At 42.7% G+C, this 115,343-nt stretch carries 98 protein-coding genes and 1 pseudogene (2 of these 99 cut by a window edge); 78 read left to right on the forward strand and 21 right to left on the reverse strand.

The features are described 5' to 3' along the window. Nucleotides 1–553: the final stretch of an MATE family efflux transporter gene (locus V7D18_RS24305; protein ID WP_426158282.1), read on the forward strand. 770 nt of this gene lie to the left of the window's left edge; the window shows 553 of its 1,323 coding nt (coding positions 771–1,323); its start codon lies off the left edge, out of view; the stop codon is at nucleotides 551–553. A gap of 14 nt (nucleotides 554–567) precedes the next feature. Here the strand turns inward: V7D18_RS24305 and V7D18_RS24310 are convergent, their stop codons facing one another. Then, nucleotides 568–1,113 (reverse strand): glucan-binding protein, encoded by a 546-nt coding sequence (locus V7D18_RS24310; protein WP_426158284.1) that lies wholly within the window; start codon nucleotides 1,111–1,113, stop codon nucleotides 568–570. Nucleotides 1,114–1,327: 214 nt separating this feature from the next. Here V7D18_RS24310 and clpB point away from each other — a divergent pair, with 214 nt between their 5' ends. Next, nucleotides 1,328–3,916: an ATP-dependent chaperone ClpB gene (gene clpB / locus V7D18_RS24315; RefSeq protein WP_426158286.1), complete on the forward strand. Its 2,589-nt coding sequence runs from the start codon at nucleotides 1,328–1,330 to the stop codon at nucleotides 3,914–3,916. Nucleotides 3,917–4,006: 90 nt separating this feature from the next. Here the strand turns inward: clpB and V7D18_RS24320 are convergent, their stop codons facing one another. Then, the gene (locus V7D18_RS24320; RefSeq protein WP_426158288.1) at nucleotides 4,007–5,014 is read right to left on the reverse strand and encodes an asparaginase; all 1,008 of its coding nucleotides are present in this window, start codon (nucleotides 5,012–5,014) and stop codon (nucleotides 4,007–4,009) included. 129 nt (nucleotides 5,015–5,143) lie between these two features. Between V7D18_RS24320 and V7D18_RS24325 the strand changes: the two genes are divergently transcribed. The 17 genes from V7D18_RS24325 (at nucleotide 5,144) to V7D18_RS24405 (ending at nucleotide 24,994) form a co-directional block, all read left to right on the forward strand. Further along, on the forward strand, nucleotides 5,144–5,323 hold the full coding sequence (locus tag V7D18_RS24325) for a DUF4250 domain-containing protein (protein WP_426158524.1): 180 nt from the start codon (nucleotides 5,144–5,146) through the stop codon (nucleotides 5,321–5,323). Between the two features lie 187 nt (nucleotides 5,324–5,510). Beyond that, entirely contained in the window at nucleotides 5,511–7,022 is a 1,512-nt protein-coding gene (gene cls / locus V7D18_RS24330) for a cardiolipin synthase (protein ID WP_426158290.1), read from the forward strand. Between the two features lie 44 nt (nucleotides 7,023–7,066). Then, nucleotides 7,067–7,537: a putative ABC transporter permease gene (locus V7D18_RS24335; RefSeq protein ID WP_426158292.1), complete on the forward strand. Its 471-nt coding sequence runs from the start codon at nucleotides 7,067–7,069 to the stop codon at nucleotides 7,535–7,537. Nucleotides 7,538–7,591: 54 nt separating this feature from the next. Continuing rightward, on the forward strand, nucleotides 7,592–8,350 hold the full coding sequence (locus V7D18_RS24340) for a lysophospholipid acyltransferase family protein (protein ID WP_426158294.1): 759 nt from the start codon (nucleotides 7,592–7,594) through the stop codon (nucleotides 8,348–8,350). 34 nt (nucleotides 8,351–8,384) lie between these two features. Continuing rightward, entirely contained in the window at nucleotides 8,385–9,521 is a 1,137-nt protein-coding gene (gene pheA, locus V7D18_RS24345) for a prephenate dehydratase (protein WP_426158296.1), read from the forward strand. 57 nt (nucleotides 9,522–9,578) lie between these two features. Beyond that, nucleotides 9,579–10,868 (forward strand): ATP-binding protein, encoded by a 1,290-nt coding sequence (locus V7D18_RS24350; RefSeq protein ID WP_426158525.1) that lies wholly within the window; start codon nucleotides 9,579–9,581, stop codon nucleotides 10,866–10,868. Nucleotides 10,869–10,965: 97 nt separating this feature from the next. Further along, nucleotides 10,966–12,534 carry an exopolyphosphatase gene (locus V7D18_RS24355; protein ID WP_426158298.1) on the forward strand — a complete coding sequence of 523 codons (1,569 nt, stop codon included), beginning with the start codon at nucleotides 10,966–10,968 and terminating at the stop codon, nucleotides 12,532–12,534. Further along, nucleotides 12,534–14,675: an RNA degradosome polyphosphate kinase gene (locus V7D18_RS24360; protein WP_426158300.1), complete on the forward strand. Its 2,142-nt coding sequence runs from the start codon at nucleotides 12,534–12,536 to the stop codon at nucleotides 14,673–14,675. Before V7D18_RS24355 ends, V7D18_RS24360 begins: the two co-directional genes overlap by 1 nt. Nucleotides 14,676–14,821: 146 nt before the next feature. Beyond that, nucleotides 14,822–15,529 carry a response regulator transcription factor gene (locus tag V7D18_RS24365; RefSeq protein ID WP_426158302.1) on the forward strand — a complete coding sequence of 236 codons (708 nt, stop codon included), beginning with the start codon at nucleotides 14,822–14,824 and terminating at the stop codon, nucleotides 15,527–15,529. Beyond that, entirely contained in the window at nucleotides 15,519–16,655 is a 1,137-nt protein-coding gene (locus tag V7D18_RS24370; protein ID WP_426158304.1) for a sensor histidine kinase, read from the forward strand. The genes V7D18_RS24365 and V7D18_RS24370 overlap by 11 nt, the downstream gene beginning before the upstream one ends. Before the next feature lie 4 nt (nucleotides 16,656–16,659). Beyond that, a complete protein-coding gene (locus V7D18_RS24375; RefSeq protein ID WP_426158306.1) occupies nucleotides 16,660–19,152 on the forward strand; it encodes a hypothetical protein in 2,493 nt (830 codons plus the stop codon). Next, a complete protein-coding gene (locus tag V7D18_RS24380) occupies nucleotides 19,152–20,114 on the forward strand; it encodes an ABC transporter ATP-binding protein (RefSeq protein WP_426158527.1) in 963 nt (320 codons plus the stop codon). The genes V7D18_RS24375 and V7D18_RS24380 overlap by 1 nt, the downstream gene beginning before the upstream one ends. Next, entirely contained in the window at nucleotides 20,092–21,003 is a 912-nt protein-coding gene (locus V7D18_RS24385; protein ID WP_426158308.1) for an ABC transporter permease, read from the forward strand. Before V7D18_RS24380 ends, V7D18_RS24385 begins: the two co-directional genes overlap by 23 nt. A gap of 13 nt (nucleotides 21,004–21,016) precedes the next feature. Beyond that, nucleotides 21,017–21,844, forward strand: a complete 828-nt coding sequence (locus V7D18_RS24390; protein ID WP_426158310.1) for a deoxyribonuclease IV — start codon at nucleotides 21,017–21,019, stop codon at nucleotides 21,842–21,844. A gap of 56 nt (nucleotides 21,845–21,900) precedes the next feature. After that, nucleotides 21,901–23,070 carry an SPFH domain-containing protein gene (locus V7D18_RS24395; RefSeq protein WP_426158312.1) on the forward strand — a complete coding sequence of 390 codons (1,170 nt, stop codon included), beginning with the start codon at nucleotides 21,901–21,903 and terminating at the stop codon, nucleotides 23,068–23,070. Then, entirely contained in the window at nucleotides 23,067–24,110 is a 1,044-nt protein-coding gene (locus V7D18_RS24400) for a TFIIB-type zinc ribbon-containing protein (RefSeq protein ID WP_426158314.1), read from the forward strand. The genes V7D18_RS24395 and V7D18_RS24400 overlap by 4 nt, the downstream gene beginning before the upstream one ends. After that, on the forward strand, nucleotides 24,107–24,994 hold the full coding sequence (locus tag V7D18_RS24405; protein ID WP_426158316.1) for a TPM domain-containing protein: 888 nt from the start codon (nucleotides 24,107–24,109) through the stop codon (nucleotides 24,992–24,994). Before V7D18_RS24400 ends, V7D18_RS24405 begins: the two co-directional genes overlap by 4 nt. 82 nt (nucleotides 24,995–25,076) lie before the next feature. On the opposite strand, the gene V7D18_RS24410 is transcribed toward V7D18_RS24405, so the two are convergent. Next, nucleotides 25,077–25,994 carry a DMT family transporter gene (locus V7D18_RS24410; protein ID WP_426158318.1) on the reverse strand — a complete coding sequence of 306 codons (918 nt, stop codon included), beginning with the start codon at nucleotides 25,992–25,994 and terminating at the stop codon, nucleotides 25,077–25,079. A gap of 104 nt (nucleotides 25,995–26,098) precedes the next feature. On the opposite strand from V7D18_RS24410, the gene V7D18_RS24415 reads away from it, so the two are divergent. After that, nucleotides 26,099–26,758, forward strand: coding sequence for a cyclic nucleotide-binding domain-containing protein (locus V7D18_RS24415; RefSeq protein ID WP_426158320.1), 660 nt, complete (start codon nucleotides 26,099–26,101; stop codon nucleotides 26,756–26,758). Nucleotides 26,759–26,773: 15 nt separating this feature from the next. Here V7D18_RS24415 and sfsA read toward each other — a convergent pair whose 3' ends face one another. Continuing rightward, a complete protein-coding gene (gene sfsA, locus V7D18_RS24420) occupies nucleotides 26,774–27,511 on the reverse strand; it encodes a DNA/RNA nuclease SfsA (protein WP_426158322.1) in 738 nt (245 codons plus the stop codon). Between the two features lie 220 nt (nucleotides 27,512–27,731). On the opposite strand from sfsA, the gene thrC reads away from it, so the two are divergent. Further along, entirely contained in the window at nucleotides 27,732–29,216 is a 1,485-nt protein-coding gene (gene thrC, locus V7D18_RS24425; protein ID WP_426158324.1) for a threonine synthase, read from the forward strand. On the opposite strand, the gene V7D18_RS24430 is transcribed toward thrC, so the two are convergent. Next, entirely contained in the window at nucleotides 29,213–30,619 is a 1,407-nt protein-coding gene (locus V7D18_RS24430; RefSeq protein ID WP_426158326.1) for an MATE family efflux transporter, read from the reverse strand. The two genes, thrC and V7D18_RS24430, sit on opposite strands and share 4 nt — an antisense overlap. A gap of 187 nt (nucleotides 30,620–30,806) precedes the next feature. On the opposite strand from V7D18_RS24430, the gene fba reads away from it, so the two are divergent. From fba to V7D18_RS24445, 3 genes are all read left to right on the forward strand, one after another. Beyond that, nucleotides 30,807–31,670 carry a class II fructose-1,6-bisphosphate aldolase gene (fba, locus tag V7D18_RS24435; protein ID WP_117416924.1) on the forward strand — a complete coding sequence of 288 codons (864 nt, stop codon included), beginning with the start codon at nucleotides 30,807–30,809 and terminating at the stop codon, nucleotides 31,668–31,670. 205 nt (nucleotides 31,671–31,875) lie between these two features. Then, nucleotides 31,876–33,993 (forward strand): glutamine synthetase III, encoded by a 2,118-nt coding sequence (locus V7D18_RS24440; protein WP_426158329.1) that lies wholly within the window; start codon nucleotides 31,876–31,878, stop codon nucleotides 33,991–33,993. A 136-nt stretch (nucleotides 33,994–34,129) separates the two neighbouring features. Next, nucleotides 34,130–35,158, forward strand: coding sequence for a M42 family metallopeptidase (locus V7D18_RS24445; RefSeq protein ID WP_426158331.1), 1,029 nt, complete (start codon nucleotides 34,130–34,132; stop codon nucleotides 35,156–35,158). Nucleotides 35,159–35,250: 92 nt separating this feature from the next. Here the strand turns inward: V7D18_RS24445 and V7D18_RS24450 are convergent, their stop codons facing one another. Then, a complete protein-coding gene (locus V7D18_RS24450) occupies nucleotides 35,251–35,436 on the reverse strand; it encodes an IS3 family transposase (RefSeq protein WP_426158529.1) in 186 nt (61 codons plus the stop codon). Between the two features lie 98 nt (nucleotides 35,437–35,534). Between V7D18_RS24450 and V7D18_RS24455 the strand changes: the two genes are divergently transcribed. The 8 genes from V7D18_RS24455 to nadC all read left to right on the forward strand — a co-directional run bounded on the left by V7D18_RS24455 (nucleotide 35,535) and on the right by nadC (nucleotide 42,597). Further along, nucleotides 35,535–36,371 (forward strand): ABC transporter ATP-binding protein, encoded by an 837-nt coding sequence (locus V7D18_RS24455; RefSeq protein WP_426158333.1) that lies wholly within the window; start codon nucleotides 35,535–35,537, stop codon nucleotides 36,369–36,371. Next, entirely contained in the window at nucleotides 36,364–37,182 is an 819-nt protein-coding gene (locus V7D18_RS24460; protein ID WP_426158335.1) for an ABC transporter permease subunit, read from the forward strand. The genes V7D18_RS24455 and V7D18_RS24460 overlap by 8 nt, the downstream gene beginning before the upstream one ends. A gap of 201 nt (nucleotides 37,183–37,383) precedes the next feature. Next, nucleotides 37,384–38,292 carry a quinolinate synthase NadA gene (gene nadA, locus V7D18_RS24465; protein ID WP_426158336.1) on the forward strand — a complete coding sequence of 303 codons (909 nt, stop codon included), beginning with the start codon at nucleotides 37,384–37,386 and terminating at the stop codon, nucleotides 38,290–38,292. A gap of 12 nt (nucleotides 38,293–38,304) precedes the next feature. Then, entirely contained in the window at nucleotides 38,305–39,618 is a 1,314-nt protein-coding gene (locus V7D18_RS24470) for an L-aspartate oxidase (protein ID WP_426158338.1), read from the forward strand. Nucleotides 39,619–39,627: 9 nt separating this feature from the next. Further along, nucleotides 39,628–40,455, forward strand: coding sequence for a 3-methyl-2-oxobutanoate hydroxymethyltransferase (panB, locus tag V7D18_RS24475; RefSeq protein WP_426158531.1), 828 nt, complete (start codon nucleotides 39,628–39,630; stop codon nucleotides 40,453–40,455). Between the two features lie 19 nt (nucleotides 40,456–40,474). Further along, complete coding sequence (gene panC, locus V7D18_RS24480) at nucleotides 40,475–41,329, forward strand: pantoate--beta-alanine ligase (protein WP_426158339.1); 855 nt, start codon at nucleotides 40,475–40,477, stop codon at nucleotides 41,327–41,329. A gap of 7 nt (nucleotides 41,330–41,336) precedes the next feature. Further along, the gene (gene panD, locus V7D18_RS24485) at nucleotides 41,337–41,738 is read left to right on the forward strand and encodes an aspartate 1-decarboxylase (protein ID WP_426158340.1); all 402 of its coding nucleotides are present in this window, start codon (nucleotides 41,337–41,339) and stop codon (nucleotides 41,736–41,738) included. 1 nt (nucleotide 41,739) lies between these two features. Next, nucleotides 41,740–42,597, forward strand: coding sequence for a carboxylating nicotinate-nucleotide diphosphorylase (nadC, locus tag V7D18_RS24490; protein WP_426158341.1), 858 nt, complete (start codon nucleotides 41,740–41,742; stop codon nucleotides 42,595–42,597). Nucleotides 42,598–42,672: 75 nt separating this feature from the next. On the opposite strand, the gene V7D18_RS24495 is transcribed toward nadC, so the two are convergent. Next, nucleotides 42,673–43,095 carry an Hsp20/alpha crystallin family protein gene (locus V7D18_RS24495; RefSeq protein WP_426158342.1) on the reverse strand — a complete coding sequence of 141 codons (423 nt, stop codon included), beginning with the start codon at nucleotides 43,093–43,095 and terminating at the stop codon, nucleotides 42,673–42,675. Nucleotides 43,096–43,317: 222 nt separating this feature from the next. On the opposite strand from V7D18_RS24495, the gene V7D18_RS24500 reads away from it, so the two are divergent. Genes V7D18_RS24500 through V7D18_RS24520 form a run of 5 tightly spaced genes read left to right on the forward strand, consistent with a single transcriptional unit; the run spans nucleotide 43,318 to nucleotide 48,227 of the window. Further along, nucleotides 43,318–44,103 (forward strand): glycosyltransferase family A protein, encoded by a 786-nt coding sequence (locus tag V7D18_RS24500; protein ID WP_426158533.1) that lies wholly within the window; start codon nucleotides 43,318–43,320, stop codon nucleotides 44,101–44,103. Between the two features lie 22 nt (nucleotides 44,104–44,125). Beyond that, nucleotides 44,126–44,902, forward strand: coding sequence for a glucose-1-phosphate cytidylyltransferase (gene rfbF / locus V7D18_RS24505; RefSeq protein WP_426158344.1), 777 nt, complete (start codon nucleotides 44,126–44,128; stop codon nucleotides 44,900–44,902). A 1-nt stretch (nucleotide 44,903) separates the two neighbouring features. After that, a complete protein-coding gene (gene rfbG, locus V7D18_RS24510; protein ID WP_426158346.1) occupies nucleotides 44,904–45,983 on the forward strand; it encodes a CDP-glucose 4,6-dehydratase in 1,080 nt (359 codons plus the stop codon). 21 nt (nucleotides 45,984–46,004) lie between these two features. Beyond that, entirely contained in the window at nucleotides 46,005–47,351 is a 1,347-nt protein-coding gene (rfbH, locus tag V7D18_RS24515) for a lipopolysaccharide biosynthesis protein RfbH (protein WP_426158347.1), read from the forward strand. 36 nt (nucleotides 47,352–47,387) lie between these two features. Then, nucleotides 47,388–48,227, forward strand: a complete 840-nt coding sequence (locus V7D18_RS24520) for a LicD family protein (protein WP_426158348.1) — start codon at nucleotides 47,388–47,390, stop codon at nucleotides 48,225–48,227. A 38-nt stretch (nucleotides 48,228–48,265) separates the two neighbouring features. Here the strand turns inward: V7D18_RS24520 and V7D18_RS24525 are convergent, their stop codons facing one another. Beyond that, the gene (locus V7D18_RS24525) at nucleotides 48,266–49,789 is read right to left on the reverse strand and encodes a BCCT family transporter (protein WP_426158350.1); all 1,524 of its coding nucleotides are present in this window, start codon (nucleotides 49,787–49,789) and stop codon (nucleotides 48,266–48,268) included. A 258-nt stretch (nucleotides 49,790–50,047) separates the two neighbouring features. Here V7D18_RS24525 and V7D18_RS24530 point away from each other — a divergent pair, with 258 nt between their 5' ends. Continuing rightward, nucleotides 50,048–50,650, forward strand: a complete 603-nt coding sequence (locus tag V7D18_RS24530) for a hypothetical protein (RefSeq protein WP_426158352.1) — start codon at nucleotides 50,048–50,050, stop codon at nucleotides 50,648–50,650. Between the two features lie 75 nt (nucleotides 50,651–50,725). On the opposite strand, the gene V7D18_RS24535 is transcribed toward V7D18_RS24530, so the two are convergent. Continuing rightward, entirely contained in the window at nucleotides 50,726–51,709 is a 984-nt protein-coding gene (locus tag V7D18_RS24535) for a zinc dependent phospholipase C family protein (RefSeq protein ID WP_426158354.1), read from the reverse strand. 148 nt (nucleotides 51,710–51,857) lie between these two features. Here V7D18_RS24535 and V7D18_RS24540 point away from each other — a divergent pair, with 148 nt between their 5' ends. The 5 genes from V7D18_RS24540 to V7D18_RS24560 all read left to right on the forward strand — a co-directional run bounded on the left by V7D18_RS24540 (nucleotide 51,858) and on the right by V7D18_RS24560 (nucleotide 57,889). Then, the gene (locus V7D18_RS24540; RefSeq protein ID WP_426158355.1) at nucleotides 51,858–53,207 is read left to right on the forward strand and encodes an alanine/glycine:cation symporter family protein; all 1,350 of its coding nucleotides are present in this window, start codon (nucleotides 51,858–51,860) and stop codon (nucleotides 53,205–53,207) included. 49 nt (nucleotides 53,208–53,256) lie between these two features. Continuing rightward, nucleotides 53,257–55,305, forward strand: coding sequence for a thioredoxin domain-containing protein (locus V7D18_RS24545; RefSeq protein ID WP_426158357.1), 2,049 nt, complete (start codon nucleotides 53,257–53,259; stop codon nucleotides 55,303–55,305). A gap of 53 nt (nucleotides 55,306–55,358) precedes the next feature. Then, a complete protein-coding gene (locus tag V7D18_RS24550) occupies nucleotides 55,359–56,318 on the forward strand; it encodes a choloylglycine hydrolase family protein (RefSeq protein WP_426158359.1) in 960 nt (319 codons plus the stop codon). Nucleotides 56,319–56,617: 299 nt separating this feature from the next. Then, nucleotides 56,618–57,136: a peptidylprolyl isomerase gene (locus tag V7D18_RS24555; RefSeq protein ID WP_426158361.1), complete on the forward strand. Its 519-nt coding sequence runs from the start codon at nucleotides 56,618–56,620 to the stop codon at nucleotides 57,134–57,136. Between the two features lie 3 nt (nucleotides 57,137–57,139). Further along, entirely contained in the window at nucleotides 57,140–57,889 is a 750-nt protein-coding gene (locus V7D18_RS24560) for a GNAT family N-acetyltransferase (protein WP_426158363.1), read from the forward strand. On the opposite strand, the gene V7D18_RS24565 is transcribed toward V7D18_RS24560, so the two are convergent. Further along, complete coding sequence (locus V7D18_RS24565) at nucleotides 57,825–58,526, reverse strand: hypothetical protein (RefSeq protein ID WP_426158365.1); 702 nt, start codon at nucleotides 58,524–58,526, stop codon at nucleotides 57,825–57,827. The two genes, V7D18_RS24560 and V7D18_RS24565, sit on opposite strands and share 65 nt — an antisense overlap. 175 nt (nucleotides 58,527–58,701) lie before the next feature. Here V7D18_RS24565 and V7D18_RS24570 point away from each other — a divergent pair, with 175 nt between their 5' ends. Further along, the gene (locus V7D18_RS24570) at nucleotides 58,702–59,481 is read left to right on the forward strand and encodes a YesL family protein (protein ID WP_426158367.1); all 780 of its coding nucleotides are present in this window, start codon (nucleotides 58,702–58,704) and stop codon (nucleotides 59,479–59,481) included. A gap of 139 nt (nucleotides 59,482–59,620) precedes the next feature. Next, entirely contained in the window at nucleotides 59,621–60,205 is a 585-nt protein-coding gene (locus V7D18_RS24575; RefSeq protein WP_426158368.1) for a GTP pyrophosphokinase, read from the forward strand. Between the two features lie 76 nt (nucleotides 60,206–60,281). Here V7D18_RS24575 and V7D18_RS24580 read toward each other — a convergent pair whose 3' ends face one another. Then, complete coding sequence (locus tag V7D18_RS24580; protein WP_426158370.1) at nucleotides 60,282–61,493, reverse strand: ammonium transporter; 1,212 nt, start codon at nucleotides 61,491–61,493, stop codon at nucleotides 60,282–60,284. 139 nt (nucleotides 61,494–61,632) lie between these two features. Then, entirely contained in the window at nucleotides 61,633–61,971 is a 339-nt protein-coding gene (locus tag V7D18_RS24585; protein ID WP_426158372.1) for a P-II family nitrogen regulator, read from the reverse strand. Nucleotides 61,972–62,262: 291 nt separating this feature from the next. On the opposite strand from V7D18_RS24585, the gene ispE reads away from it, so the two are divergent. From ispE to V7D18_RS24625, 8 genes are all read left to right on the forward strand, one after another. Then, entirely contained in the window at nucleotides 62,263–63,165 is a 903-nt protein-coding gene (gene ispE, locus V7D18_RS24590) for a 4-(cytidine 5'-diphospho)-2-C-methyl-D-erythritol kinase (RefSeq protein WP_426158374.1), read from the forward strand. Next, entirely contained in the window at nucleotides 63,158–63,832 is a 675-nt protein-coding gene (locus V7D18_RS24595) for a GntR family transcriptional regulator (protein WP_426158375.1), read from the forward strand. Before ispE ends, V7D18_RS24595 begins: the two co-directional genes overlap by 8 nt. 13 nt (nucleotides 63,833–63,845) lie before the next feature. After that, entirely contained in the window at nucleotides 63,846–64,037 is a 192-nt protein-coding gene (locus tag V7D18_RS24600; RefSeq protein WP_426158377.1) for a hypothetical protein, read from the forward strand. Between the two features lie 137 nt (nucleotides 64,038–64,174). Further along, nucleotides 64,175–64,786: a TetR family transcriptional regulator gene (locus V7D18_RS24605; protein WP_426158379.1), complete on the forward strand. Its 612-nt coding sequence runs from the start codon at nucleotides 64,175–64,177 to the stop codon at nucleotides 64,784–64,786. A 43-nt stretch (nucleotides 64,787–64,829) separates the two neighbouring features. Next, entirely contained in the window at nucleotides 64,830–65,972 is a 1,143-nt protein-coding gene (locus tag V7D18_RS24610) for an efflux RND transporter periplasmic adaptor subunit (protein WP_426158381.1), read from the forward strand. 12 nt (nucleotides 65,973–65,984) lie between these two features. Continuing rightward, a complete protein-coding gene (locus V7D18_RS24615; RefSeq protein WP_426158383.1) occupies nucleotides 65,985–69,032 on the forward strand; it encodes an efflux RND transporter permease subunit in 3,048 nt (1,015 codons plus the stop codon). Between the two features lie 125 nt (nucleotides 69,033–69,157). After that, a complete protein-coding gene (locus tag V7D18_RS24620) occupies nucleotides 69,158–70,306 on the forward strand; it encodes a TolC family protein (RefSeq protein WP_426158384.1) in 1,149 nt (382 codons plus the stop codon). A 4-nt stretch (nucleotides 70,307–70,310) separates the two neighbouring features. Next, nucleotides 70,311–71,528, forward strand: coding sequence for a TolC family protein (locus V7D18_RS24625; protein ID WP_426158386.1), 1,218 nt, complete (start codon nucleotides 70,311–70,313; stop codon nucleotides 71,526–71,528). Here V7D18_RS24625 and spoIIR read toward each other — a convergent pair. Beyond that, nucleotides 71,506–72,159 (reverse strand): stage II sporulation protein R, encoded by a 654-nt coding sequence (spoIIR, locus tag V7D18_RS24630; protein WP_426158387.1) that lies wholly within the window; start codon nucleotides 72,157–72,159, stop codon nucleotides 71,506–71,508. The genes V7D18_RS24625 and spoIIR overlap by 23 nt on opposite strands. Nucleotides 72,160–72,254: 95 nt before the next feature. On the opposite strand from spoIIR, the gene V7D18_RS24635 reads away from it, so the two are divergent. The 3 genes from V7D18_RS24635 to V7D18_RS24645 are packed head-to-tail and all read left to right on the forward strand — an operon-like array spanning nucleotide 72,255 to nucleotide 74,611. Next, complete coding sequence (locus V7D18_RS24635) at nucleotides 72,255–73,319, forward strand: D-alanine--D-alanine ligase family protein (protein ID WP_426158389.1); 1,065 nt, start codon at nucleotides 72,255–72,257, stop codon at nucleotides 73,317–73,319. 12 nt (nucleotides 73,320–73,331) lie between these two features. Next, nucleotides 73,332–74,150 carry a glutamate racemase gene (gene murI, locus V7D18_RS24640; RefSeq protein ID WP_426158391.1) on the forward strand — a complete coding sequence of 273 codons (819 nt, stop codon included), beginning with the start codon at nucleotides 73,332–73,334 and terminating at the stop codon, nucleotides 74,148–74,150. A 14-nt stretch (nucleotides 74,151–74,164) separates the two neighbouring features. Beyond that, a complete protein-coding gene (locus V7D18_RS24645; RefSeq protein WP_426158392.1) occupies nucleotides 74,165–74,611 on the forward strand; it encodes a DUF1934 domain-containing protein in 447 nt (148 codons plus the stop codon). A gap of 543 nt (nucleotides 74,612–75,154) precedes the next feature. Here the strand turns inward: V7D18_RS24645 and V7D18_RS24650 are convergent. Next, entirely contained in the window at nucleotides 75,155–75,580 is a 426-nt protein-coding gene (locus tag V7D18_RS24650) for a hypothetical protein (protein ID WP_426158394.1), read from the reverse strand. 265 nt (nucleotides 75,581–75,845) lie between these two features. On the opposite strand from V7D18_RS24650, the pseudogene V7D18_RS24655 reads away from it, so the two are divergent. After that, nucleotides 75,846–76,052: pseudogene (locus tag V7D18_RS24655) on the forward strand (transposase); the annotation flags it as partial. 91 nt (nucleotides 76,053–76,143) lie between these two features. Here V7D18_RS24655 and V7D18_RS24660 read toward each other — a convergent pair. From V7D18_RS24660 to V7D18_RS24670, 3 genes are all read right to left on the reverse strand, one after another. Further along, entirely contained in the window at nucleotides 76,144–77,364 is a 1,221-nt protein-coding gene (locus tag V7D18_RS24660) for an AAA family ATPase (RefSeq protein WP_426158395.1), read from the reverse strand. Nucleotides 77,365–77,439: 75 nt separating this feature from the next. Continuing rightward, the gene (locus tag V7D18_RS24665; RefSeq protein WP_426158396.1) at nucleotides 77,440–78,285 is read right to left on the reverse strand and encodes a tyrosine-type recombinase/integrase; all 846 of its coding nucleotides are present in this window, start codon (nucleotides 78,283–78,285) and stop codon (nucleotides 77,440–77,442) included. Between the two features lie 6 nt (nucleotides 78,286–78,291). Continuing rightward, nucleotides 78,292–79,155 carry a tyrosine-type recombinase/integrase gene (locus V7D18_RS24670; protein ID WP_426158398.1) on the reverse strand — a complete coding sequence of 288 codons (864 nt, stop codon included), beginning with the start codon at nucleotides 79,153–79,155 and terminating at the stop codon, nucleotides 78,292–78,294. Nucleotides 79,156–79,387: 232 nt separating this feature from the next. On the opposite strand from V7D18_RS24670, the gene V7D18_RS24675 reads away from it, so the two are divergent. From V7D18_RS24675 to V7D18_RS24700, 6 genes are all read left to right on the forward strand, one after another. Then, the gene (locus tag V7D18_RS24675; RefSeq protein ID WP_426158400.1) at nucleotides 79,388–81,139 is read left to right on the forward strand and encodes a cell wall-binding protein; all 1,752 of its coding nucleotides are present in this window, start codon (nucleotides 79,388–79,390) and stop codon (nucleotides 81,137–81,139) included. A 135-nt stretch (nucleotides 81,140–81,274) separates the two neighbouring features. Beyond that, nucleotides 81,275–81,904 carry a TetR/AcrR family transcriptional regulator gene (locus tag V7D18_RS24680; RefSeq protein ID WP_426158401.1) on the forward strand — a complete coding sequence of 210 codons (630 nt, stop codon included), beginning with the start codon at nucleotides 81,275–81,277 and terminating at the stop codon, nucleotides 81,902–81,904. A 216-nt stretch (nucleotides 81,905–82,120) separates the two neighbouring features. Then, nucleotides 82,121–83,257: a TolC family protein gene (locus tag V7D18_RS24685; RefSeq protein ID WP_426158402.1), complete on the forward strand. Its 1,137-nt coding sequence runs from the start codon at nucleotides 82,121–82,123 to the stop codon at nucleotides 83,255–83,257. Nucleotides 83,258–83,270: 13 nt separating this feature from the next. Continuing rightward, a complete protein-coding gene (locus V7D18_RS24690; protein ID WP_426158404.1) occupies nucleotides 83,271–84,494 on the forward strand; it encodes a TolC family protein in 1,224 nt (407 codons plus the stop codon). A gap of 56 nt (nucleotides 84,495–84,550) precedes the next feature. Beyond that, nucleotides 84,551–85,675, forward strand: coding sequence for an efflux RND transporter periplasmic adaptor subunit (locus V7D18_RS24695; protein WP_426158406.1), 1,125 nt, complete (start codon nucleotides 84,551–84,553; stop codon nucleotides 85,673–85,675). Between the two features lies 1 nt (nucleotide 85,676). Continuing rightward, complete coding sequence (locus tag V7D18_RS24700; RefSeq protein ID WP_426158407.1) at nucleotides 85,677–88,727, forward strand: efflux RND transporter permease subunit; 3,051 nt, start codon at nucleotides 85,677–85,679, stop codon at nucleotides 88,725–88,727. A 79-nt stretch (nucleotides 88,728–88,806) separates the two neighbouring features. Here V7D18_RS24700 and V7D18_RS24705 read toward each other — a convergent pair whose 3' ends face one another. Together V7D18_RS24705 and V7D18_RS24710 are read right to left on the reverse strand one after the other, a co-directional pair. After that, nucleotides 88,807–89,427 carry a superoxide dismutase gene (locus V7D18_RS24705; RefSeq protein ID WP_426158409.1) on the reverse strand — a complete coding sequence of 207 codons (621 nt, stop codon included), beginning with the start codon at nucleotides 89,425–89,427 and terminating at the stop codon, nucleotides 88,807–88,809. 233 nt (nucleotides 89,428–89,660) lie between these two features. After that, entirely contained in the window at nucleotides 89,661–90,110 is a 450-nt protein-coding gene (locus V7D18_RS24710) for a hypothetical protein (RefSeq protein ID WP_117417327.1), read from the reverse strand. Between the two features lie 208 nt (nucleotides 90,111–90,318). Here V7D18_RS24710 and V7D18_RS24715 point away from each other — a divergent pair, with 208 nt between their 5' ends. The 13 genes from V7D18_RS24715 (at nucleotide 90,319) to V7D18_RS24775 (ending at nucleotide 112,182) form a co-directional block, all read left to right on the forward strand. Continuing rightward, nucleotides 90,319–94,185, forward strand: coding sequence for a DNA-directed RNA polymerase subunit beta (locus V7D18_RS24715; RefSeq protein ID WP_426158411.1), 3,867 nt, complete (start codon nucleotides 90,319–90,321; stop codon nucleotides 94,183–94,185). 18 nt (nucleotides 94,186–94,203) lie between these two features. Beyond that, nucleotides 94,204–97,863 carry a DNA-directed RNA polymerase subunit beta' gene (gene rpoC, locus V7D18_RS24720; protein ID WP_426158413.1) on the forward strand — a complete coding sequence of 1,220 codons (3,660 nt, stop codon included), beginning with the start codon at nucleotides 94,204–94,206 and terminating at the stop codon, nucleotides 97,861–97,863. A 143-nt stretch (nucleotides 97,864–98,006) separates the two neighbouring features. Next, nucleotides 98,007–98,882 carry a carbohydrate ABC transporter permease gene (locus V7D18_RS24725; RefSeq protein ID WP_426158415.1) on the forward strand — a complete coding sequence of 292 codons (876 nt, stop codon included), beginning with the start codon at nucleotides 98,007–98,009 and terminating at the stop codon, nucleotides 98,880–98,882. Next, nucleotides 98,872–99,705, forward strand: a complete 834-nt coding sequence (locus tag V7D18_RS24730) for a carbohydrate ABC transporter permease (protein ID WP_426158417.1) — start codon at nucleotides 98,872–98,874, stop codon at nucleotides 99,703–99,705. The genes V7D18_RS24725 and V7D18_RS24730 overlap by 11 nt, the downstream gene beginning before the upstream one ends. Before the next feature lie 17 nt (nucleotides 99,706–99,722). Then, nucleotides 99,723–102,221, forward strand: a complete 2,499-nt coding sequence (locus tag V7D18_RS24735; RefSeq protein WP_426158419.1) for a hypothetical protein — start codon at nucleotides 99,723–99,725, stop codon at nucleotides 102,219–102,221. After that, on the forward strand, nucleotides 102,200–103,297 hold the full coding sequence (locus tag V7D18_RS24740) for a glycoside hydrolase family 88/105 protein (RefSeq protein ID WP_426158421.1): 1,098 nt from the start codon (nucleotides 102,200–102,202) through the stop codon (nucleotides 103,295–103,297). Before V7D18_RS24735 ends, V7D18_RS24740 begins: the two co-directional genes overlap by 22 nt. 18 nt (nucleotides 103,298–103,315) lie before the next feature. Beyond that, nucleotides 103,316–104,230, forward strand: a complete 915-nt coding sequence (locus tag V7D18_RS24745; protein WP_426158535.1) for an AraC family transcriptional regulator — start codon at nucleotides 103,316–103,318, stop codon at nucleotides 104,228–104,230. 80 nt (nucleotides 104,231–104,310) lie between these two features. Beyond that, a complete protein-coding gene (locus V7D18_RS24750) occupies nucleotides 104,311–105,573 on the forward strand; it encodes an ABC transporter substrate-binding protein (protein ID WP_426158423.1) in 1,263 nt (420 codons plus the stop codon). 198 nt (nucleotides 105,574–105,771) lie between these two features. Next, nucleotides 105,772–106,191 carry a 30S ribosomal protein S12 gene (gene rpsL / locus V7D18_RS24755; protein ID WP_104439475.1) on the forward strand — a complete coding sequence of 140 codons (420 nt, stop codon included), beginning with the start codon at nucleotides 105,772–105,774 and terminating at the stop codon, nucleotides 106,189–106,191. Nucleotides 106,192–106,368: 177 nt separating this feature from the next. Beyond that, a complete protein-coding gene (rpsG, locus tag V7D18_RS24760; RefSeq protein WP_097002557.1) occupies nucleotides 106,369–106,839 on the forward strand; it encodes a 30S ribosomal protein S7 in 471 nt (156 codons plus the stop codon). A 15-nt stretch (nucleotides 106,840–106,854) separates the two neighbouring features. After that, nucleotides 106,855–108,975 carry an elongation factor G gene (gene fusA / locus V7D18_RS24765; RefSeq protein ID WP_426158426.1) on the forward strand — a complete coding sequence of 707 codons (2,121 nt, stop codon included), beginning with the start codon at nucleotides 106,855–106,857 and terminating at the stop codon, nucleotides 108,973–108,975. 152 nt (nucleotides 108,976–109,127) lie between these two features. Then, nucleotides 109,128–110,321: an elongation factor Tu gene (gene tuf / locus V7D18_RS24770; protein ID WP_426158428.1), complete on the forward strand. Its 1,194-nt coding sequence runs from the start codon at nucleotides 109,128–109,130 to the stop codon at nucleotides 110,319–110,321. A gap of 187 nt (nucleotides 110,322–110,508) precedes the next feature. Continuing rightward, nucleotides 110,509–112,182, forward strand: a complete 1,674-nt coding sequence (locus tag V7D18_RS24775) for a DUF5722 domain-containing protein (protein ID WP_426158430.1) — start codon at nucleotides 110,509–110,511, stop codon at nucleotides 112,180–112,182. 180 nt (nucleotides 112,183–112,362) lie between these two features. Here V7D18_RS24775 and V7D18_RS24780 read toward each other — a convergent pair whose 3' ends face one another. Together V7D18_RS24780 and V7D18_RS24785 are read right to left on the reverse strand one after the other, a co-directional pair. Then, a complete protein-coding gene (locus tag V7D18_RS24780; RefSeq protein WP_426158432.1) occupies nucleotides 112,363–113,661 on the reverse strand; it encodes a S8 family peptidase in 1,299 nt (432 codons plus the stop codon). Nucleotides 113,662–113,806: 145 nt separating this feature from the next. Beyond that, on the reverse strand, nucleotides 113,807–114,283 hold the full coding sequence (locus tag V7D18_RS24785) for a hypothetical protein (RefSeq protein WP_426158434.1): 477 nt from the start codon (nucleotides 114,281–114,283) through the stop codon (nucleotides 113,807–113,809). Between the two features lie 172 nt (nucleotides 114,284–114,455). On the opposite strand from V7D18_RS24785, the gene V7D18_RS24790 reads away from it, so the two are divergent. Continuing rightward, nucleotides 114,456–115,190, forward strand: coding sequence for an N-acetylmannosamine-6-phosphate 2-epimerase (locus V7D18_RS24790; RefSeq protein WP_426158436.1), 735 nt, complete (start codon nucleotides 114,456–114,458; stop codon nucleotides 115,188–115,190). Continuing rightward, nucleotides 115,180–115,343, forward strand: partial view of a MurR/RpiR family transcriptional regulator gene (locus tag V7D18_RS24795; protein ID WP_426158438.1) — the 5' end (the start) only. It continues 691 nt past the right edge of the window; only the first 164 of its 855 coding nucleotides appear in the window; the start codon lies at nucleotides 115,180–115,182; the stop codon falls past the right edge of the window. The genes V7D18_RS24790 and V7D18_RS24795 overlap by 11 nt, the downstream gene beginning before the upstream one ends.

The following is a 115,343-nucleotide window of genomic DNA, read 5'->3' on the forward strand; positions in this document are numbered from 1 at the left end:
CTCTCTGGGAACTGCGGCGATTGCCAGCTATGCGGTAGCTTCCAATCTCGTGACGCTGCTTTACCTTCCCGGCACCGCCATTGGCTTAGGGCTGATCACAATAGTGGGCCAGTGCGTGGGAGCAGGTGAAAGAAAGCAGGCAAAGCATTATACCAGACGTTTAGTCATGGTTAATTACGCAATTCTTCTGGTACTGTGTGTTGCCATGATCTTATTTTCCGGTCAGCTTGTTTCCATTTACCACCTTTCCAAAGAAGCGGCCAGGATTTCTGTACAGATGATCGAGGCACACAGCTATGCCATGATTGTGTGGCCAATAGCATTTACGATTCCATATTCTTTAAGAGCTTCCATGGATGCCAAATTCACCATGGCTGTCTCGGTTTTCTCTATGTGGCTCTTTCGGATTGCATCTGCCTATTTTTTTGTACAGATTATGAATCTGGGAGTAATGGGGATCTGGTATGGAATGTTTATTGACTGGTTTTTCCGCGCTGTTGTATTTGGACTGCGGTTTCGGGGGATTGAAAAAAGGGCAGTGTCCGTTTCTTAAACGGCACTGTCCTTTTAACGTTCTTCGTTCATCTTTCCCTCAGCATTGACATAAGAACCATCCACGACCCGGCTGACTGCCATCTGTCCCAAAACACCGGCAGGGCCGGGGTTAAAATAATACCAGCTGCCGTCGATCTTATGCCATCCGGTTACCATAATGCCTATCTGGTTTGTATAAAATGAGGCATTATAATGAGAATCACGAATCCACCCGGTCACCATGGCACCTTCTGTTCTTCCCTCCTCAGGATTGAAGTAATACCAATGACCATTTAAATAACGCCAGCCAGTAGCCATATATCCATTATCCATAAAATAATAGGAATTACCCTGATATTCGATCCACTGTCCGGCTGGATATTTGGAATTCCACTGGTTGAAATACCGCCAGCCGCCATCATCCTTCACCCAGTTTCCGGAAATATAGATGGATTCATCTTTTGTATGGGCATAGCTGATTAAATAGTCTGTGCCGTATGCAGCAAACCAGACGGATAAAAGCACGGCGGCTGCCAGGCGAATGGCAGGGGCCGGAAACAAGCGGCGTCTGTCGTTCATATTCTCCTCCTTCCGGTTTATTCAGAGATTGTATGAATCGATTATAAGCGAACCCCTGGGAAAAAACAATGAGGGAAAGGAAACCGTAAGATATTATTTATAAATCTGTGATTTTAGTTAAAAGGATCTTGACACAGCTGTCTGCGTTTGTTATATTACATATAGAACAAATGAGGCAATGTTTGTACATAACCGGATAAAGGAGGAAATTGCCGTGAACATTAATAAATTTACACAGAAGTCCATGGAGGCTGTAAAGAATTGCGAAAAGCTTGCATATGAATATGGGAACCAGCAGATTGAGCAGGAGCACATGCTTTACAGCCTGCTTACCATTGAAGACAGCCTGATTTTAAAACTGGTTACAAAGATGAATATACAAAAGGAGCAGTTTCTTGATGAGGCCGCAGGGGCAATACAAAAGCTTCCTAAAGTGAGCGGAGGACAGCTTTTTATCAGCAATGATTTAAATAAAGTTTTAATCAGTGCCGAGGATGAAGCGAAGGGAATGGGAGACCAGTATGTTTCCGTTGAGCATTTATTCCTGGCTATGTTAAAGCAACAGTCAAGAACGTTAAAAGAACTGTTTCGCAGCTATGGCATCACCAGAGAAAATTTTTTGGCGGCTTTGTCAACGGTAAGAGGCAATCAGCGGGTTGTAAGCGACAATCCGGAGGCAACCTACGATACTCTGACAAAGTATGGGTACGACATGGTTGAGAGGGCCAGAGACCAGAAACTGGACCCGGTAATAGGCAGAGACAGCGAAATCCGCAATGTAGTCAGGATTCTTTCCAGAAAGACCAAAAACAACCCGGTTTTAATCGGACAGCCAGGCGTAGGTAAGACAGCGGTTGTAGAAGGGCTGGCTCAGAGAATTGTCAGGGGGGATGTGCCCGAGGGATTAAAGGATAAAAAGCTGTTTGCCCTTGATATGGGTGCCTTGCTTGCAGGTGCAAAGTACCGGGGAGAATTTGAAGAACGTTTAAAGGCAGTTCTTGATGAGGTGAAAAAAAGCGACGGCCAGATCATCCTTTTCATTGATGAACTTCACACCATTGTTGGAGCAGGAAAGACAGAGGGTTCCATGGATGCAGGTAATATGCTCAAACCCATGCTCGCCAGAGGAGAACTTCACTGCATCGGTGCGACCACCCTGGACGAATACCGTCAGTATATAGAAAAAGATCAGGCCCTGGAACGGAGATTTCAGCCGGTTATGGTGGATGAACCCACAGTGGAAGATACGATTTCCATCTTAAGGGGATTAAAGGAGCGGTATGAGGTTTATCACGGTGTGAAGATCACAGATTCTGCCCTGGTATCTGCCGCCACCCTTTCTGACCGCTATATCAGTGAGCGTTTTCTTCCGGATAAGGCCATCGACCTGGTGGATGAAGCCTGTGCCATGATAAAGACAGAGCTGGATTCCATGCCTTCTGAACTCGATGAGCTTTCAAGACGGATTATGCAGATGGAGATAGAAGAAGCTGCATTAAAGAAAGAAACTGACCGGTTAAGTCAGGACCGTCTGGCAGAACTGCAGAAAGAACTGGCAGAGCTGCACGACGAATTTGCATCACAGAAGGCTCAGTGGGAGAATGAAAAGGCATCGGTAGAACGTCTTTCTTCTTTAAGGGAAGAGATTGAAAATTTAAACAGAGAAATTCAGACAGCACAGCAGAAATATGACTTAAACCGTGCGGCAGAGCTGCAATATGGCAGACTGCCACAACTTCAGAAGGAGCTTGCACAGGAAGAGGAACGGGTAAAAAATCAGGATTTAAGCCTGGTTCGGGAAAGCGTTACCGAGGATGAAATAGCAAGGATTGTATCCAAATGGACGGGAATTCCCGTTGCCCGGCTGACTGAGAGCGAGAGAAATAAGACTCTTCATCTGGATCAGGAACTTCACAAAAGAGTCATTGGACAGGAGGAAGCCGTATTAAAGGTGACTGAAGCAATTATCAGGTCCAAGGCTGGAATTAAGGATCCAACCAAGCCGATCGGTTCCTTTCTCTTTTTAGGACCTACCGGCGTGGGAAAAACAGAGCTTGCCAAGGCACTTGCAGAAAGCCTGTTTGATGAAGAAAACAACATTGTCCGAATCGATATGAGCGAATACATGGAAAAGCATTCCGTATCCAGACTCATCGGAGCACCTCCCGGATATGTAGGCTATGACGAGGGAGGCCAGCTGACAGAAGCAGTCCGCAGAAAACCATATTCCGTGGTGCTGTTTGATGAAGTTGAAAAAGCACATCCGGATGTATTTAATGTGCTTTTGCAGGTTCTTGATGATGGACGGATCACCGATTCCACCGGAAAAACTGTTGACTTTAAAAATACCATTATAATTATGACATCCAACATCGGTTCCCAGTATCTTCTTACGGGAATAGACAGCGAAGGAAATATCAGAAAAGAGGCAGAGGAGATGGTGATGGGAGACCTAAGAGCCCATTTCAGACCCGAGTTTTTAAACCGTCTGGATGAAATTATTCTGTTTAAGCCTCTGGATAAGAGTAATATTTTCGGCATTGTGAGTCTGCTGATGAAGGATCTAAACCGGAGGCTGGAGGATCGTGAGATCAGAATCGAACTGACTGACCAGGCCGGTGAATTTGTAGTAGAGCAGGGGTATGATCCGGTGTATGGTGCCAGACCGTTAAAACGTTATCTGCAAAAGCATGTGGAGACACTTGCGGCAAGGGTGATCCTTGGAGATGAGATACATGCAGGCAGTACTATCGTAATAGATGTCTCACAAGATGGGGAAAAGCTGATTGCATATCTGGAATAAAAAAGCCAGAGATTAAAAACCGGATAATACGCATAATAAGGGAGCCAGAGTTTTGGCTCCCTTTTATGTCAGAATAATCAGACTTTTAAATTAAGATACTGTCCAGAGGATATCTCTGTTTACCGTATGATAAAAAGTATCCCGTATTTCCTTGGGATCGGTTGTCTTTCCAAGAATCCACATGAGCTTCGTTACTGTGGCTTCCAGAGTCATATCATATGCTTCCAGCAGACCGAATTCTTTCTTAATGGAATGTCCCACTTCGTAAACAGACATATTGCTGCCTTCATTGGTTACCTGGGTTGTCATAACTACTGTCTTTCCCAGAGAAATCCATTTTTCAATCGCTTTATAGAAATCCCCCGTATCATAGGAAGGAAGACCGCCTACACCGAAGGATTCGATGATAACAGCATCATAATGTCCTGCCATATAATCCAGAACATCCGCGCCCATGGATGGGATCAGTTTTAAAAGAGCCACGTTGCAGTTCAGCTTATGAGAAAACAGGGGGGTACCGGAGCAGTTCCTTTTATCATCCAGATAGAAAATTATATGCCCATCCTGAATTGTGGCAATATAGGGGAAATTAATGCTTGAAAAGGCGTTGTAGCTTTTAGTCCGTTCTTTCTTTCCCCTTGTGCCGGAAATGACTTTGCCGTCAAAAACAATATTCACATCGTGGGACCGGTCATCACTGGCGAAACGGAGGCTGTCGGATAAATTGGTTCTTGCATCCGTATTTTCCATGTCAATGGGTTTTTGAGCACCGGTTATGACGATCGGCTTAGGTGAATTCTGCACCAGATAAGAAAGTGCTGCAGCTGTGTAAGCCATCGTATCGGTACCATGGCAGACAACAAAGCCGTCATAATCCGCGTAATGGTCTTCAATCGCTTTTGCAATTACAAGCCAGTGCTTTGGCTGCATATTGGTGCTGTCTATATTGAATATCTGAAGACTGTCTACATGACAGAAATCTGCCGCATCCGGGACATAGGAGAGGAGTTCCTCAGAAGTCAGAAGGGGCTTTAAACCAGAATCTCCTCTTTTGCATGCGATGGTACCGCCGGTTCCCAGCATCATTATTTTTTTCATTTGAATATACCTCCTGAAGGATTATGAACCTGATTGTAGCATTTCTTTTTCCATTCGTACAGGGCATTTCTTGAAAATCAAAGAAATATATGTTAAAATGAGGGACAAACAGAGATAGGAGATAAAATGATGGCGAATATACCAAAGGATCCGGTTATGCTGCTCAGCTATATCAATACTCAGCTGAGAGATTTTTATCCGTCTTTAAATGAGTGCTGTCTGAGTCTGGGGATACAGGAAGAAGAGATCATGAAGTCTCTGGCTTCCATTGACTATCGGTATGACAATGAAAAAAATCAGTTTATGTGAGTGAAGTGGATACAAAAGGGTCGTCGCAGCTGCGGGGGCCTTTTTTGGAAAAATGATTTGTGACTATTTACAGGTGTGGGACCATAATATTATTAGAATGAAAGAGCAGAAAAAAGGAAAACTGTTTCATGTATAAGGGTATCGGCTGTTTATGGAACAGGATAGAAAGAGAAGGGAGGGATTTGACATGGAATCTGTCTGGCATCAGATTATAGCTGTATGGAGCTGGTTAATGGAGCATTTAATCTATATAAACCTGATTCTTTCTGTTATCATTGTTTTTTTTCAGCGGAGGGACCCAAAGGCAGTCTGGACCTGGCTTTTAGCGCTGTATTTTATACCTGTATTCGGATTCCTCTTTTATCTCATCCTGGGGCAGGATATGAGGAAAGGAAAGATGTTCCGGGTTAAGGAAGTAGAGGACCGGATGCGTTACTCTGCCAGAAATCAGGAGGAGTTTCTAAAAAGCCATGATATCGGGCTGGACACATCGCTTGCAAGAGATTATGCAGATCTTGTGGTATACAATTTAGAAACCTCAGGCTCTGTTCTGACCATTGATAATTCTGTAGAGATCTTCACAGACGGAGAGAAAAAGTTTAAGGATCTCAGGGAAGAACTCTCCAAAGCAGTACGGTTTATTCATTTTCAGTATTATATTATCAAGGACGACGAGCTGTTTGATTCCATCATGCCCATATTAATGGAGCGGGCAAAAGCAGGTGTGGAGGTCCGGATTCTCTGCGACGGTATGGGCGGACGGTTCATGCGTAAATCAAAATGGGAGAGATTAAAGGAAAGCGGCGTTAAGGTTGGGATCTTCTTCCCCCCGGTATTAGGAAGGCTGCATCTGCGTATTAACTATAGAAACCACCGGAAGATTGTTGTTATTGATAACCGGGTCGGCTACGTGGGCGGATTTAATATTGGAAGAGAATATATTTCCCAGGATCCTAAATTCGGCTACTGGAGAGATACTCATCTAAAGCTTCAGGGCGGCTCTGTGTTAAGCCTTCAGATTCGTTTTGCACTGGACTGGAACTATGCGGTAGGAGAGAATTTATTTAAAAATATGACGTACTTCTGTGAGGACGAAGACGGAGCTTGTCTGTATAATATGGGAGTGGTGGATATGAACCAGACAGAAAAAAAACTTGGTATTCAGATTATTGCCAGCGGACCTGATGCCAGAAGCAGACAGATCCGGGATAATTATATCCGGCTGTTTTCCAAAGCAAAGCATCATATCTACATTCAGACTCCTTATTTTGTTCCTGATGATGCGGTGCTTTCTGCCCTCAGGGTTGCAGCCAGATCGGGAGTGGATGTCAGGCTCATGATCCCATGCAAGCCGGATCATCCCTTTGTTTACTGGGCTACTTATTCCTATGTGGGGGACCTGCTTTCCGAAGGTGCCAGATGCTACACATATAAAAATGGTTTTCTTCATTCAAAAGGTGTCATGACAGACGGAAGGGTCAGCTCCTATGGAACTGCCAATATGGATATCCGAAGCTTTGAACTGAACTTTGAAGTCAATGCGGTGATCTATGATGAAGAGACGACCAGAAAATTAGAAGCGTTATTTCTGGAAGATTTAAAGGTATGTGAAGAGATCACGCCGGAGAGATATGAAGCCAGAGGTATCTTTATCAGGATTAAGGAACAGGGCAGCAGACTTCTTTCACCTCTTTTATAGAATTCTTTTACAGTGCAACATAATATCTCCATGACCGGCACATAATGAAGCTTATGAAGATACTATCACAATTAAACCTAAAAGAATTACCCTTAAATTTTTGTAAATGCGGGGTTACAGGCTGGTGCCTGGAGGTACTATTTACTTCAACAGACTCCATTCTCCGCCATGACTGGCGGCTGATGGGGCAGACATCTCTTCTTATGTTTCCTATTTATGGCTGCGGAGCATTGCTGGCGCCCATCGGAATGCTGATTGACAGCTGGGTTAATCCCAGAACCGGTCTGGCGGCAGCGCGGACGGATATTGCCATCCGTCACGGATTTCTCTATATGGTGCTGATCTTTGTGGCGGAGTACTTTTCCGGATCGCTTTTGCGGGGCAGGGGAATGTGCCCATGGGACTATACCGGCAGGAGCACCAACATTGACGGACTGATCCGCCTTGATTTCGCACCGCTGTGGTTTGCTACGGGATTATTGTTCGAACAAATTACAAAAAAGAAAGGCAGGTAGTATTGTAATTAAAGAAACCATTCTATATAATAGATGGAATGGAGGACTAGACCAATGATTCGATTTATTCTTGTAGCAGCAACCGTTATTATTTACCTGATTTTAAGCATTCCGGTCCTGATTGCTGAAAGCCTGATCGGAAAAAATAACCGCCGTCATCGTGATGAGCAGAGTATTTCCAAAGTGCGGTGGATATTTAAGATCATCCTGTTTTTTGCAGGTGTTAAAATTACAGTGAAAGGGAAAGAAAAGATACCAAAGAACGAGGCAGTCTTATATGTGGGAAACCATAGAAGCTATTTCGATATTCTTGTTGGTTATACCACTGTTCCCGGCCTGATTGGTTTTGTAGCAAAAAAGGAGATGGAAAAGATCCCCCTTCTCTCCACCTGGATGAAATATGTCAACTGCCTGTTTTTAGACAGACAGAATCTAAAGGAAGGGTTAAAAACCATTCTTCTGGGCATCGAGCAGGTGAAAAGTGGAATTTCTGTCTGGATATTCCCGGAAGGAACCCGGAATTCAAATGAAGATATTAGGAAGCTTCTTCCTTTTAAGGAAGGCAGCTTAAAAATAGCAGAAAAAAGCGGATGCCCGGTAGTTCCTGTTGCCATAACCGGGACTGCGGAAGTTTTTGAAAAGCACCTCCCATTCATTCGTTCTTCTAAAGTGACCATTGAATTCGGAGAGCCCTTTCGTGTGAAGGAGCTGGAACCGGAATTTAAAAAATTTCCGGGTGCTTATGTAAAAAAACAGATTGAAGATATGCTGGAAGCAGAACTTTCACATCAGGGAAAGCTGGCAGGGCGGTAAAGAAGACCAACAGATAAGGCAGAGGAATGGACATATGAAAAAATTAGACTTGCTGGAGATCAGAGAACAGCTTGACGGCATTGACCGTGAAATCGTAGCGCTGTTTGAAAAGAGGATGAGACTGAGCGGTGAGGTGGCTGAATTTAAGATTGAAACCGGAAAACCGGTTTATGATAAGGAAAGAGAGATGCAAAAGATTGATTCCGTAACCGGAATGGTGGATGACGGATTCATGAAGCAGGCAGTCAGCGAACTGTTTACCCAGATGATGACCATCAGCCGCCATTATCAGTATAAGCTGATGGCGGAACACGGAATGAAAGGGGAAGAGACCTTTCGTCCGGTGAAAACCATTCCTATAACGGATGCCCGTGTGGTCTATCAGGGCGTAGAGGGTGCGTACAGCCATGCTGCAGCGCTTCAGTATTTCGGCACTGATAAAAGCTTTTATCATGTGGCGACTTTTGAGGATGCCATGAAGGAAGTGGAGTCAGGACGTGCAGATTATGCCGTACTCCCCATTGAAAATTCCTCTGCAGGAGCAGTGATTGATAACTATGACCTGCTGATGAAGTATAGCAATTATATAGTGGCGGAAACATTTTTACCCGTAAACCATGCACTGCTGGGGCTTCCCGATGCCAGTCCGGAAGACATCCGCACTGTATTTTCCCACCCCCAGGCGTTGATGCAGTGTTCAGAATTTCTAAATGATAACAGGAACTGGAAGCAGATCAGCGTGGAGAATACTGCTGCTGCTGCGAAAAAGATCTTAGAAGAAGGAGATCCGTCTCAGGCAGCTGTAGCAAGTGAGATTGCTGCCAGACTCTATGGACTGAAAGTCCTTAAAGCTTCTGTCAATCATAACAAGTGCAACACCACACGGTTCATTATCCTGTCCAACAAAAGGATATACAGGGAGGATGCACAAAAAGTCAGTATCAGTTTTGAACTGCCCCATAAAAGCGGTACTCTCTATAACATTCTGAGTAATATGATCTATAACGGAATCAGCATGATTATGATTGAATCCAGACCGATTCCCGGAAGAAACTGGGAATACCGTTTCTTCGTAGATATGGAAGGAAATTTAAGTGAACCCTCGATTCAGAATGCTTTAAAGGGCATTTTAGAAGAAGGACGCAATATGAGGGTTTTGGGAAATTATTAATGCTTACTAAGAAGTTCGGCCTGGATCCAGGCCGGACTTCCATTTACACAGGGAGGAATTAAATTGAAGGAACTGATTTTATACCGGGATTTAAAATATCAGAAGCTTTTTGACCAGATCTTAAGACAGCTGACTCCGCAAGCGGAGCAAATGAAAGAAACAATGCCGGAATCCTGTGCCTGTGCCGGTCAGCTAATCGAGCTGGCGTCGTCCTATGGCTTTGAGGGGAATCTCTGGCATTGTTTTTTAGCATTATGCCTTGCAGATCACGAGAATGCTTACAGCACTTCCTGTGAAATTACGGGTCCTGTTAAGGGCACACTGAATGATCTGGCTGCCCATGATTTTAAAATTATGAAGGAGCTGTTTGACCAGGACATCTGCAAACTGGACTGCGGGGAAGAAAGCGGTATATGGGCGGCTCTTTCTGATTACCGGGCTAATGACGGAAACAGTAAAATCTATAACAAACGAATCCGGGATCAGATTGTGACGCTTGCAGTGGAGTTAAAAAAGGCACCGGATGTGCAGGCGTTCGGAGAGAAAATTACTTCATTTTATAAGAATTTCGGCGTGGGTAAATTCGGCTTAAATAAAGCCTTTCGTGTGGAAGAGACAGGTACGGATCCAAAGATTATACCTATTACAAGCATGGATCACATTTATTTAAATGATCTTGTGGGGTATGAACGGCAGAAAGAAAAATTAATTGAGAACACAGAAGCGTTTATAAACGGTAAACCGGCCAACAACGTTCTTTTGTTCGGAGACAGCGGAACTGGAAAATCATCAAGCATCAAAGCGATTTTAAATGAATATTATGACAAAGGGCTGCGGATTATTGAAGTTTATAAGCATCAGTTTCATACTCTTTCAAAGATACAGGAGCAGATAAAAGACAGAAATTATAAATTTATCATTTATATGGATGATTTGTCTTTTGAGGATACAGAACTGGAATATAAGTATTTAAAGGCTATCATAGAGGGAGGACTTGCAAAGAAACCAGGCAATGTTTTAATCTATGCTACCTCAAACCGCCGTCATTTAATCCGTGAGAAATTCAGCGACAAGAGGCAACTGGATGATGAATTACATAATAATGATACCGTCCAGGAGAAGCTTTCCCTGGTTGCCCGTTTTGGAGTAACCATCTATTATGGAGCGCCGGAACCGGCTGAATTTAAAGAGATTGTAAAACAGCTGGCAGCCCGCAGCCAGATTTCAATGCCTTTGGAGGAACTGTATGAAAAGGCAAATATATGGGAGCTTAGTCATGGCGGTTTATCAGGCAGAACAGCAAATCAGTTTATCACCTATCTTCTGGCAAAGCAGGAAAAGTGTTAATATTTTTGCAGATTTTACCGATATTTGACACAAAAGGTAAAAAAATAAGGTAGAATAGTAAAAAACTGTCCTGAAGAGGGCAGTGAGGAGGACAAGTATGGCAATCAGACTATTTGCCGCTATTGATGTGGGATCTTTTGAACTTGAACTTGGCATCTATGAGATTTCCCCCAAAACGGGAATCCGCAAGATTGATCATGTCCGCCATGTCATCGCCCTTGGAAGGGACACCTATAAAAATGGAAAAATCCGTTATGAATTAGTAGATGAAATGTGTAAAGTGATCGAGGACTTCGCAGATATTATGCAGTCCTATAAAGTGACAGGATATCGTGCCTATGCAACCAGCGCACTTCGGGAAGCAAAAAACAGTCAGATTGTGCTGGATCAGATCCGGGTAAGAACCGGTATTGAGGTTCAGATTATCAGCAACTCGGAGCAGCGCTTCATCAGTTATAAAGCAATCGCTTCCAAGGATGCGGAGTTTAACAAGATTATACAGAAGGGGACTGCCATCGTAGATGTGGGGTTCGGCAGTATGCAGGTTTCCTTATTTGATAAGGATGCCCTCATATCCACTCAGAATCTGATGCTTGGAGTATTGAGAATCCGTGAGATGATGGGTGATATGCAGGTGAGTACCCAGATGCAGAATACCCTCATAGAAGAGATGGTGGATAATGAGTTAAACACTTTCCGGAAGGTTTATTTAAGAGACCGTGAGATTAAAAATCTCATCGGTATCGGAGAAAGTATTCTCTATCTGTCCAGAGAAAGTCATGGAGGAAAGCCGGTAGAGTGGATCACTGCAGAGGAATTCATGGTATTCCATGAAAAGATTAAGCTGATGTCACTGGATCAGATTCAGGACCGGTTTGGAGTCAATGCTGAATATGCCGCTCTCCTGGTCCCTGCCGCAATTATATTTAAACGTGTTCTGGAGCTGACCGGAGCTGAGATGTTCTGGATCCCCGGAATCCGCTTATGTGACAGCATCGCTGCAGAATATGCGGAAGAGGCTAAGTCAGTCAAATTTCATCATGATTTTTCAGAGGATATTCTTGCTGCTTCCAGGAACATGGCAAAACGATACAAGTGCCACGGTCCTCATACCGTCCATATGGAAAAATATGTACTCACTATTTTCGACAGTATGAAAAAGTTCCACGGTATGGGAAAACGGGAGCGCCTTCTTTTACAGATTGCTGCCATCCTGCATGCCTGCGGTAAATTTATCAGTATGAGAAAGCCCAGCGAATCCGCTTATAATATTATTATGTCAACTGAAATTATTGGTTTATCCCATATGGAACGGGAAATTATTGCCAATGTGGTAAGATACAACGGCGTGGATTTTGATTATAACCGGGTACAGCTCAATGAAGAATTGTTCCGCAATACAAAAGGAGAGCTGTCTCATGAAGATATCACCATTTTAATCGCCAAGCTGACTGCAATATTGAGGCTTGCCAATTCTATGGACCGCAGTCATAAACAAAAATTATCAGATAACCGGATGATTGCTAAGGATGGTAAGCTTGTGGTAACCACTTCTTATGAAGGGGATATGACACTGGAAGCATTATCATTTAATCAGAAGGCGGATTTTTTTGAGGAGATATTTGGTATCAGGCCTGTACTCAGGCAGAAGAGGAGGTTATCCTGATGGCAGACATCAATGAAATATATTACAATCCGGATAATTATGTAAATCGGGAGCTGAGCTGGATCGAGTTTGATTACCGGGTACTTAGTGAGGCAAGAGATAAAAGTCTGCCGCTTTTTGAACGGCTGAAGTTTTTGAGTATCACAGCTTCTAACCTTGATGAGTTTTATATGGTACGTGTGGCTTCCTTGAAAGATATGGTTCATGCAAAATATACCAAGCCTGATATTGCCGGTATGAAAGCAGATGAACAGCTGGAGAGGATCAGTGAGCAGACTCATGAGCTTGTTTCTGTGCAATATTCCACCTACAACCGATCCATTCTTCCTGCCCTTAAGTTAAACGGGCTGCGTGTCATCTCCAGCCATGAGGATTTAAGTGAATCAGAGGGAAAGTTTGCAGATACGTATTTTGAAAGAGATGTCTATCCAGTTCTGACTCCCATGGCGGTGGATTCCTCCAGACCATTTCCGTTAATCCGGAATAAATCCTTAAATATCGCTGCTCTTCTGAAAAAGAAAAGCGGTGAAGAGGAGCTTGAATTTGCCATGGTTCAGGTTCCCAGTGTTCTGCCGAGAATCGTGGAGCTTCCAGCTGGTGAATCAGGGGAGAGATCCTTCATTCTTCTGGAGCAGATCATTGAGCGGAACATGGAAAGTCTGTTTTTAAATTACAATGTTGTCACCACTCACCCCTTCCGTGTCATGAGAAATGCCGATCTTACCATTGATGAGGAGGAAGCGGTGGATCTTCTGGAAGAAATTCAGAAGCAGCTAAAGAAACGCCAGTGGGGAGAGGCCATTCGACTTGAAGTGGAAGAGAAAATGGATAAACGCCTTTTAAAGATCTTAAAGAGAGAGTTAAATATAAGCTCCAGTGACATATTTGAGATTGCAGGACCTTTAGATCTGACTTTTCTTATGAAGATGTACGGGATTAAAGGTTTTGACCATTTAAAGGAAGTTCCATACGTTCCCCAGCAGGTACCTGAGCTGATGAATGAGGATGATATCTTTACCAATATCCGCAAGGGGGATATTCTCCTTCACCATCCTTACCAGACCTTTGACCCTGTGGTTCAGTTTGTAAAAACGGCTGCCAGGGATCCGGAAGTCCTGGCAATTAAACAGACGCTTTACCGGGTCAGTGGCAATTCGCCTATCATTGCAGCACTTCTGGAAGCTGCTGATAATAGAAAGCAGGTTTCCGTTCTCGTAGAATTAAAAGCCCGTTTTGACGAGGAAAATAACATCAACTGGGCAAAAAAACTGGAAAAAGCGGGCTGCCACGTAATCTATGGATTGGTGGGATTAAAGACTCACAGCAAAATAACCCTGGTAGTGCGCAGGGAAGAGGACGGAATACGCCGCTACGTTCATCTCGGTACCGGAAATTACAACGATTCTACAGCGAAGCTCTATACGGATTTAGGCCTTATGACCTGCAATCCACAGATCGGAGAAGATGCGACGGCAGTATTTAACATGCTTTCCGGGTATTCGGAACCCCTTCACTGGAATAAGCTGGTGGTGGCACCTATCTGGCTGAGAGCCAGATTTCTAAAGATGATCCGGCGGGAAGCGAAGAATGCGGCTGCCGGTAAGCCGGCTCATATTATAGCCAAGATGAACTCTTTGTGTGACAAAGAAGTAATTGCTGCACTGTATGAGGCTTCCTGTGCGGGAGTGGCCATACAGCTCATTGTCAGAGGAATCTGCAGTCTGAAAGCAGGAGTCCCCGGCTTAAGTGAAAATATCACAGTGCGTTCCATCGTTGGAAATTTCCTGGAACATGCCAGAATCTTCTATTTTGAAAATGACGGAAGCCCGGAGCTTTATCTTGGAAGTGCTGACTGGATGCCGAGAAATCTTGATAAACGGGTGGAAATAATGTTCCCTGTAGAGGATGAGAGACTGTTGGAACGGATTATGCATGTCCTGAAAGTACAATTAGAGGACAATGTAAAGACTCATATTCTGCAGCTGGACGGAACATGGGAAAAACCGGATAAGAGAGGAAAGACACTGATCAACTGCCAGGAGCAGTTCTGTGAGGAGGCCGCCCTTTATGTCAGGGCAGAACTTGGCAGACTGGATCCCGCTGGCAACAGGGTGTTTATTCCCACGGAAAGTCAGGGCTGAGAGGGAGTTCCTGATTTACCGTTTTATAGCTTTTTTGTAAGAAAATAGTAAGGCAAATATACCTTTCTTGTGGTAAAATGGATGCAGGCTTTTTCTTTTTCAACGTGAGAACGCCGCTTACATAACGACAAGGGAGGTATTTTTCAATGTCCGAGACAATAAGCATTCTGGTTGTGGATGACGAGAAAGAGATTGCGGATCTGGTGGAGATTTATCTGGTCAGTGACGGATATAAAGTATACAAGGCAAACAATGCGGAAGAGGGGCTGGAGGTTCTTAATAAAAATCAGATTCATCTGGTACTCTTAGACATTATGATGCCTGGAATGGATGGCCTTTCCATGTGCAAGAAGGTACGGGAGACCAACAACATTCCAATTATTATGCTCAGTGCCAAGTCAACAGATTTAGATAAGATTTTAGGACTTGGAACCGGAGCTGATGATTATGTAACAAAACCCTTTAATCCGCTGGAACTGACTGCCAGAGTCAAATCTCAGCTGCGCCGTTATACCCAGCTTAATCCCAACAGTGCGGTAAACGAATCGGCAAAGAATGAAATAGGAATCCGGGGACTGACCATCAATAAGGATAATCATAAGGTGACTGTATATGGAGAGGAGATAAAGCTTACTCCAATCGAATTTGATATCCTGTATCTGCTGGCTTCCAATCCGGGAAGAGTGTTCAGTACAGATGAGATATTTGAAAAAGTGTGGAATGAAAAGGTATATGAAGCCAATAACACAGTAATGGTACATATCAGGCGTCTGAGAGGTAAGATGAAGGAAGACACCAGACAGAACAAGATCATCACAACTGTTTGGGGGGTAGGATACAAAATTGAAAAATGATATCAACCGCCGTTTCCATACCCGGGTCATTGCCAATATATTTTACAGTGCAATTGTTACGGTTCTGATCGAGATATTTTTGGTAACCAACGTATCTCTGATTGCATCATATATGAGGAGCACTCAAAAGGACAATGTTTTCCTTGAAATGCTCACCTCTTTTGATGTGGTGGTGATACTCATCTATGTTGTATTTGGAATCGGCATATTCGCAGTTACGTTTCTCCTTCTTCAGGAAAAATCCATGCGTTATATCGGGAGGATTTCCGATGCCATGCAGAGGATTTCGGAAGGAGACTTAAATATAACGGTGGACCTTGAAGGAGATGACGAATTCTCCGTCATGGCTGCCAGTTTAAACAAGATGGTAGGGGATTTAAGGGATTTAATGGATAAGGAGCGGGAGGCAGAACGGACAAAGAATGAACTGATCACCAACATCGCTCATGACCTGCGGACTCCCCTTACTTCCATCATCGGTTATCTGGAGCTCTTATCCAAGGAGGGAGCCATTGACCAGGAAGTGCAGAAAAAGTACATAGGGATTGCATACGTAAAGACAAAGCGGCTGGAAAAGCTGATCGAAGACTTATTTGGTTTTACAAAACTTAATTACGGAAAGATTTCCATGAATGTAACAAAAGTGGATGTCATAAAGCTTTTAAGCCAGCTTTTGGAAGAGTTTTATCCCAGTTTTATGGATAAGAATCTTTCCTATGAGCTGCAAAGCAATGTCCCCATCCAGATCGTTTCTGCAGATGCCAATCTTCTGGCCCGTCTGTTTGATAATCTCATTAATAATGCAATCAAATACGGAGCAGATGGAAAGCGGATCCTGGTAAAAGTACATGGCGGCGAAGGCCTTGTGTCCATCCAGGTGGTAAACTACGGTTATGTCATACCGGAAGAAGAACTTCCTCTGATCTTCAATAAGTTTTACCGTGTGGAGCAGTCCCGTTCCACCAATACAGGAGGAACCGGACTGGGGCTAGCCATTTCCAAAAGCATCGTGGATATGCATGGAGGAACCATCGATGTGACCAGTGATTTATCCGGAACTGTATTTACGGTGAAGCTGAAAACGAATTTTGATGTGAATAAAGAGAACTTTGGAAAGATAGGGTGACAAAATGAAAGTCAGACAGATATCCCTGATTTGTGCCATGGCGCTCACGTTGGCAGGCAGCACTTTGCTGCCTGCTTTCGGCATGACCGCAAATGGTCCGGAGAATGGAGGGAATGGGGAAAGTTCCTATTCCGAAGAATACGGCGGTGAGAATTATTCTGGTATTGGCATGGAGGTTTCCTATGGATACGATGGGAATGCCAAGTCAGACCGTTATGTTCCGGTAAATTTTACACTGAAAAGCCAGTCAGATTCCCCTTTTAACGGCACAGTACGTGTGGAGGCGATGGAATCCGACTATGACATTTATCAATATGATTATCCCATTTCATTAGACGCCATGGGGTCTGCAGAGGAATCCCTTGATGTTCCGGTAGGAAGGGCGGATATTTTATATGTAAAGCTGTTAGATTCCCAGGGAACGGAACTGATACGTAAGCGCTTAAAGATGAATGTCCCCACTGACGTAGCCGAGCTTTATGTAGGTGTGCTTTCCGATGAGCCGGATAAGCTGTCCTATATGGAGGGAGTAGGTGTCAATTACAGCGCGGTGAGAATAAGGACATTCCAGCTGCAGACGGAGCAGCTGCCGGATCATGTGATCGGTCTGGATCTGCTTGATGTTCTCGTCATAACAGATTATGATACCAGGAAACTGTCGAAAGATCAGATCCAGGCCATTATGGAGTGGGTGAAGGAAGGCGGAACTCTTCTTATAGGAACCGGTGCCCGCGCGGATGATACGCTGTATGCCTTCCAGTCAGATCTTTTGAATGAGGATTACGCAGTTCCTGCAGAAAAGTCTGTGGATATGGGAGTGGAATATGCAACCAATGGCCCTGGTGATTCCTTTATGAACCTGGTCTGTGCCGATATTTCTTTAAAAGGAGGAACCGGTGTCCTGGCAAATGACCAGTTTCCGGTTCTTACCGCAGCAGCCAGAGGGAAAGGAGTCGTGGGAGTTGCGGCCTATGATTTTGTAGATATCGCTCCATTCTGTGAGGTACAGCGCTCCTATGTTGATAAGCTGTTTACCGCATTGTTAGGGGATACCAGATTAAATAATTTATCTTCTTTTTTATACAGCGGTAATTCCGGTCAGTTCTGGTCAGTTCAGAATATGCTTAATACCGGGGATGTAGATAAGCTGCCGGGGCTTGTATTTTATTCCATTGTCATTTTGTCCTATATAGCACTAGTAGGGCCGGGCACCTATCTGTACTTAAAGCGGAAGGATGGCAGGCGTTATTACCGGACTGCGATTGTGGCAGTATCCCTTTTATTTACTGTGCTGGTTTATTTTATGGGAGTAAGGACACGTTTTCGTGATACCTTTTTTACCTATGCTACGATTTTTGATAACTCGGAAAAATTTGAAGATGAATATACATATATCAATATGAGGACTCCTTATAACAGGGCCTATTCCATACTTCTGGATCCTTCCTACAGTCTCCTCCCCATAACCAGGAGCAAGTCTTATGAAAGGGAGCCTGTACCGAAATTTACCGGAAGTGAAGATTATAATGTCCGGATCAGCTATGAGGAAGACGGTACAAGAGTTTCTGTACAGAATGCGGCTGCATTTGCTCCCAAATACTATGCACTGAAGAAGAGAACCTTAAATGAGAACCGGAAGGGCCTTTGGGGTGATATCACTCTGTTTAAGGGGAATGTCTACGGAACAGTCACCAATGAATATCCTTTTTCTGTAGAAAAGGTTGGCATTCTCATGTATGGAAAAATGGTGGTCATCGATGAGTTAAAGCCCGGGGAGACCAAAAAGCTTGATGGTACTCCTGTAATTAATTATCCCATAAACAACTCATTCCAGGTATCCGCCAGAGTGACAGGAAGCTATCAGTATTCAAAGGCAGATATTGAAGATCCTGATTATATGCTGGCTCTGTCAAGAACCAATATATTAAGCTTTTATCTGGACAGATATTCATCCTTTTACAATCAGGAAGCACGGATCGTGGCATTTAGCGAGGATCAGAAAGACAGCCAGTTCCTTACGAACAGTGGATATGAGACTTATGGAGTGACGATGTATACCTCTACCATTGATGTGAAATCAAGAAAGAATGATGAGACATACCGGTCTGCGCTGATGAAAATGCCTGTGTCAGTAAGCGGGCAGTACTATTCGGATTCCAATGCCATTTACGGCGTAGATCCGGTCTCCCTGGAATATTCTCTTGGAAATGATTTAAGTGTGGAAAAACTCATATTTGAGAATCCTGCTGAAGAATTTTTAAATAATCAAAGCACCAACTATACCAATATATTTAAGGGAAATATATATTTTTATAATCATGATACTGGCAATTACGATCCCATGGATTCAGGAAAGACAGAATATACAGCAGCAGAACTGAGCCCTTATTTGTCGCCAGGCAATACGCTGACAGTCAAATATGTCTGTGAGGATACGGTGGAAAACAACTGGTATGTTACACTGCCCATGCTGATGGTTCTGGGGAGGGATAAATGATATTAGAGATTAAAGATCTGAAGAAAAAATTCGGAAAATTCCATGCCTTAAATGGGCTGGATATTATGATTCCCAAAGGCTCCCTTTATGGTTTTGTAGGACCAAACGGGGCGGGAAAGACGACTGCCATTAAGATTATGACAGGGCTTCTGTTCGCAGACAGCGGGCAGGTATTCATTGACGGGACAGATGTGTCTGACGGTTTAAACCAGCTGAAAGAGAAAATCGGATATGTGCCCGATTTTTTCGGTGTGTATGATAATTTGAAGGTGAATGAATACATGGAATTTTTTGCGTCCTGCTATGGTATTAATGGTCTGAAAGCAAGAAGCCGGTATATGACTCTTTTGGAACAGGTAGGGCTGGAAGATAAATCGGATTTCTATGTAGACAGCTTATCAAGAGGGATGAAGCAGCGTTTATGCCTGGCCAGAGCTCTGATCCATGATCCCCTTTTGCTGGTCCTTGACGAGCCTGCATCCGGTCTGGACCCCAGAACACGGTTTGAATTTAAGGAGATTTTAAAAGAGCTGAGAGAACAGGGAAAGACCATATTAATCAGCTCCCACGTTCTATCTGAATTGTCTGAACTGTGTACCGATATCGGAATCATTGATCAGGGAAAGATGGTTTTAAGCGGCAGCATGGAAGAGATTTTAAAACGGGTGAATGCAACCAACCCCCTTATTATCTCCATTCTCGGCAGTAAGGAAAAGGCACTTACCATTTTAAAAAGCCAGCCCTGTGTTCAGACGATTGCAGTGAAGGAAGGGGATATCCGTGTGAATTTCATTGGAGACCAGCAGGATGAGGCACTTTTGCTTCAGCAGCTGATTGATGCGGAAGTGATGGTCCATGGATTTTGCAGGGAACAGGGAAGCCTGGAATCCTTATTTATGCAGATTACAGATCCTGATAAAGAAAAGGCGGTGCTTGTACATGAAAATGAATCCGGTTTATAAACGGGAGACAATGGTCAGCGCCAGAAGCTTCCGTCTGGCACTGATTCTGGTGATTTTTAATTCCATACTGGCTCTGGTAATTCTGCTGAATATGTATTCCGTAGTAGAACGGGTAAAACTGACGGCTGAGATCCAGTATTCTTCTTTTACTAATTTATACGTATTTGTTGCAGTCGTGGAATTTGTCCTGCTGATGTTTATCATGCCGGCACTTACTGCGGGAAGCATAAGCGGTGAAAGAGAGCGGCAGACACTTGATATCCTGCTGACTACCACCATGAAGCCGTCAGAAATTATCTGGGGAAAGCTTTTATCTTCTTTCAGCACCATGTTTTTAATGGTCGTATCCAGCTTCCCTTTGCTTGCAGTTTCTTTTGTATACGGCGGAGTGATGATTTACGATGCGTTTCTTTTACTGCTGTGCTATCTGACAGTGGCGCTTCTTTGCGGAAGTATGGGAATTTGTTTTTCCTCCCTGTTCAAACGGTCTACTGTAGCGACTGTGGTGAGCTATGGAGTATTGGTTTTTATCGGAGCAGGAACTTATGCAGTGAATATATTTATGCTGTCACTGGCAAGAATGAATGTGAACAGCTCATACGTTTCAAGCATAAACGGAGTGACCGATCAGGCCAGCTCCGGTGCATGGCTGTATCTGCTTCTTTTAAATCCAGTGGCAACCTTTTATGTGATGATTAACCGCCAGGCAGGTGATAATCAGGTGATTAACAGCTTAAATACCTGGTTTGGACCTCATCCGGATAACTTTATCATGGAGAACTGGGTGCTTCTTAGCATCTTAATCCAGCTTTTTCTGGCAGCCATATTTATTTTTATTGCAGTCAAAGGGGTTGGTCAGTCGAAGCGAAGAAAAATGAGAAGAAAATAGGAAGGAGATTTTTATGCTGACAATCGGCTGTCATCTGTCTTCTTCAAAAGGGTTTCTTGCCATGGGCAAAGAGGCTGTGAAGATTGGTGCGGATACATTTCAGTTTTTTACAAGAAATCCCAGAGGCACTAAAGCCAAAAAGATTGACCCGGAGGATATCGGGCGTTTTCTCTCTTTTGCAGAGGAGCATGGTATTAGCAGAATTCTGGCCCATGCTCCATACACACTGAATGCCTGCTCTGCAGACGAAGGGTTAAGAACACTGGCCAGAGATACCATGAAGGATGATTTAGAGCGGATGGAGTATATTCCGGGAAACTGTTATAATTTTCATCCCGGAAGCCATACCGGTCAGGGGACGGAAGCGGGAATCCATTATATTTCTCTTATGCTGAACCAGATTTTAGAACCGCATCAGAATACCACGGTTTTGTTGGAAACCATGTCAGGTAAGGGCAGTGAGGTTGGAAAAACATTTGAAGAACTGCGGGAAATTCTCGACCGGGTCCAGGAGAAAGAATGTATGGGAGTGTGTCTGGATACCTGTCATGTTTGGGATGCAGGCTACGATATTGCCGGAGATTTAGACGGAGTTCTTCATGAATTTGACCGGATTATCGGACTGTCTAAGCTGAAAGCCATTCATTTAAATGACAGTTTAAATCCCCTTGGTTCTCACAAAGACCGGCATGCGGCAATTGGCCAGGGAATGATTGGATTTGATGCGTTAAAACGGATTGTGGAACATCCAGGTCTTAAAAATCTGCCTTTCTATCTGGAAACTCCCAATGATTTACCTGGATATGCAAAAGAAATCGCTATGATGCGCAGTAAGGGATAGGCAGAGTATCATATGTGCAGTATAATATGAAATAAAATTCTAAAGGAGGAATCGGAATGGGCATTGTGAAAGCATTGACTTCAGCAATCGGAGGCTCACTGGCAGACCAGTGGCTGGAAGTGATAGAGGCAGGCAGCATGGGAGACCAGACCATATTTACCAGCGGGGTAAAGGTCCGGAAGGGATCCAATACAAAGGGAACGGATAATACGGTATCAGACGGGTCGGTCATTCATGTTTATCCCAACCAGTTTATGCTTTTGGTTGACGGAGGAAAGGTGATTGATTATACAGGAGAACCGGGATATTTTACCGTAAAGAATTCCTCCATGCCTTCTCTGTTTAACGGGCAGCTAAAGGAAGCAGTCAGCGAATCCTTTGACCGTGTCCGCTTTGGAGGTCAGACACCTACCTCCCAGAAAGTTTATTTCATTAATCTGCAGGAAATCAAGGGAATCAAGTTTGGTACACCCAATCCCATCAATTATTTCGACCAGTTTTATAATGCGGAGCTGTTTTTAAGAGCACATGGTACGTATTCCATTAAAGTGACAGACCCATTCCTTTTTTATGCAGAGGCTGTGCCGAAGAATGCGGAGCATGTTGAGGTTGAGGACATTAACGGGCAGTATTTATCGGAATTTTTAGAAGCACTCCAGTCTTCCATCAATCAGATGTCTGCGGATGGAATCCGGATTTCCTATGTGGCTTCAAAGGGAAGAGAACTGGGGCAGTATATGGCAGATGTATTAGATGATCAGTGGAGAGCCGGAAGAGGAATGGAAATCCAGTCCGTGGGAATTGCAAGCATCTCCTACGATGAAGAATCCAAAGCTTTAATCCAGATGAGAAACCAGGGAGCAATGCTCAGCGATCCCGGTGTGCGGGAAGGCTATGTCCAGGGGGCGGCAGCCAGAGGAATAGAAGCGGCCGGAAGCAATGCAAACGGGTCTCTGGCAGGTTTTATGGGCATGGGTATGGGAATGAATACAGCGGGCGGATTCATGGGTGCTGCGTCAGCAGCCAATGCAAACCAGATGCAGATGAATCAGGCAGCGAAGAGTGCAGGTACACAGGAGACGTGGACCTGCAGCTGCGGCAGTGTTAACACAGGAAAATTCTGCCCGGAATGCGGAAGCAAAAAGCCGGAGGGTCCATGGACCTGTGGGTGCGGAGCAATTAACACCGGTAAATTCTGTTCTGAATGCGGAAAGCCAAGGCCATGAGTGAGATTATTTCATATAAGTGTCCCAACTGCGGGGGACCGTTAAAGTTTAATCCTCAAAAGCAGAAATATGCCTGCGAATATTGTTTATCTGAATTTGCCCAGGAAGCATTAATGGATGAGAAAGAAAAAACGCAGGAAGAAAAGAAAGAATCATCTGGGAAGGCAGAGACGTTGCTATATACCTGTCCCAGCTGCGGAGCTGAAATTGTAACAGATGATACCACTGCGGCATCATTTTGTTATTACTGCCATAATCCGGTTATTTTATCCGGACGGCTGAGCGGGGAGTTTCACCCGGATTATGTGATTCCCTTTACTTATGGAAAGAAAGAAGCTGTGGAGATCTTCCGGGACTGGATGAAAAAGAAACGGTATGTTCCTAAGGCATTTTACAGTGAGGATCAGATTGAAAAGATTACTGGCGTATATTTTCCGTATCTTCTATATAGTTGTACGACTCAGGGAAGCGTGGAGGCGAGCGCACAGAGGATCCGGGTATGGGAAAGCGGTGACAGAAGATATACGGAGACTCAGACATATGAAGTACACCGTTCCGGTTCCATGCCTGTGAAACATGTACCTCGCAATGCACTTAAGAAGGCAAACCGTAAACTCATTGAAGGAGTTCTGCCTTTTGAAACTGATAAATTAAAACCCTTTCATATGGGTTATCTTTCCGGTTTTGTAGCAGAGCGGCGGGATATGGAGAACCAGGAGTTTACGGAAGAGGTAAAGACCGAAATCAGAAACTTTGCAGAAGATACTCTGCGTAACAGTATATCGTCTTATGATCACGTAAGGGTTCAGAATCAGGATATCCGGTTAGAAGATGAGACCTGGGAATATGCACTTCTCCCGGTGTGGACACTTACTTATAATGATGAGAGCAGGAATCGGATATATTATTTTACGATTAACGGACAGACCGGAAAAGTATGCGGTGAGCTTCCTGTAGATAAAGGTAAGCTGATGCTTCTTTTTGCCCGGATATTTGTTCCTGTGTGTCTGCTGATGCTGCTTGTGGGGTATTTTATATGAGGATAACAAAACTATTTTCCGGAATTTTAATGTTTTTATTTACTGTGCTGCTGTTATTTGGAAAAATGCCGGTAGCTTATGCTGCACAGAATCAGGAAACCAGCAGTAACGAAACCAGGGTTTTTGATGATGCAGGTCTTTTCACGGCGGATCAGAAGAAGGAATTTGAGGCCACAATCCAGTCTATGAAAAAAGAGATGAATATGGATGTGGTGATAGCAACTGCAGATGATACCGGTGGAAAAACCGCTAAAGAGTATGCGGAAAACTTCTATATTGAAAGAAAATTCGGAGTGGGAAGTGACTACCGTGGTGTTTTGTTTTTAATCGATATGGATAACCGGGAGATGTATATCCTTCCTGTAGGTAAGATGAACCGGTTTTTGACCGATAAGAGGTGGAATGCGATTCTTGATGATGCATATAAACAAATCAGCCAGGGTGATTATGCTGCCTGTGCCAGGACTTACCTGGACGGAGTGATGAAGTATTACCGGCAAGGAATACCAGGAGGCCAGTATAATTACGATGCGGATACGGGAAAAATAAGTGTTTATCGCAGCATACAGTGGTATGAAGCTGCCTTGGCAGTATTAATTGCAGCTGCATCCGGCGCAGCAGTGTGCGGCGGTGTGATGAGCGGGTACTCCATGGGAAAAGAGAGAGGAAGAGCACGTAATTCCCTGATGGCCTACCGGGCAGACTGTGAATTCCATTATTCAAGCCGGAATGACAATTTAGTCAACACCAGTGTAACCCACGTAATCATACCTCGTAACACAGGAGGAAACAATCGGCCTTCAGGCGGCATGTCTTCCTCAGGGAGAAGTACAACTCATACAAACTCCGGCCGCACCATGGGAGGCGGAGGCAGAAAATTTTAACATAAAGCAGCAGGAGACGGAATAAAGTGATTGACCATGGTAAAACAGGATAGAAGCAGGAAGCTTTTATCCTGTTTTTAACTTATAAGCCGGATTTACCAGAAACAGGAGATTTATTTAAAAGAAGCAAAGAAAATCGTTCCCCTGCCATGGTGATTCCTACGCCTGCGGCGACCAGAAGACCGCCGGAAAAGGTGGCCATTGTAAAACCTTTCTGTGTGATCAGATCCAGTAATATGCCGGTAAAAATCTGTCCGGTGAAGGATAAGAGTGTAAGTCTGAATGAAGGGATTTTGGGAACCGTTACATTAAAAAGCAGAACAGTGATAACTCCTAAAATTCCTCCCAGGTAAATCCAAACATGGGGTGAAGGAATAAAACCTTTAAAAACCGCTTCATTTTTTCCTAAAAGAAGGAGAAGGATCAGTGTTACCGGCAGTCCCGTCAGATGATTGATAAAAGAACCCTTAAGCGCTCCTGTCTGTTCCGACAGGCCCGCATTGACCGTGCGGGAGAGGACTACGGTAATTCCGCTTAAAAGAGAAATAAATACTGGCAGTGCTGTTCCGTAAAAAGAGTGGTTCAACATGACGGCAATGCCAAGAAAAGCCACCATCACTCCTGCCAGTATATGCTTTTTCGGCGGATATCTGGTCATTCCAAAGAGTCCCAGCCAGTCAATGACAAGGGAAGCCATAGCCTGTCCCAAAAGTCCTAAAGCTATGATTCCTGTTATACTTATTTTACCATAAGCAAAATTACTAAATGCGGTAGTCAGTACTCCGATCATTCCCCCGGTATACAGCCACCAGGAGATTTTTCCTTCCGTCTTTCGGCTGGGGGCGGGAAGGAGCTTAAGCAGAAACAGCGCAAAGAAAACACCAACAATATGAATGATGACAGCAGCTCCAAATATGCCGTACTGCGCGGTCAGACCGCCATTGACTGCAAGCATAAACGATATAATCACGCCGGCGAGCAGTGAAAGAAAATTATACATGATATATCACCTCCGATTCGTTTCTCAAGCATAGCATAGCCCGTTGACAAAGCGGTATGACATATGTCATACTCCCAGAAAGAGATAAAGAGGGAGCAATGAAGATGAATATCACAGAACAGAGGATAAAACGTTTGCTTTTTCAGTTTCATTTATCAGACATGGATATAGGTAATTCCGCTATACTCCGGTTTGCGCCGGGAGAAATCGTTTTACAGGAAGGCAGGGAGATGGAATACCTCCTTCTGGTTGTTTCAGGGAAGGCAAAGGTCTGTTCTGCTTCCACCAACGGAAAGGATCTTCTGCTTTGCCATTATATTTCAGAGGGAATTATTGGGGATGTGGAGTTAATGACAGGTTCCCACATTGCAAGCGCTACCATCAGTGCAATGACGGAATTTATCTGCATCGGTCTTTCCTATAAAAAATATGAAAAGGAATTAAAAGGAAATCTGCTTTTTGTCAATGAGATAGGAAGAAAACTGGCATTAAAGCTTTTAGGAAGTTCTAAAAAGAGTGTAATAACTGCTCTTCATACCTGTGAAGAACGGCTTTGTGCGTATATTCTGTTTGCGGAACAGGAAGGTCTTTATCTGGAGACATTGGCAGATACGGCAAAATCCATCGGAGCCAGTTACCGCCAGACATTCCGCATTATGAATGCTCTTTGCGGGGCTGGTGTGATGAGAAAGGAAGGCAGGATATACCGGATTGTTGACCGCAGGGAGCTTTTGTCCCGCACCCCGGATTTTTATCTGGAGTGAGGGGCGGATCTCCGGTCAGTCTATGAAGACAGGAACCGGCTGGTCTACAGTCATTGAGTTCTCCGTAACCTGACAGTCATATGCGAGAATGTGAACTCCTGCAGCAGAGGCCCTTTTCAGAGCTTCTTTAAATTCCGGATGAGTGTTCTCGTTGGGAGAAAAGCCAGTCATCCCTTTCATCTGGATTACAAAGAGAAGATATGCTTCATACCCGTCTTTTTTTGCATGGATCAGCTCTTCGATATGCTTTACTCCCCTTATTGTGGGAGCATCCGGAAAAAGAGCGTGGTTATGTTCCTCTAAGGTCACTCCTTTTACCTCCATAAATGCAGGGATATGCGTCACATTTCCGGACCCGTCTTTTCCGATTAACTGAAAGGCAAGATCGAATCGGGACTGACCGTATATTACCTCTCTTTTTACTTCACAGATGCCGGACGAACCCAGAACCCATTCATAAGCGGCCAGATTGGGAGCCTGGGAATCCATATTGATTAACAGCGTATCTTCTTCTCTTTCCTTATAGACCCCAATCAGAGAATATTCTGTTTTCCTGCCGAGGACAGAGGCTTCCGGATGAAATTGAAGAAGTACTGTAACACCCGGCAGCAGAAGCTCTTTACAGCGTCCTGTATTCTTCACATGGCAAACAACAGTTTTTCCTGCCGCTTCTCCTGTTAAAATCTGTACATAAGCGATGAAACGGTTGGGACGGTTAATAAAACTTCCCTTTACAATATTTGGATAGTTCAATGTAACAGCATCTCCTTTCTGTATTTCTGACAGTATCTTATCACATCATTGCAGGGGATGCAAATCAGGAAAATGTCCTCTATACAAAAACATATGTCCGTAATAAGAAAACTTTTTTGCCTGTTTTTCTTGCACCCGAGATTAAAGTGTGCTACAATGCTGGCAAGGTTTTTTTGATTCATACTTAATTTAAGAGAGAACAGGAAAGGAATGCGATACCATGGAATTATCCTATCAGAGTACCAGAGGCAAAGAAGCCAATGTGACGGCTTCCCAGGCAATTTTAAAAGGACTGGCAGCAGACGGCGGGTTGTTTATGCCATGCTTTATCCCCAGGCTTGACAAGACCATGAAAGAACTTTCTACATTGACATATCAGGAAACTGCTTATGAAGTCATGAAGCAGTTTCTAACCGATTATACAGAGGAGGAATTAAAAAACTGTATTAACAGTGCGTATGACAGCAAGTTTGATACGGAAGAGATCGCTCCTCTTGTTAAGGCAGATGGTGCGTATTATCTGGAATTATATCATGGCAGTACCATTGCGTTTAAAGATATGGCACTTTCCATACTTCCCCACCTGATGACAGTTGCTGCAAAAAAGAATCTGGTAAAGAATAAGATTGTGATACTGACAGCCACCTCCGGCGATACCGGCAAGGCAGCCATGGCTGGATTTGCCGATGTGGAAGGGACAGAGATTATTGTTTTTTATCCAAAGAACGGAGTAAGCCGTGTCCAGGAGCTTCAGATGGTAACACAAAAAGGAACGAATACCCATGTGGCAGCCATACACGGAAATTTTGACGATGCCCAGACAGGCGTGAAAAAAATCTTCGGAGATAAGGAATTTGCAGTTCAATTGGAAGAGAAAGGATATCAGTTATCATCTGCCAATTCCATTAACATCGGAAGACTGGTGCCACAGGTGGTTTATTATGTGTATGCGTATGGGAAGCTGCTGTCAGGCGGGGAAATATCTGATGGAGAGCGAATCAATGTAGTTGTTCCTACTGGAAACTTTGGCAACATTCTGGCCGCTTATCTTGCCAGGCAGATGGGAGTTCCCATTGAAAAATTAATCTGTGCTTCCAACGAGAACAAAGTTCTTTACGATTTCTTTCAGTCAGGAACCTATGACAGAAACAGAGATTTTATTCTTACAAGTTCCCCTTCCATGGACATCCTGATTTCCAGCAACTTAGAACGCCTCATTTATTTAAGTACCGGCTGTGATGCAGAGGAAAATGCAGGACTTATGAAACAACTTAGTGAAACAGGCAGCTACACTGTTACACCAGCCATGAGAAAGTTTATGGAAGATTTTATTGGGGGATTTGCAGGAGAGGCAGAGAATCAGAGAACCATCAAAAATCTGTTTGACCGCACCGGATATCTGATCGACACTCATACAGGTGTTGCAGCTTCTGTATACCATCAGTATAAAGAACAGTCAAAGGATGAGACTAAGACGGTCATCGCCTCTACAGCCAGCCCTTATAAGTTTTCCGGAAGTGTTTTAGAGGCTTTGGAAGGGGAGAAGTCTGCAGAGGATGAGTTTAAAATCATTGACCGTTTATCAAACGTATCAGGGATTGATATTCCCCAGGCAGTTGAAGAAATCCGCACCGCACCAGTTCTTCATCAGACCGAGTGCGATGTGGATAAAATGAAAGAAACCGTTATTGGATTTTTGGCTTAGTTTAAACTTCGCATTGCATAGCGTCGCCATTTCCCGCTTAGAACCCGGGTTGTGAAAAATATGGCGCGTACCAGCCAGTCGATTGTCATTGCAATCCAGATCCCCATCAGTCCAAGTCCGAAATACAGACTTAATAAGTATGCCATTACAATCCGGCAGATCCACATGGAACAGATGGATACGGTCATGGTAAAACGGACGTCATTGGCCGCCCTGAGACCATTGGTCAGGCAAAATGACAGAGGATGAATCAGCATGCAGCAGATGCTGTGATAAACCATAAGTTCTATCGCCAGTGCACTTGTCTCAGCGGAGAGCTGGAACAGACCGCAGATCACTCTTAAGAAGGGCAAAAGGGACAGATTCAGAACCAGCAGCCACAAGTATGCTGTTTTTACAAGCCTGCCCATATAATGGCGGGCTTGTGAAAGTTCACCCGCTCCAATGCACTGGCCTACTACGGTTACCATTGCGATTCCGATTGCATTGGCTGGTATGATTTCAAGCCCGCAGATGGTGCTGGCGACTGCATTTGCTGCAATGGCAACGGTTCCGAAGCCGGCAATCAGACTGGACAACAACAGCTTTCCCAGCTGGAAGATACTGTTTTCCAGTCCGTTTGGTACTCCAATGTAGAGGATCTGGCCAAGGATGCGTTTATCGGGTTTAAGCGAGTATTCTACAGGAAATTCCCCCTGTTTTTTTAACAGAATAAGAATTAATACAGCCGAGATGATACGGGAAATCAGGGTTGAAATTCCTGCACCAGCCACACCTAAGTGAAATACATAGATAAGGAGGGCGTTTCCGGCTATGTTGAATAGATTAGAAAACAGGGAAATCTGCATGGAGACTTTGGAATTGCCCACTGCCCGGAACAGTGCGGCAGCACTGTTATAAAATGCCAGAAACGGATAGGAAATTGAGGATATATAAAAGTAGATTCTCCCATTTGTCATTACATCCTTGTCAATTGATCCATAGATAACCTTAAGAAGCGGCTCGTTGAAAATAAGCGTAAACGCCATTAAAAATAGTGAGAGCCCTCCGATTGCCAGAAACAGCTGCCCTGCAGCCCGGGCTACATTCTGTTCATCCTTTCTTCCGATATATTGGGCAGTAACGACGGAACCTCCGGCGGCCATGGCTCCAAATAAACCGATTAAGAGGACACTGATGGTATCTACGATGGAGATGCCTGATACAGCCGCTTCTCCGCAGGAAGCCACCATTATGGTATCTGCCATTCCCATAAACACAGCCAGAATCTGTTCAATCACCAGAGGAAAGATCAGTCGTTTCAGCTGTGGACCTGTAAACAGATCCGGGCGTTCCGGGTTAATTTCTGAAGTTATTTTTTTATTTTGGCTGTCCAGACTGCCGAATCTTATCTTATGTCTCATGAAAACTCTCCTGCTATTCATTTATTTGTTTGTATTCATTATAGAACAAAGAGTTTCTGAAAGCAAAATGTAACTTTGTTATAAAAAAAACAATCTTGAAAAAAATAATCTTTCCAAATAGGACAAAATAGTATATAATGAAAAAATGTAAGACAATAAGACAATAAAAAATATGGAGGTTTGTGATATGTTAGTTTCAGCAAAAGAGATGCTTGAAAAAGCAAGAGATGGAAAATACGCAGTTGGACAGTTCAACATCAACAACCTTGAGTGGACAAAGGCTGTTTTACTGACAGCCGAAGAACTGAAATCTCCGGTTATTCTGGGAGTTTCCGAAGGCGCTGGTAAATACATGACAGGCTATAAAACTGTAGCAGCTATGGTAAAAGCTATGATTGAAGAATTAAAGATTAGCGTACCGGTAGCACTTCATTTGGATCATGGTTCATATGATGGCTGTTATAAGTGCATCGAAGCTGGTTTTTCTTCCATTATGTTTGATGGTTCCCATTACCCAATCGCAGAGAATGTAGAAAAGACAACAGAACTTGTAAAGGTTTGTAATGAAAAGGGTCTTTCCATTGAAGCGGAAGTTGGTTCTATCGGCGGTGAGGAAGATGGCGTAGTTGGTATGGGTGAGTGTGCAGATCCTGATGAGTGCAAGCAGATCGCTGATTTAGGCGTAACCATGCTGGCAGCAGGAATTGGTAACATCCATGGCAAATATCCGGCAAACTGGGCAGGCTTAAGTTTTGAAACTCTGGCAGCCGTAAAAGATAAAGTTGGCGGTATGCCTCTGGTTCTTCACGGCGGGACAGGCATTCCGGAAGATCAGATTAAAAAGGCTATCAGCCTTGGCGTAGCTAAGATCAATGTTAATACAGAGTGCCAGCTTACTTTTGCAGAAGCAACCCGTAAATACATTGAAGCAGGCAAGGATTTAGAAGGTAAGGGATTTGATCCCCGTAAGCTTCTTGCACCAGGAACTGATGCCATCAAAGCAACAGTGAAAGAGAAGATGGAACTGTTCGGTTCCGTTGGAAAAGCATAAAAACCTTTAAAAAAAATTTTTTTTTCAAAAAGTACTTGATTTTTTTAGGAAAATGGTTTATTTTAATTAAGAACAATGGCGTTCTCCTTATGACAGGAGGGCGCCTTTTCTGATTTATGCGCATATTCAGATAATGAGGAGACTAAAAAAAACGATTAGACTTAATTTTATTAAGTGGAAATTAATATGAGAGGATGGAAAATTTATGAGCGAAGTTGTGAATGTAGCCGAGCTGTTCGGTAAGAATGTATTTAACGAGACCGTTATGAGAGAGCGTCTGCCAAAAAGCGTTTTCAAGAAGTTAAAGAAAACCATTGAAGACGGTGCAGAACTGGATCCTTCCATTGCAGATGTAGTAGCTCATGCAATGAAGGATTGGGCAATTGAGAGAGGCGCAACTCACTATACACACTGGTTCCAGCCGCTGACAGGCATTACTGCCGAGAAGCATGACTCCTTCATCTCCTCTCCGACATCAGAAGGTAAGGTTATCATGGAGTTTTCCGGTAAAGAGCTGGTAAAAGGCGAACCTGATGCCTCTTCCTTCCCTTCCGGTGGTTTAAGAGCAACCTTTGAAGCAAGAGGATATACTGCATGGGATTGTACCTCCCCTGCATTCTTAAGAGAAGATGCCATCGGTGTAACTCTTTGCATTCCCACTGCATTCTGCTCTTATACAGGAGAAGCGCTTGATAAAAAGACTCCTCTCTTAAGATCAATGGAAGCGGTTGATGAGCAGGCTTTAAGAATCTTAAGACTGTTTGGCAATACAACTTCAAAACGGGTAGCACCTTCCGTTGGACCGGAGCAGGAATATTTCATTGTTGACCATGAGAAGTATTTACAGAGAAAAGACTTAATTTACGCAGGAAGAACTTTATTCGGTGCAATGCCTCCAAAAGGACAGGAAATGGAAGACCACTACTTTGGTTCCATTCGTGAAAGAATTGCAGCGTATATGAAGGAAGTAAATGAAGAACTCTGGAAGCTTGGCGTACCGGCAAAGACTCAGCATAATGAGGTTGCACCGGCTCAGCATGAGCTGGCACCAATTTATGAGCAGGCCAATGTAGCAGTTGATCATAATCAGCTTGTTATGGAAACCTTAAAAAAAGTTGCAGGCCGTCATGGATTAAACTGTCTGCTTCATGAGAAACCATTTGCAGGCGTGAATGGTTCCGGTAAGCACAACAACTGGTCCTTAACCAGTGACGACGGAATTAACTTATTAAATCCAGGCGAAACACCACATGAGAACATTCAGTTCTTACTGGTATTATCCTGTATCTTAAAGGCAGTGGATAAACATGCCGATCTGCTCCGCCAGTCTGCAGCAGATGTTGGAAACGACCACAGACTTGGTGCAAACGAGGCTCCTCCTGCAATCATCTCCGTATTTATCGGCGAACAGCTTGAGGATGTAGTAGATCAGCTTTGCAGCACTGGTGAGGCAACTCACTCCAAATCTGGCGGTACCTTAAAGACAGGCGTTAAGACTCTGCCAGACTTATTTAAAGATGCAACTGACAGAAACAGAACTTCACCATTTGCATTTACCGGCAATAAATTTGAATTCCGTATGGTAGGTTCTTCTGATTCCATCTCATCACCGAACGTTGTATTAAATACTATTACAGCTGAGGCATTTAAAGAAGCAGCAGATGTACTTGAGAAAGCAGAAGATTTTGATACGGCAGTCCATGATATGATTAAAGAACAGCTGGCAGCACATAGGAGAGTAATCTTTAACGGCAATGGTTATTCTGATGCATGGGTAGAAGAGGCAGAGAGAAGAGGACTTCCAAACATCAAGGCAATGGTTGATGCAATCCCTGCACTTACGAAAGAAAAATCCATCAGCATGTTTGAATCATTCAAGGTATTTACAAAGGCTGAGTTAGAGTCCCGCGTTGAGATTGAATATGAGACCTATTCAAAAGCCATTAATATTGAAGCGAGAACCATGATTGATATGGCAGGAAAGCAGCTTATTCCGGCAGTTGTAAAATATGCAACCGTTCTTGCAGATTCGTTAGGCAAGGTAAAATCAGCATGTCCGGCTGCAGACACCAGTGTACAGGAAGAACTTCTGACTGAAGTAAGCGCATATCTTTCTGATATGAAGGTAGCACTTTCTGCTCTGATTGATATCACTGACAAGTGTGCAGCAATCGGAGAGAACAAAGAGCAGGCAGCTGCTTATCACAGTGAGGTTGTACCTGCCATGGCAGCACTCCGTGATCCGGCAGATAAGCTGGAAATGATTGTGGATAAGGAGATTTGGCCTCTTCCAAGCTACGGCGATCTGATTTTTGAAGTATAAGAAAGAATGATTACAGGCTGCAAAGCCAGATCCGGTTAACCCGGCTGGGCTTTGCAGCCTTTTTTCATATTCTTAAGTAGATTTCCTTTTATAGATCTGCTAAAATAGAAAAAAACCAGAAAAGAAGGCAGATATTATGGAAACCATGACATATGTAACAAATATATTGGAAAAAATTGTGAATATTCCAAGTCCCAGCGGATACACCAGACAAGTGCTGAAGTTAGTAGAAGAAGAGGCTACAGGGTTTGGATATTCCACATGTTATAATAAAAAGGGCGGTTTAATCATTGAAGTTCCGGGTGAAGAGAAGGAAGTTATGGGTTTATCCGCTCATGTTGATACCTTAGGTGCCATGGTGCGCTCTATCACCTCAAAGGGAATGCTCATTATGGTTCCTGTAGGCAGCTTTATGATGGAGTCCATAGAAGGCATGTACTGCAAAGTTCATACCAGAACCGGGAAAACCTACACCGGTACCATACTCACCAGAGAGCCGTCGGTTCATACCTATGATGATGCCAGAACGTTGGAGAGAAAACCAAAGAATATGGAAGTACGTCTGGATGAGATGATTGAAAGCGAAGAAGATGTAAGGAGACTGGAAATCGCTCCCGGCGATTATATCAGCTTTGATCCCATGTATGTGCATACGGACAGCGGCTATATCAAATCCCGTCATTTGGATGACAAGGCTTCCGTGGCAGTTCTTTTAGGTGTTTTAAAAGACATCAGAGAATCAGGAATTAAACCCGGAAAGACTTTGAAGATTGTGATCAGCAACTATGAAGAGGTGGGCTTTGGTGCCAGCTGGATACCGGAAGATATTGAAGAATTTATCGCAGTGGATATGGGCGCACTTGGGGATGATTTATCAGGAGACGAACGAAAGGTATCCATCTGCGCCCTTGATTCAGCCGGCCCCTATGACTACGAAATGACCAGCCGTCTGATTGCCCTGGCAAAGGAAAAGAATATAGACTTTGCAGTGGATGTATTCCCCCATTACGGTTCTGATGCAGGAGCAGCAATACGCGGAGGTCATAATATCAGGGCAGCATTGATCGGACAGGGAGTACATGCTTCCCATGGAACAGAGCGGACTCATGTAAAGGGAATGGAGCAGACGTTAAAGCTTATTGAGGCATATATAGAACTGATTTAGTAAAAAAAAGGGACTGTTGCAAAACTAACGTGAGTTGTGACCCCAATAAGTTAGACTTTGTAGCGAGGCAGTTTTGACTGCTTCGCTATTTTTTATGCAGCCAAGAGGCTAAGCCTGTATTCTACAGGACTCATCCATCCTAGTTTTTCTTTAATTCGTTTCTCATTGTAGTATGTTATGTATTTTTCAATAGCCAGAAAGATCCTCAATGAACTTCCAAAGTGCGGACATTCACAATGGAAAGAAAAGCATGCCAAAGGCATGTTGAAAGAAATCATATTTAATAAGATTATAACAATATAATTAATTACTTTACATATAATTACCTGAATTGCGAAAACTAAGGAAACAAAAAGTTTTAGCAAGGAGAAGGAATATGTCCATAATCGAAGTGCAGAATTTTTCAAAAGGCTATGGCCCCTTCATGGCAGTAGATAATATCAGTATGGAGATAAAAAAAGGTGAAATTGTTGGCTTTGTAGGAAAAAACGGAGCGGGGAAGACTACAACGATTCGCTCAATGATGAATCTTATTTCTCCCACTAAGGGAAAAATAATAATAAATGGTCTTGATTCCGTAAAGGATTCAAAAAAAATAAAACATACACTTGGGTATATGCCGGGAGACTGCTCTTTCTATGACAATGCAAAGGGATTAGATATTTTTAAACTCTGTCTTAAAATCTCTAATGGAAAATTGGACCGGGTTACTGAACTTGCAGAGTATTTTGAACTGGATCTGAATAAGCGTATTTCAGAATTAAGCCTGGGAAACCGCAAAAAAGTATCCATCATTCAAGCGGTATTAAAGAATAATGAAATCCTTGTTCTTGATGAACCAACAAGCGGCCTTGACCCACTTATGCAGAGAAAATTCTTTGACCTGATATGCAGACAAAAAGAGATCGGGGTCACAGTTTTTTTGTCAAGCCATAATTTAAATGAAATAGAAAAATACTGCGATAAAGTAATTATCTTAAAAGATGGAAAAATAGTGGAATCACTGGATATGCATAGCATTAATATTAAGCATAAACAGTTGATTTCCTATACTACAAAAGATGGAACAGCAAAGAACTTTGAATTTGATGGTAATGTTAATGAACTAATTGCCAGTCTGTCAAAGCTTGATCTGGAAAGCATTGAAATAAAAGCGGCCACCATAGAAGATGAATTTATCAAATATTACAAGGAGGAAGAAGTGCATGAATAATTTTAGTTTTTTCTCTTCTTTAAAGCTTTCCTGGTTTGGCATAAATAATAACAAAAGGCAGATCATCGGATGGTGCATTTCCATCTTTTCGATTATGTTTTTGTATATGATTCTGTTTCCTTCAGTAAAGGATATGGCACAGATAAAATTGGATGCCATGCCCAAAGAACTATTGCAGTTCGTAGGGCTGGATGATCTGTCAGACATGAGTAATTACATCACATATTTTGGCATGGTTTTTAATATTATCCTGATTGCCATCAGTATTTTTGCGGCTTCTTTCAGTGCAGGCCTCATATCCAGAGAAGAGAAAACGAAAACCATAGAATTTCTGTATTCTCTGGAAGTCAGCCGCAGTGAAATCTATGTTTCAAAGCTTATGACTGCATACTTTGCTGTCCTGGCTGTACTTTGTTCAGGGGTGAGTGCCTCCGGGATTTGCGGTGCCATAAATGGAGAGGATATATTTGATGCGGGTAAATTTATTCTTATTGTGAAAATTTCCGGATTTACAGTGTTTGTCTTTATGTCTGTATCCCTGATGATTGCTGGGGTAACCACCAAAATAGGAGCTCCCATGGCTGGGAGCATGACTGTATTGGTATGCTATTTGTTAGGCTTTTTATCCAGGCTTCTGGGAGAGAAGGCACAGTGGCTTAGTAAGTTAAGCCCTTTTGAACTATTTTCACCAGAAAATGCCATTGCCATACAAAATCATACGGTCTATGAGGTGACTGTATATTTTTTCATAGCAGTCTTTTTTATCCTGGTGGGTGGAATCGTATTTAATCGCCGGGATTTTAATCTGTGATAGTACCATTTCGTCTGAAGGTATGGAGCCATAGAAAGAGTAAAAGAATAGTAAGCAGACAGGCTAAGCTTCAGGCTGTATGAACCTGATAGCTTAGCCTGTTTTTGTTTTACCTGATAAATGCAATGTTGTTACAGCTGTCTTGTCACATGCAATGACATGTGCTATAATCAACTAAATCTCTTACGAGGAGGAAGTTAAATGGAAGATATAATCAAAAGAATAGAGGAGCTCAAAAAAGAAAAGGATGCTGTGATTCTGGCTCACTATTATACCGACGGCCAGGTACAGGCTGTTGCGGATTATGTTGGTGATTCTTATTATTTAAGCAAGGTTGCCACGGAGGTTCCTCAGAAGGTTATTCTCTTCTGCGGTGTTTCCTTTATGGGCGAAAGTGCCAAGATACTCAACCCGGAAAAGATGGTAATCATGCCGGATACTTATGCAGATTGTCCCATGGCACATATGGCCGATGTGGAAAAGATTAAGGAAATAAGGGAGAGCTATGAGGATGTTGCTGTTGTCTGCTATATCAATTCTACAGCTGAGATTAAGGCTGCATCTGATGTCTGTGTAACATCTTCCAATGCAGTAAAGATCGTTAATGCTCTGCCTGATCATAATATATATTTTATTCCAGATGGGAATCTTGGCAGGTATACGGCGAAGATGATTCCTGATAAAAATTTTATTTTCAATGATGGTTTTTGTCATGTTCATACCAGTATAAAGCCCGAAGAACTTAAAAAGGCAAAAGAGCTGCACCCGGAAGCATTGGTTCTTGCTCATCCGGAATGTACCTGGGATGTACTTGAACTTGCAGATTACATCGGCAGTACTTCCGGTATTATAGACTTTGCTGTCAAAAGCGATGCAAAAGCGTTCATCATCTGTACAGAAATGGGTATTTTATATGAATTAAAATTAAAAAACCCTGAAAAGAAATACTATTCTGTGGGTCATCGCCAGTTCTGTCCGAATATGAAGCGAATTACTACGGAAAAGGTCTTAGAACAGTTGGAAAAGCTGAGCAATACAGTGGAACTCAATGAGGAATTATATAGTAAGGCAAATAAGGCTCTGGACAGAATGCTTGCTTTAGCTGAATAAGAGGAGATAAGAATGAGAATACATGCAGATGTGGTTATTGCCGGAACCGGTGTTTCCGGATTATACTGCGCTCTGAACCTTCCTGAAGAAAAACAGATCCGGCTCCTGACAAAAAGCTCCCTGGAAATGAGTGATTCTTACCTGGCTCAGGGCGGAATCTGTGTCTTAAAGGACAAAGAAGATTATAGCGGATTTTATGAAGACACCATGAAGGCAGGACATTATGAAAATAATACAGCTTCTGTTCATCATATGATACAGAAATCACCGGAAATTATTCAAGAGCTGATGACACTGGGAGTGGAATTTGAAAAAAAGGACGGAAAATTACTTTATACCAGAGAAGGTGCTCATTCCACAGCAAGAATCGTATATTACAAAGATAATACGGGAAGGGAAATTACAAGCAAACTGCTTGAACAGGTAAAAAGGAAAAAAAATATTACAATTATGGAATATACGGAAATGATTGATATAGTCAGCAGAGATAATTTCTGCAGCGGTGTTATCGTACGGTCCGGTAATGGAGACATATCCAGCCTTGATGCAGACTATACGGTTTTAGCTACCGGAGGAATAGGCGGGTTATATCAGGATTCCACCAATTATCCTCATCTTACGGGAGATTCTCTGGCGTTGTCTATCCGCCACGGCATAGCTGTTCAAAATCTGAATTATATTCAGATTCATCCAACTGCATTGTACTCAAAAAAGCCGGGAAGAAGATTTCTGATTTCAGAATCTGTAAGAGGAGAGGGAGCATATCTTCTGAATGCAAATAAGGAAAGGTTCGTGGATGAGCTGCTTCCCAGGGATGTATTAACTCAGAAGATCTGTCAGCAGATGAAGTTGGAAGGAAGTGATCATGTCTGGCTTTCTGCCATCCATTTAGGAAGTGAGAAGATAAAGAAACGTTTTCCTAATATTTATGAGCGCTGTCTGGAGGAAGGAATCGATATGACCAGGGAATACGTTCCTGTCACACCGGCTCAGCATTATTTTATGGGAGGCATATCTGTTGACCAGCATAGTAAAACTTCTATGGGGCATTTATATGCTATTGGAGAAACCAGCTGCAACGGTGTTCATGGCGCTAATCGTCTGGCAAGCAATTCCCTTCTGGAAAGTCTGGTATTCGCTAAGGAAGCAGCAGTTCATATTGCCAGTACCTATGAGAAGAACGAACACTTTCCAGTTTCCATAAATTTATCTGCATATGAAAACTATGACTATATTCAAAATAAGAACAGAGAAAGTGTATTAAATGAAATAGAAAAAGCGAACAGGAAAGAGAAACGAAGCGCTCTTAAGATCAAATGTGGGTGAAGTAGAATGATGAAAAACACTGTTTTAACAATTATGGAGCAAAAGATTAAGAAAGACAAGATAACCATGCTGACAGCCTATGATTATACGACAGCAAGATTAATGGATGAATCGGGGGTGAATTCCATATTAGTAGGAGACTCCTTAGGAATGGTCATACTAGGCTATGAGGATACCTTATCCGTGACTATGGAGGATATGATTCATCACACGAAAGCTGTTGCAAGAGGCTGCAGACATGCGTTGGTTATCGCCGATATGCCGTTTATGTCCTATCAGACTTCCGTATATGATGCTGTTATTCATGCCGGGCAGTTGATAAAGGAAGGGCGTGCCCAGGCAGTTAAGCTGGAGGGTGGAGAACAGGTTTGTCCTCAGATCAAAGCAATTACAGAAGCGTCTATCCCCGTTGTTGCTCACATTGGGTTAACTCCACAGTCTGTTAACACCTTTGGAGGATATAAAGTTCAGGGAAGAGATGAAAAAGCAGCAAGGCAGCTGTTAAAGGATGCAAAGGCAGTAGAGGAAGCCGGAGCTTTTGCTGTTGTACTTGAATGTGTTCCGGATAAACTGGCAGCTGTCATTACTGAATCCATTCATATTCCCACCATTGGAATAGGAGCGGGTCCGGACTGTGACGGACAGGTATTGGTCTATCAGGACATGCTATCTATGTATAGTGAATTTAAACCAAAGTTTGTAAAATCCTTTGCCAATTTAGGCGATATGATGACAGCCGCTTTTAAGCAGTATATTGAAGAAACAAAGGCAGGAATTTTTCCCGGAAAAGAACATGTTTTCAGCATTGCTGATGAGATAATAGAAAAATTATATTGAGAGAGGAACGTTTTGATCTATGAAGATCGTTCATAAGATAGAAGAAGTGAAAGCGTGCATAAAGGAATGGAGAAAAGAGGGATTGAGCATAGGCTTTGTTCCAACTATGGGGTATTTGCATGAAGGTCATGAAAGCCTGATCAAACGAGCTATGGAAAATGACAGGGTGGTGGTGAGTATCTTTGTCAATCCCATGCAGTTTGGCCCTAAGGAAGACCTGGCAAGCTATCCAAGAGACTTAGAACGTGACAGCAGCCGATGTATGGAAAATGGGGCCGATTTAATCTTTCACCCCAATCCGGAGGAAATGTATAAGGAAGACTTTTACACCTATGTGGATATGTCTGTATTGACAGAAGAACTTTGTGGATTAAGCAGACCTCTCCATTTTCGGGGAGTCTGTACTGTTGTTTTAAAACTTTTCAATATTGTGACTCCGGATAGAGCCTATTTTGGAGAAAAGGATGCACAGCAGCTGGCTGTTATTAAACGTATGGTAACAGATCTGAATGTGAATGTTGAAATTATCGGCTGTCCGATTATCCGTGAGAGTGATGGATTGGCCATGAGTTCACGCAACAGTTATCTTAGTGAAGCGGAAAGAAAAGCAGCGCTTATCTTATATAACAGTATTAAGCTGGGAAAGCAGATGATGAAAGAAGGGGAAAGAGATGCTGCCGTACTCGTCAGTGCAATGAAGGTATTTATTCAAAAAGAACCACTGGCAAAAATTGATTATGTAAAAGCAGTAGATGCCATGACTATGAGGCAGGCAGAGAAGCTTAACGGAACCGTTTTAATCGCAATGGCAGTTTATATTGGAAAAACCCGGTTAATTGATAATTTTACTTTTAAGTGTGAAGAGGGGGGATGAGTTTATAATGAAGATTACTATGTTAAAAGGAAAAATTCATCGTGCTACCGTAGTACAGGCTGAACTGGATTATGTGGGGAGTATTACGATAGATGAAGATCTGTTAGAGGCGGCAGGAATCCTTGAGTATGAAATGGTCTGTGTTGTAGACATTAATAATGGTCAGCGTTTTGAAACTTACACGATTGCTGGAGAACGTGGCAGCGGTCTTATCTGTCTGAACGGAGCTGCGGCAAGATGCGTACAGGTCAATGATAAAATCATTATTATGGCATATATACATCTGACACCAGAAGAAGCCAAAGCACACAAGCCAAAGGTAGTCTTTGTGGATGAGCGTAACCATATCACCGCAAAGACCAATGCTGAGAAGCATGAAAGCATAAATGCTATAGAGAAAGGGTGCTGAAATGAATAACGAAACAACCTTACGATTAAATATGGATGAGTTAATATTGCAGGCTTTACGGGAAGATATAACCAGTGAAGATGTAACGACCAATGCCGTTATACGAGATGAGAAAAAAGCATGTGTCAGGCTTTTGTGCAAGCAGGATGGTGTACTGGCAGGGCTTAAGGTTTTCCACCGTGTTTTCTGCCTTTTAGATCCCAGTGCATCCATGAAAGCCTATGCAAAGGATGGGGACAAGATATTTGTGGGAGAGCTTTTGGCAGAAGTTACAGCAGATGCAAGAGCTTTATTATCTGGAGAAAGGACAGCCTTAAACTATCTTCAGAGAATGAGCGGAATTGCTTCTTATACACGTAGGATTTCTGATATGATGAAAGGCAGCAAGACCAGATTGCTGGATACCCGGAAAACAACCCCCAATATGAGGATTTTTGAAAAGTATTCGGTCCGGGTGGGAGGGGGATACAATCATCGATATAACTTATCTGACGGTATTCTGTTAAAGGATAATCATATTGCAGCAGCCGGTGGAGTAAAAAAAGCAATAGAGTCAGCCAGAGAGTATGCTCCCTTTGTCCGCAAAATCGAGGTAGAGGTGGAAAATCTTCAAATGGCAGAAGAAGCTTTAGAGGCAGGAGCAGATATCATCATGCTTGATAATATGACAACAGAGCAGATGAAAGAGGCGGTAAAAATCATCGGAGATAAAGCAGAGACTGAGTGTTCGGGAAATGTAACGGAGGAAAGGATTAAAGAGCTTATGGAAATTGGAGTTGATTATATATCCTGTGGGGCATTGACGCATTCTGCGCCGATTCTTGACTTATCATTAAAGAATCTTAGGATTATTGAGTAGGGCAGAAGCCCTTCTTTTATTTGAAAGGGCTGCTGCTCAACTAACTTAATGTTAGTTTTGCAGCAGCCCCCTTTTTTAACCTTCTATTGAGATGTAATTATTCTGTTCAATTTCAGTTTTCTTAATCTTTGGAACAGACAGCTTCAGAATTCCGTTTTCAAATCTGGCGCGGATATCTTCCTCTTTAACAGCATTTCCAACATAAAAGCTCCGGCTCATGCTTCCGGAATAGCGTTCCCGGCGGATATAGCGGCCATCCTTGTCTTTTTCCTCTTTATTCTCGCCTCTTGCAGCAGTTATGGTTAGATAGCCGTCTGTGAGACGGGCTTTGATCTCATCCTTTTGAAAACCTGGAAGATCGATATCCAGTTCATAGCCGTTATCAACTTCCTTCACATCGGTTTTCATAAATTCTTTCGTACCAAAAACAGAACGGTCGAAGGGAAAATCCATCCAGTTACTAAGCAGACTCTCTCCAAAAATACTAGGCATCATCATAGGTCTTATCTCCTTTCCAATGATTTAAATGTTTATTTGTTATATGTGTAATATAACACGCATTATTAGCACTGTCAATAGGTGAGTGCTAATTTTATGAAAAAATTATTTTTTAAGATTATACCGGGTAATTTCTTTCAAAATAATGAATATGGTAGTATGTTTTATTATTTTTATGATATAATCATAGCCAGACAAAAACAAACATATTTTTTGAGGTATATAATGAAACCACATGCATTTGCAATCTGCGCATACAAGGATTCTCCTTACCTGGAATCCTGTATCCGGTCTGTTAAGGCCCAGAGTGTGGAATCCGATGTAATTATTTGTACTTCCACGCCCAGCTCCTATATAAGCGGGCTTGCTGACAAGTACGGGATTCCTCTTTTTATCAGGCACGAGAAAAGCAGTATCCGGGACGACTGGAATTTTGCCTATTATATGGCGGATGCCACATTTGTGACTATCGCCCATCAGGATGATCTATATCAGAAAGACTATGTAAAGAAGCTTCTGGATTGTTATGGAAGTTACCCGGACATGACTTTATTTACCGGTGGTTATACCGTTGTAAAAAAGGACAGGCTGGCGGTATTCGAACCGGTTGAATTTATCAAACGGATTTTACGTCTGCCTCTGCGCCTGCGTTTTATCAGTCATTTATCCTGGGTAAAAAAAAGCGTCCTGCTTTTTGGAAATTCCATCTGCTGTCCTGCATGTGCATATAATAAGGAAGAATTGGGGGAACCACTCTTTACATCCCCCTATCATTTTGCCCTGGACTGGGATACGCTTTATAAGCTGTCTAAGCTGCCCGGACGTTTTGTCTGTGTGGAAAACCCCATTCTGTATTACCGGGTTCATGAGGAGGCGGCCACGAAGGCAGCCATAGAAGATAACAGCCGTTTAAAAGAAGAGACGGAGATGTTTCAAAAGATGTGGCCGGAACCAGTTGTAAAGGTGCTGATGCATTTTTACCGGAAGGCTTACCACGAATATGAATAAAAGAATGACAGGAGGAAGCAGGATGAAGGTTGTATTATTAGCAGGGGGTCTTGGGACGAGAATCAGTGAGCAGAGCCATTTAAAACCGAAACCAATGATTGAAATCGGTGAAAAGCCTATATTATGGCATATTATGAAATATTATTCCCAGTTTGGATTCCATGATTTTGTGATCTGCCTGGGATATAAGCAGTATGTAGTAAAGGAGTTTTTTGCAGATTATTTTCTTCACACCTCAGATGTGACGTTTGATCTGGCAAACAACAGCATGGAGGTACATAATAATTATTCTGAACCATGGAAGGTAACCCTTGTGGACACAGGACTTAATACCATGACTGGCGGTAGAATCAAACGCATTCAGCCGTATATCGGAGAGGAACCTTTTATGCTTACCTATGGAGACGGAGTCTGTGATGTGGACTTAAATGCGCTTTTAAAGTTCCATGAAAGCCATGGTAAGACAGCAACCATGACAACGGTTAATATTGCCCAGTTAAAGGGAGTTTTAGACATAGATGAAGGCGATGTAGTGCGTTCGTTCCGGGAAAAGGACGAAACAGATGCCAGCCTGATTAATGGCGGCTTTATGGTATTCAATCCGGAGATTTTCTCTTATCTGGAAGATGATTCCACAGTTCTGGAGCAGAAGCCATTACAGAGACTGGCGGCAGAAGGTGAACTGATGAGCTTCCATCACACCGGGTTCTGGCAGTGTATGGATACCCAGAGGGAGATGAAGAAGCTGGAAGATTTATGGCAGTCCGGGAAGGCGCCCTGGAAGATATGGGAGAAATAATATGACGAATAAAGCAAATGACCGCTGGAAGGAATTTTCTGAGTTTTATAAAGGAAAGAGAGTACTTCTTACCGGGCATACCGGTTTTAAAGGAGCATGGCTCAGCCGTATGCTGATAAAAGCAGGTGCTAAGGTGACGGGGTACTCCATGAAATCACCAACTGATCCTGCTCTGTTTGAGGTGGCAGATATATCCGGGCAGATGAATTCAGTAATTGGAGATATCAGGGATCTTGCCCATTTAAAAACTGTTTTTCAAATGGAAAAACCGGAAATTGTATTCCATTTAGCAGCACAGCCTATTGTAAGAGATTCCTATAAAGATCCGGTTTACACCTATGAGACCAATGTGATGGGTACGGTCAATATTTTAGAATGCGTTCGCCTCACTGAGACGGTCCGGTCTTTTCTTAATGTAACTACGGATAAGGTGTATGAGAATAAGGAGTGGGAATACGGATACCGGGAATGTGATCCCTTAGATGGCTATGATCCTTATTCCAACAGCAAGTCCTGTTCCGAGCTTGTGACCCACAGCTATGCGAAGTCCTTCTTTTCCGGAAGGAATACGGCAATCTCTACCTCAAGGGCAGGCAACGTCATAGGGGGAGGGGATTTTGCCAACGACAGAATTATTCCGGACTGTATCCGGTCTGCCATGAAAAAGCAGGAGATCGTATTGAGAAATCCTTATTCCACAAGACCTTACCAGCATGTATTGGAGCCGCTTGCTGTTTATATGACAATTGCTATGAAGCAGTATGAGGATCCCTCTTACCAGGGATACTATAATGTGGGCCCTGACGATAAGGATTGTGTCACAACCGGAGAGTTAGCCGATTTGTTCTGTGAAGCATGGGGACAGGGGATTACATGGTCCGCACAACCGGATGAAGGTCCTCATGAGGCTAACTTTTTAAAGCTGGACTGCTCAAAAGTAAAGAAGGTCTTTGGCTGGACGCCCAGATACGGGGTGAAGGAAGCCGTTCAAAAGACCGTGGAATGGACCAGAGATTATCTGGCCGGAGCAGATATGATAACGGTGATGGACCGACAGATCGGCGAATTTTTTAACCAATAGAACAAGAGAGGTAATAATTTTATGATAGATAAAAAAACAGAAAAAGAAGCCAGGGAAGAAATTCTGGCACTTGTAAAGGAATATTGTGATACCTATCACAATCAGAAGAAACCGTTTGAGGACGGAGACAGAATACCCTATGCATCAAGAGTATATGACAGTAAGGAAATGGTGAATCTGGTAGACAGCTCCCTGGAATTCTGGCTTACTTCCGGACGCTATACCGATGAATTTGAGAAAAAATTTGCGAAATATTTAAATGTCCGGTTCTGTTCCCTGGTCAATTCGGGATCTTCAGCAAATTTACTGGCATTTATGGCACTTACTTCCCCTCTTTTAAAAGAGCGTCAGATCAAAAGAGGCGACGAAGTGATTACTGTTGCAGCTGGATTTCCCACCACTGTAACGCCTGTGATACAGTATGGAGCAGTTCCGGTGTTTGTTGACGTGACAATTCCCCAGTATAACATTGATGTGACTATGCTGGAGGCAGCGCGTTCTGAGAAGACGAAAGCAGTGATGATCGCCCACACTCTTGGCAATCCCTACGATTTATCTGCAGTAAAGGCGTTCTGCGATAAATATGGTTTATGGCTTGTAGAAGATAACTGTGATGCTCTGGGTACGGTTTATACCATAGACGGAGAAGATCGGTTCTCCGGAACCATTGGAGATATTGGAACCTCCAGCTTTTACCCGCCTCACCACATGACTATGGGAGAGGGAGGAGCCGTTTATACCAGCGATTCCCTCTTAAACCGGATTATCCGTTCTTTCCGTGACTGGGGACGGGACTGCGTCTGCCCTTCCGGGACGGACAATTTATGCGGCCACCGGTTTGACCGTCAGTATGGAGAACTGCCTCTTGGATATGATCACAAATACGTTTATTCTCATTTTGGCTATAATTTAAAGGCAACTGATATGCAGGCATCGATTGGCTGTGCACAGATTGAAAAGTTTCCATCCTTTGTAGAGCGCAGACGTCATAATTTCAGCCGTCTTTACGAAGCATTAAAGGATACAGCGGAAAAACTCATTCTTCCGGAGCCCTGTCCGGGATCAAAACCAAGCTGGTTTGGATTTCTGATCACCTGTAAAGAAGGTGTTGACAGAAATCAGCTTGTACAGTACGTGGAATCGAAAGGTGTTCAGACCAGAATGCTTTTTGCAGGAAATTTAACCAAGCATCCATGCTTCAATCAGATGCGTGAATCGGGAACCGGATACCGGGTTGTGGGTGAGCTGAAGAATACAGACCGGATTATGCAGGATACGTTCTGGATTGGAGTTTATCCCGGTATGACAGATGACATGATTGACTACATGGCAAAAACCATAAAGGAAGGCTTAAACCAGCAGGCTTAGGCTCCTGTTTCTTAATTCAGTCAGAATGGAGGAATTATGAAGGAGTATGATTTGACGAAGGTGCATCAGGCAAATCTGCGGATTTTAAAAGAGATTGACCGGATCTGCCGGAAGCAACGGATTCAATATTTACTGGACGCGGGGACACTTTTAGGAGCTGTGAGACACAAAGGATTTATTCCATGGGATGATGATGCAGATGTGGCATTTACCCGCCCCAATTACCAGGCCTTTTTACAGGTGGTGAGGTCGGAACTCCCGGAGGATATGGAACTTCTCGAACCAAAGGATTTGCGGGGAGGGAAGGCATTTTATGATTTTACAGCCAGAATTATCTATAAAAAAAGCAGAACGCATGATGATACGGCTGAGATGAAATATTATGAAGGTAGATTAAATCATCTGTGGGTGGATTTATTTACCATTGATGAGCTACCGAAAAACCGGGCATCATCTACCATGACTTTGCTGCTTCATACGGTAATATATGGTCTTTCCATGGGACACAGATATAAGCTTGATTTAAGAAAATACAGTCTGTTGAACGGGATATGCGTTGGGATTCTGGCACTGACAGGTAAGCTGATTCCCATGAGTATCTTGAGAAAGCTTCAGTACTGGGCGGCTGTGAAGGACCGGAAGGGAAAAAGCAGTCTGCGCTACTACAGTAATTATCAGCCGGATTATTTATATGTGACGCTGAAGAAAGAATGGTGTGAGGAAACGGTAGATCTGGAATTTGAAGATACCAGACTGATGGCACCAAAGGGCTGGCATGAAGTGCTCACCTGGATTTACGGAGATTATAAAAAACTTCCGCCAAAGGAGAAACAGGTGCCTACTCACTCCAGTACGGAAATTCATATTTATGAATAGAAAAAAACAGCTGCTGCAGATTTTGCAACAGCTGTTTTTTAAGACTGATTTAAATATTCTTTTGCATCCCGAAAGAAGCTTAATATGATAAGAAGTATGATAATGCCGATGGGAAATGCGGCGATGATGGACACAGTCTGTAAGTTTGCCATTGAATTTTCTGAGAAAATCAGGGCAATGGGAAATAACATCAGAAGAATCGCCCAAAACAGCTTTACATGTTTATGGGGCTCTTCGTGATCAGGCAGCTCCTTATAGGAATAGGAAGCAGCAACCAGTGTCAGTGCATCAAAGGATGTGGCATAAAAAGCAATCATGGTAAGGGCTAAAAGCACCAGCCCCATTTTATAAAATGGAAGTGTTTCTAAAATTGCCATAATGGTCTGATAAAGGTTCTGCGTTGCATGATAGATTCCCATAACATCAAGAATACCCTTAGTCTGGAGAGCAAGGCTGTAATTTCCTAAAATAATAAAGGAAGTAAAGGTTCCTGACAACCCAAAGAAGTAACCGCCAAGAACAGTCTGTCTGATCGTCCGTCCCTTGCTGATGGTGCCAATGAAAAATGGAGTGGCTACGCACCATACCATCCAGTATGCCCAGTAAAAGATCGTCCAGTTCTGAGGAAAGGATGAGGATCGCAGTGCATCAGTCCAGGTGGACAGACCGATGAAGTTCTGCGTCAGGTTTCCAATTGCGGTAATTCCTGTTTCAATGGTATATCTCGTCTGGCCTCCGCCGATGAGAACGTAAAGGAGAAGTCCAAAGAATAAATAGGTACAGGAATCAGCAAGCTTTGAAACTCCCTTCATGCCAAAATAGACGGTAAACGTATATACTGCGCAGATAATGACCAGGATGGCTATGGTTAAAAATCTGGATTCAGGCAGTCCGGTTACACGGCTGACAGCCATGGAAAGGAGGGGAGTTGCCAGGGAAAATGTGGTGGCAGTTCCTGCCAGCAAAGCGAAAACAGCGATTAAATCAATAAACTTTCCTGCAGGTCCGTCTACCAGCTTACCAAGGATTGGACGGCAGGCTTCTGAATATTTTTGCTTCGTCCGTTTCTTAACATGAAGCATAAAACCAAAGGCAACAGCAAGAACCAGATAGAAACTCCACGGGATGGGACCCCAGTGAAACAGAGGATAGGTGGAAGCCCAGTCCTGTACAGAGCCTAATTCCGTTATATGCGGTTCGCCTGCATAGAGAAGCCATTCACAAAGAGAGTAAAATAAGATGTCAGCCGCCAGGCCTGCTGTAAACATCATGGCTCCCCATTTAAAATTAGAATACTGGGGTTTCTCGCAGTCTCCCAGTCTGATTGCTCCATATCGGGAGAATGCCATGTAGATGGAGCAGAAAAATGTGATTAATCCTATGATAAGGTAGTAGCTGCCCAGCTCATCTCCGAGAAAGGACCGAATGGAAGCCAGTACGGCTCCTGAGGCCTTGGGGTATGTAAGAAACAGAATGCATAATAACACGATCCCTGCAAACGGTATCACGGTAGTCATTATATCCAGCTTTTTTATCAATGATATTTTCTCTTTGTTGTTCATGACATGGCTCCTTTATAGTTCAAAAATAATTTTTATTCCTTATTATTGAACATGATACCACGGACTATTAAAAAATGCAAGAATGAATAAAAAAATTTGTGGGTAAAAGATAAATTACATGGAATCTAAGGAAAAACAAGCCACTAATACCAGTAAAAAGTCTAACGCATTTGTGAAGTTTTTCTGACTTTTTGCTGAAAGCACTACAAAAAAAGCACTGGATCGGATATAATGGTGATGTTCATTAAGGAGGATATTATGATGAGGAACAAAGTGCTAATGATATGTGCCGTATCAGCAATGCTGTTAACGGGCTGTACCCAGAGCCATATTCTCGCAGGCGGAGGTCCTGCAGAACCTGTCTTTGAAACACAGCAGGGAATCGTATTGGACTGGACTCAGATTGGAAATGATATGGATGAAGAGTTTGTGGATAATGAAAAATATCCCATGGCTCTCAGCGTTAATTACAGCGTGGATCAGGAAAAGAAAAGTATTGATTTAACATTAATTGTAAAAGCAGGAACGACTCCGGAAGAAGCAGTAACTTTTGGGGATGCAGCAGTGCGCTATTTAAACGATGTAGCGGCAGAACAGGATTTTTCCTATGAGAGATCAAGCGAGACTTCCTATGGCGGCTTCTTTAAGAATTATGACCTGCATCTGATTGTAATGCCCGATTATACAATGAAAGAACAGCAGTACTGGTTGGTAGATATGAATATTCCAAAAGGTTCTGATGAAAAGATTGTACCGAAGGAAGGTGCAGTTGTGATGGAAACAACGGCAGCTGATGATACAGAAGAAGCAGAAGAGACTGAAACAGAAACAAAAGCGGAGCAGACACAGGCTTCCAAATAAAGACTGTTAAAAAAGCATGGACCAGAACGCGGCAGGCGTTTTAAGATCCATGCTTTTTTTAACTGATTACAAAAGTTAGTCAGTATCTACAGCCAGACCGCTGTGATAGGAATAATTACCCAGCTCACGAAGCAGTTTGTTATGATCCAGGCTGTTTAAAGGAATAGGGGAAGCCAGTTCCTCGTTTAACCGGAAAAATACATTTCCGCATTTTGACATACACTGATGAAAAAGTTCCGGAAATGATGCCTTCGAAGCAAGTCTGCGGTCCCAGGGATTGCACCATGTATCATGGTTTAAATTAAACGTGATTACAGGATCAGAGGTCATATCGGTAACCAGTTTTCGTGAAGCAACGGGATTCTTAAGGAATAAGGATTCCACAAATTCAATGCTGTTTTTCTTACGGCTGTTTGGATCGGCAAGCGTCCGGCAGCCTAAGCGCATCGCCAGAATAGAACGGGATACCATGCGGGGAGTGACCTGATAATTATTACGGTAGTTTAGGGGATAGTATGTTTCATTGATACAGGCTGACAGAAAACCGGAGATAAACTGCATCTCCTGACCATTTAAGCAGATGGTGGCAGCCTGATTAAACTGGGATGGCTTTTTCTGCTTATATATCATTAATAAGAGAGCATCAATATCATTCTCAAGCATGGCATGCAGTCCATGATAATAGTTTCCGGAATTCTTAATATCGTACTCAATCCTTCCATATACATAAGGGTGGCAGATAGAGTCTCCAATATAATGGCAAAAGTAACCGCTCATGTATGCAATGGCCTGCTCTCTCTGCTGTCTGGATTCAATGGCTGCGATGTGGTTTAAACAGGTGACAAAAAAGCTGTTCACATGATTTTCATGCATATAGGAACCAACGTTACGGTAATCTCTGTGACGAAGAATGGGAATATTATAAAAAAACATATCCGGACCCTGAAGACCCAGCTGATAAAGCCAGCGGTATTTGGATATAATTCGTTTTAAAGGAGAGTTTGGCATATTGTTATAAACTTTGACGCCTAATAAGTAGTGGGTGGTAAAACCGGGCATATTGTCACCTCGTATTCGTTGTATATAATTCGGCACATAATAAGATTATACCATAGTAAAGTTAAATTTGTATAAAAATGAATGGAAATTTTCATACAATCCCCCCAGGATGAATATGTGATAAAGAGGACATAAGGGAGCACAAGGAATGATTCATTACATACACGAGCTGGTATGGGGACCCTGGCTTTTAATCCTGTTTCTGGGGATCGGAATCATCTATACGGTAAAAACCGGCTTTTTTCAAATCAGGAAACTGAACTTTTGGTGGATGCAGACCATCGGGAGCATACAGGAAGACGAAGACGGGGACAAAGGAGATGTGACCAGATTTCAGACTGCCTGTACCGCTCTTGCAGCTACCATCGGAACAGGAAATATCGTCGGTGTGGCAACTGCGCTGACAGCGGGGGGACCCGGAGCGATCTTCTGGATGTGGGTGTCTGCTGCGATCGGCATGATGACAGGATATGCAGAGACCATGCTGGGCATTCGTTACCGCTACCGGGATCAGAGCGGAGCGTGGATCTGCGGACCTATGGTCTATTTGGAAAGAGGATTGAAACTGCCGGTACTTGGTATGATTTACAGCTTTCTCTGTATTATGGTATCACTTGGGATGGGAAGTATGGTCCAGTCCAATTCTATTGCGGAAACTCTTAACTATTCCTTTCAGGTTCCAACTGCATTAGCCGGAATTCTTCTGACCGGTCTGGTTCTTCTGGTTGTTTTAGGCGGCATCAGCCGGATTGCCTTTGTATCGGAACGAATGATTCCTCTGGCATCCGGAATTTATATGCTGTTTTCCATGGTTGTTATTATGTCCTGTTATGATAAAATTCCATATATTTTTCATATTATTTTTCAGGATGCATTTCGGCCTGTATCCGTTTTTTCAGGCGCAGCTGGTTTTGGGATCAGTAAAAGTCTTCAATACGGTATTTCCCGGGGAGTTTTCTCGAATGAAGCGGGTCTGGGAAGCATGGCGGTTTTACATGGAGCAGCAGAAAATACCACGCCGGAAAAACAGGGAATGTGGGCGATGTTTGAAGTGTTCTTTGATACAATCATCATTTGCACCATGACTGCATTTGTAATACTGTGTATGACAGAAGGAGATGCAGCCGGCTCCGGTTACGATGGTGCAGCCCTTACGGCGTACAGCTTTTCCAGACGCCTTGGCGGTCTGGGAGAATATGTGGTGTCAGGTTCCATGCTGGTATTTGCATTTGCTACCATAATTGCATGGTATTATCTGGGAAAGCAGGCTGCTGGATATCTGGCAGAAAGTCTGAAAAAACGGAGACGTTTTTATCTGATGCAGCGGGTTTTAAGAGGTAAGATATATACCTTTCTCTATTTGAGTGCTGTATTTGTGGGGTGCCTGGCAAAACTTGAAACGGTCTGGGAATTTTCTGATATCTGGAATGGTTTAATGGCAGTTCCCAATATTGCTGCGCTTATTTTTTTAATGAAAGAAGTGAGCGTTACGGAATAAGAATGGAAACAGAACGTGCATACTAAAGAAAAAGAAAGAAGGTGTTTTTATGAAGACAGAGGTTAAAGTACCAAATAAGCTGATAAACGAAAAGAGTCCATATCTGCTGCAGCATGCATATAACCCGGTTAACTGGTATCCGTGGTGTGAGGAAGCATTTTCAAAGGCGGAAAGAGAGGAGAAGCCGATCTTCTTATCAATCGGCTACTCTACCTGCCACTGGTGCCACGTTATGGCTCATGAGTCCTTCGAGGACCAGGAGGCAGCGGATGTATTAAATGAAAATTACGTGGCAATTAAAGTAGACCGTGAGGAACGCCCTGATATTGATTCGGTATATATGTCAGTTTGTCAGGCACTCACAGGATCAGGCGGCTGGCCCCTCACAGTCATTATGACACCGGACCAGAAGCCTTTTTATGCTGCAACCTATTTACCAAAGCATACAAGATGGGGCAATACCGGACTGATCGAGGTCTTAGATGCCATAACCGGGCTTTGGAAAAATGACAGGAAAAAAGTTTTTCAGGCCGGAGAGGAGATTACCCGGTATTTAAATGAGGATAAGAAAGATGGTAAGAACAGTGATCCTGATCCTGGAAAAGAACTGTTTTTCTCTGCTGCCCGGCAGCTTATAAACTCCTATGATAAAACATGGGGAGGTTTTGGAAGAGCGCCTAAGTTTCCCATGGCACATAATCTGATTTTTCTGATCCGCCATTCTGTTTTTGAGCAGGATAAGAATGCCAGGACCATGTGTGAGTCAACTTTAAGACACATGTACCGGGGCGGAATTTATGATCATCTCGGAGGAGGCTTTTCCCGTTATTCTACCGATGAAAAATGGCTGGTTCCCCATTTTGAAAAAATGCTTTATGATAATGCACTTCTTTCTTACGCTTTTCTGGAAGCTTATGAGTTAACCGGGGAATCATTTTACGAATTGACGGCAAGGGGAGTACTCGGATATATTATGGAAACGCTTACAGACAAAGAAGGCGGGTTTTACTGCGGAGAGGATGCAGACAGCGAAGGGGTGGAAGGGAAGTTCTATGTCTTTGAAAAAAATGAGATTTCAAAGGTACTAAAGGAAGACGCTACCCTTTTCTGCCAGTGGTTTGGAGTTACCAGTGACGGCAATTTTGAAGGAAAAAACATTTTAAATCTCATAGATAATAAAGATTACGAAAAAAAGGATGATAAAATAAGCCGGCTGTGTCAGATACTCTATGATTATCGTCAGCAAAGAACCGTACTTCACAAGGATGATAAGATCCTTACTTCATGGAACGGTCTGATGATTGCAGGAATGGCAAAGGCATATCAGGTTCTGGAGGAGGACGTATATTTACAGGCGGCCTGCAATGCGCAGGCTTTTATTGAAAGAAAACTGACGGACAGGGGAGGCAGGCTTTATATCCGGTACAGAGATGGGGAAACCGGGCATGACGGACAGCTGGATGATTACGCATTCTATGCATTTGGACTATTAGAGATGTATCAGGCATGCTTTGAGGTTTCATACTTTGAAAAAGCAGTGAGTATCTGTGAAAAAATGGTTCTTCTTTTTTTCGACGAGAAAAACGGCGGATTTTATATGTATGCGCATGACAGGGAAAAACTCATCAGCCGTCCCAAAGAGCTTTATGACGGAGCGCTGCCATCGGGTAATTCCGTAGCTGCTTATGTGATTGGTAAACTATATCATTTAACCGGAGAGGTTAAGTGGCAGGAAATTTTAAAGAAACAGCTGAAATGGATGGGGAAAGAAGCAGGGATCAGTCCTGCTAACCACAGCTTTTCGCTCCTGGCATTTCAGGCAGTTCTCTATCCTGCAGCGCAGTTGGTCGCAGTATCACCGGAACGGGGCATAGAGAGGCAGCTCCTCACATTGAAAAGAGAGGTTTTTACTGGTATCGATATTATTTTCAAGACTCCGGAAAATGAAGAGGTGCTTTCTAAAATTGCCCCATTTACAAAGGACTATCCGGTAGATTTTGCAAGAGGCCAGTTCTACCTCTGCAAAAATGGAACATGTCTGAAGCCTGTGGAACGTATGGAAGAATTAAAGGAAGCAATGAAAGCCATATCATCATAAATCATGGGAGGAGCCATATATATAATTAAATAATCAATACCAGAGGTGTATCTATGTGTACGGCTATGACACTGGTAACGAAAGAGAATGAATTATTTTTCGGGAGAAATATGGATTTTTCATATGAAATAGATCCTCACATATTCATAGTTCCAAAAAACTATTCGTGGGTCAATGCTCTGACCGGAACCCCGATGGGTGATGATTACTGCTTTATCGGGATTGGACAGGAGACGGAAGGACTTCTGGGATTTTTTGATGGAGTAAATGAAAGAGGATTGGCAGCGGCAGCTCTTTATTTTGCAGGGTATGCAAAATATGAAGACAGGACAAATGCTAAGGGGCGGACTCCGGTTGCTTCCTTTGAATTTCTTCATTATATATTAGGAAAATGTGCTTCCGTCCAGGAATTAAAGAGCGTGGCAAAGCAGGTAGTCATAGTCGGCATGGAGGATCCGGTCACCGGCTCAGCAGCACCTCTTCACTGGATTGCAGCTGACCGGACCGGTGATTGTGTTGCAATCGAACAGACAAAGTCAGGTCTGGTTATCTTTGATAATCCCATAGGCATTCTGGCAAACAGTCCCGATCTTCCCTGGCATATGACTAATTTAAGAAACTATACAGGTGCCAATCCTGAGCAGGAAGAAGAAGCGATCTGGAGCGGCATAAAGCTCACTCCGTTCGGTCAGGCAGGGGGAACCAGAGCTCTTCCCGGAGGCTATACTTCTCCGGACCGTTTTGTCCGGACCGCGTATTTAAAATCATTTCTTCCGGTTGCTCGGAATCGGAAGGAAGCTGTAGTTTCCTGTTTTCACATCATGGAAGGTGTGGCCATACCAAAAGGAGCAGTCATGACAAGCCGCGGTTCTTATGATTATACAAAGTATACGGCATTTATAAATACAGCTTCATGTGAATATTATTTTAAAACGTATGACAGTCTCCAGGTGTGTATGGCTGGTCTTTTTGAATATAACAGGAGTATCCTACAGCCAGTCTGTTTGAGATGAATACAGCAAATATGACAGGGAATAATAAAAAGGAACTGCCAGACCAGCAGCTCCTTAAAAGTTATTTTAAAAAGGGAGGAGAGCTGATAATAAAATTACCAGCTCGAGTATTATGAAAAAAATCTTATAAGCATATTTAATTTACAATTTTAGTATAACTATGAAACGTGAAGAAATCATGTTGTTTGTGTAAAAGATTTTTGAATGAAATTGAAACAAAGTATGAACAGCTGGACAAAAACTTAAGGATTTGATAAAATACACACATATGTAAACTTTATACAAGAAAGGGAAAAAACATGAACAATCCTGTTATTACAATTACAATGGAGAATGGTGATGTGATAAAAGCAGAGCTTTACCCTGAGATTGCACCGAATACAGTGAATAATTTTATCAGTCTTGTTAAAAAAGGCTACTATGACGGACTGATTTTCCACAGAGTCATCAATGGTTTTATGATTCAGGGCGGCTGCCCACAGGGAACCGGAACCGGCGGTCCCGGATATTCCATTAAAGGCGAATTCAGCCAGAATGGTGTTTCCAATGACTTAAAGCACTCTGAGGGAGTTCTTTCCATGGCAAGAGCCATGCACCCGGATTCAGCCGGCTCACAGTTTTTTATCATGCATAAGGCAGCTCCTCATTTAGATGGCGCTTATGCTGCATTTGGAAAAGTAATCGAGGGCATGGATATTGTCAATCAGATCGCAGATGTGAAGACGGATTACAATGACCGCCCCATGACTGAGCAGAAGATACAGTCCATGACGGCAGAAACCTTTGGAGAAGAGTATCCGGAACCGGAGACTTTATAAATTATGGTGTGGGAACGGGAGATTACCATAGAAGGGAAGAATTTCCGGGTTACCATATCAGACGAATATGAAGCCCTGCGCTCTGCTTTGGCAGAAGGCAGGGCTGTTATTGGTTTATGGGACCGGGAGCGGACGGATCAGTGTCTCTCGCCGGCAGCTTATCTGGTGGAATCTCTTTCAGATCTCACGCCTGAATTTTTGGAACGGGTGGTGAGGAGAAAAGAAGGGATGCCATGGAATATTACCAGCACCAGACGATTGCTGATCCGGGAGTTTGTGACAACGGATGCAGATGAAATTCCAAAGGAACCCGACGGAGGAAGAGATGGAGAGCTTTTTTGCAGCAGAGAGACATTAGAAAGTTATGCAGGACAGCAGTATGCTTTTTACGAATATGGGATCTGGGCTCTTTACGACACAGATAAAAAGATCATTGTCGGAAAAGCCGGGATTTTTAATATGGATACCGGAGCAGATGAGGGATTAAGTACCTTCATTAAAAAAAATGATACCCCGCTGGAGCTGGGATATCATATTTTTACACCTTACAGACGTCAGGGATATGCAAGAGAAGCCTGCCAGGCGATTTTAACATATGCTGCCGCTTCCCTGACAGACACAATCTATGCCAGAGTTCTGGAAGAAAATCGTGCCTCTGTCAGACTCCTTAAAAGTCTGGGCTTTCAACTCAGAGGCCGTACACATAGCGGATCAGCTTCACCGCAGTGTCTGTACGAGTGGAATTGCTTATAATTCCCAAAATTGGATCATCCATAGTTAAACCTGTCTTTTTTAAGAAATCCGTGCTGCCGATCCTGATACCGCATGCGATTTTTTCGCCTGTTTCCTGATTGGTCACTTCATAAAGCTGATCCTTTACCTGATCATAGACATCAGGGGGAAGAACCGTCTTTAAGTCTAAAAAGCCCCCCATCTCTCCGAAGTGGTCAATGCTGTCCTTTCTGCCGATCATCACGTCCAGTTCTTTGCTGGAGATAAGAGCAGAGAGTTTGGCAAGTTCCGCATAGGTAAATTCGGTCATATTGGAATTGTCAAAACTGATGGACATGGAATGATCCACATCGATCTTCGTCTCGTCGGTCAGGCCGATGTACTGACGGAAACCCTGGTCAAAGTATTCGCTTACCAGATCCTCTTCGCTGTCAGGCCGGCTGTTTAAAATCACGCAGGAAAGAGCGGTTTCAAACCGGTTATTGTGAACAGCTGAAAAAATGGAGATAATAAGGGCAGCGGCTACAGCAGTTCCGATTATGGGTATCTTATAATATTCCCAGATATACCACAGTCTGTCCTTTAAGCTCATGCTCTTCAACTTATTTTTTTCTTCCTGCAGTGTGTCTTTCAATGTTTTGTCTTCATAGGGGGTCATAATCTGCGCCTCTTTCTGTTATTGATACGGATACTTTTTTGATTATATCACAGAATCAGCAAATTTCCTCCATATATAATTATAAAAAATTGATGAATTGAAGGAGAATGTTTGCTTTTTAAAAATAAATCCGCTATAATGATTTTTGACGTTAACGAGAGAAGGGGAATGACATATGTTATCTGGTTTTTTTAATTATGATAATCCGGTTTGGCGTTTCATCGGCAAGTTCGGAGATTTGATTATTTTAAATGTTCTGTGGTTAGTCTGCAGTCTTCCGGTTTTTACCATAGGAGCTTCCACAACTGCAGTGTATTACGTAACGCTGAAGCTTGCAAGAGACGATGACGGCTATACCATTCGTTCCTTTTTTAAATCCTTTAAAGAAAATTTCAAACAGTCTACCATTATATGGCTGATAATTCTTCTTGCAGGAGCCATCCTGGGAGTGGACCTGTATTTCTTTGCCCGGCTTTTTAACGGATCTTCCACAGTTAAGACCGTTATGCTCACCGTATTTCTTGCCATGGCATTGATTTATGCGGCTATAGTCATGTACATTTTCCCGCTTCAGTCAAGATTTTATAATCCGGTCAAACGCACATTTTTCAATGCATTCTTTATGTCTATCCGTCATTTGTTCCGGACGATTGGAATGATCGTGATTGACGGAGCGCTTATAGCAGCCGGTTTTGTATTTTTGATACCCCCTGTGCTGATGATTTTCATGCTGTTTGGTTTTCCGCTTCTGGCATTTATCAATTCCTATATCCTGTCACCGGTATTTAATATTTATATGCCGAAGGAGGAGAGGACAGAGGAAGAGGGGTTAAGACCGCTGTTTTCCGACGACAGTGAGCAGGTAAGCAGTATTTTGATGGCGAAGGGCGATGAACCGCTCAAGGAGACAGACGACCAGGAAACCTCAAAAGAAGACATGAAAGATGAAAGATAATAACTTATATCAGCCCCGTGGAACTAATCCATACGGGGCTGTTTTTTTGAATGCAGGATCGTTCAAAGTTTGGACACGTTATGGACACAAAAAAAAGATATACTTGATATTTATATGAGGATTGTTTTGGAGGTGGAGTATGACCGAAGAAGAATATTTAAGTTTCATTCAGCCCTATGAAGATGCGCTGAATAATATACAGGTCAGGGTAGATGTGCTGAATAAGGACTATAGAAGAAAAAAACTTAATTATCCCATTCATCATGTTCAGTACCGTTTGAAACAGAGAGAGAGCATTGAAAACAAATTAATAAAATACGGAAAAGATCCCACTACAGATGCGGCCAGAAACTGCCTCACTGATATTGGGGGGATCAGGGTGATCTGCTATTTTGTAAGAGATATCTATGGGATAGTGGATCTGCTTCGAAAACAGACGGATATTGTTGTAATAAAGGAAAGTGATTACATTAAGGCTCCAAAAGCGAATGGATACAGGAGCTATCACATTGTTTTCGGAGTTCCGGTTTACCATACGGATGGAATGGAATATTATCCGGTGGAAGTACAGCTTCGTACCATGGCCATGGATCTATGGGCAAGTATGGAGCACAGAATCTGCTATAAGGGGGAGAAAAAAGAAGAAGCGGCAGCAGAGTTTATAAACTATGGGGATGCTTTAAAACAGATGGAAGAGGAAATGGAAGGTTTTCTTTCTGACTGATGGTAAGGAAAAGCCCCGGCGGTGTTCTGCCGGGACTTTTCGGAAGTATGATATATAAAATATGAGGGAAAGCTGATTATTTATCCATACGGAATCCGTTATAAGCTGACATTCCATGTTCGTGGAGATCGAGACCATCCAGTTGTTCCTGATCGGATACTCTTAATCCAATGGTCTTCTTAATAATGGTGAAGATAATAAAAGCCATCACTCCGGCATAAGCCAGTACGGACACAACACCGATTAACTGTGGCAGGAAGCTGACACCTTCGCCGAACACACCGGTAAGAAGAGTACCAAGGAGACCGCAGCAGCCGTGAACACCTACTGCACCTACCGGATCATCAATTTTAACAACTTTATCGATAAATTCAATTGCAAGAACGACTATCAGACCTGCAAGGGCACCAATAATGATTGCCTCATACGGAGTTACCACATCACAGCCTGCAGTGATAGCAACAAGACCGGCTAAGGAGCCATTTAAAGTCATGGATACATCTGGTTTTCCATAACGCTTCCATGTGAATAACAGTGTTACCAGAGTGGAAGCCGCAGCAGCAAGGTTTGTAGTCATGGCGATATCACCAATGGTAGTAGTAGCGGCAGTAGTAGAACCGCAGTTAAAACCAAACCAGCAGAACCAGAGAATAAATACACCAAGAACGCCTAAAGGAATATTGTGTCCCGGAATTGCATTTGGAGTTCCGTCTTCATTGTATTTCCCAATACGGGGACCTACAATTTTTGCTCCTACCAGAGCACATACACCGCCTACCATATGAACCGCAGTTGAACCTGCAAAATCATGGAAGCCAATTTCCGTCAGCCAGCCGCCGCCCCAGATCCAGTGTCCGGTAATGGGATAGATGAAAACGCTGATACAGGCGGAATAGATTAAATAGGAAGAAAATTTAGTACGCTCTGCCATAGCTCCGGAAACGATTGTTGCAGCTGTTGCACAGAATACGGTGTGAAAGATCATAAATACGGCAATGGGCAGGCCATTGAATAATCCATCGGAATCAGCAAGTGAATAGGGATTAAAGAATCCGGATCCCCCAAGGATTCCTCCGATGTTGTTTCCAAACATGAGAGGGAATCCCAGAATGAAGAAGAAAAGGGAACCAAGAACAAAGTCCATCATGTTTTTCATACAGATATTTCCTGCATTTTTAGCTCTGGTAAAACCAGTTTCAACCAGTGCAAAGCCTGCCTGCATAAAGTAGACTAAAATTGCACCCAGCATGGTCCATATAATGTTTAGTAATAAAGTGGTATTTTCCATAATTGTAACTCCTCCTGAATTTTTATAATGGAATAGCCCGGAATGTAAAATAAAAGAGGATAACCGCCTTTGAAAAGGCAATTATCCTCATTGATAATTTATATTCATTCCATATTCAGTTGATCTCTTTCTGGTTCTCCTACAAAGCCTCGCGGCCGTGTTCACCGGTTCGGATTCGTACTGCATCCTGAACATCGTAGACAAAGATTTTACCATCTCCAAATGTTCCGGTATTGATCTCTTTAACGACTGCGTCAATAATTGGATCAGCCAGTTCCTTTGGTACGACTGTCTCGACTTTTACTTTAGGGAGCAGGTTTACATTATACTTGGTACCGCGGTACATCTGAGTATAACCTTTCTGATTTCCATAACCCATGACATTGCTGATCATAAGTCCGTTGACTTTACAGCCTTCCAGTACTGCCTTAAGGTCTTCAAGCTTATCCGGCTTGATAATAATTTCCAATTTTTTCATACAGCACTACCTCCTTGATTTGATAATAGCAAAAAAGAGCAGTTCCGCTTGTGGAACGCCCTCGTTCGTTATAACAACATTATACATGGATCCTGCAGATTGTCAAATAAAATTTTTTAACAGGAACACTATAAAATTTTATGAAAATTTAACAAAAATTTAATGAAAGAAAGGAAGGACAAAAGATTATAAAACACTTGTGCTTTTATGTACTTCGTTATATAATAAATACTGTATACAAAAAAATAAAAAAATACAATCCGAAAACCGAAAAGTGAGGGATGTTTGCTTATGATAAGACATCTGGGATTAAAGGCCTATGGAAAGATCAATCTGGGTTTAGACGTATTAAGAAAGCGGGATGATGGTTACCATGAAGTTCGGATGATCATGCAGACTGTAGGTCTATATGATAAAATTGATATTTATTTAAAAGAAACACCGGGGATTGAGGTTGTTACCAACTTATATTATCTGCCGGTCAATGAGAACAATCTTGTTTATAAAGCGGCTAAGCTTCTCATGGATGAGTTTCATGTACCTCATGGAATCCGTATTCATTTAAAAAAGTTTATCCCTGTTTCAGCGGGAATGGCGGGAGGAAGCAGCGATGCAGCAGCCGTTTTATTTGGTGTAAATAAGATGTTCCAGCTGGGGCTTACCAGAGAAGAGCTGATGGAGCGTGGTGTAAAGATCGGGGCAGATGTACCTTACTGCATCATGAGAGGAACGGCTCTGTCTGAAGGAATCGGAGAAATACTTACTCCCCTTGCAGATATGCCTCAGTGCCAGGTGCTGATAGCGAAACCGTCAGTCAGTGTTTCCACTAAATTCGTATATGACCATCTGGATGTGGCCGGATTGAAAAAAGACGATCATCCGGACATTGACGGGATGATAGAGGCGATTAAGAGCCATAACATTTATCAGGTATCAGAACGTCTTGGAAATGTATTAGAGACTGTAACTATCCCGGAATATCCTGTGATAGCAGACATAAAAGAAAAACTGAAGGAACTGGGAGCCGTCAATGCATTGATGAGCGGAAGCGGACCTACGGTTTTTGGCATCTTTACCAACCCCATTGCAGCTGGAAGAGCATATGAAGAGCTGCGGTATGGAGAGAGCAGGAATCTGGCTAAACAAGTATATTTAACGAATTTTTATAATACCAAGGAGGTACCCCATGGGTAATGATTTAAAAGTCAATATGAATGAATATCTGCCGCTTCGGGATGTAGTATTTAATACCTTAAGACAGGCCATATTAAAAGGAGAGCTGGCACCCGGTGAGCGTCTGATGGAGATTCAGCTGGCAGAGCGTCTTGGAGTCAGCCGCACCCCGATCAGGGAAGCGATCCGTAAGCTGGAGCTGGAAGGTCTGGTTCTGATGATTCCAAGAAAAGGCGCTGAAGTCGCTAAAATTTCAGAGAAAAGCTTAAGGGATGTACTGGAGGTCCGCAGGTCGCTGGAAGAGCTGGCAATTGAGCTTGCCTGCCAGCGTATGACACCAGAGGAGGTTGTGGAACTGGAGATGAAGCAGGATATGTTCCGCAATGCAGTGCTGAAAGGAAAACCCATGGATATTGCGGAAACGGATGAAGCATACCATGATGTGATCTATAAAGGTACCTGCAATGACAGGCTTGTACAGATGATTAATAATTTAAGAGAACAGATGTACCGGTACCGTCTGGAGTACATCAAGGATGAAGACAAACGCCAGGTATTATTACTGGAGCATGACAACATATTAAAGGCAGTAAGACAGCGCAGAGTGGAAGACGCCAAGTCAGCTATGCGGGAACATATCGACAATCAGGAAATTACAGTATCCAAAAATATTAAGGGACAGGAATAGAAAGAGGAAAGATATGACATTTAAAGAAAAATATCTGGCTGGCGAAATTGATTTTGAGGCAATAGATGATTATGTTGATGAATGGAATAACAGTTCAACTCCGGACACTCTTGCCAGATTCCTTGGATTGGATGAAGAGGAAGAGGACTTATGGATTGAGGAAAGTGATGAGGCATTAAAAGAGTTTCTGGACAGGAATAAATAAACTAATCTGGAAATTTATTAAATAAATATAACCTTTCTTGACAAGGTGACAAGGTGTCATTATAATAATGGCATGTTGTCACCTTTTTAAGTTAATACATAATACATGAGGAATAATAAAAGAAATGAGGTGTAAGGATGCCTACGGAGCGGTTTTATAATCTTCCGGCGGAGAAAAAAAAAGTGATATGCAATGCAGCGATAGAGGAGTTTACCAGAGTGCCTTTTGAAAAGGCTTCCATTAATAAAATAATTAAAGCAGCAGGAATATCCAGAGGAAGCTTTTACACTTATTTTGAGGATAAGCGTGATGTTTTGGGTTATATTTTCGAAGATGCTGGGGACAGCTTTGTTGCTGGCTGGACGCACTGCGCGAAAAAAAACGATGGTGATCTATGGAAAACAGCCGTTGATTTTTTGGAGTATTCAATTAAGAATACACAAAAGAAGATGTTAAAACTGGCAGAGAATATTCGTGACAGCGATAAACTTTTTGGTGCGGCTCATAATCTTTTGCCTGACAAAGATGTGAGGCTTGAACAGATGTGTGAGGTATTGTACAGCAGTATTGATACATCAGATTTTAAGAGAACGGATCTTGAAACATTTGGACAATTGATCTCATTAATTTTAATTGAGCTGGCCCGGTGCATAAGCTGGATCTTCCATCATCCGGAAGATGAAGAAAAAATTAAGAAAATATTCCAGGAAAAATTAGAGATATTACAATATGGAATTCGAAAAAAGTAATTAGAATCATATTATTGACTGAAAAGATAATAAGGAGCTTGATATGACAAAGAAAAAAGTATTTATAATTGCAGGAACTGTAGTCGTAGTGGCTGTTCTCGCAGGGCTCGTGCTTCCTAAGATTCTTAGTGGTGGCAAGGAAGAGCTGGTAGCAGAGGCGCCGCCGGTGGTAACTGCCGAAAAACCACAGACCCGCACGATAGAAATCAGCAATGAACTGATTGGTACCATTGAACCGGACAGTATTGTTCATGTGACACCCCTTGGCTCTGGTGAGGTTACAAATATAGGTGTGAAGACCGGAGACACAGTAACAGCTGGCCAGCTTCTCTGCGTGATCGATACAAAACAGGTGGAAAGTACCCGGATTTCCATGGAAACCTCCAGAATCACATATGAGGATGCCAAGAGGAATTTAGACCGTTATACGGTTCTTCATGCTGCAGGAGATGTGGCTGATGCAGATTACCAGTCCACTGTGGATAAGGTGGAAACTGCCAGACTTCAATATGAGAATGCTAAGATTTTATATAATAACCAGCTGGAAGGCAGTCAGGTGACGGCACCCATTTCGGGAAAAGTGGAAAGCTTTGATATCAGCCTTCACGATATGATCTCTCCCCAGACAACAATCTGCGTAATTTCAGGAGATGGCGGAAAGTCTCTTACATTTTATGTATCAGAGCGGATTATAAGCGGATTAAAAGCCGGAGATGCAATCCGGGTAGAGAAAAACGGAACAGATCATGAAGCAACCATAACAGAAGTAAGCACCATGGTTGACAGCGGCAGCGGATTATTCAAAGTGAAAGCTTCTATACCCGCAGGGGATACACTTGCCACCGGAACCTCCGTCAAACTTTATGTAACTGCCCAGAAGGCCGAAAATGTACTCACAGTTCCGGTTGACAGTGTCTATTATGAGTCAGGAGATCCATTTATTTATACATATTCCAACGGAACATTGAAAAAGAATGCAGTTACCATCGGTCTTACGAATAATGAATTTGCAGAGGTTCAGTCCGGGATCAGCGCAGATGATCAGGTGATCACAACCTGGACCAGCGAATTATATGACGGCTCCAAAGTAACTCTGGCAGAAGAGAATAAGCAGGAAACCACGACAGAAACTGAGACGACAGAAGGCAATGGACCCGAGGTAGAAACTTCTGCTTCTGCACAATAAGGAGGCGGTAAAATGGGAATGACAAAATTTGTTTTAAAGCGGCCCATAACTGCCGTATTAGCTGTTTTATGCCTTCTTGTATTCGGCCTGTCATCTGTTTTATCAGCAAAGATGGAACTGACGCCGGAGATGAATTTCCCTATGCTATTAGTAACGACTACTTATGTGGGGGCGAGCCCGGAAGACGTTAACGATCTGGTAACCAAACCGATCGAAGAATCGGTGGGTACTCTTTCCGGTATTAAGAATGTTCAGTCCAGTTCTCAGCAGAATCTTTCTATCGTGTACATGGAATACAATTACGGTACCGATATGAATAAGGCATATAATGATTTAAAAAAGAAAATGGACAGTGTGGATCTGCCAAAGGATGTGGAAAAACCGTCCATTATGGAATTTAACATCAATGAGATGCCATCCATGACTCTGTCAGTGAACGATCCTTCACAAAACAATCTGTATAACTATGTAAGTGACAAGATTGTACCAGAACTTGAGAAGATACCATCCGTAGCCAGCGTCAACATCAGCGGTGGTGAGGAAGGCTATGTCAGAGTTACTCTTTCACCTGAAAAGATGAAACAGTACCATCTCAATATGGACGCTATCAGCCAGGCGATCAAAGCTGCAGATTTCACTTATCCCGCGGGCAGTACCGAAGTGGGAAAACGAGATTTATCCGTCAGTACCGGAGTCGAAGTAAAGACTGTGGAAAGTCTGAAAAAAGTACCTGTTGTAATCAGCCAGGGAAAGACTATTTACATGGAAGATATTGCGGACATCTCGGAAACGAACCAGAAGAAAAAAGCAATCGGCCGTTATAATGGAGAAGATACCATTACCTTATCCATTAGCAAACAGCAGAAAAACAGTGCGGTTGATGTATCCAGATCCGTAACTAAAACGATTACTTCTTTAAAAAGTGAATATCCCAATCTGGATATTGTAGTTGTAGATGATAACAGTGACCAGATCACCAGCGCACTGAACAGCGTAAAAAATACAATGATTATGGCAGTTATTATTTCCATGATTATTATCTTCCTCTTTTTCGGGGATATTAAAGCGTCACTGATTGTCGGTAGTTCAATACCGGTATCCATTCTTGTATCACTGATCATGATGTCTGCCATGGGATTTTCACTGAATGTAATCACCATGAGCAGTATTGTATTGGGAGTCGGAATGATGGTAGATAACTCCATTGTTGTACTGGAGAGCTGCTTCCGCTCGCAGAAAGGAACGGGATTCAGGGAATATTTGACAGCGGCCATGGAAGGAACCGGCGTTGTTATGCAGTCCATTCTCGGAGGAACGTTAACCACCTGCGTTGTGTTTATACCTCTGGCATTCTTACAGGGTATGACCGGCCAGCTGTTTAAACCTCTCGGATATACCATTGTCTTTTGTATGCTGGCATCTTTCGTTTCTGCCATAACAGTTGTTCCATTATGCTATAGCAGGTTCTGTCCAGTGGAAAGACAGAATTCTCCAATGGGAGGAATTGTAAAAGCTCTTCAGAATGGTTATAGAAAGATCGTTGGTAAGCTGTTAAAAAGACGGGCTCTGGTTATGATTCTGTCCGTATTGTTATTAATTTCATCATTTCTATTTGCAACAAAGCTGGGCTTTGAACTGATGCCGTCAGTGGATCAGGGAACGATTTCCGTTACTGCCAAGATGAAGCCGGGCTTAAAGATTGAAGAAGCGGATCAGGTTTTAAAGAAGCTGGAGGCAATCGTCACCAGTGAACCGGATCTAAAATCCTATATGGTAAGCTATGGTTCAGGAGAACTCAGTTTTGCAGGAGGAACAAACGGTTCTTTGACGGCCTACTTAAAGAGCGACAGAACCCTCACTACGGATCAGGTAGTTAATAAATGGAAAAAACTGATGGGGCAGATTCCGGACTGTAATGTTACCGTGAAATCAACCTCCAGTGTCAGCCAGATGGGAGGCGGAGGCGGCAATGATTTTGAAGTAATTCTCCAAAGTGCCCAGCTGGACCATTTAAAAAACACCTCCGACAAGATGGTTGCTGAATTAAGCAGCCGGCCGGAAATGATTAAAGTGCATTCCGACCTTGAGAATGCGGCACCAGTTATAAAGGTGAGTGTAGACCCCATTAAGGCAGCAGCGGAGGGGGTGGCTCCTTCAACAGTAGGTGGTATGCTGAACGGAATGTTAAGTGGTGTGAAAGCCACTACCATGGATGTAGACGGACAGAATGTGGATGTAAAGGTTGAATATCCGGAAGGCACCTACGATACCCTGGAAAAGGTAGAGGGGGTTACGGTGCCCAACAGCACAGGCGGTTCTGTAGCGCTGACTGATATTGCCAGTATCGGCTATGAAGACAGCCCCACTGCCATCAACAGAAAAAACAAACAGTATCAGGTTACGATTACAGGATCCTTCACAGATGTTGTTAAGACGAAGAAGGATAAGGCTGCAGCGATTAAAGAACTTGACAGTAAAGTTGTTAGCAAATATTTAAACGAAAAAGTCTCAAGAGCAAAGAACAGTGAAGATGAATCCATGCAGGAAGAGCTTGGTAATCTGGTAAAAGCGATTCTGATCGCTACATTTTTAATCTTTATAGTTATGGCGGCTCAGTTTGAATCACCAAAGTTCTCACTGATGGTTATGACGACCATCCCCTTCAGTCTGATTGGCTCCTTTGCCTGTCTGCTGGCTGCAGATGTTGCAATCAGTATGCCATCTCTTCTGGGATTTTTAATGCTGATTGGTACCGTAGTAAATGCCGGTATTCTCTATGTCGATACGGTTAACCAGTATCGAGCTACCATGGATAAGAATACTTCCCTTATAGAAGCAGGAGCTACCAGGCTTCGTCCCATATTGATGACCACCCTTACTACGATTGTATCCATGGTTCCTATGGCATTGGGAATCGGACGCAACACAGAGACAATGCAGGGACTTGCGCTTGTTAACGTGGGAGGTCTTACTGCTTCCACCATATTATCGCTGCTTATGCTTCCGGTTTATTATTCACTGATGAGCGGAAAAGTAGATAAAACCCAGCTGCCGGATTAAACCGGCAGTTGGCAAACGCTGATTGATGTATGGGATTTGGAAGAATGTGGCTTGGCTCTTTTTGACAGAATGTGATATGATAACCTTAAACATAGTTTAAAAATCCCAGTTAAGGAGGATTTAGGATGAAGAAATGGAAACAAATTGGTGCATTTGCTCTGGCAGCCGTGATGACCTTCTCCGGACCGGCATCGACTGTCTGGGCTGGAAATCCGGAGTTTTCAAGGACTGCTGAGGAGTGGGCAAAGCTTAGAGATAATGTGATGGAATACGATGAACTGGCAGGTTTGATTCGTGAGTATAATGTAACGGTTCATAAGAATCAGCTCGATATCAGTGACAAGAAAAAAGATGATAAAGTTACCCGGGATCAATATGCTCAGTACTACCGTGATGCGGCGTTTGATGCCAGAAGCAATGTCTCTGGCGATGATCCAGTGGCAGATGCGCAGGCTCAGGTGGCTGCAGCTCAGGCAGAAGAGGCCGCAGATAAGGTTACTGAAGATATAACTGTGCACCAACTCACCTATGACCAGCAGGAAGCTGGCCTGGTAGCTTCTGCTCAGTCCTCTATGATATCATATTTTCAACAGAAATTAGAGTTGGAGTCAGCAAAAGACAGCCTGGAATATATGGAAGCTCAATATCAGGCGATTCTTGTAAAGCAAAGTGCAGGAATGGCCACCTTATCTGATGTGCTTGCAGCCAAGGAAGGTGTTCAGAGCACTCAGGCTTCAATTGAGAAACTTACCGGGTCAATTGAAGAGACAAGACAAAAACTTCTTGTTATGTTGGGCTGGAAGTATAGCGATACACCTGAAATCAGGGATATACCGGCTGTTGATTTTGAACATATTGCTGCGATGAATCCGGAAACAGATAAAGATGCTGCGCTGGAAAAAAATTATACTTTTAAAATCAATAAAAGAAAGCTGGAAAATGCGGTGGCTGAACTGACGAAAGAAACATTAAAGCGGACGGTTCTCAGCAATGAGCAGAATATAAAATCTGAGATTGTAAAGAACTATCAGGCTGTTCAGCAAGCCAAAGCCTCTTATGAACAGGCAAAGGGAGAATTTGAGCTGGAAAGTAAGAATATGGAGACAGCAGAGCATAAGCAGCAGATCGGAACTTTAAGCAGACTTGATTACATGAAGCAAAAGAATGTATATAATACAAAAGATAATTTGATGAAGAAGGCTCAGCTTACATTATTTCAGGCGGTCCAGACCTATGACAATGCTGTTAACGGGCTAGCTTCGGCAGGAGGCTGATGAGATGAGAAATAAAAAAGTTTGGCCTATCTGTTTGGCCACGCTGTTAACGGCTTCCTCGGTTTCTCCCGCATATGGAGCTGTTGGACCGGGGCAGGCAGAAAAACCGATCCCTGAGGGAATAACAGCGGAACAGTGGAGTAAATTAAATGACAGCAACATAGAATTTGGTGAACTTTCCGACCTGGTCCGGTATTTTAATCCGGATTTGCAGAATATAGTGGATTCTGCCAATTCGAATATAGATAATCTTAAGTACGTTTATAATGAGCTTGTAGGAATCGAAATGAAAAATAAAATAAAGGAACTTGAGGATCAGGCGAAGGAACTTAAGCCAACTGGTATAACTAATGAAGATGGAATCCCTGTATATAAGGTTTTAGAGGGAACAGTAAAAAGTATAAAGACCCAGACTGATAAGTTACAATGGACCCTTAAAACTCTTAACCAATCCAATTCCAAGATCAACTCCGGTATTACACAGGCCTCAAGGCAATATGAGTATTATGCCGATCAGCTTATGATCGGATATAACAACGCTGTTGCAAACCGGGCACTGCTTCAAAAAGCATCGGAAGTATGTAATTCTGCTTATGAAGCTCAGCAATTAGGTCAGCAAGTTGGTACGGCAACACTAAATGATGTCCTGTCTGCAAAAAAGGAAGTACTTACCACCCAGGCTTCTGTATTAAGCCTGGAACAGACGGTTGATGGTCTGCGGCGGTCACTGGCTCTAATGACAGGGTATTCCTTAGATTCTCTGCCAAATGTAGGAGATCTCCCGGAACTGGATCTGTCAGCAATTTCCAACCTGGACCTTGAAAGCGATACAGCAAAAGCCATAAGCAACAATTATGCCCTTATCGATATGCGCCGTACCAATTCCGATAAGACTTCTACGGGAATGGAAAATAAAAAGGCAAGAGTATCGGAAGGCGAACAGAATGTTGCAGTCACCATGCAATCTTTTTATCAGAATCTGAAGCAGGCAAAGGCCGCTTATGAAGCAGCCAATACCTCCTACGAGAAGGCAGTGCTTGATAAAGGGAAAGCAGAGCGTTCTTTTCAGATGGGTATGTTAAGTAAAATTACATATCTTCAGTCTCAAATGGCATTTTTACAGGCAGAGGGTGCAAGGCAAAGTGCATATGCAGAGCTGTATCAGGCATACACTACTTACCAGTGGGCTGTAAAGGGAATCATTGTGGATTCTGCGAAATAGCGGTTTTTTTATTCACAGGAAGTAGATCCAAAACTTTAAGCTTTACATGGATTTTCACAGGTTCTTTTCTTAATTTTAAATAATCAGATTCATCTATGGAGTGCCGCAGGATCTCTTTTGAAGTATCAGGTACGACTGCATAGGAAGAATCCGTAAAACAGAGCGGAGGATAGAGGACGCACCACCAGTTGTGTCCTTTTCCTTCGCCTATTTTTACCCTTACGGCTTCATAGGTTCCGCAGGGAAACACCATATCCCCATAGGTTTTGGTTGGAAAGTAGCAATCTGTCAGCTCCATATGTGCAGGATAATTAAATCCCAGGTTCTTCATGTAGTTTTCTGCTTTTTTCTCCAGAATGGATTCGTGGGAGCGGATATAGGTTTTTGTGTCATCCAGGGATGCATTTTCGCCAAGGTCTTCATATATTGAATTGAGAAGCATGGTGCGTACTTTCAGCTTTAGATTCTGATCCTGTGTACTATTGCTGTTTGCCAAAACATGAAACCGCAGGATTTCAGGGGCGATCCGGGCGGCAAGGGCCTCATCATTTGATCTGCCATCTGCCAGTGTCAGTAAAAAAGCAATGAGCAGGCAGGTAATACATAAGAATAAATCACGTTTCTGTTTCATAGGGTTCCTCCTTTTTTATGGAATCTATTTGTAATTGTAACCATATGTGCTATAATATAAACGCTGTAAATCAAGAATTTATTAAGGAGACTGGAATGAGTAAGAAAACTGCGGTTGTATTATTTGGCGGACAGTCATCGGAGCACGTCGTTTCCTGTATGTCAGTTGTCAATGTGATAGACCATATAAATAAAGACAAATATAATCTGCTTTTGATTGGAATTACTGAGGAAGGACACTGGATTAAAACAGAATCTGTAAAGGAAATCAAAGACGGATCATGGAGAGAGGGACGGATCAGTGCCATACTTTCACCTGACGCCGGAATGGGTGCGGTTGTACTGCTTGATGGGGATAAGACAGAGCTTGTTAAGGCAGATGTGGTATTTCCGGTGCTTCACGGCCTTATGGGCGAAGATGGAACGGTTCAGGGCCTTCTGGAGCTATCCAGAATTCCATATGTGGGATGCGGCGTTCTTTCCTCTGCTGTTTCCATGGATAAATTATATACAAAGATTATTGTAGATGAGCTGGGGGTTTTGCAGGCTGCCTATGTACCAGTTATGCGTCATCAGTTAAAGAATATGGAGCAGGTATTAACCAGAGTAGAAGAACGGTTTGATTATCCGGTATTTGTAAAGCCGTCCAATGCGGGTTCTTCAAAGGGTGTCAGCCGTGCGTCAGACCGGAAGGAACTGGAGGAAGCATTACTGGAAGCAGCCAGACATGACCGAAAGATTCTGGTAGAAGAGATGATCGTTGGCAGAGAAATCGAATGCGCAGTTCTGGGCGGCGGCAATCAGCCTGTTAAGGCCTCTGGTGTGGGAGAAATTCTTGCGGCAGCAGAATTTTATGACTTTGACGCAAAGTATCATAATGCGGACTCAAAAACTGTCATTGATCCGGTATTGCCGGAGGGGGCAGCACAGCGGGTCAGAGAAGCAGCAATAGCTGTATTTCAGGCAGTGGACGGCTGCGGGCTGGCAAGAGTAGATTTTTTTGTGAAGAAAGATGGAACGGTTGTATTTAACGAAATTAATACAATGCCGGGATTTACGGCTATCAGTATGTATCCCATGCTTTGGGAGGCAGCAGGAATAAGCAAGGACCAGCTCGTGGACCGTCTGATGGAAGACGCTTTGAGCCGGTTTGACGATTAAGGAGCAGATGTTATGGCAGACAGAAATTCTCCCATTGGAGTGTTTGATTCCGGTGTAGGCGGACTTACGGTTGCAAGAGAGATCATGAGGCAGATGCCGGATGAAAGGATCGTATACTTCGGTGATACGGCACGGGTCCCCTATGGGAACAAATCCTGCAGTACTGTCATCCGTTTTACAAGACAGATTATCCGCTTTCTGATGACCCAGGATGTAAAGGCAATTGTAATTGCCTGTAATACGGCAACTGCCTGTGCACTGGAAACAGTGGAACATGATCTGGATATTCCCATCATCGGAGTGATTCACGCAGGAGCGAGAACTGCGATTGAATCTACTAAGAATGGAAAAATAGGCATCATTGGAACCGAAGGAACCATAAGAAGCGGTGTATATACCAGAGTGATAAAAGAAATGCGGGAGGACATTGAAGTTACAGGAAAGCCGTGTCCGCTTCTGGTCCCTCTGGTGGAGGAAGGCCTGCTTCACGATTCCGTTACCGATGAAATCGCATCCAGATATTTAAGCGAATTAAAAGGCAAATACATTGATACACTTATATTAGGCTGCACCCACTATCCACTTCTTCGTTCTACGGTGGGCAGGCTGATGGGACCGGAAGTTACGTTGGTTAATCCGGCCTATGAAACAGCTCTGGAATTAAAGCAGGTTCTGGAGGAAAAGGGTCTTATCTGTAATCATGACGGAAGCAGCATTGATAAATATCATTTCTATGTCAGTGATCTGGCGGAAAAATTCACAAGCTTTGCCGCTTCCATTCTTCCCGGCCAGGTAAAAGAGACGAGACAAATAAATATAGAAGAGTTTTAGAGGAGTTATACATTATGACAAGAGATGTTCTGATCAGTATCAGCGGTGCACAGATCGTGGAAGAGGATAATCAGGCTGTGGAAATGATCACAAGAGGCGATTATTTTTTGAAAAACGGCAGTCATTATATTCTTTATGATGAGGTTCAGGAAGGGGTGGAAGGTGTGACCAGAAACACCATTAAGATCCACAGGTCTGGAATGGATATCATAAAAAGAGGAAGCACCAGTGTTCATATGACCTTTGAAAAGGAAAAGAAAAACATTTCCTGTTATGCAACGCCATTTGGAGAGCTGATGATCGGGATCAGAACCAATGATATCAGGATTGCTGAAGAAGAGGACCGCTTAAAGGTCCAGGTGGACTATACACTGGATATTAATTACCAGCATGTTTCAGAATGTAATATTGTGCTTGAGGTCTGTTCGAAGGATACTGCCAATATTCATCTTCTGAGTTAAAAAAAATGACATTGTAGTATGCCTTTTTTTACTTAGAAGATTGTATCTTTAACAATGGGAATTGCACCGTATTTTCCCAATAGATAGTCCTTGGAAAAGTTGGCGCCTGACCGGACCTTGATATCTGCCAAGGTGTAGAGTCTTGACTCCCCATATTTATTCATGTCTGCAAAAGCTATCTCATCACGCCGAATCTGCTGTATACTTGATAAATGACTGGCCGCTTATCCGGGATTTGGTAAAATATTTCAGTTATGATAAATTTTTACAATCAGGAATGGAGTGTTAATGAAAAAACCACTTTATTAGTAAGGATATAGCCCCATTTAGGGTTATAACGGTATTCTAATTTGAATACTCGCATCATGTATTACAAAACAAAACTCCATCTTTAAGTTGCAGTAATAAAAACTGCTTAAATAAAGATGGAGTTTTTTATTAACAATTCATTACGACAAACTTTCTTTTCATTCTATACCACTATACTATTTTTGGTAATACTGATGTATTTAAAAAAGTTCACTAAAACGATAATACAAATTTTTATTTAACAAACTTTTTAAAATCACATGTAATTTTACCTTTATTAGTAATACTAAAACCCATTACCGCGATTAAATCTGAATCCACTGTTGTTATTGACGTCACAGCAACAGGACAAGTATAGGTTGTTTTTTCATGGCATTTATTTGCCATAGGACCAGAAAGATCAACAGAAACATCAGTAATATAGAATTTAGTGTAAGATCCGTCAGAAAAACCGCTTACATTTGATTTGATTTTTAAAATTAATTCTCCATCTTTATATATATTGTGGTAAAATGTTTTACTTTTTATATTAGATGATAAATTAGTCGACATTGCAGTGGACGTACCTGCGATTTCAGTAGTAGCTGCAAATACAGTAGTTGTTGACATAGTAAGCATTAAACATGTTGAAATAAAAATATGAATAATCTTTTTATTCATCTTAACCTCTCCTTAACTTTTTAAATGTGTAATTCCTAATTTAGGATTTCACAAAACTAATATGTATCTAATAATTAAATATCTCCCCCCTAAAGAAGATATAATTAGTAATTGTTATAGGGATAGTAATTACTAATTGCATCTTCTCACTTTTTTACTACATAGTCAATATTTATATTAATTAATCGCTTTTATTTGTCGCATTATCTGACTCAAATCGACTTTCTCACGTTTTTAGGATATTAATTACTTTTATCTAAAATTTACCGAGGCGTTATGGGGAACCAAGGTTTCACCTGGAACAATAAGCAATTTAAATAAAAAAGCCTATGAACACATTGAAATGTGGAGACGCCGCAAACTTACAGGTTCTTATCCATATGTCTTTGTAGATGGTGTTTACTTAAAGCGTAGCTGGGGAGGTGAAATCCAAAACGTCTCTATCCTTGTTGCCATTGGAGTCAACGAGGACAGACAAATATATTTGACTTTATAAAAAAGCAATTGACCGAGTTTCAAATAATTATCATTATAAAAATAAGCAGCCTGAACCCATTTATAAGTCAGAAGATTGTATCCTTAACAAGGGGGACAGCACCGTATTTTCCAAGAAGATAGTCCTTGGAAAAGCTTGCATCTGACCGGACCTTAATATCTGCCAGGGTGTAGAGCCTTGATTCGCCATATTCATTCATGTCTACAAAAGCAACCTCATCACGCCTGAACTGCTGATTATTTAAAATTGAGATATCGTGAGTGGAGAAAATAAGCTGTACATTCTTGTTTGATTCCTGTTGAAAGGAATCAACTATAAATTTGGTGACAGCGGGGTGAAATTCGCTGGATATGCTGTCAATCATCAGGATACCACCATTCTGACTCAACTCATAAATTCTTAAAAACATAAACAGATTTTTCAGCGTACCTGAGGATATCTCCATAATGTCCATATATTTGATGAATGACTGACCGTTTGACCGGGATTTAGTGAGAAATCCAAGTTTGGGGATTCCCTTATCAACAATAATGTCTTCTACAGGTATCCCAAGCTTGCGAAGCTGGGACAGGCTGAATTCGATGGCTTCCGGATTTTCAAGGATCTTAAATATCTTTCCATCCATTAGCGTATTACCAAGAATCTGAAGCAGCTCTAAATCATCAAAATAATAATGAAGTTTAGAGGAAAAGAAGTTTTCAAAAGGTTTCATAATTGATGTCATCTCAGGAACATCCAGGGAAGATAAAATGGAACAGAATAACCGGTTGCTATGCGGACGTATAACTGATTTGGAACGCATATATTTTTCGTAGAAGCGTCCGTAGGACAGTTCCGCTGCAGTTCGTGAAAATACAAGATGGTTATCGACTGTTAAGTGTTCCGTTATGATGTTTTGTGAACAGATGGAAAAACCATATTCGTAAATTCTGTTGCTGCTAATAAAAGATATTTCCATTTCCGTAGGATGAGTTTCCGAATTGTCCTGATAATGGGGAATAATGCGGTCCATGGAAGTCAACTGTAAAAGATTAATGAAACGATTTTGGTTAGACGTCTGAGAGGGAAAAAGCTGCCAGAAAATTAAAGAGTGAAAACTGGCAATAGCAAGGAATAAGTTGGTTTTTCCGCTTGAATTGGGTCCATAAACAGCCAATGTTTTTATCAGCTTCTGGTTATCCAATGGAATCAGGTGATCAGGAAGTTCTTTATAGGTGACTGCCTTCATATTGATAAATGTCTCGTCCAAAAAGGAACGGAAGTTTTTAAACCGAAAAGAAATAAGCATTGCGTTTTATCCTCCTTTTTGAAATTATATCGCAAAAATAATAAAAAAGAAACATAAAATATTAAAAAAATACACTCACCATGTGATAATTTCGTCAAGGAGCTGTTGTTGTTCCTGGCTGGAACGAGTCAGGTAGATTCTGGTTGTCTCGATGCTTTCGTGCCCCATTAAATCGGCAAGAAGTGAAATGTCATTATTGCGGGCTAAAAAATTCTTTGCAAAACGATGCCGGAATGAATGGGGGTAGACCGTATCAGGATCTATCCCATAGCGGCTGGCCAGATGCTTGAGCTGGTAATTAATTCCTCTGGGGGTAATCAAATGACCTGTTTTATTCAAAAACAAAAAACCGCTTCGGACACCGCGGTCCGCACACCATGCCAGTGCCTCTTCACAAAGGGAATCAGGAAAGTAGATACGCCGTATCTTTCCTCCCTTGGAATACAGATCTAAATAACCCAGCTTTAAATGCTCTTCCTTTATCTGAATCAGTTCGCTGACCCTGGCGCCTGTAGCGGCTAGAAAGCGTACAATAAAGTACCAGAAATAATTCTTTTCTTCTTTCAGCCTCTCTTTAAAGATCTCATAATCTTCATTGGAAATAATTGTGTCCAGAAAAGTTTTCTGCTGCACTTTAACAGACGGGAGATGGTAGGATGACAACAAAATGGAATCCGCTTCACTTGTCTCTGACAGAAACCGGGAAAAATGGTTGATGGCATATATCCGCTGATTTACGGTTGCCGGTCGGTACCGCGGAATTAAATAGCTCTTATACTGTTGAAGATTCTCAGGAGTAACCTCATCATGCAGGGTGAAAAAAAGCCGCACACTGCCTGCATAGGCGGTAATGGAGTTACCTGACAGATTCTTTTTCTTTAAATATTTTTTAAATTCATTCAATAATTCTTCATTTAACATAATTCCCTACCAATTCACAATCTGATTAACAATTTGTTTTTGTTCCGTACTGCTTCTATGTAAGTAAATTCTTGTTGTTTCAATACTTTCATGACCTAGAATATCAGAAAGCATGGAGATATCTCCGCATTTCTCAATAAAATTTTTTGCAAAACGATGACGGAAGGAGTGGGGGTAAACGACCTTTGGATCCAGCCCGTAAAGAGCGGTAAATTTTTTAAGCTGTCCGCGTATCCCGGCGGGAGTGATTGGTTCACCGTATCGGTTTAAGAAAACGTATCCGCTGACACGGTTGATCTGCCCCAGCCATTTAAGTGCTTCCACACGCAGGCTTTTAGGAAAGTAAATTCTTCTTATTTTGTTATCCTTGGAGTAAATATCCATATAACCGCATTTTACATGTTCCACTTTTGTCATTACAAGTTCACTGACCCTCACTCCGGTGGCGGCCATAAACCGAACCACAAAATAGTACAGCATGTTTCCATCGCGGATGAGGCAGTTTTTTAAATATTCATAATCTGCCTGGCTGATGATGTTCTCCAGGAACGTTTTCTGCTGGACGCGTATCATCAGCATTTTTGAAGAAGAAAGCTTTAAAGATTCCATATAGCAGTTCAGCGCCCTGATTCTCAAATTCACTGTCTGAGGCTTGTAATGCTCCATTAAGTAGCACTTATAGAGCATGAGATTATCATGGCTGATCACATGATAGCGGTCAAGAAACTGTCTTGCTGCAAACAGATATACATGAATGGTATTTGCAGACATATTGTTGATTTTCAAATATTCCTGGAAATCATCAAGGCTTTGCTCTACGACGCTTTTGTCCCCGGTTGTAATTTCAGTTATTACGTTTCCTTTCGTCATATCTTTCCATCTCCTTTTAGAATCAAACAAATACAGTTTAACACAAGTATATAAACTGTTCATTAAAAAATCAAGAAAAATTCGAAAAAATAGTAAAAATAAAGCATAAATAGTGGGTAAAACCGGTTTTGCTTTCGATAATTTCCAATATTAGAAGTATAATAGCCATGTGATGCAATTAGGAATTTCACCTGAATTATTTCAAAAAGAAAAAAAGGAGAGTGCATTTATTATGAGAAAGCAGACCAAATTAGTTGCTGTTTTATCTACAGCAGCACTGCTGGCATTAGGTGCTTCCATGTCTTCTTTCGCAGCTACTGGCTGGCAGGAAGAGAACGGTACATGGGTGTACTACAACAGAAGCGGAGACAAAGAAACCGAGAAGTGGGCGAAGTCTGGTGACAACTGGTTCTACTTAAACGAAAATGGCGAGATGTCCACTGATGTTATTGTAGAATACGATGATGAGTATTACTATGTGGACGAAAATGGAGCTATGGTAACCAATAAATGGGTTTCCATGGAGAATGAAGATTACGACGGCAGTGATGACGATGACGAGCCTGTAAATAACTGGTACTATTTTGGCTCCAATGGTAAAGCTTATAAGAGCTCTACCAGCAGCGATACAGCTTCCTTTAAATCCATTAACGGCAAAGAATATATCTTTGATGACGAAGGCAAAATGCTTTATGGCTGGATCAACGATGATGGCGAAAGAGAAACCGGCGATGATGACTGGAAAGAAGGACTTTATTATTGCGGTAAAGAAGATGACGGAGCAAAGACATTAGGCTGGGCAAGCATCGAGATTACAGATGATGATTATGATGATGCTGCCAAAAATGGCAATGCCAGAGTTTCCAGTCATAATACCTTTGATGATGAAGAGCAGGAGCGTTGGTTCTGGTTTAAGAGCAACGGTAAGAAGCAGACAAGTAAAGACGGAAAAACCATCGATGGCAAGAAGTACAGCTTCGATGAGTGGGGACGTATGAATGCAGAGTGGATTCTTTGGGATGCAACTGCAACAACATCAACAGCAACTGCTGCTACAGCTTCTACAGGTCAGGGCGCTAATGCATATACCAGAGAATGGAGATATTTTGGTTCTCCGGAAGATGGCGCAAGAATTACAAAGGGCTGGTTTAAAGTTGTTCCGGATGAGAATCTGCATTTAGAGAAATACAATGATGATGAAGATTACTGGTACTATTCCGACAATGAAGGACAGCTGGTTGCCGGTGAAATCAAAACCATTAACGGCAAGAAGTATGCTTTTGATACAAAGGGAAGAATGAAGAGCGGTCTGAAATTCTATAAATTCGAAGAGGATAACCCAAATAAGGACATCATTGACATCAAGGATGATGATGACGATGATTTCCCATTCGATACAGAAGACCGTTTCAAAGACAATGCAAATCACTGGCTGGATGAAGGTTACTACTGCTACAACTTTGGCAGCGGTGACGATGGTTCCATGAAGACAAATAAACAGAATGTTGAAATTGACGGTGAAACCTTCAGCTTCTTCTTTAACAAGTCCGGTACCTTTAAAGGTGCAGGCAAGACTGGCATAGACGATGACAAATACTATATGGCAGGTATGCTTTTAGAGGCTGATAAGGATGATAAGTACTCTGTAGTTAAGATTAAAGAGACTAAAGAGGATGGAGTTACAAAGACAAGATACAGCATTCTGGATACAGATGAATTCATGGATGATCTGGAAGCAGAAGGTAAGGCAAGTGCAGACGGCAAGAGCTGGCTTGTACGTAATGACAGCATGTTAAATAGCAGTGACAAATATGATGAATATTATAATGTCAATTACGAAGATGCTAAAAAGGCCGGAATTACTTATAAGCTTGTAAATACCTCTGGTACCGTTCAGAAGAATAAGCATAAAGCAAAAGATGGTGATGACCGTTGCTACGATCAGAAGGGTAATGATATCACATCTCTCTATGTAGAGAGCTAATTATGCTCTGATAAAGGTTTCATATATAACATATGGCGGAAATTTTCCGCCATATGTTTTGACTATAAGATGACAAGTTGTCATTTTTTTAATAAAGTTTAGGAATTTTTTATAATTAAAAAGGTGGAAGGACTTATGCCAACACAACGTTTTTTACATTTGCCTGATATTAAACGTGAAAAAATAAAACGTGCGGCAATTCGTGAATTTTCAAAATTTTCCTTTTCGGATGTCTCGATAAACCAGATTATAAAAGAGGCTGATATCTCCAGGGGAAGTTTTTATACTTATTTTGATGATAAGGAAGATTTGCTTGCTTATCTGCTGCGTGATTTTCAGGAAACCTGCAAACGGTGGTTTTTTCAAAATCTTGAATTATGCGAAGGTAATATTTATCAGGTATTTTGGAATTCAATCCTGGTATTGATCAATTACGGACGGGAGCAGCAGGATTTTATATTCTACAAAAATATATTTTTAGATGCAAAATTGATGACAGAAACAAGTATGATAGGCTTCAAGGATTTTTTTAATAAGAGTAAAGAAGAACAGGAACTGGTCCGTTACTGTTTTGAGAAGCTGGATCATATTGTCTGCCCGGTTTCAAGCAGTGGAGAACTGTCAGAATTACTGGAACTGCTGCTTTTCCTTGTGGCGAAATCCATGTCCATGTATTTTATGGAATCAGCGGATATAGATGAGATTCTCCATTCGGTTAAATATCAGTTCCAGGTAATAGAAGAGGGAGTCCGCATAAGAACATAAATGCAGATTGGAAGTTTCTTCCTTTTCGGAAACAGATTGATAGGATTTGTCTCTTAATTTACATTGTAACATCTTTTGATTCTTGAAATAATACTAAAATTATCTTACACTAAAAATAACAAATGTCAATTAACTTACATTTGTATATAAAGTGAGGCTGCCTAAATGGGTACATAAGATATGGTTAACCTCAAATACAGGAAAGGAATAATGGTGATGACGAATAAAAAAAAGATGCAATTTTTACTGATGCTGTTAACGGCTGCTTTGATGTCTTATCCGAAAGAAGCATTGGCCAGTCCCACATTTGCCCGTTCGGATACAGAATGGGAGAAACTTCGTGACAATACCATGGAATATGGAGAAATAGAAGATTTGATTCATGAATATAATGCGACGGTCTTAAATAACCAGGTAGAATATTCCAAGCAGAGAGATGATCCCACCGCGGATGATGTTGCACGGTCGTACCGGGATGATGCGGATGACCTTCGCGGTAACATAACTGGCGACGATGACCTGGCAGATGCCATGGCAGAGGCGCAGGCCCGGTCATTGGAGAAAAAAGCAGATGATAACGTGTTTGACTTAGAGGTAATGAGGTATTCCAATCTCCAGACCGAAAAAAATCTGGCCATTATGGCACAGTCTAACATGATTTCTTATTATAAGTCCATTCTTAACCTGGAGGTCCTAAAACAGAATCAGAAACTGCTCACAGAAGTGCTTCGGGTGACAGAAGTTCAGAGAGACATCGGATCCTCAACAAATGTAGATGTGCTGAATGCCAGGAATAATCTTCAAAAAACAGAGACTGCTGTTATTCAGACAGAAGCATCCATCAGTAAGCTGAAACAGACCCTTTGCGTTATGCTGGGCTGGGGATACCAGGCTTCCCCTGATATGAGACAGATACCGGCTGCAGATCCGGCAAGAATTTCCAATATGAATCCTGATTCAGATTATTCCAAAGCAGCTGACAGTAATTATGAGCTTAAAATGAACCAGAGAAAGCTGGAAAATGCAGTATCAGAAGTGGTGAAAGACTCTTATCGGATTAAGATCAAGGATAATAAAGAAAAAATAGGTACAGATCTGGATAAGAAATACCGTGATGTTCTGCAGGCTGAAGTTGCTTATAAAGAAGCACAAAGTGCTTTAGAGGAAGAATCAAGAAAAATGGAAATCGCATCACAGAAAAACAGTCTGGGCACTATAGGGCAGCTGGAATATTTGCAGCAGCAGACCGATTATCTGACAAAACAGAATGCGTTAAAAATTGCTGATATGGATTGGTTCTGGACCATGGAAATGTATAACTGGTCGGTGAACGGTATGGCATCCGTACAGTAAGGAGGATAAAACCATGCGTTGGAAAATGAGTAATAAGTGGCATGCTGTCCTGCTTACAGCTGCTCTTGTATCCATGGCGGGAAATGCCATGGTGCTGCCGGCATTTGCAGCTGGTATGAAAGAGCCTGGAAAAGCAGAAAATGCGGTCCCGGATGGATATAATGAAAAACAGTGGGAATTGATTCAAGATAATGTTCTGGAATATGACGAACTGGGAGACAGGATTAAGCTGTTTAATCCCAATATGGTTTCTGCAAATGAGATGTACTGGTCTGCTATGGATGATGTGAAGGATCAGTATATGGCAGCCTACCATGATGCAGAAGACTTTAAAGATGACGCGGATGATGTAAGGGATGAAGGAGGTCTGGCCACAATGGACGGCCAGATCCTGTATGCCACTCTCCGGGCCTATGAAAAGGCCATGAAAAGCGCCGGTGATAAGATTAGCAGAGCCTATAATGATAACACCAAATCCGACGCCTCTTCCTATGAACCGGTCAGGAAAGGTGCAAAACAGCTGACTAATGGAGCCCAGCAGGCAATGATCGGCTACAATATGGCTTCAGCTCAGAAAAAAACACTGCAGACTATGACGGAAATGTACGAAAAACTTTATTCTGCTACTGTCTCTATGCAGGGTCTGGGTATGGCGACTGATGCAGAGGTGATTGCCGCAAAAAAAAATCTCCTGTCTGCAGAAAGCTCGCTTGCCAGCCTTGACAATACCGTGGAAAATCTGGGATCAACTCTAAAACTGCTGACAGGCTGGACAGGGGAGGAAATGCCTCAGATTCAGACTGTTCCCCCAGTGGATTTAAGTAAAATTGATGAATTGAATCTGCAGGAGGATACAGCGTCGGCAATCCGCAATAATTATACGTTAATTGATGAACGGCATAGGAAAACAGACAGAAGCACGACCAGAGTGAAATCAAAATTCCGCAATGAGGAACAGATGGAACAGAACCTGTCAATTCAGATGGAACAGCTGTATCAGGACATTATGGAAAAGAAGAAAAACTGTGAGGCGGCCCGCACTGCATATGACCAGGCAGTTGTTATAAAAAATGCAACTGAAGTACAAATGCAGAACGGTTCCATCAGTCAGATAGAGTATTTGGGACAAATGCTGTCTTACTATCAGGCAGACGGGAATAAAACAAATGCTGATCTGTCTCTGCGCCAGGCTATGGAGCTATATTACTGGGCAACGCAGGGAATACTGGATTTTTAAAACTCAGATGATTAGCATAAATTTTACATCAAGGGATTTTGAGAAAGGAATATGAGATGAAGAGTAAGAAAAAACTGGCTTTTGGTGCAATTATAATAATAGCGGCCGGAATCATCGGATTAAGTATCTTTGGGAAGAAAAAGGAAGAAATACCGTATGAAACACGGCCTCTTGTGTCAGTAGAGCAGCCTCAGACAGGGGATATAACCCTGTACACGGACTTAACGGGAACAGTGGAGCCGGAGTTAAAGGCAAACGTGCAACCTAAAATGAATGGAGAAGTACTGGAGGTTTATTTTCACGCAGGAGACATGGTAGAAGCCGGCCAGCCTCTTTGCAAAATTGATTCAGATGCTTTAACAACCTTAAAAATTAATGTAGATTCTGCAGCCATAGCGGTTAGTGACAGCCACAATACACTTGCCAGAACAGAGGCACTTTATTCCACTGGTGCGGTATCCCATGAGACACTGGAGCAGGCTCAGAATGCTGCAAATAATGCGAAGCTGAAATATGATGCAGCAAAAAACCAGTATGATCTGCAGCTTGAATATACCACAGTGACTGCTCCTATCAGCGGTGTGGTAGAATCACGAACGGTTGAACCACATGACCATATTGCGGTGGGATCAGAAATCTGTAAAATTTCAGGAACAAATCAGATTCAGATAACGTTTGGAATTACAGAAAAAACTTTACAGAATATGGCGGTTAACGACTCCATAACAGTAGAAAAAAATGGAGTGAAATATGAAGGAACGGTTACGGAAATCAGTTCAGTGGTTAATGGCGAAACCGGTCTCTATGACGTAAAGTCAGTGCTTGCTGATTCAAAAGGTCTGACAACGGGAACACGGGTCAAAATTACTGTTGTCATGAGTAAGGCGACAGGAGTCATGACGATTCCTGTTGACGCAGTCAGTTACGATGCAGGGGTGCCCTTTGTTTACTGTTACGATAATGGAATTGCGAAAAAAACAGAAATTTCTACCGGAATATATGATAACGAAAGAATGGAAGTAACATCCGGAATTACAAATGACAGCAAGGTGATAACCAGTTGGAGCAATGAACTGATTGATGGGACGGAGGTTCTGCTGGGAGAAGATAATAAAGAAGCGCAGGAATCGGAAGAAGAGACAGTGACACCTGCCAATGCGGACTCGAAGGTAGGTGAATAATATGGTTAATTTGACAAAATTTGCAGTAAGAAGGCCGGTAACCATTATACTCTGCCTGATTACGATCGCTTATTTTGGAATTCAGTCTTTATTGGGTACAAAAGTAGAACTCACTCCTGAAATGGATCTTCCCATGCTGGTTATCGGTACTGTTTATGTAGGAGCCAGCCCGGAGGATGTAAATGACTTAATTACTACCAAGCAGGAAGACGCCATATCATCTCTGGATGGCGTTGATACCATTAACTCTTATTCAAAAGAGAATGTATCAATTGTATTAGTAAAGTATGAATACGGAACAAACATCGATACAGCTTATATTAATCTGAAAAAAGCAATCGATGGAATCCGTAATGATATGCCTGATGATATTGAGGAACCCAAAATTCTGGAATTAAATCTGACTTCAGAAGCTGCAGTTACACTGGCAGTCAGCGGAAATGTAGGTCAAAATCTGTATACATATGTGGATAATAAAATCGTTCCGGAGTTTGAAAAGCTCAGCTCAGTCAGTGAAGTATCCATTGCCGGCGGACAGGAAAGTTATGTAAGTGTTCAGCTGGATCCGGATAAATTAGAACAGTATCATTTAAACATGCCGGCAGTTGCTAAAATAGTGGGTGCTGCAGATTTTACAATTCCTGCCGGAGATATTGATGTTGGCAGACAAAATCTCAATGTCAGTGTGGGAAATGATTATGATAATACAGAAAGCTTAAAAAAGATTGCAGTCCCGCTTGCAAATGGCGATACCATACATTTGTCGGATATTGCAGACGTATTTGATGCCCTGGAAGACAAGGACTCTATCGGACGTTATAACGGAGAGAACATCATTTCTCTTGATATAAAGAAGCAGTCTGATGCTACTGCGATCGAAGTTTCAAAACAGGTTACCGAACAAATCGGAGAGATATTAGCTGAAAATCCAGGTGTCAAAATTACGGTCGTCAATGATTCCAGCGAAGTAATTATGGATTCCATATCAAACGTAGTGGAAACCATGGTCATGGCTATTATCCTTTCCATGATTATCCTGTTCCTGTTTTACGGAGATTTGAGAGCATCTGTCATAGTAGGTACCTCTATTCCCATATCTGTGGTGCTGTCCCTGATTTGTATGAGTGCCATGGGCTTTTCTTTAAATGTTATCTCCCTTACATCTCTGGTACTTGGTGTAGGTATGATGGTTGATAACTCCATCAATGTTTTGGATGGATGTTTCCGTGCAAAAGAAACGAAAAATTACTTTGATGCTGCAATAGAAGGCAGCCGGATGATGGTAGGGTCCATAACCGGCGGTACAATCACGACCTGCGTAGTATTTTTCCCTCTGGTCTTTCTAAGCGGAATGTCAGGACAGTTATTCAAACAGCTGGGTTATACGATTGTATTTTGTATGATTGCATCTTTATTTTCGGCCGTAACCATTGTGCCGTTAAGCTTTGTACACTGGCACCCGGTAGAAAAAGAAAAGGCTCCGGTAAACGGTCTTATCAAGTCTTTGCAGAACTGGTATAGAAAACACATACCCTCTCTTATAACTAAGACGAAGCTGGTATTTGGGATAAGTATACTGCTTTTAGCAGCTGCATTTGGAATGGCTTCCAAACTGAGAGTGGATTTAATGACCTCTGTCGATGAGGGTATTGTCAGTATGACTATAAAAACAAAGCCAGGTCTTTCTGTTGATGCCATTAATCAGTCAGTAGCAGGTCTGGAAGAGTTTGTCTCCAAAGATGAAAATGTAGATCATTATCTCATAACTTATGGTTCCGGAGGACTGAGCATAAAATCTGACAGCGATGTAACCCTGAATGCTTATCTGAAAGATGGGCGGAAACTTACCACGGATCAGGTAATTGATAAGTGGAGAGGAACGGTGACGGATTTTAAAGATTGTTCCGTAACCTTAAAAGAAGGAAGTACTACCATGTCCAGTGCCATGCAGTCTGGCGATGAGATTGAGATTGACCTGCAGGGTACCAATTATGAAACGTTGAAAAAGGCTGGTGCAGACCTGGTTGCTGAGCTGCAGAAGAGAAAAGATGTTATGCAGGTTCATTCAAGCGTGGAGAACGCAGCGCCTGTTGTAAAAGTACGTGTTGACCCGGTAAAAGCACAGGCAGAAGGATTGACTCCGGCTCTGATTGGTTCCAGTGTATATTCCAGTTTAAGCGGAGTTAAATCATCAACAATTCGTGTTGACGGAGAGGATATAGATGTTAAGGTGGAGTTTGCTCCGGATAAATATGATGCTATAGAGGATTTGCAGGGAATGATGATAACAACTGCCACAGGAACAACGCTTCCGCTCAGCGATCTGGCTGATATCTATTATAAAGACAGTCCGAGGCAGATTGAGAGAAAGGATAAACAATATAAGGTTGCCATTACCATGCAGCCGCAGGCAGAATATATGAAAACTGCGGAAAATAATGTTAAAAAATTTGTGAAAGACTGGAAACTGCCGGCAGGCGTGAGGCCTATGACCAATGATCTGGATAAGATAATGAATGAAGAGCTTGCAGCATTGGGAGGCGCTTTGATCACTGGTATTTTCCTGGTATTTATTGTTATGGCGATTCAGTTTGAGTCACCTAAATATTCTGCCATGGTAATGACTTCGATTCCGTTCAGTCTGATCGGTTCTTTCGGTCTTCTGTATTCTGCTGACTGCCCGATTGATATGGTATCCATGCTGGGATTTTTGATGCTTGTCGGTACCGTTGTAAATAATGGTATCCTGTATGTTGAGACGGTTAACCAGATGCTTAAAGAAATGCCGTTAGACAAAGCTCTGGTGGAAGCAGGTGCAATTCGTATGAGACCTATTTTCATGACTACCCTGACCACAGTCATATCCATGGTTCCCAATGCACTTGCGTATGGTAAATCAGGAAAGATGATGCAGGGACTCGCTTTGGTTAACGTGGGTGGATTACTTGCATCTACAGCTTTAACACTTCTTTTGCTTCCGACATTCTACCGCGTTGTTTATAAAATGGGCCGCAAGAAAATCGGTGGTGAAGGTGAGCTGGTATGTGACTGATTTAAACTGTTAAACAAACATTTTTGATAGTAAAACAAAGGAGGGAAAACAGATTTGTTCTCCCTCCTTAATGTTATGTTTAACTTTTTATTACATTATCATAATTATTAGATACTTCCTTCCAGTTTACTACATCGAAGAACGCTTTGATGTAGTCAGCCCTTAAATTCTTATATTTAAGATAGTAGGCGTGTTCCCAGACGTCTATTCCCAGTATGGGGACCTTACCGCCGCCTTCCATCAGCGGATTGTCCTGGTTAGGACTTGCTGACAGATAAAGCTTCCCGGCCTTATCGGCTGATAACCATCCCCAGCCAGATCCAAACTGTCCGGCTGCCAGGGCACTTAGCTGAACCTTAAACTGTGAAAAGCTTCCAAAAGCGTCATCCAGAGCTGCTTTTAAAGGGCCTTCCGGCTCACCGCCTCCATCAGGACTCATAGTTGAGAAATATAAGTTGTGATTATAATAGCCGCCTCCATTATTCCTGATTGTTTTTCTCAGTGCTTCATCCGGAATCTGATCGAGAGAGGCGAGAAGGGAAACAATGTCCATATTCTCAACTCCGGCAATCTGTGCCGCATCATTTAAATTTTTTGTATAAGCTGCATGATGCCTGGAATAGTGTGTTTCCATTGTAAGGGCATCGATATGGGGTTCTAAAGCTTCATATTTATAAGGTAATAAAATTTGTTCAAACATAGTTGTTCTCCTTTCGGGTTCTTATTTATATTTAAGTATAATATTTGGATTTTGGTTAGCTATTACTAACTACCTTGTAAACTGATTATATCATATATTTCTATGCTGTCAATAGATTTATCTGACATTTTAAAAATATTATAATTAAAGACTAATAAAAATGCCGATGAACGAATTTAATCGCTCATCGGCATCTGTCACAGACGTTCCGGTGATAGGAATCGTAACCTGGTCTAATGGTTGTTCTTTTTAAACCTGTCCCAAAAAGATTTCTTCTTTGGCGCCGGAGGAACTGCTTTGCCGCGGAGGCTTTTGATTTCGGTTATGTAGATACCGCTAATCACAACCTTTGCCTCTGTCTTAACAGGAAGCACGTCGAAAACCTTTGCATCTGCAATTAATGTCATCACCTTTGGACCGACCTTTGCTTTTACGATCGGCAGCTTTGTACGGCGCATGTACTTTGGTGTTTGTTCATACACAATCTTTGGGAGCCCGGCATCCTTTAGCCTCATCTTTTTCTTATCAATTACAAGCATGGAAACGGTTTGTGCCGCAGCTTCCAGTGCCTGCTGCTGTTCTACCTGACGCTTTTCCAGCTTTCTTCCAAGAAAGTAAAGGACTGCCAGAGCTATCACTACGATGAAAAGAATCACTAATAATACGTTTAAAAATGTGCTCACCGGGAATACCTCCAATAGTTCATATTGTAAATTGGGCCTATCTGCAATAGTATAACACATTTTACTGGGAAATACAAGTAAAAAATGCTTGACACCTTGACAGCACTATGATATTATGGAATGTGCACTATTGTGGCTTTGTGTGCCTTAATGGGACATTTATGCCCAAAACAGAAATGAATAGAAAGAAAACAGGGGTGAAACGTCAATGGAGAAAAGCAGAATGCGTCCGGTCCCGGCCGGTAAGAGCCTGAGAATGAGTTTCTCAAGACAAAAAGAAGTGCTTGAGATGCCAAACCTGATTGAGATTCAGAAGAATTCCTATCAGTGGTTCCTTGATGAAGGATTGAAGGAAGTCTTTGAAGACATCTCTCCAATTGCAGACTTTGCTGGACACTTAAGTCTTGAGTTTGTCGATTTTACATTATGTAAGGATGACATCAAGTACACAATAGAAGAATGCAAAGAACGAGATGCAACTTACGCAGCTCCTTTAAAGGTAAAAGTAAGGCTTTGCAATAAAGATAAAGATGAAATTAATGAACATGAGATCTTCATGGGTGATCTTCCGCTTATGACAGATACCGGTTCCTTCGTGATTAACGGTGCCGAACGTGTAATTGTTAGCCAGCTGGTACGTTCCCCAGGTATATATTATGGTATCGAACACGACAAGGTAGGTAAGGAATTATATGCATGTACGGTAATTCCAAACCGTGGTGCATGGCTGGAGTATGAGACTGACTCCAATGACATATTCTACGTACGTGTGGACAGAACCAGAAAGGTTCCGGTAACTGTTCTGATCCGTGCACTTGGTTTTGGTACCAATGCAGAGATCATTGAACTGTTCGGTGAGGAACCCAAATTACTGGCCAGTTTTGGTAAAGATACTTCTGATAATTACCAGGACGGCTTATTGGAATTATATAAGAAGATCCGCCCAGGTGAACCTTTATCTGTTGATAGTGCTGAAAGTTTGTTAAATAGTATGTTCTTCGACCCAAGACGGTACGATCTGGCCAAAGTCGGACGATATAAATTCAATAAAAAGCTTCATTTTAAAAACCGTATAACAGGTCATGTTCTGGCTGAGAATGTGGTGGATACCACAACCGGCGAAATCTTAGCTGAGGCTGGAACGACTGTAGACAAGCAGCTTGCGACAGACATCCAGAATGCAGCTGTTCCTTTCGTATGGCTGGAAGGCGTGGAGCGCAAACAGAAGGTTCTTTCCAACTTAATGGTTGACTTGTCAGCACATGTAAAATTTGATCCAAAGGATGCGGGGATTACAGAATTAGTATTCTATCCTGCCCTTGAAAAAATTCTGTCAGAAGTTGGAAACGACGATGAAGAAGCATTAAAGAAGGCTCTTCACAGACATGTGAATGAACTGATTCCCAAGCATATTACAAAAGAAGATATTCTTGCTTCCATCAACTATAACATGCATCTGGAAGAAGAAGTCGGAAACGCAGATGACATCGATCATCTGGGCAACAGAAGAATCCGTGCGGTAGGAGAACTGCTGCAGAATCAGTACCGGATCGGTCTGTCCAGAATGGAACGTGTAGTCCGCGAGCGTATGACAACACAGGATATGGATGGCATTACACCCCAGTCTCTGATTAATATTAAGCCGGTTACTGCGGCTGTTAAGGAATTCTTCGGCAGTTCCCAGCTGTCCCAGTTCATGGACCAGAATAACCCGCTTGCTGAGCTTACACATAAGAGACGTTTATCCGCCCTGGGACCTGGTGGTCTTTCCAGAGACCGTGCCGGATTCGAGGTTCGAGACGTTCACTATACCCATTACGGACGTATGTGCCCGATTGAGACACCAGAAGGTCCTAACATTGGTCTGATCAACTCCCTCGCTACCTATGCGAGAGTAAATCAGTATGGTTTCGTTGAGGCGCCTTACCGCGTGGTAGATAAGACCAATGCAAACAATCCGGTGGTTACCGATGAGGTTGTTTACTTAACAGCAGATGAAGAAGATAACTTTGTTGTTGCTCAGGCGAATGAGCCTCTTGATGAAGACGGACACTTCATTCATAAGAATATTTCCGGACGTTTCCGTGAGGAGACATCCGAATTCCAGAGAAAGAATATTGATTTGATGGACGTTTCTCCGAAGATGGTATTCTCCGTTGCGACAGCCATGATCCCCTTCCTGGAAAACGATGATGCGAACCGTGCGCTCATGGGATCAAACATGCAGCGTCAGGCCGTTCCGTTACTCACAACCGACGCTCCTGTTGTAGGAACCGGTATGGAAGCGAAAGCTGCCGTTGACTCCGGTGTGTGCGTCGTTGCAAGAAACTCCGGTGTGGTAGAGCGTTCCGCTTCTAACGAAATTATTATCAAAAGAGATTCCGACGGCGGAAAGGATGTTTACCGCTTAACCAAGTTTAAGAGAAGCAACCAGTCCAACTGTTACAACCAGAAGCCAATCGTATTTAAGAATAATCATGTAGCAAAGGGAGACGTTATTGCTGACGGTCCTTCCACACAAAAAGGTGAGATCGCTCTCGGCAAGAATCCGCTGATCGGATTCATGACCTGGGAAGGTTATAACTACGAGGATGCGGTTCTCTTAAGTGAGAGACTGGTACAGGAAGACGTTTATACCTCTGTCCATATCGAGGAATACGAGGCAGAAGCCCGCGATACCAAGTTGGGACCGGAAGAAATCACCCGTGACGTTCCTGGCGTCGGCGAGGATGCGTTAAAGGATCTGGACGAAAGAGGAATCATCCGTATCGGTGCGGAAGTCCGTGCAGGAGATATCCTTGTTGGTAAGGTAACTCCAAAGGGAGAGACTGAACTGACAGCAGAAGAGAGACTTTTACGTGCCATCTTCGGTGAGAAGGCAAGAGAAGTACGTGATACTTCCTTAAAGGTGCCCCACGGTGCTTACGGTATCATCGTTGATGCGAAAGTGTTTACCAGAGAAAATGGTGACGAGCTTTCACCGGGTGTGAACCAGACTGTCCGCATTTACATCGCACAGAAGAGAAAAATTTCTGTTGGTGATAAGATGGCTGGACGTCATGGTAACAAGGGTGTTGTTTCCCGTGTGCTTCCGGTAGAAGATATGCCGTTTCTGCCAAACGGCCGTCCTCTTGATATTGTATTAAACCCACTGGGCGTGCCTTCCCGTATGAACATCGGTCAGGTACTGGAGATCCACTTAAGTCTTGCTGCAAGAGCACTTGGATTTAACGTATCCACACCGGTATTTGACGGAGCAAACGAGATTGATATTATGGATACCCTGGATGTAGCCAACGACTACGTAAATATGGAGTGGGAAGACTTCCAGGAAAAATATAAAGAGTCCTTAAGACCTGATGTAATTGAATATCTGGGAGAACATTTAGAGCACAGAGGCCTGTGGAAGGGTGTTCCGCTCAGCAGAGACGGAAAAGTCCGCCTCCGTGACGGACGGACCGGAGAATACTTTGACAGTGCGGTTACCATCGGACACATGCATTATCTGAAACTGCATCATCTGGTTGACGATAAGATCCATGCCCGTTCTACTGGACCATACTCACTGGTTACACAGCAGCCTCTGGGCGGTAAAGCTCAGTTCGGCGGCCAGCGTTTCGGAGAGATGGAGGTTTGGGCTCTGGAGGCTTATGGCGCTTCCTATACACTGCAGGAGATCATGACAGTGAAATCCGATGACGTGGTAGGACGTGTGAAGACCTATGAAGCCATCATAAAGGGTGAAAATATTCCTGAGCCTGGAATTCCGGAATCTTTCAAGGTATTGTTAAAGGAACTTCAGTCACTGGCCCTCGATGTAAGAGTGCTGCGTGACGATAATACAGAGGTTCAGATTGCTGAAAGCATGGATTATGAAGAAACTGATTTAAGATCCATCATTGAAGGCGACAAACATTACCATAACGAGGAATCCTTTGGTGACTACGGTTATCAGAAACAGGAATTCAAGGATGATGAACTGGTAAATGTTGATGAAGAAGAGGATGCGGACGGTGTCGACGATTCTTTTGAGGATTTCGATGACGTAGAATTTGACGATTCAGACGAAGAATAATAGAAGGGAGAACCGCTCATGCCTGAAAATAATGAAACTTACCACCCGATGACATTTGATGCCATAAAGATCGGTCTGGCATCTCCGGAGAAAATTCTGGATTGGTCCCACGGTGAGGTAAAAAAGCCTGAGACGATTAACTACAGAACATTAAAACCGGAAAAAGACGGTTTGTTCTGTGAACGGATTTTCGGACCAAGCAAGGACTGGGAATGTCATTGCGGCAAATATAAAAAGATCCGGTATAAAGGCGTTATCTGTGACCGATGCGGGGTTGAAGTAACAAAAGCCAGCGTCAGAAGAGAGCGTATGGGTCATATCCAGCTCGCTGCCCCTGTTTCCCATATCTGGTATTTTAAAGGAATACCAAGCCGTATGGGTCTGATCCTTGATATTTCCCCGAGAACACTGGAGAAGGTACTGTATTTTGCCTCTTACGTTGTTCTGGATGCGGGAAATACAGGCCTTCAGTATAAGCAGGTTTTATCAGAGAAAGAATACCGGGAAGAAGTGGATAAGTACGGTTATGGTTCTTTCCGCGTGGGAATGGGTGCTGAAGCTATTTTAGAACTCCTTCACTCCATAGATCTTGAAAAAGATTCTGCGGATTTAAAGAAGGGCTTAAAGGACTCAACCGGACAGAAGCGTGCCAGAATTATCAAGAGACTGGAAGTTGTGGAAGCATTCCGCAACTCCGGTAACTTACCGGAGTGGATGATCATGACAGTTGTTCCTGTTATTCCTCCGGATATCCGTCCTATGGTACAGCTGGACGGCGGCCGTTTCGCCACTTCCGACTTAAATGATTTATACAGAAGAATTATTAACCGTAATAACCGTCTGGCCCGTCTTTTAGAGCTTGGCGCACCGGACATCATTGTCCGGAATGAAAAGCGTATGCTTCAGGAAGCAGTTGATGCATTGATCGACAACGGCAGACGCGGAAGACCGGTAACCGGACCAGGAAACCGTGCCCTAAAGTCTTTATCCGATATGTTAAAGGGTAAACAGGGACGTTTCCGTCAGAACCTTTTGGGTAAGCGTGTTGACTACTCTGGCCGTTCCGTTATCGTAGTAGGACCGGAACTTAAGATCTACCAGTGCGGTCTTCCAAAAGAGATGGCGATAGAGTTATTCAAGCCTTTCGTTATGAAAGAACTTGTTTCCAATGGTACTGCACACAATATTAAGAATGCAAAGAAGATGGTGGAACGTCTTCAGACAGAGGTATGGGATGTTCTGGAGGATGTAATCAAAGAGCATCCGGTTATGTTAAACCGTGCGCCTACCCTCCACAGACTGGGTATCCAGGCGTTTGAACCGATTCTGGTAGAAGGTAAGGCAATTAAGCTTCATCCTCTTGTTTGTACCGCATTTAATGCTGACTTTGATGGGGACCAGATGGCGGTTCATCTGCCTCTTTCCGTTGAAGCCCAGGCAGAGTGCCGTTTCCTTCTGCTCTCTCCGAATAACTTATTGAAGCCTTCCGATGGTGGCCCTGTTGCGGTACCATCTCAGGATATGGTCCTTGGTATCTACTACCTGACACAGGAACGGCCTGGTGCCAAGGGAGAAGGAATGGTTTTCAAGAGCATAAACGAAGCAATTCTTGCTTATGAAAATCAGGCAGTTACCCTTCATTCCAGAATCAAGGCAAGAGTCAGCAAGAAAATGCCCGATGGCACCGTGCTGAGCGGAGTTGTAGAATCCACAGTGGGACGCTTCATTTTCAACGAGATCGTTCCTCAGGATCTTGGCTTCGTAGATCGATCCATTCCAGGCAACGAGCTTTTAATGGAGGTCGATTTCCATGTAGGCAAGAAGCAGTGTAAGCAGATCCTTGAAAAAGTTATCAACGTTCACGGAGCTGTACAGACCGCTGAAACTCTGGATGACATTAAGGCAATTGGCTATAGGTATTCAACGAAGGCAGCCATGACTGTATCCATTTCCGACATGACCGTGCCGGAGAGCAAGCCGAAGCTGATCGCAGATGCGCAGGCAACGGTTGACCAGATTGCAAAGAACTTCCGCCGTGGTCTTATCACAGAGGAAGAGCGTTATAAAGAAGTAATTGACACATGGAAATCCACTGATGATCAGCTGACTCATGACCTGCTGACAGGTCTTGATAAGTATAACAACATCTACATGATGGCCGATTCCGGAGCCCGTGGTTCTGATAAACAGATCAAACAGCTGGCAGGTATGCGTGGACTTATGGCAGATACAACTGGTCACACCATCGAGCTCCCCATCAAGTCCAACTTCCGTGAAGGTCTTGACGTATTGGAGTACTTTATCTCTGCTCACGGTGCCCGTAAGGGACTTTCCGATACAGCGCTTCGAACTGCCGACTCCGGTTATCTGACCAGACGTCTGGTAGACGTATCCCAGGATATGATTATCCGGGAAATCGACTGCTGTGAGGGTAAGGATATTCCGTTTATGGAGATTAAGGCATTTACCGATGGTCAGGAGACGATTGAGAGTCTGGAAGAGCGTATCACAGGAAGATTTATTGCAGAAACCATTACTGATCCGGATACAGGCGAAGTGATAGTAAAAGCAAATCATATGTGTACTCCAAAACGTGCAGCTGCCGTTATGAAAGTACTCAATAAGCTGGGCCGTGATTCCATTAAGATCCGCAACGTCCTTACCTGCAAATCCCATATGGGTGTCTGCGCAAAATGTTACGGAGCCAACATGGCAACCGGACAGCCGGTTCAGGTAGGTGAGGCTGTCGGAATTATTGCAGCTCAGTCCATCGGAGAGCCTGGTACACAGCTGACCATGCGTACGTTCCATACCGGCGGTGTTGCCGGAGGCGATATTACACAGGGTCTTCCCCGTGTCGAGGAGCTTTTCGAGGCACGTAAGCCAAAGGGTCTTGCAATCATTGCAGAATTCAGCGGTGTTGTTGCCATAAAAGATACGAAAAAGAAACGTGAAATTATCATTACTGAGAATGAGACAGGTAATTCTAAGACCTATCTGATCCCTTATGGTTCCAGAATCAAGGTTCAGGATGGTCAGGTACTGGAGGCCGGTGATGAACTGACAGAAGGTAGTGTAAATCCTCATGACATCTTAAAGATTAAGGGTGTTCGTGCCGTACAGGATTATATGATCCAGGAAGTACAGCGTGTATACCGTCTGCAGGGTGTTGAGATTAATGATAAGCATGTTGAGATGATCGTAAGACAGATGCTTAAGAAGATCAAAATAGAAGAGAGCGGGGACAGTGATGTTCTTCCGGGAACTTCTATGGACGTTCTTGACTATAATGATTTAAATGAAGCGCTTCTTGCAGAGGGCAAAGAGCCGGCAGACGGAAAGCAGGTAATGCTTGGTATCACCAAAGCATCTCTGGCTACCGATTCATTCCTGTCAGCTGCTTCCTTCCAGGAGACTACAAAGGTTCTTACGGAAGCTGCAATTAACGGTAAAGTGGATCATTTAATCGGATTAAAAGAGAACGTTATCATCGGTAAACCGATTCCTGCCGGTACAGGTATGAAACGCTACCGTACCATTAACTTAAGCACAGATGCTGCTTTTGAGGAAGATGATGAGATCCTTTTAACTGAAGATGATGAGATTCTGTTATCGGATGACAGTTTCGATGATGCAGAGGAGATTTTAGCCATCAGCGAAGGTGAAATAGAAGAATAAGAATGAAGATGCCCTGACAGGCTATGTCTGTCAGGGCATTTTTTCTTTTATGGAAAAGACAATAATCTATAATATTTGCATAATTAAACTTGATTTTTTACTTTTTTTTAATGCTATAATCATAAAAAAAGGAGGTAAAAACAATGAGGAAGTTTGAGCGGAAGGCATTTCCTTATCTGATGCTTGCTCCTACTTTATTTATATTCGGCCTGTTTTTGTTCTTTCCGGCATTAAATGGGTTGTGGATATCATTGACAAAGTGGGATGGAGTTAATCCCCAGATATTTGTGGGGATCAGGAATTATATCAAGCTGTTTTCAGACCGGGGATTCTGGGATTCTTTTCTCCGTACCATTTTCTTCACCGGGGTATCAGTTCCTCTGGTGTATGTATCAGCTATGGGACTGGCGCTGCTGCTGTCAGGTGCCAGAAAAGGAAATGATTTCTTTCGGGCTGTATTTTACTGGCCAACGATGATTTCCAGCATTATCGTTGGACTGACCTGGAGGTTCCTTCTGGGAGAAGAATTCGGGGTAATCAATTATCTTCTTACTGTTATGGGACGATCTCCGGTTAAATGGCTTACGGATCAGAATTATTCCATGGCAGTGGTAATTTTTGTGACTGCATGGAGCATGTCCGGTTATTATATGGTCATGTTTATATCCGGTATTAAGGCAATTTCCGAGACTTATTATGAGGCAGCAAAAATTGACGGGGCGGGGTTTTTTCACCAGTTCCGCTATATTACACTGCCGCTTTTAAAACCGACCAGTCTTCTGGTTCTGGTTTTATCCACAGTTACCATTATAAAAACATATCCTTTGGTATATGCTCTCACCCAGGGCGGACCTGCAGGTGCTACCAAATTTATGGTGCAGACGATTCAGGAAACTGGATTTGAGAAAAACCAGATGGGGTATGCCAGTGCGATGACGATGATCCTGTTCGTGCTGCTGGCAATGTTTACAGTGGTACAGTTTAAAGTAAACAGGGGAGGTGAGCAGGATGCAGACTAAGAGCAGAAAATATTTCTTAAGCGGAGTAACATGGGTAATTCTGCTTATTTTATCCTTTTTATTCCTGATGCCAATTCTTTGGGTGATCGGCTCTTCTTTTAAAAGTACAGGGGAACTGTTTTCCTGGCCGCCAAGCCTCATTGGAAAGAATCCATCCTTTTCCAATTACCAGAAGGCATTGGAGGAGGGGCGTTTCGGCATCTATTTTCTCAATACAGTATTTACCAGTGTTGCTGCCACCTTTCTTACCATTGTGGTGAATGTGATGTCGGGATATGCTTTTGCAAAATACCGGTTTAAGGGAGATAAAATTTTATTTGGCATCGTACTGGCAACCCTGATGATTCCGCTGGAGGTCATTATGATTCCCATATTCAAGGTAATTGTGGCAACCGGTCTTTACAACAGCTTATGGGGACTGATTATTCCAGCCGTAGCGTCGCCGACTGCCGTATTCCTGGTAAGACAGTATTACGTGGGGATTCCTGATGCCTATATGGAAGCAGCAAGAATTGACGGAGCTTCGGAAACCAGCATTTTAACGCGGATTATGCTGCCTCTGGCCAAGCCGGTAATTTCTGTGCTCTGCATTTTTTCCTTTATGTGGAGATGGAACGACTACCTCTGGCCAAAGCTGGTCATCAACAGTAAGGAGCGCTACACCATACAGCTTGCGCTTGCAAATTATTCCGGTGAATACTCGGTTGACTGGAACAGCCTTTTAGCCATGTCAGTTATATCAATGATTCCGGTAATTATTGTGTTTGTAACTCTGCAAAGCCACATCATTGGCGGTATGACATCCGGCGGAGTCAAAGAGTAAATGGGAGGAAAGAAAGCATGAAATACTTGGAATATCCGCTGTTTGCGGAAGGATTTGTCAATCGCTTCCTCATAAGCGAGGTTCATACCCAGATCCGGGAATTTACCAGATCTACCTTAAACGGCAGGGTGAACGAATGGCTGAAGAAAGGATTCGCCATTCATGAAAATCCGTGTCGCAGGGAATTTGTTGAGGAACGGAGACGTGAAGTTCCCGAATATCCTGATTTTGCAGAAATGAAAAATGGAGATAAACTGAAACAATACTTTCCATTTGGGAATCCGGGAGTGGATGCATCAGGTTTTTATTACCGCCCGACTTATTTAAGGATGTATGGCTTTACCATGCTCTGGTGTGATAGGAAAGAAACCATAGATTTTGAACTGGAGACATGCGGGGGATTAACGGTCTGGGTTAATGAGCAGCTCATCTGCGATTTCACACCATTTACCAGAAATATGGTAAAGAAAACGGTGGTTTCCATTCCTCTTCTAAAAGGGGAAAACTCACTTGTGGTGTGTCTTGATGACCTGGCGGAGCGTGATACGGATTACTATTTTCGAATGAAACGGCTGGGAGGAGCAGATTTAAAAATTCTCATCCCTGTTAAAGAAGAGGTAAATGAGGGCATTTTAACAAAAACAGAGCAGATGTTAAACGCAATGAGCTTTGATAAAGAAGCTTATATCAGCGAACTTCTGAAAATGAATCTTAATAATCCGTTTGATACTTCCCTTGACCTGGAGATCGTTGTAACACCGGGTGAATTTATTGAAAAAATGGAACATTCGTGGAAGCTTATAGAAACCAGAAAATACACTATGAAGCCTGAACAAAAGGGGCTGGAATTGTTCCATTCAGATGACATTTCACCGGGATACTATTATTTTACTGCTGTAGTTACCTGTCAGGGAATCTGCATAAAGAGAAAAATAGGAAATCAGCTGGTGAGAGAAGAATTTCTTTTAAGCGGAAATGAAGATGGCAACGTACGCAAAAAACTGGCATTAGACGCAGTGATCCGCTTTGCACCGGACAATACCTATAAGGCGGCAGCTTTGCTTTTTATGAACCGGGAATACCAGCGGGCAGAAACCATTTTGCTGGAGGAACTGGAGGGAGTCAGAAACAGAAAGGACTGTTCAGATTTTCATTTTATCATCATGATTTATATTTACCGGGTTTTTAACAGCCGTATTTCTGATGCGCTAAAGGAAGCTTTGGAAGAAGCCATGGTAAATTACAGATACTGGATTGATGAGCCGGGTGACGATGTGATGTGGTTTTTCAGTGAAAATCATGCTCTCCTGTTCCATTGCTGTCAGTATTTAACCGGATCCTACCTGCCTGAACGCACTTTTATTAACAGCGGCAGAACGGGGGCAGAGGTAAAGGCAAGGGGAGAAGAGCTGCTTCATCAGTGGTTTGACGACTTTTTCCGGGAATTCATTACAGAATGGAATTCCAATGCTTATATTCCTGTGGATGTACTTGGAATCGGTACCCTTTACAATCTGACTGATGAAGAAAATTCTCTGCATAAAAAGGCAGAAAAGGCTCTGGATATGATTTTTTATTCCCTGGCAGTCAATGCCCATAAGGGAGCTGTGATGACGAGCTTTGGCCGCAGCTATGAAAAGGAAATGAAGGGAAACTATAATGCGGGAACTACCTCTCTGCTTTATGTTGCCTACAATGAGGGCTACTTAAACAGAGCGTGTATTGGATACATTCCTCTTGTACTTGGAAATTATCAGCCCCCAGAGGAGTATAAAAAGTATGCTGTTATAAAGGAAGATGAAGAGATGATTTTTCAGAACACCCAGGGATTTGAAAATCATGTCAATCTCTATCTTTATAAAAACAGCCGTGCCCTTCTGTCAACAGCTGTGGGTTTTAAACCTTTTCAGAAAGGATATCAGGAGCATATTTTACAGGCAGCGTTAGATGAGACAGCGCAGCTGTTTATCAATCACCCGGGGGAATCATTTCCATATGGAAGCGGAAGACCTAATTTCTGGGCGGGTAACGGAGTGCTTCCGCTGGGCGCACAATTCGAAAATACTGCAGTTTTAAGATATCATATTGAGGAAGAAGAGCGGATCGGTTATACTCATGCTTACATTCCCATCAGTGCATTTTCCCGTTATAAGGGCGAGGAGGGGGTAGTGGTACTGGAAAAGGATGGAGCCTATATTGCCGTAAAGGCCCTTCAGGGACTCGCCATACAGGAACACGGACCGAACCAGTTCCGGGAATTCATCAGCCAGGGCAGAGACAATGTCTGGGTGGTACGGGTAGGATGCCTGGGAGAAAACCAAAGTCTGGACGATGTCTTACTGGCTTTTAAGAATCTTGGCATCACCATGAACGGAAACAGTACTCTTGTTACGGATGAAAAAGGGACAGAGTATCTTCTTGAGACAGAAAACATATTAAAGGTCAACGGGGAAACTGTTTACCATTACCCGGAAACAGTAGAAGGCACAATCAGATGGAGGAACAGGACGACGTGATAGATTTAAAGACATTGGAAGAAAAATTAAACCTGGTATCAGAAAAGATGATGGTTTTAAGAAATAATGGAATGAAGGAAATATATCCAATCAGCCTGATTGATTTTAACTGCTGGGAATGGCCCCAGGGAGTGGGTATATTCGGACTTTATAAATATTATGAAGTCAGTCAGAAAAAGGAGATTCTGGATTTTATAACTGACTGGTATGACAATCGGATCAGGGAAGGGATACTGGAGCATAATGTGAATACCACATCTCCCATGCTCACACTCACTTATCTGTATGAAAAAACCGGCAAACCGGAATATCTGGAGTTTATCAGGGACTGGTCTGACTGGATTATGAAGGACCAGAAACTGATCCGGACAGGAGATGGCTGCTTTCAGCATATGATCACAGGAAGTGCCAATGATAACGAGATACTGATTGACACGCTGTTTATGGCAGTTTTGTTTCTGGCCAGAGCCGGTAAAATCCTTGGACGGAACGATTATTATGATGAGGCAGACTATCAGATCCTTTCTCATATCAAATATTTGTTAAATAAAGAAGAGGGACTGTTTTACCATGGTTTTAACTTCAAGAGAAATGATAACTACGGTGAAGTTCTATGGGGAAGAGGAAACTGCTGGTATACGATTGTGATCATGGAGTTGCTGGAAGACATTCCTGTGGCTGAAGGCCTGAAACGGTATTTTTTAAATGTATATGAAAACCAGGTAGAGGCACTGAAACGTTATGCAGATCCGGAAACCGGCTTATGGCATACCATCATAAACGATGATTCTTCCTATATAGAGATATCCTGCAGTGCTGCATTCCTGTATGGCATCATGAAGGGAGTGCGCCTTGGAATATTAAAGAAAAAAGATTATCAGGAATTAATTGAACGGGGAATGAATAATCTTTTGAATTACATGGAAGAAGACGGGACTGTTAAAAATGTTTCCTACGGGACTCCAATCGGACTGAACGGAGAATTTTACAAGACAATACCGTGCTGCCCGATGACCTATGGACAGGCACTTATGATTTTAGTGCTGCAAGAGGCCATGAATACTTACTGGCATTAGAAGGGACTGGTTGTGAAGATGAAAGAACGGGTTTTTTTTGAAGAATTTGACTCATTGTATTATTTCCATGGAGGCTCTGAAAACTGGGCAATGCAGGGGTTCCATTTTCACAACCAGTATGAAATTATCCTGTTTCTCACTGATGGAGCTTTAATGGAAATTGGAAACCGCACTTACCATGTGAGATCGGGAGACTTATTTCTTATTAACAATAAGGAATATCACCGCACCAGCTGCGGAACAGAAAAAACTTATCACAGATATGTTCTCATGTTTGAGCCGGAGCTGTTAAGCCATATGGCAGAGGTGTTCCATTATGAATTTTCACGGTTCTTTGAGAACCGCCCCGATCCATTTCTGCATCGTCTCCATTTAGGAGGGGAAAATCTTCGGAAAGTGGAAAAGCTTTTTGAGAAAATAGAACAAAGCATTCATTCGGAAAACAGGGACAGGGCGGAATCAACCGTGAGAATTAAGCTGTCCATACTGGAGCTGATTGCTTCTGTCAATGAGATGTACCAGTTCTTTATGGAAAAAGAAAAAAATAAACCTGCTCAGGAGTTTGAAGAAAAGCTGGAAGAGGAATTTAAGGATCCGGTCCTTTACCGGGAGAGAATTGAGCAGTTGAAGAAGTACATTGCATCTCATGTAGAAGAACGGCTGGATTTAAATGAGATTTCCCGCAGATTTTATATGAACCGGTATTATTTAAGCCATTATTTCAAGAAAGAAACGGGATTTACTCTGACCCAGTATATAGCAAATCAGAAGATTATTGCTGCAAAGGCTCTTTTAAAGGAAGGACACTCTGTTACCGATGTTGCACTTGAGCTTTCTTATAACAGCGACAGTCATTTCATCTCTGTATTTAAAAAAATGACCGGAATTACACCGAAAAAGTACGCCCAGTCAAAAGAAAGCAAAAAAGAATGATTTCATGTCTGAAATATGAGGTTTTTGTTCTGCTGTAAATGATAAAATGAACGTACTAAATAACAAAGGAGAGGTGTTTTATGAAAAAAATGATATCTTGGCTGCTTATGGGGGCATTGGCGCTTGGAACTTTAACAGGCTGTTCCGGCGGGGGAAAACAGGCAGAAAGCAAAGAGAAGAAGCTTGATGTTGTGTGGTTCAGTGACAACAAGGAAGGAGAATCTTTCATGAAGCTTGCTGATGAGTACATGAAAGAGCATCCGGACATTAAAATCGAGCTGATTGAGGTTCCTTATTCTGATCTGGAGAGCAAGATTAAGAACATGATCAATGGAAAGGAAGCTCCTGCTATTGCCAGACTCACTAACTTAGGGCCGTTTCAGAACCAGCTGGTTGATCTGGGGCAATACGTTTCAAATAAAGATGAGTTTGTAAACAGCTTTGGGGAAGGCCTGAAATTTGTTTTTGATGACAAGGTGCTGGCAGCGCCTATGGATGTAACCGCCAATGGACTTATTTATAATAAAACCGCTTTTGAAAAGGCAGGTGTTTCTGTACCCCAGTCAGAGGATGAGATCTGGACATGGGATGAGTGGAAGGCAGCCATGAAGACAGTAATGGAAAAAGGAGGCTGCAAATACGGTCTTGTATATGATAAATCGCCTCAGCGGTTTTCAACTCTTCTTTACCAGGCAGGCGGCGGTCTCTTAAATAAGGAACTGAATGCTGCAGATTTCAATACGGAAGAAAATAAACATGCAATACAATTTTTTAAAGATCTTCATGATGAAGGAATTGTACCTTCCTCTGTATGGCTTGGCTCTGAAAACCCGAACAATTTATTCCGCACCGGTCAGGTAGCAATGCATTTTTCCGGAAGCTGGATGATTGCCAATTACAAAGATCAGATTACTGACTTCCAATGGGGAGTGACCTATCTTCCAAAAGAAGCAGTACGCTCTTCCGTACCAGGAGGAAAGTATCTGGCTGCTTTCCAGAATACAGGAGTGGAAAAGGAAGCGGCAGAATTCATTGAATGGATCTCTAAGGCTGAGAATAACGCGAAGTACTGTGAAGAAAACAGCTACTTATCTCAGGTAAAAGGAAATGAGAGTTTAAACTATGCCTTTGGCAAAGAATATTTTAATATATTTTCAAAAGAACTGGCTGCGACTTCATCACGTCCGGGAGCAGAGTGGGGGTATCAGGCTCTGACCGGGGCTGTTCAGGGAGATCTTCGCGACAAGCTGGTGGAGGTTCTTGCAGGTAAGCAGTCAGTTGATCAGTATACAGAAGAAATGGATGGTCTGATTAACGAAAAGCTGAAAGAATTGAAGGAATAAAAATAAAAAAATCCGGACTGCCGTAAATTCCTGTTGCGGCGGTCCATTTTTATGCAGATATATCTAAAAAAGAAATCCTTGACAAAAAAAAACAATATGTATATAATGATTAGGCGTGCATAAACGCGTCATGTTTTTGTGCGTAAATTAAGCTGAAGATGACAGCAACCACAGACAATATCACAGGAGGTGAATGGAATGCCAACATTTAATCAGTTAGTAAGAAAGGGAAGACAGACAGGCGTTAAGAAATCCACAGCACCAGCTCTGCAGAAGGGTTACAACTCTTTACAGAAGAAGGCGACTGACATTTCTGCTCCTCAGAAGAGAGGCGTTTGTACAGCAGTTAAAACTGCAACCCCTAAGAAACCTAACTCTGCTCTCAGAAAGATCGCCAGAGTTCGTCTTTCAAACGGAATCGAAGTAACAAGCTATATCCCAGGTGAGGGTCACAACCTTCAGGAGCATAGCGTTGTTTTAATTCGCGGCGGTAGAGTAAAAGACTTACCAGGTACCAGATATCATATCGTTAGAGGTACACTGGATACTGCAGGAGTAGCGAACAGAAGACAGGCTCGTTCCAAATACGGTGCTAAGAGACCTAAAGAGAAAAAATAATTAATACCACACATTTGAATTTCTAGTGCCGGACTTTAGATATTGAACCTGTAGGTTGCAGGATTATATAGATAGAAACCGAGCGCGAACGCAACTTCAATGTTTGTGAGTACCGAGGATCTAATGAATAGCTGTTTATTCGTATGAAAAGACGGCGATATTAAGGAGGGAAGTAACGTGCCACGTAAAGGACATACTCAAAAAAGAGACGTATTAGCAGACCCGCTTTACAATAACAAGGTTGTTACCAAGTTAATTAACAACATTATGTTAGATGGTAAAAGAGGTGTTGCTCAGAAGATCGTATACGGTGCATTCGGCCGTATCGAAGCAAAAGCCGGCAAACCAGCCGTTGAAGTCTTCGAAGAAGCGATGAACAACATTATGCCTGTACTTGAGGTAAAGGCAAAACGTATCGGTGGAGCTACTTATCAGGTACCGATCGAAGTTAAACCAGAGAGAAGACAGGCATTGGCCCTGAGATGGATCACTCTCTACTCTCGTAAAAGAGGAGAGAAAACTCAGGAAGAGAGACTGGCAAATGAGCTCCTTGATGCTGCTAACAACACTGGTGCAGCTGTAAAGAAGAAAGAAGATATGCACAAGATGGCTGAAGCAAACAAGGCATTTGCTCACTACAGATTCTAATAGGAGGAAAAAGCTTTGGCTGGAAGAGAATATCCATTGGAAAGAACCAGAAATATTGGTATTATGGCCCACATTGATGCAGGTAAGACTACATTAACCGAGCGTATCCTCTATTATACTGGTGTAAACTACAAAATCGGTGATACTCATGAAGGTACTGCAACCATGGACTGGATGGAGCAGGAACAGGAAAGAGGTATCACAATTACTTCAGCTGCTACAACCTGCCACTGGACCATGCATGAGAACACCAAGGTAAAACCAGGTGCGTTAGAGCATCGTATCAATATTATTGATACTCCAGGACACGTTGACTTTACTGTTGAAGTAGAGCGCTCCCTTCGAGTTCTCGATGGTGCAGTCGGCGTATTCTGCGCAAAGGGCGGTGTTGAACCACAGTCCGAGAACGTATGGCGTCAGGCTGATACCTACAACGTACCCCGTATGGCATTCATCAACAAGATGGATATCATGGGTGCAAACTTTTTTGGTGCAGTAGAGCAGATCAAGACCCGTCTTGGTAAGAATGCTATCTGCATCCAGCTTCCAATCGGAGCAGAAGATGAATTCAAGGGAATTATCGATCTGTTTGAGATGAAAGCATATATCTACAACGATGACAAGGGTGATGATATCTCTATTGTTGATATCCCTGAGGATATGAAAGACGATGCAGAGCTTTACCGTGGAGAGTTAGTAGAGAAGATCTGCGAATTAGATGATGATCTGATGATGCAGTTCTTAGAGGGTGAAGAGCCTTCTGTTGAAGAATTAAAGAAAGGTTTAAGAGCTGCAACCTGTGAGTGCAAAGCCATTCCTGTATGCTGCGGAAGCGCATACAGAAACAAAGGCGTTCAGAAACTCCTTGATGCAATTCTTGAATTTATGCCAGCTCCTACAGACATTCCTTCTATCAAGGGTGTTGATATGGATGGCAATGAAATTGAACGTCATTCTTCTGATGAAGAACCGTTCTCAGCACTTGCATTTAAGATCATGACTGACCCGTTCGTTGGAAAGCTTGCGTTCTTCCGTGTATATTCCGGTATTATGAATTCCGGTTCTTATGTACTGAATGCAACAAAAGGCAAAAAAGAGCGTGTTGGACGTATCCTTCAGATGCATGCGAACAAGAGAAGTGAGTTAGACAAAGTATATTCTGGTGATATCGCAGCAGCTGTTGGTTTTAAAGTTACCACAACTGGTGATACCATCTGTGATGAACAGCATCCGGTAATTCTTGAATCCATGGAATTCCCAGAGCCAGTTATCGATATCGCGATCGAGCCAAAGACCAAAGCTGGTCAGGGCAAGATGGGCGAAGCTTTGGCAAAGCTTGCTGAAGAAGATCCTACATTCCGTGCAAAAACCAATCAGGAAACTGGTCAGGTTATCATTTCCGGTATGGGTGAGCTTCATCTTGAGATCATCGTTGACCGTCTGCTTCGTGAGTTTAATGTAGAAGCAAACGTAGGTGCTCCTCAGGTTGCTTACAAAGAAACCTTTACAAAGCCAGTTGATGTTGACAGCAAGTATGCAAAACAGTCTGGTGGACGTGGTCAGTACGGTCACTGTAAGGTTCGCTTTGAGCCGATGGATGCCAACGGCGAAGAACTGTTTAAGTTCGAGTCAGCTGTTGTCGGCGGTGCTATTCCGAAAGAGTACATTCCTGCAGTTGGGGAAGGTATTGAGGAAGCAACCAAGGCTGGTATTCTTGGCGGATTCCCTGTAGTAGGTGTAAAAGCTACTGTATACGACGGTTCCTACCATGAAGTCGATTCCAGTGAAATGGCTTTCCACATTGCCGGTTCCATGGCATTTAAGGATGCGATGAACAAGGGTGGTTCCATTCTTCTTGAACCGATCATGAAAGTGGAAGTAACTATGCCGGAAGAATATATGGGCGACGTTATCGGTGATATCAACTCCCGCCGTGGCCGTATCGAAGGTATGGAAGACATCGGCGGCGGTAAGATGATCAAAGCATATGTTCCGCTTTCCGAGATGTTTGGTTATTCCACAGATTTACGGTCCAGAACCCAGGGCCGCGGTAACTTCTCTATGTTCTTTGAGAAATACGAGCAGGTACCGAAGAATATCCAGGAAAAAGTTCTTACAGAGAAAAAGGGCAAATAATTCCTAACAGGTTCCACTGGATTCCGGGCTGTGAAGTCCGCCCGGAATCCCTCAAATAGGCTTGAAAATAGTGCACAAATAGCATATAATAAAAAACAGCCTAACATAAAATTAAGCTCAAAAAGAGCATAAATTAAGGAGGACGTTATAAAATGGCTAAAGCTAAGTTTGAAAGAAACAAAACCCATTGTAACATCGGTACCATCGGTCACGTTGACCACGGTAAAACAACTTTAACAGCTGCTATCACAAAGACACTTCATGAGAGATTAGGTACTGGACAGGCAGTAGCTTTCGAGAACATCGATAAGGCTCCAGAAGAGAGAGAGCGTGGTATTACTATCTCTACTTCTCACGTTGAGTATGAGACAGAGAAAAGACACTATGCACACGTTGACTGCCCAGGACATGCTGACTACGTTAAGAACATGATCACTGGTGCTGCTCAGATGGATGGCGCTATCTTAGTTGTAGCTGCTACCGATGGTGTTATGGCTCAGACAAGAGAGCACATCCTGCTTTCCCGTCAGGTAGGCGTTCCTTACATCGTTGTATTCATGAACAAGTGCGATATGGTTGACGATGCTGAGTTACTTGAGTTAGTAGACATGGAAATCCGTGAGCTGTTAAACGAGTATGAATTCCCAGGCGATGATACACCAATCATCCAGGGTTCTGCTTTAAAGGCTCTTGAAGATCCGGCTGGTGTCTGGGGCGATAAGGTTCTGGAATTAATGGCTGCAGTAGACAGCTGGATTCCTGATCCTGTTCGTGAAACAGATAAGCCATTCTTAATGCCTATCGAGGACGTTTTCTCCATCACAGGACGTGGTACTGTTGCTACAGGTAGAGTAGAGCGTGGTACATTACATGTATCTGATGAAGTTGAAATCATTGGTATCCATGAAGAGACACGTAAAGTTGTTGTAACCGGTATCGAAATGTTCCGTAAGTTACTTGACGAAGCTCAGGCTGGTGATAACATCGGCGCATTACTTCGTGGTGTTCAGAGAACTGAAATCGAAAGAGGACAGTGTCTTGTTAAACCAGGTTCTGTAAAATGCCATAAGAAATTTACAGCTCAGGTTTACGTTCTGACAAAAGATGAAGGCGGACGTCATACTCCTTTCTTCAACAACTACAGACCTCAGTTCTACTTCAGAACAACTGACGTAACTGGTGTTTGCGATTTACCAGCTGGCACAGAGATGTGTATGCCTGGCGATAACGTAGAAATGTCTGTTGAACTGATCCACCCAATCGCTATGGAGCAGGGTCTTCGTTTCGCTATTCGTGAAGGCGGACGTACAGTAGGTTCAGGTAGAGTTGCTACTATCGTTGAATAATTAAATTTAAAAGCCGAGCCCTTTGTTTATAAGGGTTTCGGCTTTTTTATTATACAGGATTAAAGTCTGCATTTCTTTGCCTTAAGGTTTTATTACAAATACGTAATAAAAACGTTATTGTAAAAATGAGGGAAATTAGGTATCATTGTAGGGTATCTGATTATGACTGCATGGAGGGAATGCGAAGATGAAAAAAATTAAATTAAGCAGAGTCTTTACCGGACTTTTGGCGGCTGGATTTTTATGCTGTGCCTCTGCTTTCGTTTCGTTAGCGGATGAAGTATTTTCGGATGATCAGGCTGTAATCCAGTCCTGTCTCGTTAATTCGGATTTAACCAGCGTAACAGTAAAAGTTTCTAATCACGCACCTGCTCAGGGAACTGACGGTGTACTTTATCTGGTGGAGCTTCAGCCCTATCAAAACAGTTTGGAAGGAAGAACTGATTATGCAGCAAAAGCATCTTTGGGAGATTCTGCCGCATTCACTTTTTCATTAAACCGTAATACGTTACAGGACAGGCTGTACAGTAAATTTGTTGTGGCAGTCTGGGACGGCAGCAAATACATACCTGTCAGCAAGCCTCATTACATTACCAATCCGGAGGCAGTGGCTGCAAACAAGAATAAATTTAGTGATCCTCTTACAAAAAAAGGCTTGAATATTCAGCTTAATATGCTGGGAGATGCATTTGAACTGGGAGTGAAGCATGTTGCAACGAATATTTCATTCCATCAGATTCTGGGTCAGGGAATTGATTATCAATATGATGGCAAGACTTATCATTTTGATACCAATGCCATTAAGAGTTATGATGAGACAATCAGTGCTCTTTCAGGAAAAGGCATGACGGTAACTGCTATTATTTTGAACGGCTGGAATGATTCGGCTCCTGATCTGATTTATCCGGGAACCAAGAAGAGTTCCAAGGCATTCTATTATATGTTCAATTCTGCTACCCCAGAGGGATTTGAACAGACAAGAGCTATCGCATCATTTCTTGCAGAGCGTTATAACGGAACCAATCCCAAGTATGGAAAGATATCCAACTGGATTATAGGAAATGAAATTAATAATCAGCAGTGGAACTATGTGGGGGCCAGGGATTTAACCAGCTATGTCCAGGCCTATCAGAATGCATTCCGTGTATTCTATACTGCAATTAAAAGCACCAGCGCCAATGACAGAGTTTATTACTCACTGGATTATAACTGGAATAATGAGATTGATAATAAACTGAAATACGGCGGCAGGCAAATAGTTGATTCGTTTAATTCCATTGCCAACGAACAGGGACAGATGGACTGGGGATTATCCTATCATCCATATCCATGCCCCATGACAGAACCGGAATTCTGGGATGATGATAAAACCGGACTGATTAAGAACGATTTTAGTTCTCCAGTTATTAATTTTAAGAATTTAACCACTTTGACTGATTATATGGCTCAGGACTGCTTGAAATCCCCCACTGGCGAGGTTAGGCACATTATACTGACTGAACAGGGATTTACTGCAAAGACCCAGTCGGGAGAAGATGTTTCCCAGATACAGGCTGCAGCTTATGCTTATTCTTATTACATGGTTGACAGCAATCCTTATATTGACGCTTACATCTTAAGCCGTCAGGTTGATGCTCCGCTGGAGGTAAGAAGCGGTCTTGCCTTTGGACTTTGGGCCTGTGACATGAATAAGGGAGATGATATTGTGGCAACAAAACGGCGCAAGATCTGGCAGGTGTTCCACGATATAGATAAGAAAAAGAGTACTTTGGAAACGACTGAGTTTGCCAAATCCATAATCGGAATACAGAAATGGTCCGATGTGGTTCCCAACTTCAAATGGAAATCATTAGAGAAATAAATGTGCAGCTGTCATGAATATTCATGGCAGCTTTTTCATTTATTCGAATTTTAACAATTATGAAACACAAGAGTGTCATCAAATATATTATACTATAACGGGTTGGACACAAAGGGATTGCCAGATCCTGCTATAGGTTATAAAAAAAATGCACAGCTTATCACTGCGCAGTTTTTTAAATTAATGCCAGTTCAGGGCACTGAAAGCATCCAGAAGCCCTCCGCTTGCAACTTTGCCTGAAAGTGTATCCATCTTTCTGCTGGAGTTTAAGATGATACTTTTTACGTCACCCAGGTTTATATCTGTCCGGTAGGAATAGAGCATGGCTGCAACACCTGTCACCATAGGAGCAGCCATGGAAGTACCGCTCATATATCCATAGGAATTATCTGGAATTGTACTTAAAATATAAGTTCCGGGAGCAGCGATATCCACACTTGCAGCTCCATAATTGGAATCCTTACTCAATGTTCCGTCAAACAGGATGTTTGCCACAGATATAATGTTGTCATATGGAAGGGAGGCAGGATACACCGGATATTCATCCGTATTATAACCAAGACCGGATACCCCTCCGTTGCCGCAGGAAACAACAAAAAGCATTTTGGAATTCTTGATTGTCTGGGCAAGTTCTTCACTGTATCCGGTTGTTCCCATACTTAAATTACAGATAGAAGCGCCTTTTTCTTCTGCATAGTGGATGGCTTTAATAACGGCGGCAGGAGAACCCACTCCTTCTTTTCCTCCCAGTGCTTTTAACGGCATAATTTTTACGTAATTATTATCCGTAATGCCGGCTATTCCATGGGCGCCTCTGGCGGCGCTGATGGTTCCAGCTGCATGGGTCCCGTGACTGTCCTCGCTTCCGGAGAAGAGCTTATTACTGTTTGAATAGAAATTCCAGCCATGAATATCATCCACATAACCATTGCCATCGTTGTCAATGCCGTCTCCGTCTGTCTCACCCGGGTTAGTCCAAATGGCATTATGCAGTTCCTGATGGCTGATATCAATACCTGTGTCAATGATTGCAACTATAACGGATCGTTTGTTTTGAGCCTGATCGTAGAGGGCCCAGGCCGGCTGAATGTCAATGTCGACACCTGGAACTGCATGGGTAACTTTCGCTTCATAGTTGCCGGGACCTGGTTTGGGAATTGTCAGACCGCCTCCGCTGTTAACTTCACTATATAGATTATCTACATACTTAAATTTCTGCTCCAGTTCGATGAGACGAAATTCCCCGTCATTTTTCAGACCCCACTGATAAGTGGAAAACTCGTCAGACGGAGAGAGATTGTTCAGTCCGGGTCCCAGTGCCATAACATGTAAGTCTTGTCCCTGATCTTTTGAAGATATATGAAGCGGTTCACCTGATGCGTCTGATCTGCCGTCCGTTAACTGGGGATTCATCCAGAGTGAATACCCTGCAAATAGTATTGCGAGGGACAGACATGCAGCGCGGATTATCTTTTTCATGATTTTTTACTCCTTATAAAATAAACTATCTTTGCGATTTCCTTATTATATCATAAACCCTACGCTGTTTGCTGTAAAATTATGTGAAAATAATATTAATTTTTATTATGAAACAGCCCGGCATAATGCCGGGCTGCTGATCGAATCATTCCTCATCGTCAATTTCAGGATTTTCTGTATGTGAACTGTTGTTTTTCTGATTATTTTCTGCCTCTTTTAAAGCAGCCCGTCTCGCCAGCTCAGCATTGGCCTCTGCCTGTGTGATGGTCCCTTCATCAACAAGTGTACTGATTTCTTCTTCTGTCAGGCTGGTTAAAACTTTGGTGGACTTTGTACTGTCTGTAGATGAAGTTTCTGAAACACTGGAATCGGCTGGTGCAGGCGGTGCCTGCATTTTCTGTTGATATGCCCTTCCTTCAGGACTGATTTCCAGCGTATCAATATTTTGAGATGTGCTTTGAACTGCGGTTTCAAAGGTCTTATCTGTCGCAGTTCCCGCCGCTGTTATCTGTGCGCTTTCTGCGGCTGCCTGTTCCGCCGCCTTTTTATCCTTTTCCTTTTGCAGTTGAAGCTGCTGCAGCTGGTCGTAGGATGATGAACCGGATACTCCTGATAGCTCCATTCTCATTTCCTCCTTAGTGTAGAATATATCAGAAGTATAACACTTATTTGTGTTCACACACTGAAATTAACCTGAAAGAATAAATAAAATACAACCGTCTCTTACCGCTTTTTATTGAAATATCTTTTTCATCTGTGATATGATTACTTTGGTTAGAACAGGAGGAAGGTTAATGGATAAAGCAGTATACAGCCTTCTGGCAGGAGGATTGATTGTATCGTGTCAGGCGCTGCCGGATGAGCCTCTTTTCAGCTCTTATATTATGTCCCGTATGGCCTATGCAGCCATGGAAGGCGGAGCGGCTGGTATCCGCGCCAATACCATATCTGATATACGTGAAATAAAGAATACGGTGGACTTGCCTATAATAGGTATTATAAAACAGAAATACAAAGGTTCTGAGACAGTTATTACGCCAACCATCAGAGAAGTGGCAGCTTTGGTTTCAGAGGGGGTAGACATTATTGCCATGGACTGCACAAGAAGACTACGTCCGGATGGACAGAAGCTGGAAGATTTTATCAAAGAAATCAGATCAAAATTTCCGGATCAGCTTTTCATGGCGGATTGTTCCGATTACGAGGAAGGGATGCTTGCTGCCAGTCTGGGAATTGATTTTATCGGAACGACCTTAAGTGGTTATACCCAGTATACCAGAAATGCGGTTCTTCCAAATCTGGATCTGATAAAACGGCTTTCTTCTGACAGCGGGAAATCCGTGATTGCAGAAGGTGGTATTAAAACCCCGGAACAGTTGAAAGAAGCATTCAAAGCGGGCGCATGGGCGGCAGTGGTTGGAAGTGCCATTACAAGACCAAGAGAGATAACCCGTGATTTTATAACCGGTGCAAAGTGCCGCACTGGAGGAAAAACAGATAAAAGGGAGAGACGGAGTGATGAAAGGTGATTTTTTAACCAAAATTCGTGCAGAATATAATCAGTTTACAAAGGCTGAGAAAAAGGTGGCGGATTATATTCTTCAAAACTACAGAGAGGTGTTGTTTATGTCAATTACTGATCTGGCAGAAGCTTGTGAAGTGGGAGATACCAGTGTATTTCG

Origin of the sequence: Lacrimispora sp. 38-1 (assembly GCF_049890855.1) — a bacterium.
Lineage (GTDB): Bacteria > Bacillota > Clostridia > Lachnospirales > Lachnospiraceae > Lacrimispora.

Bases quoted from the DNA above. Each gene is read 5' to 3' on its own strand.
- V7D18_RS24610 (WP_426158381.1), top strand. From the start codon at position 64,830: ATGACAAAGAAAAAAGTATTTATAATTGCAGGAACTGTAGTCGTAGTG.
- V7D18_RS24695 (WP_426158406.1), top strand. From the start codon at position 84,551: ATGAAGAGTAAGAAAAAACTGGCTTTTGGTGCAATTATAATAATAGCG.
- V7D18_RS24395 (WP_426158312.1), top strand. From the start codon at position 21,901: ATGGGCATTGTGAAAGCATTGACTTCAGCAATCGGAGGCTCACTGGCA.
- V7D18_RS24570 (WP_426158367.1), top strand. From the start codon at position 58,702: ATGTTATCTGGTTTTTTTAATTATGATAATCCGGTTTGGCGTTTCATC.
- V7D18_RS24645 (WP_426158392.1), top strand. From the start codon at position 74,165: ATGACAAGAGATGTTCTGATCAGTATCAGCGGTGCACAGATCGTGGAA.
- V7D18_RS24355 (WP_426158298.1), top strand. From the start codon at position 10,966: ATGGCAATCAGACTATTTGCCGCTATTGATGTGGGATCTTTTGAACTT.
- V7D18_RS24700 (WP_426158407.1), top strand. From the start codon at position 85,677: ATGGTTAATTTGACAAAATTTGCAGTAAGAAGGCCGGTAACCATTATA.
- V7D18_RS24525 (WP_426158350.1), bottom strand. From the start codon at position 49,789: ATGAACAACAAAGAGAAAATATCATTGATAAAAAAGCTGGATATAATG.
- V7D18_RS24585 (WP_426158372.1), bottom strand. From the start codon at position 61,971: ATGAAAAAATTGGAAATTATTATCAAGCCGGATAAGCTTGAAGACCTT.
- V7D18_RS24660 (WP_426158395.1), bottom strand. From the start codon at position 77,364: ATGCTTATTTCTTTTCGGTTTAAAAACTTCCGTTCCTTTTTGGACGAG.
- rfbH (WP_426158347.1), top strand. From the start codon at position 46,005: ATGATAGATAAAAAAACAGAAAAAGAAGCCAGGGAAGAAATTCTGGCA.
- V7D18_RS24325 (WP_426158524.1), top strand. From the start codon at position 5,144: ATGGCGAATATACCAAAGGATCCGGTTATGCTGCTCAGCTATATCAAT.
- V7D18_RS24715 (WP_426158411.1), top strand. From the start codon at position 90,319: ATGGAGAAAAGCAGAATGCGTCCGGTCCCGGCCGGTAAGAGCCTGAGA.
- V7D18_RS24600 (WP_426158377.1), top strand. From the start codon at position 63,846: ATGACATTTAAAGAAAAATATCTGGCTGGCGAAATTGATTTTGAGGCA.
- thrC (WP_426158324.1), top strand. From the start codon at position 27,732: ATGGAATTATCCTATCAGAGTACCAGAGGCAAAGAAGCCAATGTGACG.
- V7D18_RS24785 (WP_426158434.1), bottom strand. From the start codon at position 114,283: ATGGAGCTATCAGGAGTATCCGGTTCATCATCCTACGACCAGCTGCAG.
- V7D18_RS24565 (WP_426158365.1), bottom strand. From the start codon at position 58,526: ATGACCCCCTATGAAGACAAAACATTGAAAGACACACTGCAGGAAGAA.
- panB (WP_426158531.1), top strand. From the start codon at position 39,628: ATGAAAAACACTGTTTTAACAATTATGGAGCAAAAGATTAAGAAAGAC.
- V7D18_RS24535 (WP_426158354.1), bottom strand. From the start codon at position 51,709: ATGCCCGGTTTTACCACCCACTACTTATTAGGCGTCAAAGTTTATAAC.
- rfbG (WP_426158346.1), top strand. From the start codon at position 44,904: ATGACGAATAAAGCAAATGACCGCTGGAAGGAATTTTCTGAGTTTTAT.
- V7D18_RS24450 (WP_426158529.1), bottom strand. From the start codon at position 35,436: ATGATTTCTTTCAACATGCCTTTGGCATGCTTTTCTTTCCATTGTGAA.
- pheA (WP_426158296.1), top strand. From the start codon at position 8,385: ATGAAAAAATTAGACTTGCTGGAGATCAGAGAACAGCTTGACGGCATT.
- V7D18_RS24415 (WP_426158320.1), top strand. From the start codon at position 26,099: ATGAATATCACAGAACAGAGGATAAAACGTTTGCTTTTTCAGTTTCAT.
- V7D18_RS24385 (WP_426158308.1), top strand. From the start codon at position 20,092: ATGAAAATGAATCCGGTTTATAAACGGGAGACAATGGTCAGCGCCAGA.
- V7D18_RS24650 (WP_426158394.1), bottom strand. From the start codon at position 75,580: ATGAATAAAAAGATTATTCATATTTTTATTTCAACATGTTTAATGCTT.
- V7D18_RS24410 (WP_426158318.1), bottom strand. From the start codon at position 25,994: ATGTATAATTTTCTTTCACTGCTCGCCGGCGTGATTATATCGTTTATG.
- nadA (WP_426158336.1), top strand. From the start codon at position 37,384: ATGGAAGATATAATCAAAAGAATAGAGGAGCTCAAAAAAGAAAAGGAT.
- V7D18_RS24560 (WP_426158363.1), top strand. From the start codon at position 57,140: ATGGTGTGGGAACGGGAGATTACCATAGAAGGGAAGAATTTCCGGGTT.
- V7D18_RS24550 (WP_426158359.1), top strand. From the start codon at position 55,359: ATGTGTACGGCTATGACACTGGTAACGAAAGAGAATGAATTATTTTTC.
- V7D18_RS24455 (WP_426158333.1), top strand. From the start codon at position 35,535: ATGTCCATAATCGAAGTGCAGAATTTTTCAAAAGGCTATGGCCCCTTC.
- ispE (WP_426158374.1), top strand. From the start codon at position 62,263: ATGATAAGACATCTGGGATTAAAGGCCTATGGAAAGATCAATCTGGGT.
- V7D18_RS24360 (WP_426158300.1), top strand. From the start codon at position 12,534: ATGGCAGACATCAATGAAATATATTACAATCCGGATAATTATGTAAAT.
- V7D18_RS24670 (WP_426158398.1), bottom strand. From the start codon at position 79,155: ATGACGAAAGGAAACGTAATAACTGAAATTACAACCGGGGACAAAAGC.
- V7D18_RS24675 (WP_426158400.1), top strand. From the start codon at position 79,388: ATGAGAAAGCAGACCAAATTAGTTGCTGTTTTATCTACAGCAGCACTG.
- V7D18_RS24365 (WP_426158302.1), top strand. From the start codon at position 14,822: ATGTCCGAGACAATAAGCATTCTGGTTGTGGATGACGAGAAAGAGATT.
- V7D18_RS24625 (WP_426158386.1), top strand. From the start codon at position 70,311: ATGAGAAATAAAAAAGTTTGGCCTATCTGTTTGGCCACGCTGTTAACG.
- V7D18_RS24440 (WP_426158329.1), top strand. From the start codon at position 31,876: ATGAGCGAAGTTGTGAATGTAGCCGAGCTGTTCGGTAAGAATGTATTT.
- V7D18_RS24400 (WP_426158314.1), top strand. From the start codon at position 23,067: ATGAGTGAGATTATTTCATATAAGTGTCCCAACTGCGGGGGACCGTTA.
- V7D18_RS24430 (WP_426158326.1), bottom strand. From the start codon at position 30,619: ATGAGACATAAGATAAGATTCGGCAGTCTGGACAGCCAAAATAAAAAA.
- V7D18_RS24310 (WP_426158284.1), bottom strand. From the start codon at position 1,113: ATGAACGACAGACGCCGCTTGTTTCCGGCCCCTGCCATTCGCCTGGCA.
- V7D18_RS24745 (WP_426158535.1), top strand. From the start codon at position 103,316: ATGAAAGAACGGGTTTTTTTTGAAGAATTTGACTCATTGTATTATTTC.
- V7D18_RS24725 (WP_426158415.1), top strand. From the start codon at position 98,007: ATGAGGAAGTTTGAGCGGAAGGCATTTCCTTATCTGATGCTTGCTCCT.
- V7D18_RS24320 (WP_426158288.1), bottom strand. From the start codon at position 5,014: ATGAAAAAAATAATGATGCTGGGAACCGGCGGTACCATCGCATGCAAA.
- V7D18_RS24620 (WP_426158384.1), top strand. From the start codon at position 69,158: ATGAAGAAATGGAAACAAATTGGTGCATTTGCTCTGGCAGCCGTGATG.
- V7D18_RS24520 (WP_426158348.1), top strand. From the start codon at position 47,388: ATGAAGGAGTATGATTTGACGAAGGTGCATCAGGCAAATCTGCGGATT.
- V7D18_RS24340 (WP_426158294.1), top strand. From the start codon at position 7,592: ATGATTCGATTTATTCTTGTAGCAGCAACCGTTATTATTTACCTGATT.
- V7D18_RS24750 (WP_426158423.1), top strand. From the start codon at position 104,311: ATGAAAAAAATGATATCTTGGCTGCTTATGGGGGCATTGGCGCTTGGA.
- V7D18_RS24545 (WP_426158357.1), top strand. From the start codon at position 53,257: ATGAAGACAGAGGTTAAAGTACCAAATAAGCTGATAAACGAAAAGAGT.
- V7D18_RS24790 (WP_426158436.1), top strand. From the start codon at position 114,456: ATGGATAAAGCAGTATACAGCCTTCTGGCAGGAGGATTGATTGTATCG.
- V7D18_RS24580 (WP_426158370.1), bottom strand. From the start codon at position 61,493: ATGGAAAATACCACTTTATTACTAAACATTATATGGACCATGCTGGGT.
- rpsL (WP_104439475.1), top strand. From the start codon at position 105,772: ATGCCAACATTTAATCAGTTAGTAAGAAAGGGAAGACAGACAGGCGTT.
- V7D18_RS24405 (WP_426158316.1), top strand. From the start codon at position 24,107: ATGAGGATAACAAAACTATTTTCCGGAATTTTAATGTTTTTATTTACT.
- cls (WP_426158290.1), top strand. From the start codon at position 5,511: ATGGAATCTGTCTGGCATCAGATTATAGCTGTATGGAGCTGGTTAATG.
- V7D18_RS24615 (WP_426158383.1), top strand. From the start codon at position 65,985: ATGGGAATGACAAAATTTGTTTTAAAGCGGCCCATAACTGCCGTATTA.
- V7D18_RS24735 (WP_426158419.1), top strand. From the start codon at position 99,723: ATGAAATACTTGGAATATCCGCTGTTTGCGGAAGGATTTGTCAATCGC.
- V7D18_RS24705 (WP_426158409.1), bottom strand. From the start codon at position 89,427: ATGTTTGAACAAATTTTATTACCTTATAAATATGAAGCTTTAGAACCC.
- V7D18_RS24740 (WP_426158421.1), top strand. From the start codon at position 102,200: ATGGAGGAACAGGACGACGTGATAGATTTAAAGACATTGGAAGAAAAA.
- V7D18_RS24665 (WP_426158396.1), bottom strand. From the start codon at position 78,285: ATGTTAAATGAAGAATTATTGAATGAATTTAAAAAATATTTAAAGAAA.
- V7D18_RS24495 (WP_426158342.1), bottom strand. From the start codon at position 43,095: ATGATGATGCCTAGTATTTTTGGAGAGAGTCTGCTTAGTAACTGGATG.
- V7D18_RS24460 (WP_426158335.1), top strand. From the start codon at position 36,364: ATGAATAATTTTAGTTTTTTCTCTTCTTTAAAGCTTTCCTGGTTTGGC.
- V7D18_RS24445 (WP_426158331.1), top strand. From the start codon at position 34,130: ATGGAAACCATGACATATGTAACAAATATATTGGAAAAAATTGTGAAT.
- tuf (WP_426158428.1), top strand. From the start codon at position 109,128: ATGGCTAAAGCTAAGTTTGAAAGAAACAAAACCCATTGTAACATCGGT.
- V7D18_RS24605 (WP_426158379.1), top strand. From the start codon at position 64,175: ATGCCTACGGAGCGGTTTTATAATCTTCCGGCGGAGAAAAAAAAAGTG.
- V7D18_RS24635 (WP_426158389.1), top strand. From the start codon at position 72,255: ATGAGTAAGAAAACTGCGGTTGTATTATTTGGCGGACAGTCATCGGAG.
- spoIIR (WP_426158387.1), bottom strand. From the start codon at position 72,159: ATGAAACAGAAACGTGATTTATTCTTATGTATTACCTGCCTGCTCATT.
- fba (WP_117416924.1), top strand. From the start codon at position 30,807: ATGTTAGTTTCAGCAAAAGAGATGCTTGAAAAAGCAAGAGATGGAAAA.
- V7D18_RS24680 (WP_426158401.1), top strand. From the start codon at position 81,275: ATGCCAACACAACGTTTTTTACATTTGCCTGATATTAAACGTGAAAAA.
- nadC (WP_426158341.1), top strand. From the start codon at position 41,740: ATGAATAACGAAACAACCTTACGATTAAATATGGATGAGTTAATATTG.
- V7D18_RS24375 (WP_426158306.1), top strand. From the start codon at position 16,660: ATGAAAGTCAGACAGATATCCCTGATTTGTGCCATGGCGCTCACGTTG.
- rfbF (WP_426158344.1), top strand. From the start codon at position 44,126: ATGAAGGTTGTATTATTAGCAGGGGGTCTTGGGACGAGAATCAGTGAG.
- V7D18_RS24575 (WP_426158368.1), top strand. From the start codon at position 59,621: ATGACCGAAGAAGAATATTTAAGTTTCATTCAGCCCTATGAAGATGCG.
- V7D18_RS24775 (WP_426158430.1), top strand. From the start codon at position 110,509: ATGAAAAAAATTAAATTAAGCAGAGTCTTTACCGGACTTTTGGCGGCT.
- panD (WP_426158340.1), top strand. From the start codon at position 41,337: ATGAAGATTACTATGTTAAAAGGAAAAATTCATCGTGCTACCGTAGTA.
- V7D18_RS24470 (WP_426158338.1), top strand. From the start codon at position 38,305: ATGAGAATACATGCAGATGTGGTTATTGCCGGAACCGGTGTTTCCGGA.
- V7D18_RS24690 (WP_426158404.1), top strand. From the start codon at position 83,271: ATGCGTTGGAAAATGAGTAATAAGTGGCATGCTGTCCTGCTTACAGCT.
- V7D18_RS24685 (WP_426158402.1), top strand. From the start codon at position 82,121: ATGACGAATAAAAAAAAGATGCAATTTTTACTGATGCTGTTAACGGCT.
- rpoC (WP_426158413.1), top strand. From the start codon at position 94,204: ATGCCTGAAAATAATGAAACTTACCACCCGATGACATTTGATGCCATA.
- V7D18_RS24530 (WP_426158352.1), top strand. From the start codon at position 50,048: ATGATGAGGAACAAAGTGCTAATGATATGTGCCGTATCAGCAATGCTG.
- V7D18_RS24780 (WP_426158432.1), bottom strand. From the start codon at position 113,661: ATGAAAAAGATAATCCGCGCTGCATGTCTGTCCCTCGCAATACTATTT.
- V7D18_RS24555 (WP_426158361.1), top strand. From the start codon at position 56,618: ATGAACAATCCTGTTATTACAATTACAATGGAGAATGGTGATGTGATA.
- V7D18_RS24595 (WP_426158375.1), top strand. From the start codon at position 63,158: ATGGGTAATGATTTAAAAGTCAATATGAATGAATATCTGCCGCTTCGG.
- V7D18_RS24540 (WP_426158355.1), top strand. From the start codon at position 51,858: ATGATTCATTACATACACGAGCTGGTATGGGGACCCTGGCTTTTAATC.
- V7D18_RS24390 (WP_426158310.1), top strand. From the start codon at position 21,017: ATGCTGACAATCGGCTGTCATCTGTCTTCTTCAAAAGGGTTTCTTGCC.
- murI (WP_426158391.1), top strand. From the start codon at position 73,332: ATGGCAGACAGAAATTCTCCCATTGGAGTGTTTGATTCCGGTGTAGGC.
- V7D18_RS24335 (WP_426158292.1), top strand. From the start codon at position 7,067: ATGAAGCTTATGAAGATACTATCACAATTAAACCTAAAAGAATTACCC.
- V7D18_RS24730 (WP_426158417.1), top strand. From the start codon at position 98,872: ATGCAGACTAAGAGCAGAAAATATTTCTTAAGCGGAGTAACATGGGTA.
- panC (WP_426158339.1), top strand. From the start codon at position 40,475: ATGAAGATCGTTCATAAGATAGAAGAAGTGAAAGCGTGCATAAAGGAA.